The sequence below is a fragment of the Geoglobus acetivorans genome (genome assembly GCF_000789255.1).
GTDB classification, from domain to species: domain Archaea; phylum Halobacteriota; class Archaeoglobi; order Archaeoglobales; family Archaeoglobaceae; genus Geoglobus; species Geoglobus acetivorans_B.
Map to the genome: position 1 here is coordinate 54,143 of NZ_CP009552.1, position 109,621 is coordinate 163,763.

Genomic DNA, 109,621 nt, shown 5'->3' on the forward strand with positions numbered 1-109,621 from the left:
CAGCTAAAAGAACTTGGTGAGAAACACGGTGTGAAGGTAATATGGGAGGATGTGTGCTGCGCTACACCATTCATGGACGATGAGGGTATTGCAGAATTCTTTGCAGAGTTCGGCCTTCCTGAATTTGAAGTTGATGTCGAGGATGGAAAGATCAAAGACGTCAGGGTAAAGAGATCTGCAATCTGCGGTTCAAGCTATTTTGTTGCTGAGAAAATCAGAGGGCTGGACATTGATGAAGCCCCGGCAAAGGCAGGATATTTCACCCAGATCTATCCGTGCTTCGCTTCAAGGGGCATTGATGGAAAAATCCACCGCGCTGCACACATCCACAAGAGACAGGTGGAAAGGGCAATTGAAAGGGCTAAAGAAAAATATCAAGAATGATTGAAATCAGCAGGACTGAGCTTAAAACGGCGTTCAGATAGAAAAACGAAATCTGAATTGCTTTTTCATCCTTCCAGAGCCAGACTATGCTGTGTTCAATTAAGAGCAGGATTGCAATGGCGATCAAACCGGCTTTTGCAAAACTCCCGGGAGTGTAGATTTCGATGACTGCATAGCTTAAAAGTGTGAAAAATATTGCGTGGTTCATGGCGGAGACGATTTTGCCTGTCGTTATGCCAAACCTGGCCGGAATGCTGTGCAGACCATGCTTTATGTCAAATTCGTAATCCTGAAGAGCGTATATGATGTCAAAGCCTGCCACCCAGAAAATCACCGCCATACCGATTAAAAAGGGCAGGAAATCCTTTCCGAGAAAATCGAAGGAATTGGTTACGGCGATCCAGCCGCCCATGGGGGCGTAGGCAAGGTTCAGTCCCAGAATGTAGTGCGAGATGGCAGAGTATCTTTTTAGATACGGGTAAAGGTAGGCTGTGAGGACGGGAATGGGAGACAGGATGAATGTGAGCTCATTTATCAGATATGCTGAGAGAAAGTAAACGATCAGACTCATAAGGGTTATCGCATATGCCTCCCTCAAACTTATCAGACCTGCGGGCAAATGTCTCTTTGCTGTTCTCGGGTTCAGTGCATCAATCTCTCGATCTATTATCCTGTTCAGTGTCATGGCAGCAGTCCGCATGCTGGTGAAGGCCAGTGCTATCAACACGAAAGTTCTGATGTCAATCATTCCGCCTTCTGCCAGAAACGCTCCAAGGTATGCAAACGGTAAGGCAAATAGAGTGTGCTCTATTTTGATGAAATCCATGATGAGCCTAAGTTTTTTAACCATGCTTCCAAAACTGATTGACGATTTAAAAAGGTGATAGGATGGATGAGGAAAATATCTCATCAAAGGCAGTGCTTTCGATGCTCCTCGAGGTGTCTGCCAATCCCAAACCCGGGAATGTGGACAGGTTTCACAACTTCGATGATCTGAAATATGAACATTTCCTTGTTTCAGCATCATCAGCCTTTCCTGTCTTTCTCAGAATTGCTGAAAACAGAGTCTCCATTGGCAGAGGTGTTTACGATCTTGTTGCTACGACAAGAGAGTGGCATGAGGCTGGAAACGTTCATTTTGGAGCTTTCCTCCTTCTAACACCACTCGTCTATTCTGGGGGGGACGTTGACGAAGCCTTCAGGGCCGTCAGGGATTCCACATACGAGGATTCTCTCTGGGTGAAAAGGGCATTTGATATGTCTGAGGCAAGGGTTATGAAAGCGGAAAAACTCGACCTGGTGGATGACGTTGAGGAAGAAATTGTGCGGGAAAAGCTGAACCTTTACGACTGGATGAAGCTCGCTCCTGAGGAGAATTTCATTGCCAAGGAATACGTATCAGGGTTTGAGCTTTGCAACAGCGGAAAAGAAATGCTGCTCTCATACCATTCGGAAACAGGCGATGTGAATCAGGCGATAGTTCTGACCTACATGTCTTTTCTGGCAGAATTGCCCGATCCTCTGATTGTTGCCAAGAAGGGTATGGATGAGGCATGCAGGGTTAAAGCTCTTGCTGAGGAGGCAATGAATGTTTACAGAGAGACAGAAAACTTTGCTGTATTCGAGGAACTTGATGTGCTGCTCATCTCAGAAGGAATTAATCCGGGAAGTGTGGCTGATCTGACAATAGCGTCCATTTTTCTCGCTCTTGTGGAGGGGTGGAGATTTTGATCGAGAAATTTGGGCTGTATGAGGGGATAAACGAGGTCATAGGAATCACTTTTGGCGAATGGATAAATACGGCGCCTGTCGGACTAATCGTTGGTGATGATGTCCGGGTGAGGCTGTACAGCAACCATACGAGAGAGTTTGTGGATAAAAGTGGGACGCTCTATGTGAACGTCATTTATGACCCTCTCGTTTTTGTCATCTCTGCTTTTGAAGATCTTGGTAAGGAGTGGTTTGAGAGCCTTGATCCGCCAGTTATAAAGGGCAGTCTGAGCTGGGTGAAGTTTAGAGCAATGCTTGATGGAAATTTTGCCGTTCTCGAGTTTCTGGAAGGAGATGTCCTGAGAAAGGAGGTGAGGGCAGTTAACAGAGGATTCAACGCCCTCATTGAGGCAACGGTCCACGCAACGAGGTACGTTCTGACGGGAAGTAAAACTCTGGCGGATAAAATCCGGTATTACGGCAGGATAGTGGAAAGGTGTGGAGGCAGCAGGGAAAAGGAGGCTTATCGCCTGCTTGTAAAGTATGCCGGACTTGACTGATGTTATTTAAACAAAGTCCAGAAAAGAGAATGTAAAAAGTGAGAAAACAATATCAGACCTTCGGGTGTCCTGAAACGTCTTCGATGTTCTTCGCTCCGCTTTCGGTGTGGCAGCTCGAACAGTGCATTTTTCCTCTCGTGTTCTCAATCAGGCTGCCCTTGTTGGAGTGGCATGATCCGCACGTGTTCAGGTCATCATCCATTTCGTAGTACACATAGGCGAAGGTTCCGTCGTGCATGGCATTGATAAGCTCAACAGCCTTTCTTGCAACATCTGCCGTAAGTCTCGCGCACCTCTCGCTTCTTTCTGGTGAGAATGCTTTGTATCCAGAAACTTCGCACCAGTTTGTGACTGAAGCGTGGCACAGCGGTGAGTTTGCCACAGAACTGGGCATTGGGTCAAGCTCAGCCTTCATGGCCTTCGGTGGCTTGTATTTGGGCAGTTCCTCGACCTGATACCATGCATAAAGCTCGTTCACGACCTTGTCAGCCTCTTCTTCAGGCAGGCACAGATATGCGGCCCATGCGGCACCGTTTAGGGTTCCACAGAGTGTACCCCATCCCACAACTCCACCCTTTCCAACCGTTGCTATGCTTGCCACTGGCAGGAATTCTTTATATGGTGAACCGACCTCGTCTGCAAGAGCCTTTACTATTGCGTAGAATGAACCGAAACAGCAGTGCGCTCCGGGAAGCTCTTCCCCGTCGAAGGTCTTTCCGCAGTAACCCTGGTATCCGAGGTCTGCAACCTTGTCCAGGTCGAGTTTCTTGTATGTCCATGGTGGCTCTGGCAGTGACGGGGCTTCTTTCTCCACAACCTCCGGGGTTGGTGTGCCTGCTGGCTTTGGCGTTGTGGATAATCTTTCCTCCTCCTGCGCACACCCCATCAAAGCAGTCGCAAAAGCGGCCCCCATCATCCCGAGGAAACTTCGCCTGTACATATTATCACCATTATGATTGTGGACATCGATGCATATAAACATTTTGAATGTTCGATATGTAACATTTAACAATGAATAATAAAAACAGGTGGATTAATGTCGCAATTGCGCTCCGACTCGATTGTGCCAAAATTAATTCCAAAAAAGTGTGATTAAACTATGAATTCTCTCAGATCCCACAGAAGTCTTGGATGTTTTTTAAACAGCTCGAAAGCAAGTCTCCTAACACTCATCTCTTCGATTGGCATACCTTCAAGACTTTTTGCCAGCCTGTCCAGTGTTGGATCATCGAGTCTCATCATTTTTTCCTGAAGCTTTTTGTTTCTCACGAGACTCTCTCCGAAGTCCGACTTCCATTTTTCGTCGTACCTTTTCAGAGTCTCTTTGCTGTAGTCCTTTGCTTTGATAGCTTCATAAGCGGCTATGGCCGCGTGATGGCCAGCACTCATTGCATTGATTATTCCACCTCCTGTTATTGGGTCCGTGTGCCTGGCAGCATCACCTGCGAGCATGACGTTGTCTGCCACTGCAGTATCGATTGCCCCTTTAACCGGCACACCGCCAACAACAACTTCGACTATCTCCCCTTCAGGAAAATGTTCCTCGACAAACCTGTCAAGATACCATTTTGCACTTTTCTCTGCGAGACTTGGCATAACGCCAATACCAACATTCGCTGCATCTTTTCCCTTGGGGAACAGCCAGATATAGCCACCCGGAGCGTACTTTCTGCCAACCCAGAAGTAGGTCGTGTCATCATCGAACTCTATGTTGGTCATGAGATACTGCACGCAGCTTTCTATTTCATTCAGCTTCAGAGTGGTGTCTATCCCGGCCCACTTCGCAACCCTGCTCTCTACACCATCTGCACCTATAACAATCTTTGCGGTAATCTCGCTGAACTCGCCCATACTCCTTATCCCGAGCTTTACTGTACCGTTTTCTCTTTTGAACGATACTGCGGATGTCTTCGTCAAAACATCTGCACCGGCTTTGGAGGCGAGTCTTGCAAGATATCTGTCAAAAATCTTTCTTTCAAGGACGTATCCAACCTCATTTCCGGCATTTTCAGCGGAGAGAACAACTTTATGGTTTGAGGGAGAGATGATTTCTGCATTTTCTATCTCACTGGCAATCCACTTGCTGTCGGGATTTACAAACTTTTCAAGTCCTTCTCTGCTCACACCTTCAGCACATCTTACTGGAACGCCTATCTCCTGCCTTTTTTCAATCAGCAGGACGTCAAGCCCCTTCTCAGCGGCAGTTTTTGCAGCTATGCTTCCGGCAGGCCCTGCTCCAACGACAACAACATCGTAGTCAGTCATTCGACCACCTCTAAAGCGTTCATCGGACAGGTTCTGACACAAGCCTGACATAATGTGCATTTATCTTCATAAATTTCGAGATATGTTTCAACAAGCTCGTTGGCGTTGAATTTACAGACTGCAACACACGCTCCACAGTAGCCACACCTGTATCTGTTTACTATGAGCTTTTTCATGATTCGGAAATAGAACATTTATTAAATAATCTTTTCTGCTTTTGCGGTGGCATAAGCGAGCAGGAGAACTATCTGAACAAACTGATGAAACATGACATAAACTGCGTAGAGGGGTGAAAGTGCGAGTGTTAGAATTGCTATTACTGTGGAATTGTTTTTTCCAGTGCTGAGAAACACGTATGAGAGATGCTCTTCTCTTTTAATCCTGAACAGTTTTGATAGCATCTCTGAGAGGAATATTGACGAGAGTATGAATCCGGCTGAATACGGAAGCTGAAAAATAAAGCTGGTGGGGTGAATCAAACTGGCCTTCGACAGAAATATTGTGAACACGAGAGCACTCAGGCTGACTTCGGTGAACTTTGAAACCATCTCCCTTGAGGGCGTTACAAATTTTCTTAACACCTGTCCGAGAAGAAGGGGCAGAACAATCACAATCAGGAGGGTTTTTGAGATCTGAAATGGATCAATTCCGAGGTTGTGAATACCGGAGATTGTGGAGAGGAGAAGAGGATATAGCGCCACTCCGGCGAGAAAGTTTACTGCCATGAGTGATACGGTCAGTTCGAGATTTCCTCCTGAAATGATAACATATGCTGAATTCATGCTCGGAACGGGCATGAGCAATGATGCGGCGAGAGCTACCTTCATTATGTGGTTGCCTCCTGTTTTGAGGATCATCAGGGCAAATAGGGGAGAGTAGACGAAATTTACAAGCAGTGAAGCTAACATGGGTCTTTTCGATACTCCTGCAGATTCGAACCTGAATAGGATCATCGACGGAAATATTGTTGTGAATACAAGGGCTGTTATGAGTGTGGACAGCAGGCCCTGAACTCCGCCCGTATCCACAAGCCTCCCAAGGGTGTATCCCGTCAGGGCAGAAATGAATATGGGCAGCAGCTTAGCTATCAATTCTCAATTCCTCCAAGTACGCTCCCTCCCCCTCCTCAACATGACCAACAACGTCTCCTTCAAGCTCCTTCCTCAGCTCTTCAGCTGTGCTTTCACCGCATATCAGCATGAACCCCATTCCCATGTTGAACGTCCTGTACATCTCATCCGTCTCTATGTTTCCAAGCTCCTGCAGGAAGGTGAAGATTTTCTGGGGTTTGAGGGGGCTATCGATCACGAATTTTACCTTTTTCAGCCTTTTCAGGTTCAGCAATCCTCCGCCAGTGATGTGGGCCATTCCGTGGATGTCGTGTTCCCTTGCAACACCAAGCACCTCAGAGTAGATTCTCGTTGGAACCAGCAGCTCCTCGCCAATGGTGTGGTTCTCGAATTTGTCGAAGTAGCTGAGACCATTTTCCTCTACGAGCTTTCTTGCCAGAGTCAATCCGTTGCTGTGAATTCCGGAACTTGGGATTGCGAATATAACATCTCCCGGCTTGATTTTTTCACCGGTGATCATCCTTTTCTTGTCCACGAAGCCTATCACCGTGCCGGACAAATCCCAGCCGTTGACTATGTCGAGGGTCGCTGTCTCACCACCAACCAGCGTGATGTTTGCCATCTCACACCCCCTGTTCAGCCCTTCTCCGATTTCGCCCATTATTCTCTCGTCCGGTTTGTTTGTGGCTATGTAGTCCACCATCGCAACCGGCTCGGCGTTTATGGCGTAGAGGTCGTTGACGTTCATGGCGACGCAGTCAATGCCTATGGTCCTGAAGTTGTTCATGATCTCGGCGACCTTTATCTTCGTTCCAACTCCGTCCGTGGTTATTGCAATGCCCATACTGCCAGCGTCAATCACGCTTGCATAGTGGTTTGTGAGGATGGGCTGCCCCGGTCCCTTTCTGATGAATTTCAAACCAGAGATCAGGCTTTTTACGGCTTTTTCCTCCTTTCTTATGTCCACACCGGCATCAGCGTAAGATTTCATGCTGAGACATCTACCTAAACCTTAAAAAATCTATGCACAAGTAGTGGCGATGGAAAAGCTTGAAAGGCTGAAGTCGTTCATAGCAGAATTTGAAAGTGTTGCGGTTGCCTTCAGCGGTGGGGTTGACAGCGCAACACTCCTTGCGGTCTCGAGGGAGGTTCTCGGTGAGAGAGTTGTTGCTGTTACTGCCAGAAGCCCCACAGCACCCTCCAGGGATCTGAAGGATGCGAGGATGTTCGCGGAAGAAATCGGGGTGAGACATGTTTTCATCGAGCTGAACGAGCTTGAGGATGAGAACTTCAGGAAGAATCCTCCCAACAGGTGTTACTTCTGCAAGAGGATGCTCCTCTCGAGGATAACCGAGTTTGCAAGAAAGGAGGGGATACAGGCGGTCTTTGAGGGCACCAATGCTGATGAGCTCAGGGGGCACAGGCCGGGATATAAAGCAATAGCGGAGTTTGATAACGTCTATTCTCCCTGGGCGATGTTCGGCTTCACCAAAGACGAGATAAGAGAGATAGCAAGAAGCATGGGTTATGAGTTTGCGGACAAACCGTCAATGGCATGCCTCTCGTCAAGAATCCCGTTCGGAATGGAGATTGACGAGGAGAGGCTCAGAAGAATTGATGCAGCCGAGAATCTGGTCATCGCAATTGCCGGGGTTAAGCAGGTGAGGGTCAGGGATTTCGGCGAGAACGCGGTAATCGAGGTGGGCAGGGAGGAGAGAAACAGGATTTTCATTGAGGGGATTGCAGACAGGATTGTCGAGGAGCTGAGAAAGCTCGGCTACAGGAATGTGCTGATGGATCTGGAGGGGTACAGGACCGGGAAGCTTTCTGAGGGCTCTGCAAGACCGTAACCTGCAATTCTGCTGACCTGTGACAGGGTTGGGGGACAACAGCCTCAGAAAAGCTGATTTATATGCGTATTGCCTGATTGAAGGTTTGGTAAGGCCATAAACTGAATAAATGAGTTACAGCAGCTTTAAAATGTTCCACAACTGATACGCTCCGAACAGCGCAGTCGGAATTAAAGCACAGATGAAAGGTTTTTCCAAACCCGATCTACCTTGAGTGTTTAATTGCCAAAGTCCATATTACGAGATTTCAGTCCAAACAATTTAGACACATTCAATACTTTTGGAAGATTTCAAAATTTTTAGACAAGAAAAAACTTTTATATGAGAACAGTAAAGAATAAGTGGGACAAAAATTGAAGGGAATAATAAGATGTATGCTGTAAGGAGGTGGGATGAAGAAGTTGTGAAGTGGCTGGCTGTGGGAATGGTTTTAGGGATGGTTGGGTTGACGATAGTTGGAGGCACTTTCCTTGATTTGTACGGGCAGTATTTATTGGTAAGCAAGGATCCGGCATCAGCAGTGCCTACACTCGGCTTCATGATTTCAGATGCGGCTACTTTTGGGGTTCTCATTTACGCAGGTTTAGCAGCCGGACCTGCAGGATGGGCTGCAGCAGGGATAATTGCTGCAGGGGCAGCATTATGGTGACGCACGACGTTAAAATAGAGAAAATTAAGGAATGGAGAACGATTTCAGCGATAATGTTTCCGATCTCTTTTTTATTTGTTTTTTTAGCGTATTTCATAGCTTATATTTTTAAAGATAAGCTGCTTATTTTGTCACCATATTTAACGACTTACGTTATTGGTTTTGGTGTGGGATATTTCTTCACGGAGAAATTTTCGAAATTCAGTGAATGGCTGACTCATGCGGAAGGTCAGCCCAATATGCGATTTTGGTTTTTGTTTGGAGTAACCATCAGTTATTTCATTGCAGTATCTGTTTCGTTCATATATGCCACTTTGCTCAGAATAGAGTACACTCTTGACAAGTGGTTGATAGGTTGGGGACTGTTGTTTGGAGTTACAACATTCATGGGATATTATGGTGGTGCATCTCTCTACATATACAAGAAAACTGGAGAAGTGATTGATGTTGTATGAAATCATTGCTTTATTTTTTGCCAATAATCGTTTTTTTATGGGTTTTATCGTGGGATTAAAAAATTACAATACAGTTGATCTTCCAAAATCACGTATTATTATAATACCTGAATTTGACAATTTTACACATGAAAGTTTATCTTTTGGACTTATTCTTACCAACAACGTCAAAGTTGTGTTAGTCTGCATTTTTGGCTCCCTATTTTTGTCAGTTCCAACCTTATTAACGCTCTTTAGAAACGGATTTATTCTCGGCTATCAAACTGCCAGTTCCTTATCTACAATCGGTTTCCAAACGTTTGCTTATGTTTTTCCCCACGGCATCTTCGAAATCCCAGCAATAATCATAGCGGGAGCAGCGGGCTTCAAAATCCCCTATGAAATCATCAGATACTTAGCGGGAAAAAAGGAGCAAATACCTACAAGAGGGGAAATAAAAGAGTATCTAACGCTTGCATTAATCTCAATAATCCTAGTCGTAATAACAGCATGGATTGAGGCAAACATAACGCTGAAAATAGCCAGATCAATGCTCAATTCGACAAAAGGTATTTGAGACATAACGTTGTAAGCGAGTATTATGGAGAGGATAGAAGTTGATTTAGGAAAGCTTGGCGGTAAACCGGTAATAAAGGGAACGAGGATTCCCGTGCATCTTATTCTTGAAATGCTTGCCAGTGGTATGAGTATCGAAGATATTCCGAAGGAGTATCCGGAATTATCCGAGGAAGACGTAAGGGAAGCGATAAGGTACGCCTCAAAGATTCTGAGCAGAGAGGAATCATATGAAATTCCTGTTGGATGACAACATTCCGTTAAGCGTTAAGATTTGGTTTCAGAAAAGAGGAATTTATGCCATTAAGGCATTTGAAGTTGGATTGAAGGGGGCAGACGACGAAACTGTTTACAGATACGCTTTAGAGAACGGCTTTAAAGTTCTGACTTTAGATTTGGACTTCGGTCATCTCTTTCTAAAATTTGGTAAAGGAACGATAATCGTTTTAAGACCTCGTGTAGCTGTACCTAAGGAAATATTAAAACTTCTTGAAAGTTCTTTCGATGTTTTAAAGGATAAGGAAGGTCTGATAATCGTCAAACCCAACAAGATAAGAATTATCAAACCGCTGAGATAGCCCGGCTCAGGAGTTCTGTGTCTGTATGTTTTGTAACCTCCTGAAGTGTTTTTTTAATTTATATAGCTTTTTGATGAGAATCACGACATTTTTAGGATTGACCAGATCTGATAAGCTCCAAAAATCAGCGTTGGAATCAAAGCGCAGATGAAAGCTTTTCTCAATTCAATTTCTCTTGCGTGTTTAATTGCGAAGCTCCAAATCGTAAGACTCCAGATTGTTACCGCTATGTTGATTATCAGATTTGAGTGAACGAAATCCTTAGGGATGAGGGAAAGCATTACTTCTTTCATCACGTCGGGATTTTGTTGTAGTTGAGCAAAGCTTATTTTAGGGATTTCTGCCTGAGAGATGTAATGGAGAGACATAGGAACTGTTATGGCTGAACCGACTAAAGACGGAAGAAATCCGTAGCCGGCAAATTCGAAAGTTCTTCTAAAGCTTCCTTTTTCCACCGAAGAAAGCAGATAAGCCGTGCATTATCACAGCCAAGATTAACCAGACTGCAAACATCCCGATGAAAGAGCCCATTATTCCGATGTAAGCGCCAATGACGAAAAACCTTGCAAGCTCTTCGGGGAAAGCATGAGATATCTTCGTTACGAGCAGATACTGATACGATGAAATCAAAACTGCTAATGGAACGACTATCGTCAGCAACGGAATTCTTATTCTTGTATCTTTCTGCTTTAGATCTTCGAAAAATGCATTGGGGTTAGTTATCAGCTTCATGCCAGCAAGTTAAAATCACATCTAATAAATTTTACTTTTTTGTCGAGAAAAAAAACATGAATATAAAATATTATATAGGAGGAGAGTAAGGCATAAGTAGGATTGAGTTGAGGTGATATCAAATGGATGTGTATGTAAGGAGGTGGGATGAAGAAGTTGTGAAGTGGCTGGCTGTGGGGATGGTTCTGTCGTTGGCAATCGGGCTTTTTGTGTTGAACAGTGTTGAAATAAACCCTGTGGCGAAGCTGTATCTTGAGTATCAGCATGGAACTCTTGACTGGGGGACTCTGATCATGGCACTGCCCGAACTTATTGAATTTATAGCTATTGTCGGTGGAATGGCTGTCGCGGGAGCTCCAGCATTGGCAATATTAATTTGGGCTGCCATGCTTGGCTCGCCTTTAGCAATCGAGTAAAGGTTAGACGTATGAACTGGCGTAAGCACTTGACAATTTCGACAGGAATCGGTGTTGTTATTAGTTTTATTTACTCTATTTTTGTTCCGTATTTGATAGGAGTACCTGAGCAATTCTATCTGTCGTATCAAAGGTGGACATTCTTTATAGGATTCTCGACAGTGGCATATTTTTTCATCTTAAGCGTGTATTTCCTAAAAATCCAAGAAAGTGGTAGAGAGACAAAAAAACACAAATTCTTGGCAATAATTTTTGCTCTAATCGCTATATTTGGATTTCCAGCCTTAATCATCTTGTACGAGAATATTGAGAGTATTTCATTAAACGACTTACAGTTTATGGTGATGGGTGGAGTGATTTTGCTCTCACTCCTGCCAATAGCCGTAGTTTCAACCTACGCTAGCTTTGAACTGAAAAAGTGAATTTATGAAAACAAGAAATTTGGTTTATCTATCCTTAGTTTTTTATAGTATTAGTGCTCTCATCGGGTACTCTTTTTACTCGACCTCAATGGAAGCTCTAAAGAATAACAGAATTATCGATAACACTAAAGCAGGAAGCTTTATTTCCATTTTGAATAATAATTTGCCAATAATTCTGTTAATAGCATTAGGAAGCTTCATCTTTTCATTAACGACAGTAAAAATTTTGACTTTCAATGGAGTTATTTTGGGCAGCCTTTTAAAGCATGCGGTTGAAAATGATCGGATAACATATTTTATGTTTGCAGTCATACCCCACGCCATCTTCGAAATCCCCGCCATAATCATTGCCGGAGCAGCAGGCTTTAAAATACCCTACGAGATTATCCGTTATTTAGCAGGCAGAAAAGAACAAATCCTGACAAAAGAAGACATAAAAGAATATCTAACTCTCGCATTGATCTCGATAATCTTAATCGTAATAGCCGCATTTGTTGAAGCTTACGTAACACCAAGAATAGCGGAATACTTTTTAAGATGAAAACAAAATAATCAAAGCTGAAAGGGTGAGAGTATGGAACAGTTAGAAGTGAAGAAATTGAGGTTTCCCGTTATAGTAGAAGTCGACGAAGATGGCTATTACATTGTCAGCTGTCCACTGTTCAAGGGCTGTCACAGTTACGGTGAGACGATAGAGGAGGCTTTAGAAAACATAAAGGAAGTAATTGAGATGTGCTTGGAAGAAGAGGGATTGGATGAGGGTCTGAAATTCATAGGCTACAGAGAGGTGGAAATAGAATATGCAAAAGCTTAGGGTTCTCAGTGGTAGAGAAGTTATAAAGATTCTATCGAAGTTTGGTTTCGAAGTCGCAACGCAGAGGGTAGCCACGTAAAGCTGAGAAGAGTTTTACCAGACGGGACTAAACAGACTTTGACCGTTCCGCTGCACGAGGAACTCGACAGAGGAACTTTGAAAGCAATAATCAGACAAGTCTCGAGTTTCATCCCGGAAGAGGTGTTGAAACGATACTTTTACCGGTAATCTTTATTAAAAATGAAAATGAATGAGAAGAGAGATTGATAAGTGCGATTCCAAGGGACTTTTTGGGTATAATGTCATTGAGTGTATTGAAAGTTAACGTGGGGTTATAGCAAGTTTACAGAAGGGGTCTTGGTCACTAAGACTTGATTGGTGAGTTATTTCGATAGTGTCAGAATCATATCGCTATAATCTATGTCTATTTCAGACTCTTCTGATGTTTTTTTGAGGTAGCTTAGTGTAGATGCGATCAAGCTTACATATTTTCGGGGAAGGATTTTGCCGTTGAGCATGGGCTCAACAAGATACCTTGGGAAAGCTTTAGATCCGTGAATTGCGCCGATAAAATATCCAACGATGGCACCTATGGTATCGCTATCTTTGCTGTATGTAATTGCTTCAGTCAGTGCTGTGTAAGGCGTGTCAGCATGCATCATTAATGTGTAAAGAACAACTGGGATAGTTTCGAGCAAGTAAGCTCCCGATCCAATTCTGCTACTCAATTCTTTCAGGCTCCATTTTTCTTTAGAGGCATCTTCCAAGACTTTTTCGATAAAATACCATGCTGGGCCTTTGTACTTCAGTGTACCGTATCTGGTTGAATATGTGGTGTTGTCTCCCTCAAGCTCTCTTGCGACTGCCACATATTTTTCTATCCACCAATCCGCTTCGAGAGGCCTTTGAATTCTGAAACACTCCCACAATAGACTTACAAAAGCAACTGCAGATGCGATAGCAAGCCTGTCGTGATATATCAGATATGTCGTCACTATCGCATCACACCAGAGCTCTTTCGAGGGGTTCAGGAGGTGCGGAATAACAAGGGGGGATAACCTCATGAGAGCACCATTACCGGCGCTGTTCACCCCTGCTAAGTACCACGGAACTCTTAGATCCTTGTAGTTCTTTATAAATGCTTTCATCGTTTTTCCTATTCCGGTAATTCTTTCCTTTGTGTATCTGTCTGCCAACTTTTTTGGATCAAGCCATCCCTGATTCAAGAATACCTCTAAGGTCCAGAATGTTAACTGGGTATCGTCAGTAATGTGTGCTTTTTGATGAAAGCCCTTAATATGTCCGTATTTATTAAGAATGTATTCTGGTGGGCGTGATTCGAATTTTACACCGAGCGCATCACCTATTGCTGTTCCGAATAGTATTCCCTCTACTTTATTCAGGTACACCGTTTCAATTTTTGGCGGGGTAGTGTAGAGGAACTCTATGCGCTCCACATCCAACAATCCGCTTTCAAATAGGGCATCGACTATGCAAGAGTTTTTTCTGCATTTTCCCAAACGGGACTCTATGTCGAACAGGTTTCTTGCCATTTTTTAGACGTGACTTTAAAACGAAAGTTAAATTTTATCTTTACTTTAGGAAATCAGCTCCTCACCATCACCAGAAGTATCTTGAATTTTGTCACTGCTTTCAGGGCGTGCGGCTCGTTGGCCGGCATCACTATCATGTCTCCCTCCTTCAGGCGGTATGGCTTGCCCGAGATCTTTACCTCAACCTCGCCCTCAACCACGTAAACCATCGCGTCGAATGGGGCGGTGTGCTCGCTCAGCCCCTGCCCCTCATCGAAGGCGAACAGCGTTACGGTGCCGGTTTCCCTGTCTACTATGGTTCTGCTCACTATTGAGTTTTCCTGATAGCTAACAAGGTCTTTAAGCCTGTAAACTTCCAACTCCGACGGCATTCAGGTCACCGGTGTTTTTTGTTGTTGGAAGTTTATATATCTTTTTTACAGGCACTCAGAGGTATTTGTTTGTCTCAGCAATTGGGCAATCTGGTTTCAACTGGATGAAATGCGGGTTACTCACAGGGAGAAAAGACCTTTATATCTTACCCACAAATGGGTAATTATGTCCATAACCAGGATGGATCGAAGGGGCAGAATTACAATTCCCAAAGAAATCAGGGAAGAATTGAAGCTTAAAGAGGATGACGAACTCCTCATCTTCAAGCTTGCCAACAACATCCTGATTCTGAGAAAGGCTGACTTCAGCCATCTCATAGCTGAAGCGCTGAACGAGTTTAGAGAGCTGAGTGAAGAGGACATTGAAAGAATAAAGAAGGAAGTGAACAAACTTGCAGAAAAGAAAATTAAGGGTCTTTCCTGACACCAACCTTTTCATCTCCTCTGCAAAATCAGGAATTGCAAAATCCACAGCCTTAATGTTCAGGCTATGTTTTTCCGAAGAGATTGAGCTTATCGGAAATTCGATTTTGCTGGAGGAATTCAAAAAATACGAAAAACTTCTCGGAAAATCAGGAAGAATTCTGCTTGAGATTATCAGAGGCAGAATTTAACTCATCGAGCCAGATTATGGAAGCATAGAGGTCTGCAAAAAATTCATGCCAGAAAATGAGTTTGCGGATCTTTACCATGGCTTCGACCTGCCTTAAGGCTGAAGCGGTAATGATTACAAATGATAAGCATTTTGACAAAATAAAGGAGGCAGGATTAATCAGGGTTTGGAGCATCAGCGAGGCTATCAGGGAGCTTCTTTAGTGGGTCTTTTAGGAGTTTCCGATACCTTGCCGGTGGGTTAGGAGACCTGTATCTATTCTCCCAACAAATCTGTTTCGTCATGCTGGAGGTTATAAAGGCAGTTTATGGGGGTGGCGTGTTCAAATCTCTTGAAGAGGTAAATCTAAAGGAAGGAAACGGCGATGAGGGAGTATAAATGAGAGTGCGGTCGAAAAACAAGGGAAGTCTCCAAATAGAGGAGAGTGAAAGTGGAAGTTCTGCATAGTAATTGCTTTACCTCCCTACGAACTGAAAAGGAGAAACAACGAAAATTGAAATCGATTTCACTCCCGAATGATGCGCTTATTGCGGCAACAACGTTCGACAGAGGCTTTGAAAGAGTTGACTTTTGAAAGTCCTCACGCTGTGAGGGTAAAAAATGTGGGGTTTGAATTTTTCAGACCCTTTCAAACACAGCAGCAATCCCCATTCCGCCGCCTATGCAGAGCGACACTAATCCGTAATCTGCCTTTCTCCTCTCCATCTCGTGGATGAGAGTCACGGTAATCCTCGCTCCTGTTGCCCCAATCGGGTGTCCCAGGCTTATCCCGCTGCCGTGCACGTTTACTCTTTCGAGATCAAGGTTCAGCTCCTTCACCACAGCCAGAGCCTGGGCAGCGAAAGCTTCATTCAGCTCTATGAGGTCGATGTCGTCTAAGCTGATTCCGGCCCTCTTCACGGCCTTCTGTATCGCCGGTATTGGCCCGAGGCCCATGTATGCGGGATCAATGCCTGCCGAAGCGTAGCTCAGGATCCTGACCTTCGGCTCAAGGCCAAGCTCCTCCGCATACTTCTCATCCATCAGAAGCAGAGCAGCAGCACCATCGTTCACGCCACTTGCGTTTCCTGCCGTAACCGTTCCACCCTTCCTGAACACCGGCGGTAGCTTTGCGAGCTTTTCCAGACTCGTATCTCTTCTCGGATGCTCGTCCGTATCCACAACCACTTCACCCTTCCTGGTTTTGATGACAACGGGTTCGATTTCCTGAGCAAAAATGCCATCATCTATGGCCTTTACTGCTCTCATGTGGCTCTCGTAGGCCAGTTCGTCCTGCTCCTCCCTGCTTATGCCGTAAAGCTCGGCTATATTCTCGGCTGTGTTCCCCATGTGGTAGCCGTAGAACTTCTCCCACAGCCCGTCATATACCATCACGTCAACAACCTCATCTATCGCGTTTATGCTCATCCTGTATCCCCATCTCGCCTTCCTCATCGCATAGGGCGCGTTGCTCATGCTCTCCATACCGCCTGCGACCACCGCTCTTGCCCCATCGCTGATCGATTGTGCTGCGGCTATTATCGCCTTCAGTCCGCTACCGCAGACCTTGTTGAGGGTGTATGCGGGAATTTCCTTGGGAATCCCTGAGTAAATCCCGGCCTGTCTCGCGGGATTCTGGCCCTGTGCGGCCTGAAGAACGTTGCCCATTATGACCTCGTCTATTTCCACCTCAACGCCGTCGAACTCGTAATCGCCCTCAAGCTCTATCCTGCCCTTCGGCAGCTTTGACGGATAGAAGTCGTATGAATCTTTGGTTGCAGCTGGTCTAACTCCAGCCTTTTTCATCAGAGCTCTTATCGCAATTGCTCCAAGTTCATAAGCCTGCAGGTCCTTCAGCGAGCCTCCAAATTTTCCCACTGGGGTTCTCACACCATCGACAATGACTGCTGGCATAATGTCACAGTTGATGGTGACAATATAATCTTTCCGTTTTTGTCAACTTTTACGTTACTGTCCGTAGGTCTCTTCACTCCCCACCGTGACCGTTGGCTCCGGGTCAACGTACTTTCTTACGAGTATCCAGTCGTAGTGGGCGGGGGGATTATTTGCCTGTGTGCTCAACCCAGGAAACTCTGGAGCAATTATGCCCACATAGTATGATCCGGATTTCGCATGGTTGTACAGGGCGTGGATGTATCCGTTGTAATACGCTATGCCTGCGACCTGCCAGTTTGATGGATTCACAACATCGCCAATGGAAGATAATAGAGTTGCCTGCCGGTAATACGTAGGAGGTGCACTGTATTTAAGCAGGGTTTCCTCAGTACCGCTGATCCCCGTGCCATCGTAATGCGAGACCCTCATACTGGCGATATAGAACTCACCGCTGGCAGTTTTCATCAACGCACCGAGGGCATCGTCGTCTTCAGTGTATGCTCTGACCTCCACTGCGAAACTCTGTGGTAAATTCACATTGGCCGTCAGGAAGTAGTCAGCATTTGATGTGTCGGAGGTAACTTCACTGTTCGCTGGATTCCATATGAATGTTGGATTGATACGAGACCAGCTCTCCCATACAGTATACAGGGAGCTCGAATCCGAATCAAAGTGGTCGAAGAAGATGAACGTGGAACTTCCACTGCTTTCGGAATTTGTTGTGGGGTTTCCGTAGTACATGTAAATTGTAGTGGTGCTGCTCGCCGGAATGCTGGGCACCCTGACCCAGATCTTCGCACTACTGCCGTAATTCCACTCCTCTATCCAGTAACTCAGTGGATTGCCGAGATCGTCAGTGAACCTTATGTCCGATCCATCGCTGTTCACGTTACTCCAGTTGAATGAGGCGTTTAACGTGACGAGCACCTGGTAATCTGCCAGCGAATTGCCAGAATTCTCCCGGATTGTTATGGGGACGCGGTAACTCCATCCGGGGAGCCAGAATGCCGTTACGTTTATCACATCCAGGCTGAGCACGTCTCCCGCATCACCGGCGAAGGCGTATATCTTTACGCTACCGTTTGAAAGTGCTGTGGCCTGCACATTAACGACTCCGTTGGTGTCTGTGAGTGCGGAGGTGGTGTTCAGTACAATGACCGAGGAATTTGTGACGGAAAATCTAACCTCCACACCCGGAACTGGTGAGGACTGGGAATCGACAACTCTTACGGACAGAGTCTTTTTAAGACCGTCTTTCCCGGCATCCCACACTCCACCGCTGTCAAGCCAGTTTACCTGCAGCAGTGAACTTGCATTCGTTCCCTGAGGCTGAATTACGGTTATGCTGTATGATGTGCTCAGACTTCCTGCTGAAAATATAACGCTTCCACTTCCAGCATTCTGGGCTTTGAACGACGTTCTCGCAACACCTGAAATATCGGTCTCTATGTTTGAAGGAACTGCATTTCCTATACCCCCGGAAACGGTTACGTTAACTTTCAAACCTGTTATTGGGTTCAGATAGTCATCCAGAAGTGCAGCACCAAGCTCCTGGATGTCTCCTGCAGACAGTGTGTATGAATCGAATGGGTTGACTTTCAGCATGTACTTTGGACCTGGTTTGAACTCGTGGTCTGAGACAACGATAGTGGATAGAAATCCTGATGGAATGGTGGCCTTCACCTTGTTGCCCGAGACCGATAAACCCGCACTTGCCCAGTAGTCTGGATTTACGCTCTCAAATTCCACTGTGATGTTTTCTGCGTAGAATCTCCCACCCGAAGAGACCGCTCTGAATGAGAACTCGTGGGGAGAATTGTATGCCCTGTTGATGCTCGAATTTACTATAACAAGATTGACCCCTCCGCTGAGCATTTTCTGGTCTCCCGCAATCCCTAATCCTCCGTTGCTTTTCTGAAATACAGCCGTATTTTCAAAGATGAAGGTTGTATCGGGATAGAAGTAGTTATCAATTTTCACGTATATTCTGCTGGACTCATAGCTCTTTGAAAGTGTCAGTTTACTGCCATTTGGCAGCGTGATCTCGGCCGAGATGTTTACAGTAAATGGTTCCGTCCAGATTGAAAATCCTGCAGGTTCGGGTGTTAGCAGAAAGAGATAGTCGGGGTATTCCGGGGTTTTTACAAGCAGGAATGCATTATTTCCAGAGGATATGAGGGCTGAGAATTTTTCCATTTCAGCCTTAACAGATTTCACATTGTCATACTCTATCTTTTTCAGCTGATCGGGAATCAGAGTGGTCTGAACAAAGGCAAGGAATATTATCATTATCTGGAGCAGGAGTATGAATCCTATTATGGGTGAAACTCCACTGTTATCTCCAGACACGTTTTCAATTCTGTCACTTCAATAATATAAAGCCTTCTAAAAATCGAGGAAAGATTTATTATTTTCTTGGAATAATTCATCTCGATGCTCAACAATCCTTACTATCTCAGTATCAGAAACTTCATTGAGGATGCCGGAATGGAGCTTGTTGAGGGAGAAGATGTTCCCGAAGGTTATACTGTTGTTGATGAGTACTGGCTCATTGACAGGCTGGCTCTGGTCAGGATTCTTGAAAGTGTTGAGAGTTACAGAAAAAAATACTGGTTGATAGAACCCCAGATATCTGAAGATGAAGCAATGCTCCTTTATACCATCTATGAAGACGTGAGGCAGAGTTTCCTTTATCTTATGGGGGAAGATAACTTCGACAGACTTTTCAAAAGTTTGAAAAAGGTTCTTGGAGACTATGCGGTGAAAACGAAAGATGAGCTGTTTTACAAGCTCCTTTACTATTTCGTTAGGGACTTTCTCGGACTCGGGATCGTTGAACCAATCCTGTTCGATGAAAATGTCGAGGATGTGAGCTGTGATGGATATGGGGTTCCGATTTTCGTCTATCACCGAAAATACGGGAACATGTCTACCAACATAGTGCTTGAGAAGGATGTGCTCGACAACTACGTTCTTTTGCTCGCTCAGCGAGCCAACAAGCATCTCAGCTACTCCAGTCCAATCATTGATGCAACCCTCCCTGATGGGAGCAGGATCCAGATAACCTATGGCTCGGAAATCTCCACACGGGGAAGCACATTCACAATACGGAAGTTCAGAGAAGAACCCTTTACCCCAGTTGAGCTGATGGATTTTGGCACGATTTCTGCAAGAATGCTTGCATACTTCTGGATTTTAATTGAGAACAAGAAGAACGTCATGGTCATTGGTGAGACTGCAAGCGGTAAGACCACAACGCTCAATGCTCTCCTTATGTTCATACCCCCTGACAGCAAAATTGTCTCCATAGAGGACACGAGGGAGATCCAGCTCTATCACGAAAACTGGATACCCGAGGTCACACGGCTGAGCATAGAGGGACAGGAAATCGATATGTATGATCTGTTGAGAGCAGCCCTAAGGCAGAGGCCTGAATACATAATTGTTGGTGAGGTGAGGGGTAAGGAAGCACAGACACTGTTTCAGGCAATGGCCACAGGTCATGCGGCCTACGCAACATTCCATGCCGGCGATGTGAACCAGCTCATCCACAGGCTTGAAGAAGACCCTCTAAATGTGCCGAGAGTCCTCATCCAGTATCTCGATGCCGTTGCGATTCAGGGCAGATGGGTTACGAAAACCGAGAAAAAGAGGAGAATTAAATCCGTGTACGAGATTCTTGGAATTGAGCCAACAACAAAAGAACTTTTGCTGAATCCCGTTTACAGGTGGGAACCTCATGATGATCGGTTCATCGAGACATCTTCTTCCGCCAAACTTGAGTCGATTTCGAGTTCAACGGGGCTATCCGTGTCTGAATTGCTTGAGGAGCTTGATAGGCGGACAAAGTTTCTGGAAATGCTGAGAGAAAAGGGGGTCAAGAGGTTTGGGGAGTTTGTAAAGTATGTTTCACTGTATAACGCAAATTCAGAGATCGCATTCGAGAAGCTCCAGGAAACGGAGGTATCCTGATGCCCTATACTCCTGCGTTTTTGAGGAGAATGTATGCCAGGAAATGGCTGAAAAACAGAAAGAGATATGCTGATATAGATAGGGCCATCAAAGCTTCCAGGTTAAATTTCACCGTGTATGAGTTTCTTGCAGCTGCTGCTTTTTACTCATGTCTGGTATTTGTACTCTCGTTCGTCTTTCTCAGTCTTGCCGTAAAGGTGTTTTTTGACGATGTTGCAAGATATGCAGTAAGCATTACCATGAATGAGCTGGTCAGGTTCCTGATGCCCACTGTGAAAAATGTTCCCCATTTCGGGATTGGAGATACGGTTTCGGAATACTCGCCCATAGTGAGGTATTATGCTGAAAAGTATTATTACATCGCCATGCTCATCCCCTCTTACCTGTTTTACAGACTTGCCAGATACTCCATTCTGTCCTATCCTTTCTTTCTGGCCAAAAGGAGAAAGGGCGAGATAGACCTGTATCTCCCACATGCTGTAAATATGATGTATGGAATGGCTGTGGGTGGTTTGAGTCCTGTAGAGGTTTTGAAGGAAGTCTCAAAGCTTCACTATCTCTTTGGGGAGGTCAGTGTTGAGCTGAAAGAGGTTATCAAGCATTTTGAGGTGTTCAGGAAGGATATTTTTTCGAGCATGAGGTATGTCAGAGACACCACACCCAGCAAAAAGCTTTCAGCGTTTTTGGATAGCCTGATAGTGGTGTTGCAGGGAGGAGGGAGCCTGGTGGATTATCTCAAGTCCAAGTCTGAAGAATATGAGGAGGAAAAGGACATCGCCTTTGATGAGGTCACGAGCTTTATGGAAATCCTGTTTGAGATCTACATTTCCATATTCATGATGTTTCCGTTGCTGCTGCTAATCGTACTTGTCGTTTCAAAATTCATCTCTCAGGACATAATGGATGGGTATGTTTACATGATTTATTTCCTGCTACCGGTTTCGGCAGTGTTCATAATCTATCTGGCGAAGTCAACTCTCCCGTTTACGGGGTCTTCCATTGTGGCGGTTAAGGATGAGGGTCTGGCGGTGAATGTTTATGTTTATTCCAGGAAGGTGAGGAGGTTCAAAAGGAGCCTGGTGAAAAGGATTGTTAACAGAATTGTCAGATTTGCTCTGCACCCCTATACGACACCTATCGCATACATGGACTCAAAAATAGTGGCGGTGCATGTGCTCATTTATTCTGCTGCTGCATTCTACATTTTATGGAGCAGAAATTACATTGAACCTGAAAATTACGCAATACCCGCTTTTGCGCTTTTTTCCATACTTACTGTAATCTTTGAGATGAAGCACAGGGTGATTTCACGGGCTGAAGAAAGGCTGCCTGAATTCTTCAGCGAGATTGCGATGCTTAACGAGTCGGGTGTTTCGATTTTTGATGGGATAAGGCTGGTGTCCAGAGGAGGCACCGACATACTTTCAAGGGAATTTGCCGACATAGGCAGGTACGTCGAGATCGGCCTCCCCGTCACGAGATCTTTTTCGAGACTGGCATATCGAATAAAAAGCGATATTTTTGCAAAGGCGATCCCCATAGCGGTAAAGACTCTCGAAACAAACTCCACAGTAAAGGATGCGTTTACAACGGTTTCCCGGTTTATTGAGTCTGAGATTCTATTCAGAAAAAGGTTGAAGTCCAGTCTCATGCCCTACCTTGCCATAGTTTACCTTTCTGTTGGAGTTTTCATCTTTGTAACCTATCTGCTCATTTCCAAGTTTCTTGTCGTCTTCTCGGGAATGGACGTGGAGGTCATGGGTATGAAGGCGTCATTTGATGTTGAGATGATAAGACAGACTTTCATGAGGACTCTTTATCTCATTTCATTCCTTTCGGGGATCATTGCAGGGACGATATCTGAGATGAGGGTTACGGGAGGATTCAAACACGCCTTATTCCTGACCTTCATTACCTATGTATCTTTCACGTATTTTGTATGAGCCATAAAAAATATTGATGTGGTTTTTAACAAGTTATTTTTACATGGTACTGATTGAGCTTCTCGACGAAGCATTGAGTATGAGGTATTCCAGATTGCCTGAGATCGAGTCTGAAACATTTTCGGTAATAGGTGATATTCATGCCGACTCCAGAGCCCTGAAAATCCTGACAGAGGATGCGTTCAGGCCCGTAGTCTTCTTAGGAGATTATGCTGACAGGGGTGATGAGCCGGTTGAGGTTTACAGGGCAATTCTCGAGGGTTATATCAGCGGGGATTACATTCTCCTCAGGGGAAATCATGAGTCTGAGAATGTAATACCTCATGATTTGCCTTGCAGGCTGGGGGAAGAGGAATGGGGAGAAGAGTTTTACAGAAAACTTCTGAAATTCTGGAAAACGCTCCCCTGCTGCTGCATAATAAATGGTGAGATTTTTGCAGTGCATGGTGGAATCTACACAAAGGGCTGCAGGATTGTTGGTGAGGGTATAAAACGTTCGGAATTAATGCGGGATGATGCTGAGATTGAGCTGATGTGGAATGACCCCTGGGAAAACAATGAATGTGCGCGGAATTTTGAGAGGGGAATCGGTTACAGATTTGGGGCTAAAGCCACCGGCAGATTCCTCGAGGATCTCGGTCTGAAAGTTGTGGTGAGGAGTCATGAACCCTACAAGGTTCTGAAGGTTGAACATAATGGTATGGTTGTCACCATCGGGTCGACTGGGGTATATGGCACGAGAATAGCGAGACTTAATGTTTGTGGAAAATTCAGAGATGGATACGATTTATGTCAAAATTTTGGAGAAATTTTTTAGCTTTTTGTCCTGTAGCTGGTGTATACTCTCAGGAGGCCGTTTATTGCGAGGAGCGCAGCGACGAGTCCTGCAATTACGTGCACCCCACCTTCGTATGCCGGGATGGCACCTGAGCTGAGGACCCATAGCCACATGAATGCCAGCTGAAGACCTCCTACCACAAGTCCTGCAAATACCAGCATTATGAATATCGTTTTCAGGTCAAAGGTCTCAAAGAGCTTCATATGTCAAAAAAGTTGAAAAGAGTATTTAAAAATTTTTCCACTTTTATTTGTGACAGGTTGTGCATTTGAGTGTGGGGTAGTGGTCTTTCCTGTCTGTGTGGCATGTTTCGCAGACTGTCCTGACATCTATGTTCTTGTGGGGCACGTGGCAGGACTTGCAGTCCTTGTCTGCGTGGTACTTGTGGATTGGCTTGTTTGGCAGGCTGTGGCAGGTCTGGCATGAGAACGGCTCTGCAGTTATATGCGGCTGGTGGCAGTTGCTGCACTCGCTCTCTGAATGGGCACCTTCTGGCAGTGCGAGGATAATGTCTCTATCCTTGTGGCACTTCTTGCAGTCCTGAGACGTTGGAAGGATGTTCTCTCCGTTTGTCTTCACATCGGCTAAGAAGTTGTGGCAGTTGGTGCAGTGGAAGTCCATCTGCGGAACTTTCATGGATATGTCGCTGTGGCACTTCTTGCACTCCGAGTTATCCGGCACGAATTTGTGGACTCTTCCACCATGGCAGTCTATACAGTTGGCCTTGGCGTTTTCCAGATGATATTTGTGTCCTGCAGTATCTGCAACGTATGGCCATTTCTCTGATTTCTGGAAGTGGCAATTTTCGCATTTTTCATTGGGTATCACTACGTGGACATCGTCTGAAACCTCTTCTGGCTGGAGGGTGAAGTATGTTACGAGCAGTCTCATGTTGTCCTGTATGCTTGCCTCATGGCACTCGTGGCACGTTATTCCCTGGTGCGGGCTCTGGTTCCATTTGTTCCATGCCTCTTCCATCAGGTGGCAGGTTTTGCAGAATCTTGGATCCTTTTCGATGAACATGAACGTGTTGTAGCCTTCGGCAGCCACTATTATGCCCGCTACTATCAGGAAAAGGAGTAGCATTGCAGCCCTTCGTTCCATGGCTTTCCCACTTTCCCAGTTAATAAAAATTTTGCGTATTGTACCTCAAATGCAAAAGAAAATAAAGTTCATTAGTGGATTTTCTCAAAGTTTCAAAAACCGCAAATCTTAATGATTTAATGCTTTGAATTGCTGAAGCATTCCCAGAAAAATAAAAAGGTAATTACTCGGTTTCTGTTTTCTCCCACTCGTGCGGGTGTTCCCACGGGGGCAGCAGCTTGATCAGCACCGCCAGTATTATGAACGGCAGTATCCAGATGGCCAAGGCGAGTGAGAGGCTTTCTGGGCCGAACAGCGGCATTATGTATGTTGTGTATCCGAGGTACGTCTTTGATATCAGCTGACCGCCTATCACCACGTTCCATCTCATTGCGAAAACGCCGATGAGTGTCAGGGTGGTGACGAATATGTATATCCACTTTCTGACGTTGAACCTGAATATGCCTGTCCTGGCAAGAATCAGCAGGAATATCGGTACGAGGGTGCCAAGGAAGACCTGAATCACAATGAATGTCCAGAACAGTTTATCTGTTATCAGCACTCTTATTGCATCTATGCCCTCCTCCTGGGTGTAGAACAGGTGAGCAAGCTCCATGAACTCTAAGGAGAGGTCCAGCAGATATGCGTAGAGCAGATAATTGGCGAGCGTATCAGTACAGGCTCTGTCAAGCTCAACTCCTCTTATGTAGCTGCTGGCTATGTATATCAGCAGGACGAGTGCAATTCCGGAGACCATCGCTGAGAACAGGAAGATGATTGGCATCAGAGGTGAACTCCACCAGTGATTCGCCTTAACGCTTCCGAATATGAATCCAACGTAACCGTGCAGGAACGCAGCCGATGGGAGACCGATAACAGTAACGATGTTCACGATTTTGTTGTCTGCTTTGACGGCCTCATCGCTTATGTTGTAGTCTCCGAGGGTGAGTATCTTGTATATGAATCCCTTAATTCCGCCAACTTCCTGGGACCACATTACAATGTCCCTTCTGTAGTCGAAGTAAAGCTCTATCAGCAGCACAGCCATCAGGTACCAGGCATAGACGAAACCGAAACCTGCCATTGCTGACGATAGGTGCGGAGTCATCATTATCTCAAGAGCCCTTTCAGGATGTCCCAGATGCGCGACCAGCGGCAGTGGAGCGCATAGCAGGAAGGCGAGAGCCGTTAACAGTGCAAGCCTGTAGGTGGGCTTCACAGCCTCGACTTTGAATATTCTTTCAAGAGATGCGACAATAAAGGCTCCAGCCACGAGACCGGTTATGTAGGGATAGAGGGCAATGAGAACACTCCAGTTAACCTCGACTTCGTTGGGATAGATGTATCCCTGAACGTGCTGGAGAATCTGCCAGAGAATTTCGCTCACTTCATCTCACCTCCGAGTCAAGCTCAATATAGTAAACCTGGGGTAACGTTCCCATATCGGGCTTAAGCACCTGAACTCTCCTTTCTTCTATGATCTTTCTGACTTCGTCTTCCGGATCCATCAGGTCACCGAATTTTCGCGCTCCAACAGGGCACACTTCAACGCATGCGGGTTTGTAGCCCCTTGTAATTCTGTGGTAGCACCATGTGCATTTATCAGCGGTGTTTCTCCTGGTCTCTCTCGGACCATCGGCTGGATAGAGATATCTTGCTCCATACGGACATGCCTGGATGCAATACCTGCATCCAATGCAGTATTTCTCATCCACAAGAACGACACCGTCTTTCGTCTTGTATGTTGCACCAACTGGACAGACCTGAACGCATGGGGGTCTGTCACAGTGATTGCAGAGCTTTGGGACGTAGTAGGATTTCGATATCATTCTCTCGTCGTATGTGGGAGGGAATCCATCAAATCCACCGTTTGGAGAATCCACCTTGGGACCCTCTTCATCTTTAAGCCATACCCATCTTTCCACCCATGTCCTGAAGTAAAATGGCTTCATTGGAACTTCATTCTCAATCTTGCAGGCCCTCACGCACCTTCCGCACCCAATGCATCTCGTTGTATCGACGACAAATGCATACTTGTGCCTGTTCCAGTCATAGCCTTCAACCGGCTCCTGAGCTGCCACTCTTCTCTTAAAGCTGGCAAATCCAGCGACAGCAGCTATCACGGCCAGGAACTTTCTTCTACTGACCATTGTCAACACCTCTCTTGAACACCCACGGTGAGTGAGGGTTGTGGCACTCAACACAGGCAAACCCGTAACCGTGGTCGTCAGTGAACTTCTGAGGAAAGTCTTCAGGCCTTGTGGGGTTGAACTCATGGCAGAGCTTGCACAGCTCTCTTGTGGTATCTATCTCTGGGTGATATGTGGTGGGATTTTCTACGTGCTTCATGCTTGGTCCATGACATGTCTCACAGCTCAGGGTCGAATGTTTGCCCCGGTTCAGAAATTCAACCTTTTCTGGATGACACTGTTCGCACATTTCTTTCGTGGCGAATTTCATGTCATACTGCATAATTTCTCGGACTGAATCCCCTCTAAACCATCTGTAGGTGTAGTCGTCTGTAAATTCCCCGAATGTGGGGGGGACGATAACGGTTCTCAGCATTAAAAATACTAAGACGAATGTCAGGTATATCAGCAAAAATCTCCTCGTCGCTGCCCGCATCTTTTAACACCTCTTGTTTTTCACTATTAATCAAGTCTGAGCTTTCTTTAAAAATTTTACTGGTATTTTACAGTATTAATAATTAACTTTATCGTTATGTGCACTTTCATTTTACGATGTGTTAATATAAAAAATTACTTTTCTAAAAGAAAAAGTTTTTAAAGTCCAAGACCTCTTGCGATAGCCTGAAAAACGTCGTTTGTTATGTTGATTCCGTTCATCTCTAGAATTATGTTAAGCACGGCTCCGATTACCGCACCCACGATAAGGGAGGATATTATCCTGATTTTGATTATCAGAATTAGTGCTATCACCAGCAGAACGAGGGTGGAAACTGCACCAATCTGAGCCAGCTGCTGTGCGGTCTCTTCCATGGCCATGTTCATGAAATTGAAAAGGGTCGCTATTCCGGACATGCCGAAAAGAAGACCTATTATCAGCCCGATGGCAACAAACGTGTTATCCGCCATGATTTAAAGTGGGACAAACTACATATAATCTTAACGACATGTTTATTATTCCATGGCTCAGCCAGCCATTGATGGATGGGCTTAGAGACACAAATCCTGATTTTTTCAGGAAATATGAGGACATAGATGATACTGAGGAGTTCCTCCATTATATGATGCTGCCCTTAAGACAGAGCTTCAGGGTCAACACGCTTAAAGCCGGGATTGATGAAGTCGTTGAAAGACTTTCTGAGGAATTTGAGCTGGAGAGTGTTCCCTGGGTTAGGGAGGGTTTTTTTGTATATGGCGGGGAGATAACCAACACACCTGAATTCGCACTTGGGCTGATTTTCATGCAGGAAGCGAGCTCGATGATACCTGCTGCGGTTCTTGATGTCGAGCCGGGAATGCTCGTTCTTGACATGGCAGCATCACCGGGATCGAAAACTACCCAGATGTCGGCGTACATGGAGAACAGGGGCTGTATAATTGCAAATGATGTAAAATACCCGAGGATAAATATCCTGATATCCAACATCCAGAAATTCGGGTCTGTCAACGTAAGGGTTACGATGAAGGACGGCAGGTATTTTGGAAGGTTCAGAGATACGTTTGATCGTGTTCTGCTTGACGCTCCGTGCAGCAACGTGGGCATGATACGGAAGAATTACAAGTACCTGAGACTCTGGAGGCAGAGAGATGTCGAGGCACTGTCGAGACTTCAGAAGGAACTTATAATGGCTGCCTACAGGGCACTGAAACCGGGAGGAGTTCTTGTTTACTCGACATGTACACTCGACCCTGAAGAAAACGAGGAGGTTGTGGATTATCTTTTGAGCAATACTGATGCGAACCTCGAAAAAATTGACCTTCCCCTGAAGTCCCATGAGCCCGTAACCGAATTCAGAGGGAAAACATACACTGATGAGGTCAGGAAGTGCCTTAGAATCCACCCTCAGGACAATAACACAGAGGGATTTTTTGTTGCGAAGGTGGTAAAGGATGAATGAGCGAGAGATACTTGAAAAACTCAGGGAACAGTTTGGCGTTGAAAAGCTGGAGTTCAGGCTGAAACTGATGGGCAAGAACAGAATTTACGCTTACAGAGAATGCGGACCCGATGTTGATGAAAGGCATTCAGGGGTTTATTTTGGTAGAATAGAAAGGGATGGCATAAGACTATCGATTGAAGGGTGCTATCTGCTGAACGACGAAATCAGAAAGAACGTGGTTGAGTTCAGCAAGGAAGAGATGATAAGGTGGCTTAAGGGCGAAGACATTGAAAGTGAAGTGCATGGATACGTTGTTTTAAAATGGGGAAATTACTGGCTGGGATGTGGCAGGGGCAATGGAAAGGTCATACGAAATTTCGTTCCCAAAGACCGGAGATTGAGGGGTGATTAGAACAGGGAAATGTATTTACTTTATCGGCCATTAATTTTGATCAGGTGAATGGGATGAAACTCAGGGTTTCCGCCGTGCAGTGCCTTACTGGCAAAAAGGCATTTGAAAGTGCTGAAAAATTGATCTTCTCGTCAGACTCTGACCTTTATCTGCTTCCTGAATACTTTTCCTATTCGGATGATGTATTTAACGGCAGTATAGCGGAAACGACGATTGACTGGTTGAAAAGTATCAGTAAAGAGAAAGGGGCAATTGTGGCAGGAAATGCTGTGAGAAGAGATGGTGAGGGGTATTACAACACTCTGTATGTTTTTCACGATGGGGATCTGGTGGCAGTACAGGACAAGATTCACCCGACGGAAGGCGAAAGGAAAAGGGGAATACGCTGCGGAGAAAAGCTGAAGGTTTTTGAGGTGGCAGGAATCAGGTATTCGGCTTTAATCTGTGCTGATATTCTGTATCCGGAGCTGTGCAGGATTCCGGGGCTTAAGGGAGTGGACATTGTGCTTAACCCTGTCGTTTCGTTCAAGAAATCTCAGCTACCTGCGCAGGAGTTCAGACACTGTCTTTACTTTACGAGGTCATTTGACAATTCCTATGCGATAGTTAAGGCAGGGGGAGTGGGAACAACATTTACCGGTGAGATATGTGTCGGGAGGAGTCTTATCGCCACTCCTGAAGGAATTGTCGCCAGATATGATAACGAGGACTCAGAGGAGCTGATTGAGGCGGTGATAGATGTTGGCAGGATCAGAGAATACAGGAAGGTAAACTACTCTTTGAGGGATAGAAACATTCCGGCAATGAGAGAACTGCTGGATGGGGGTATTGAATGCTGAGGGTGGCTTTCAAGTATGCCTATTTTGGCTGGGATTATTATGGAAACCAGTTTCAGCCACACCTCAGAACAGTTGATGGTGAAATTTTCAGGGCATTTGAAAAGCTCGGCATCAATGCCAGGGAAAGGAGGTACAGGATTGCGGGAAGGACCGATGCGGGCGTCAGCGCGTTTGGCAACGTTTTTGCAGTCAATCTCGACTCTTTTGAGCCGTGGTTTTTGAGAGTCCTCAATTCGAATTTACCCGATGACATTTCGGTATGGGCATACTGCATTGTTGATGAGGATTTCAACCCGAGGAAAGCTCTTTCAAGGGTTTACAGGTATGTTCTGCCAGATGAGGGATTTGATGTTGGAGCGATGAAAAATGCGGCACAGATGCTGCTGGGAAAGCACGACTTTTCTGGCTTTGCAAAAGCCTGCAAGCCATGTGTCAGGGAGATCCTGCGTTCGGAAATTGAAAAGAGGGGAGATTTTATTATCTATACTGTTGAGGGCAACGCATTCGCCTGGAACATGGTGAGGAAGATCGTAACTGCCCTGAAAATTGCGGGAATGAGGAGTGATACGGAAATAGTTGAACTGGTTCTTTCAGGGGAAAACATACCTCTGACTCCCGCAAGCCCGTACGGGCTGATACTCCTTGATGTGAAGTACCCTTTCGAGTTTAAAAAGGATGAAAAAATTTACGGGCTGCTGCAGGAGAGAATTCAGGAAAGGATGAAAAAATTTGCACAGCTTTACGGTATTTTCAGGTTTTTGAGGTAATCCTTCACTTTTTCGGATACCTCTGTCACTCCCCCGATTACTATCACTGCCGGAGCCTTCACATTTTCTCTCTCTGCAATCTCTGCGATGCTGGATAGCCTGCCCCTCACAATTCTCTGTTTCTCTGTGGTTCCATTTTCGATTATTGCAACAAGAGTGTTCGGGTCTTTACCGTGGTTCAGAAGTTTTTCGACGTTTTCCCTGAGGTTGGATACTCCCATGAGTATCACGATAGTTGCGTTAAGCCTTGCAAGTGCCTCCCAGTCAAGCCTCTCTCTTTCCTGCTTACCCGTTATGAACACCAGTGCGGGGTCATATTTCCTGTGAGTTACAGGTATGCCTGCATAGGCCGGAACGGCTATTGCTGAAGTGATTCCTGGCACAACTTCAAACTCTATCCCGTGTTCTGCAAGAACCTCTATTTCTTCTCCACCTCTGCCAAAGACGAAGGGATCACCGCCCTTGAGCCTTACAACTCTGTCATATTCTTTTCCATACTTCACAAGCAGTTCGTTTATCTCGTCCTGCTTTTTCTTGTGTTTTCCGGCCCTTTTTCCCACATCAATCAGGATTGCTCTGCTCTCTCTTTTAATCAGCTCTTTTATGTCTTCGCCAATGAGTTCGTCGTAAAGAATGACATCAGCTTCTCTTATCAATCTCAAAGCTTTGAGGGTCAGCAGTTCAGGGTCTCCCGGACCTGAGCCAACGATATATACTGTCAAGGTATCACTTCCCTGAGAACTTCTCTAACATCGCTCTGCGAGTAATCTCTATCCAGTTTTTCGTCAATTCTGGCAACAACTTCTCCGTTTTCTTTGAGGATCTCGCACACGAGTCTTATTCTCCTGCCGTCACTTTCTGCATAGACTCCAGCCGGAATTGCACATCCTATCCCCAGTTCGCTGATCACAGCCCTCTCGAGCATAGCCTCTCTGTATGTTTTTTCGTGATTCATAAAGCTGACAATCTCTTTTTCATTCTCCCTCGTGGCTATGGCGATTATCCCCTGATTGGCTGATGGCACGAATATCTGGGGGTCGAGCCGCTGATAGTTCAGCTTTTTGTCCCACCCGAGCCTGATCAGTCCCGCTTCGGCAAGAAAAATTCCATCATACATTCCCTCAGTCAGTTTTCTCAACCTCGTGTCAACGTTTCCTCTGAGATTCTCTATCTTCAGGTCCCTCCTCAATTTCAGAACCATCGCCCTTCTTCTCAGCGATGATGTACCGATTATGGATCCGCTCTCAACTTCCTCGAATCTCTTTTCTTCCCTGGTTATGAAGGCATCGCATGGCGACTCTCTTTCAAGAACTGCGGCAATCACCGTCCCCTCTACCCTTTCAGTTGGAACGTCCTTGAGACTGTGGACGGCAATATCCACCTCGCCCCTTTTCAGTGCGAGATCAATCTCTCTTACAAATGCTCCGATTCCTTTGAATTCATGCAGGGGTCTGTCTTTCTTAATGTCTCCAGATGTCCTGATTATTTTAAGCTCTGTTTCGAATCCTTCCTCTTCCAGTATTTCCTTTACCTTTTCCGCCTGTGCCAGGGCAAGTTTGCTGCCTCTTGTGCCGATTACAATGCTCTCAGGCATTTCACAATCACTTCTGCCGTTTTTTCCACGTCTTCCGGTTCATGAGCCACGCTCATAAAGCACGTCTCGTACTGGGATGGAGGGAAGAACACTCCGTTTTCAAGCAGTTTCCAGTAGAACTCCATGAACTTTTCGTTGTCCAGTTTCAGAGCTGATGAATAGTCTCGGGGTTTTTCTCCGAAGTAAATGCAGAACATTGATTCAATTGAGCCAATGCTTACATTGAGTTTCGCATCATGAATCTCATCTTTCAGCGCTTTCACCAGATTTTCGGTCTTTTTCCTGAGCTCATCATACGGTTTTTCCTCCTCAAGGATTCTTGCTGTGGTGTATCCTGCCGTGAGGCTTATCGGATTTCCGCTGAATGTTCCAGCCTGGTAAACTGGCCCGGAAGGACTGAATTTCTCCAGTATCTCTTTTCTTCCTCCGACGATACCTATCGGGAACCCTCCACCGGCAATTTTTCCGAGAGTGGTTATGTCCGGCTCAACGCCAAAATACTCCTGGGCACCGCCGAGCGAAAGCCTGAATCCTGTTATGACCTCATCAAAGATGAGCAGAACGTCGTTCTCCATGGTGATTTTCCTGATTTCCCTCAGGTAACCGTCGTCTGGAATTATCAGTGAAGCGTTGCCCATCACCGGCTCGAGAATCAGGGCAGCGATATCTTCTCTGTTCTTCTCAATAACCTCCGAAAGAGCTTCAACATTATTGTAAGGGGCCTGAAGCGTATTTATCACAAACTCTTCAGGAACTCCCGCCGAGTTTGGTGTTCCGTGTGTTGTGGCTCCGCTGCCTGCCTTGACAAGCACGGAATCATGGGCACCATGGAAACTTCCTTCAATTTTTATGAACTTCTTTTTACCCGTGAACCCTTTGGCAAGCCTGAGTGCCGCCATAGTCGCCTCGCTGCCGGTGTTTGTGAACCTGACCATGTCTATTGATGGGTAGATGTCGGTTATGAGTTTTGCATATTCGATTTCCAGCTCTATGGGCGTCCCGTAAACCCAGCCATCTTCAAGCCTGTCTTTAACCGCGTTCTTAACTCTTTCATTTCCGTGGCCAAGAATTAATGGCCCATACGCCATGCAGTAGTCTATGTATTCGTTTCCATCGACATCGTATATCTTTGAACCCTTCGCCTTTTTCGTGTAAAACGGGAACGGCTTTACGGCTCTAACCGGACTTGAGACCCCTCCAGGCATCAGACTCCTGGCGGTTTCATAAAGCTCCTTTGATTTCCCCCACATTCACAAAACCTCCGCAATTTCCTTTGCATGATAGGTGATTATCAGATCAGCACCCGCCCTTTTTATTGAAGTGAGTATTTCATAGGCTATGCTCATCTCATCGAGCCATCCCATTCTGCCAGCAGCCTTGACCATGCTGTATTCCCCGCTAACATTATAGGCTGCAACGGGAACCTTGAACTCCTCTTTGACCCTCCGTATGATATCCAGGTAGCTGAGTGCGGGCTTGACCATGACTATGTCAGCCCCCTCTCTCAAATCGAGTTCGACCTCTCTCAACGCCTCATTGCTGTTGTGGAAGTCCATCTGGTAGCTTTTCCTGTCTCCAAAGGCATATCCGCTTTCAGCAGCCTCTCTAAATGGTCCGTAGAATGATGATGCATATTTGGCAGAGTAGCTCATTATTGCGGTATTTTCAAATCCGCTCTCGTCAAGAGCACTCCTTATGGCTTTTATCATTCCGTCCATCATTCCGGAGGGAGCAACGATGTCTGCCCCGGCTCTGGCATGGCTCACAGCAACTTTTCCAAGAACTGGCAGGGTTGGATCATTCAGAACTTCTTCATTCTGGACAATACCGCAATGCCCGTGAGTGGTGTACTCGCACAGGCAGACGTCTGTTATCAGCACCGCATCATCAAAGTCCTGCCTGGCGTTTCTCAAAGCCTTCTGTATCACACCATCATCGTCGTATGCGGAACTTCCAATTTCGTCCTTGCTGGCAGGTATGCCAAAGAAGATAAATGCTCTTACACCCAGCTCCATTGCCTTTCCAATCTCGTCAGATATGCTGTGAAGGGGGATCCTGAAGTATCCGGGCATTGAGGGAATTTCCTGCCTTGATGAAATGTTCTCATCAACAAAGATGGGCATTATCAGGTCTTCCTTAGACAGCTTCGTTTCCTGCATTAGGGGACGAATTCTGTTCTTTCTCAATCTTCTCATTCTTACCTTTGGAAATTCCATCCTTAACACCTCCGAATAAAAACTCCACAGCATCCACCACTTCCGGTTTTCCATTACGTGCGGCCTGTCTCAGTCTGACAGTTGGCTTCCTTAGGAATTTTTTAATGAGTGAGTTTGCAAAGCTTTCGAGCAGGGGCAGCACTTCTTCATCAACGCCATATTTTGCGTGAAGTTTGTTGTAAAGCTCTATAATCTCCTCGTTTTTTATGTAATCTGCGTGGGAATACATCATGCAGATGGCATTTCTTGCTTTTAACTCCTTCAACCTTTCGATGAGGTCTTCAAGCTCCTCTTTTATTATTTTTTCAGCTTTTTCTGCTTCTTTCAATCTTCTCCTCAGATTCTCTCTGCTGATCTCCCGGAGGTCATCTATCGTGTGGAGGAGGACGCCTTCAACCTCTGCCACTTCCGGTTCCACGTCTCTTGGCAGGGCTATATCGACAAGAAGAACTGCCTCTTTTCTGATCTCCATGATTTTTTCCATCATGCTTTTTGTTATGACGTAGTGGGGGGCGGAGGTGGCTGAGATCACAAAGTCACATTCAGTGATGTATTTCTCGACCTTGTCAAACGGTACAGCAATTGCCTTTTCGCCAACCTCCTGAGCGAGAGCTCTGCCTCTCTGGAGAGTTCTGTTTGCTATGTATATTTTATCGAGATTCTTGTGTGCTATTGCCTTTGCAACGAGCTTACCCATCTCTCCAGCCCCAATAATCAACGCCTTTTTTCCAGCGAGGGTCCCCAGCCTTCTTTCGGCAAGCTCAACAGCCGCACTCCCGATGCTTACAGCGCCTTTGTTTATCTTTGTCCGGTTCCTGACTTTTTTGCCCACCTGAATTGCCTTGGAGAAAACCAGGTCAAGGACTTCACCGATGCTTCCGTATTCCTTTCCCATGCTGTAGAAATCTTTAACCTGTCCGAGAATCTGATCCTCTCCAACCATCATCGACTCGAGACCCGACGCAACTCTCAGGATGTGTTCAAGGGTCTCTCCATTTTTGTGGATCTCGATGATCCTTTCAGGAACACCCATCGACCTGGCAAACTTTCTGAGGGTTTCTATGGTGCCGGACCCGTAAACGTAAACCTCGACTCTGTTGCAGGTGAGGAGGATGGCACATTCTCTTATGTTCGAGAAGGACATCACCCTGTCGAGTAGCGTTTTATAATCGCCATGCCAGGCTTTTTGAATCTGATCGATTGAAGCTTTTTTGTGAGATATCACAAGGTTGGCTATTTCCATTTCATCACCTTGTTTTAATCCTGAGATAGGGAGTAATTTAAACTTTAGGTTTGCTGTAAAAGAATTTCCGGCAAATCGGCCTGTTGGAATTAGGATTATTAGAAAAGATAATTATAAAATTCAGGTCTTTGCACCAGCTATGCTCTTGGGGCTTCTTTTTATCTTTCTTCTCTTTTTGCCATCCGATGTGTACTTCTGGTTTGGACCTGGCTTTTTGTGGAGCTGATACTTTGTTGGCACAAGCCTGGTACCGCCCTTTCTGTTCTTTATCTTGATCCATTGAGTCGTTCCAGTCTTACCCATGATTGTGCCTGAAACAAGCAGACTTAAAAAACTTTTCTCTCATAATATTGGTGATGCAAAATAATAAATACCGCAAGAGCAGATTATATCAGAGATGGTAAGAAGGGCAAAGCTTGTAAATGATGCGGTGGAGCTTGTTCCAGTTCTGCAGCTTTTCTCAACCGAGACCTACAGGAGAGTTTATGAAACTTTGCTGAGTGAGTGGAGGACTCTGGAAGAGCTGAAACAGCTTTACGGGGAAGGTGTGGAGGAGGCGCTGAGAATCCTTAAAAACGCGGGCATGCTCGAGATCAAGTGGAGAATGCCTTCTGACCCTGCAGGAAAGCCGGAAAAGGAGTACCATGTCAGTTACACGCATCTGAGCATAAACGTTTACATCTCCCTCAAAGAACTCAACACGATACTGAATGCGATTTTTATGGCTGAGGATGAGGAAAGCGAGATAGTTGACAGAATACTTGAGCAGATTGGCAGGGGGAGAATTTCCGTTCAGCATATAAGCAGGGAAACCGGACTTGATAACCTGTTTATCAGGGCACTGGCGAAGAAATCACTGAAGCTCAATTTGAAAGGTCAGCTTGTTGAGCCAGCAAAAAATGAAGAAGTCTGAGATCAAGGTAATTCTGGACAAATTCAGATGGCATCCTGAATATGATCTGAGGAACGTGCTTATCAAATATATAGACAGGCCGAAGGGCTACTCTGTGATTTCGGGTGAGCAGATACGTGAGATTGGACATGCCTTCATCTATACCGAAAGCTCGACAATTCCTCATCACAGGGTTATTGAGATTTCGTACTGTGGAAAGACGGTCTGGAAAAAGTTAATTAATTCCGGTGAATTAGCTGACAGAGATGACGGTGAGAAGCAGGCTTGATAAAAAAATGGATGAGTACGCTCTCAAGCTGACTACTTCTATGGATTTTGATGAAAACATCTTTTACTATGATATTCTCGTTGATTACGCCCATGTCATCATGCTTGAAAAAAGGGGTATAATCGACAGAGATTCTGCGAGAAAAATTATCCTGGCTTTGAAAAAAATCGAATCAGATGGCTTTTCTTCTCTGTCAAAAGAATATGAGGATGTGCATGAGGCCATTGAGGCAAAGGTAATTGAGCTTGCAGGTGAAAACGGAAAAAAGATGCATACTGCGAGAAGCAGAAATGATGAGGTGGCCACATGCCTGAGGCTGTTTGCAAGAGATAAGCTTACAGAAATAATGGCCGAAATCCTTGAAATTAAATCTGTACTGCTTAAAAAATCTAAAAAGCATTTGAATGACGTGATGCCGGGTTTCACTCACCTGCAATACGCCCAGCCAACCAAATTATCGCACCACCTTCTGGCATATCACGACATGATTTCAAGGGATTTCGAAAGGTTCCTTGAGGCTTTCCGGAGAACGAATCTCTCCCCACTTGGCTCTGCAGCCTTTTCAGGAACGAGTTTTCCCGTTGACCGGTCTCTGACTTCAAAGCTTCTTGGCTTCGATGGAATTGTTGAAAACTCAATGGATGCGGTAGCAACAAGGGACTTTCTTGTAGAGTGCATTTTTGCCTGCACGTCTTTGATGATCTCTTTCAGCAGGATCTGCGAGGAAATAATCCTGTGGTCTTCTGAGTTCGGGTTTGTGAATCTTCCCGATGAATTTGCTTCATCATCAAGCATAATGCCCCAGAAAAAGAATCCGGATACTGCCGAAATAATAAGGGCGAAGGCTGGAAAGATGATTGGCAACCTTACTGCTGCAATGACGATCTACAAGGCATTGCCCTTTGCATACAACAGAGATTTTCAGGAAATGAATCGTCTGCTGTTTGAAGTGCTGGATGAAACCCTAATCTCTGCCAGAGTCATGGCTGGACTGCTGGAGAAAATTGAATTCAGGACAGATGTCTTGAGAGCAAAGTCGTCCAAAGGCTTCTCTCTGGCAACTGATATAGCGAATCTACTCGTTATGAAGGGCATACCTTTCAGAGATGCTCACAGGATTGTCGGGGAGCTTGCAAAGCTTGAGAAAGATGAGATTGGCGCTGAAGAGCTTGCAGATGTTTTTGAGAAATTCGGATTGAGCTTGGAAATCGCGCCAGAAGAGCTTGATATGTTCGGAAGGCCAGAAAATGCTGTCGAGATGAAGAGAAGTGAAGGTGGCACGAGTGAGGACAACATAACGGGCATGATTGCTAAAAGACTCGAAAAGCTGAAGAAAGACGAAACAGTACTGATGCAGATTAAATCCAGGATTGAAAATTCTCTGAATGGTCTGATGGAGGAGGTGGAAAGCTTTGAAAATGAAGAGAGTTAAAATAAAGGCGAAAGGCAGGATATTTGAAGGAGTGGCGCTCCCATCGGATGACAACAAACTCGTGTTAAAGCTTGATAGCGGTTATAATGCTGGATTTTACGATTACGAAATCCTTGAAGAGAAGGAAGTGGAAATGCATGAATTTGTGCCTGAAAGGTTTGAAAGCAGAGAAAATCTGGGTACGATAAAGGTAATCTCGACAGGAGGCACGATTGCGAGCAAGGTGGATTACAAAACTGGCGCCGTTACAAGCCAGTTCTCTGCAGAGGAGATCGTTGCGGACATTCCAGAGCTACTCGAGATTGCAAATATCGATGCGGAACTGCTCTACAACATCCTGAGTGAAAACATGAAACCTGATTACTGGGTGAAGCTTGCAAGGCGTGTGCACGAGGCCGTGAGGGACGGATATGATGGTGTTGTTGTAACCCACGGGACTGATACGATGCACTATTCCGCATCAGCACTGGCGTTCATGCTAAGGACTCCTGTACCAGTGGTTTTCGTTGGTGCTCAGAGAAGCTCTGACAGACCGAGCAGTGATGCTGCGATGAACATGATTTGTTCTGCCCATGCTGCACTCAGTGATCTGGGTGAAGTCACCATCGTCATGCACGGGACAACTGCAGACGAGTTCTGCTACATTCACAGGGGTGTCAAGGCGAGAAAGAATCACACTTCAAGAAGAGATGCCTTCGAGAGCGTGAATTACTCCCCACTCGGAAAAGTGTTTCCTGATGGTAGGATCGACTGGATTGCAGAAAGATTCAGACGGAACGAGAGGGAGCTTGAGCTTTATGATAAGTTCGAAGAAAAAGTCGCCCTGATAAAATACTATCCTGGACTTGGACCTGAGATACTGGAATTCTTCCACGACAGGGGTTACAGGGGTTTCGTAATTGAGGGCACTGGATTGGGACATGTATCCACGGACTGGGTGGAGACGGTGAAAAGGGTTGCGGAGGACAGCGTGATTGTCATGACCTCTCAGTGTTTATGGGGCAGAGTGTGTGACCGGGTTTACGATACTGGCAGGTATCTGCTGAAGGCCGGAGTCATAGAGGGAGAGGACATGCTGCCCGAGACAGCCCTGATAAAGCTCATGTGGCTTCTCGGCAACTTTGACGTCGAGGATGCAAGAATGCTGGTAAGGGAAAACATCGTGGGGGAGATAAATCCGATGCTCGGATATGAAGACCTGACAATTTAACTTTGTGAGTGGGATAAAGAATTTATATATCCATCCCTGCAATATTTAGCCATGGACAGGTTGACAGTGGCAGTAGGAACGTTCATCGTCATCTTGCTTGCGGCAGCCGCTTCAATTGTGCACTTCTTCGGGATTAAGTTGCTGATTCAGATAGTTTTTGGGCTGGGCTATCTCGGACTTCTGGCAGTTTTTGGATTGATGACTGCGCTAACGTTTTATGCAAGGTCTTTTAAATACGGTCTCGTAACGCTTTTGGGGACGCTTCTTTCTGCTTATGGACTTTATTCCGTGTATTTGTGGCACGTGAATGAATTCCTCACTGTTCTTGCGGTTTTTGTAATTGCCTTTGCTGTGTTTGTCTGGTACATTTCTGAGCCTGACCTGAGTCTGGCAGAGAGGTTCTCAAGTCCAGAGTCCCTGATGAAAAAGGGCAGATACAGGGCAGCTGGCCGAAAATTCGAAAAGAAAGGAGATTATGTCAGGGCGGCAGAGGCATATATCAAGGCAGAGATGCTCGAAAGTGCGGCCTGGGCATACGAGAAGGCTGAAAAATATACTGAGGCGGCAGATGTTTATGCAATGCTTGCGGAGAGAGAGAAGGATGTGTATTACTGGAAAGAGGCTCATGAACTCTACAAAAAAGCAGGCGATCTGACAAAAGCGGCTGAATGCCTTGAGAGGTATGCGGAAGATGAACCATGGTTCTGGGAGGATGTCGCTGAACTGTACCGCAATACTGGTAATGAGGAAAAATACTTGGAAGCTCTGAAAAAGGCTCTCGAATATTACAAGAAGGAAGCTGAGGAAGAAGGAGTTTTCTGGGAGGATGTTGCCAAGCTTTATGAGGCTCTCGGAGAGGAAGAACTTGCTAAGGGAGCATGGACGAAGTTTGCTAAATACTGCGAACAGGAGGCTGAAAATGACCCGATGTGGTTCAAACACGTGGCTGAAGCATATGAGAAACTCGGGTTGATTGATAAAGCAGAAGAAGCCAGGAAAAAGTACGAGGAATACAGAAAGAGCATCTCAAAAACTGCTGGAGATTGATAAGCCACTATTATTTTTCATTCAGGAATTAATTATAGAAAACTTTATATACTTTTCTACAGAGCGTTATGAAATTGGAAGGTAGGTGTTTGAAATGGAATTTGAAAGGAAGCCACCTGTAAAGGTGGGAGATGTAAGGAAAGTTAGGATTGAGAACATTGGAAGCGGTGGAGATGGAATTGCGAGAATCGAGGGCTATGTCGTGTTTGTGCCCGGTGTGGATGTGGACGAAGAAGTTACAGTCAGAATAACGAAGGTTTTGAGAAAATATGGATTTGCAGAAGTAGTTTAAATAATCTTGGACAGTTCTTCAATTTCATCAATGCATTTTCTAATTTCTTGAATGTCTTTTTTTCATTTTTTCGATCTTTTCGTAAGCGTCGTCCGGAATTACGGCACCGTGCTGGGACGGCTCGATAACTCCGGCCTGCTCAAGTACTCTCAGCGAATACCTGACCTTGTGTTTTGGCATGTTGAGGATTTCGGATAGTTTGAATATCCCTATTGGCTGATTTTCCTTTACTGCCTTGAGGACCAGGAAATGCCTCAGTGCTATTTCGGCCTCATACTTAAGCTTCCTCAAACTCATTTTTATCCCCAGTTTAAAAATCTATATAATAGTATATTAATCTTCCTCCATGGGGAAATAGACTGTCTCTATGCCTGCCTCCTTCAGGAACTCCAGACCCCTGTTGTCTGCATAGTCCTTCCCGTACACGACCTTCTTTATCCCGGCATTAATTATCATCTTGGCACACATTATGCATGGCTGGTGGGTTGTGTACAGCGTGGCATCCTTTATGCTCACACCATGGTATGCTGCCTGGATTATGGCATTCTGCTCGGCATGCACTGCTCTGCAAAGCTCATGTCTCTCGCCAGAGGGTATGTTGAGCTCTTTTCTCAGACATCCTATGTCAAAACAGTGGGGCAGGCCCATTGGAGCCCCGTTATATCCTGTGGAGAGGATTCGTTTGTCTCTCACAATAACTGCTCCAACGTTCTGTCTCAGACAGGTGGATCTGCTGGCCACAAATCTTGCAATGCCCATAAAGTATTCATCAAGTGATGGTCTTCTGTGCATGCGAAAGCATATCCTTCTGAAAAATAAGTGTTTCTCCGATTATTTTTTGTGTCCCGACATGAACCTGAGATCATGAAACTGATAGTCTGCAGTAAAGAAGACCTGGCCGGTCAGAACATCAAAAATGTCTTACTCTCAACTGGCGATTTTGACAGTAAGGTTGTCGGAGACTATGTGTTTCACACTTCGGAAAAATTCGCCATTGTCGAGGTTAAGGAACGGCTTATATACTGTGATAATCTTGATGAGCGTCTTTCAAAGCTTGTTGAGTTTGATGAAATTGTATTTGCTTCAAGACATTCAAGCAAGGATGGGAGGAAGATCGTAACTGCTCACGTTTCCGGTAATGTCGGGAGGGCAGATTACGGCGGTCTGCCATACAGACTCGCAAAACCTGCGCCAGTTACGATGAAAAACTTTTCAATTGCCGTAAGCAAGAAAATACCCGATACTGAGTACGAATTCACACTTGAAGCGACACATCATGGCCCGTCCGAGATAAAAAAGCCGTGTGCATTTTATGAGATCGGTTCAACCGAAGAGGAGTGGAAGGATGAGGACATCGCACATATTGTTGCTGATGCGATACTTGAGGCTTTGGACGGGGAGAATAACTGGAAGGTTGCTGTTGGTGTTGGAGGGACGCATTACGTTCCCAGACAGACTGAAATAGAGCTGAACACTGTTTTTGCCTTTGCACACAACTTCCCAAAGTACACGTTTCAGGACCTCACACCGGAATTTCTGAAATATGCGATTGATCTCAGCAATGCCGAGATAATAATTTTTGACGAGAAGTCTGCAAACTCTAAAGTGAAGCAGCTGATAAAAGAGGTGGCAGAAATGGTTGGAATTGAGGCAATCAGGTCCAAGGAGGCCAAGAAATTTATCTGGGATACATAAGCATACAAAGATATTTATACCCTGTGGGCCATTTATCCACAATGAAGGTGAGGGCGGCTGTTCTTCCAATTAATGCAGGTAAATTTGCGGTTGCCTTAAATCAGGATGATGCTGCAGAGATTGGTGTTTCTGAAGGAGACAGGATCAGAGTCATAAAATCCGGGAAGAGTGTAAGTGCGATAGTTCAAATAGCTTTTGGCCTGATTTCCCGGGGGAAAATTGGCGTTTATGAGGAAATTGCAGCAGAGCTGAATCTTAAAGATGGGGACGAGGTTGACATATATCCAGTTTCAAGACCGTCCAGTGTTGAATTCATAAGAAAAAAGCTCAGCGGGAAGAAATATTCGAGAGAAGAACTTTACAGCATAATTTCTGATGTCGTTGATGGCAATCTTGCAGAAGTCGAACTCACGGCATTTGTTCTTGGCAGCTATCTTGTGGGGATGGATTTTGATGAAATTGAATGGATGACAAGGGCGATGATTGATACTGGGGAAGCCATAGAGTTCGAGAAAGGTGTTGTGGTTGACAAGCACAGCATAGGTGGAGTTCCCGGAAACAAGGTGAGTCTGCTCATCGTACCCATAATTGCGGCATCCGGGTTGCTGATTCCCAAAACAGCAAGCAGGGCAATAACCTCTGCAAGCGGTACTGCGGACACAATGGAAGTGCTTGCAGATGTCAGCATGTCTGTTGAAGAGATTAAGGAAATAACCCTGAAAACAGGAGGCGTAATTGCATGGGGTGGTGCAACCAACATAGCTCCTGCTGATGACAAGATAATCAGGGTGGAGTATCCTTTATCCATAGACCCAAGGCCTCAGCTTCTGGCAAGTGTAATGGCGAAAAAAGGGGCAGTCGGTGCGAGGCACGTTGCGATAGACATCCCGGCAGGAAACGGGACGAAGATATCCACTGTCGAAGAGGGCAGGAAGCTTGCCGGAGAGTTTGTGGAGCTTGGGAGGAGACTCGGCCTGAATGTTTCATGTGCCATCACCAATGGTTCACAGCCTGTTGGGAGGACCGTCGGACCTGCTCTGGAGGCCTGGGAAGCACTGAAAACGCTTGAAGAAAGAAAAGGTTCGTCAAGCCTGATAGAAAAATCCCTTGGAATTGCAGGTTTGCTTTTTGAGATATCCGGGTTTGCACAGGACGGATATGATCGTGCAAAAATGATTTTCGAGAGTGGAAAGGCTCATCAAAAGCTCCTGGAGATAATTCAGGCTCAGGGCAGTAAGGGAATACTCAAGTCTGACGACGTTCCAATAGGCGAGGAAAAATATGTGATTGAGAGCAAATTTGAGGGTGCGGTTGTCGACATTCTGAATCAGAGGGTTGTCCGGTTGGCAAGACTGGCTGGGGCTCCGAAGGACAAGGGGGCAGGTGTTTACATTCACAGGAAGAGAGGAGAGGTTGTGAAAAGGGGCGATCCTCTGATTACGATTTATGCTGAAACGGCCTGGAAGCTGGAAAAGGCTATTGAATATGCGATGGAAAATCCTCCGATAGTCGTTTCAGGGATGATACTGGAGAAGTACCCCTCTTTCAAGGTTGTTTGAGGTGATTATTATGGGTGCAGTTAATGGCCTTAAGGATGTTGTTGCTGCTGAGTCGAGCATATCGCGGATTGCCATCGAGGACGGGAAGGCGATACTGGAATACAGGGGATACAATATTCATGATCTCGCAAGACATTCGACCTACGAAGAGGTGGCATACCTGCTGCTTTTCGGCGAGCTTCCATCAAAGAGTGATCTGGAATACTTCAGTGAGGATCTGAAAGAGAGGAGGGAACTACCACCTCAGATAGTAGGCCTGCTCACAAACCTCTCACCTTTCTGTCATCCCATGGTTGCTCTGAGAACTGCGGTGAGTTTTCTGGGAACGATGGACAAGCACATCTCATTTACAGGCCACGAAAAGAGTATTGAAAAGGCAAAAAACCTCATTGCCAAGTTTCCGACCATTGTCGCTTACTTCCACAGAATCAGGATGGGTGAAAAGCTGGTTCATCCCAGCGAGGATCTCGGACATGCAGCCAACTTTCTGTACATGCTCCATGGCGAAGAGCCTACAAAGACCATGGAAAAAGCCCTTGACCTGGATTTCATCCTTCATGCTGATCATGAACTCAACGCCTCCACTTTTGCGGCAAGAGTGGCAGCATCGACGCTTGCTGACATGTATGCCTGCGTTGTTGCCGCAACAGGAACCCTCATTGGGCCTCTGCATGGGGGTGCGGCTCAGAGGGTAATGGAAATGCTCAGGGAGGTGGCATTGCCAAAGAGAGCGGAAAGGTATGTGCTTGAGAAACTGTCAAAGGGAGAGAGAATCATGGGTTTTGGGCACAGAGTGTACAGAAACGTCATAGATCCGAGGACTGTTGAGCTGAAGAGGCTTGCAAGAATGCTTTCGAAAGAGAAGGGAACAAGATGGTTTGAGATCAGCGAGGCAATAGAGGAGGCAGTTCACAGGCACAAAGGACTTTTGCCAAACGTTGATTTTTATTCTGCCAGCGTTTATGCGAATCTGGGTATCCCGGATGACCTCTTCATAAACATTTTTGCCATCGGAAGGGTTTCTGGCTGGACTGCACACATCATTGAGCAGTATGAGAACAATGTTCTGATAAGGCCGAGAGCGGAATATGTTGGGCCAGCAGGGAAAAAATTCCTGCCCCTGAGTGAGAGAGAATAAGTTTTTTATAATCTTTTTTCACCTCAGTTTCAGGAGGTGTTACTTTGTTTGAGTTAGCTGAGAGGCTGAGAAAATTACCGCCATATCTTTTCGCAGAGCTTGACGAAATGAAGGCGAAGAAGGAAAGCGAGGGAGTGAGTGTCATAGACTTCGGAGTGGGCGACCCTGATCTGCCGACTCCAGAGCATGTTGTTGAGGCAATGAAAAAGGCTGTGGAAAAAGTTGAGAATCAGAAATATCCAAGCTATGCCGGGAAGTATGAGTTTAGAGAAGCGGTCTCAAACTTTTACAGGCGGAGAAAGGGCGTTGAGGTTGAACCTGACAGCGTCATCGCTCTGATTGGGTCAAAAGAGGGTATTGCTCACCTCCCTCTTGCGTTCGTGGAAAGTGGAGACTATGTCATCTATACCGAGCCAGGATATCCTGTTTATCACTCATCGGCCATCATGGCCGGAGGAATACCGTACGAACTGTCCCTGAAGGAAGAAAATGGGTTTTTGCCCGATCTGGATAGCATTCCTGACGAGGTCGCAAGAAAAGCAAAAATCATGTTTCTGAACTATCCGAACAACCCCACAACAGCTGTTGCCGAAATGGATTTCATTAAGGAGGTAGTGGATTTCTGCAATGACAATGGAATCATTCTTGCCCACGATGCTGCATACAGTGAAATTGGTTTTGATTACCGGCCCAGGAGTTTTCTTGAATACGAAAATGCCTTTGAATGTGTGATCGAGTTCGGATCTCTTAGCAAAACCTACAATATGACTGGCTGGAGGATAGCCTATGCTCTCGGAAATGAGGAGGCTGTGAAAGGCTTGCTGAAGGTGAAGACCAACGTAGATAGCGGTGTTTTCAATGCAGTTCAGGATGCTGGTGTGGCAGCGCTGAACGGGGATGACCGCATCATTGAGGAGAATAACCGGATTTACCGGGAAAGGAGAGACAGACTTGTTGATGGGCTCAAGGAGCTCGGTTTCGAGGTTGAAAAACCAAAGGCAACGTTCTACGTCTGGCTCAGGGTGGGCATGCCCAGCATGGAGTTTGCCAAGCAGCTTCTCGACAGGGCAGGTGTCCTTGTAACTCCCGGCGTTGGATTCGGAAAGAGCGGAGAGGGGTACGTCAGATTTGCCCTTACAAGGGATGTTGCCGTGATTGAGGAAGCTCTGAGGAGAATGGAGGGAGTCGATATTGTTTAGCTCCAGAGATGGGATACTTCTCATAGAAGAGGTTGGTTTTGAAGAAATAGTGGAGAAAACCGGCACCCCTGTTTACATCACCTCAAGGAAAAAGCTCGAAGAAAACATCAGAGTATTCCGGGAGAACTTTGGATTTGCCAGAATGCTCTATGCAGTCAAGGCCAACAACAACCTTACCATCATGAGAATTTTTGCAAAATATGGCTTTGGTGCCGATGTTTTCAGCCTGGGGGAGCTTTATCTTGCTCTGCTTGCCGGTTTTGATCGAAATTTCATCCTGTTCAACGGAAACTCCAAAAGTGATGAGGAAATCGAGGCTGGAATTAGGGCTGGGGTGAAGTTCAGCGTTGACAGCCTTGACGAGCTTTACACGATTTCAGAGATTGCTCAAAATTGCGGAAGGGAGGTAAAGATTGCCTTCAGGGTGAATCCCGATATAGGTGCGGAGACTCACCCCAAGATCGCAACGGGCCTGAAAACATCAAAATTCGGAATTCCGGCTGAGCAGATTCTTGAAGCCTATGAAGTCGCAGTTCAGGCTGATGGTGTGGTTCCGGCTGGAATTCACTGCCACATAGGAAGTCAGATCAGGGATGTGGAACCTTTCGTGGACGAGCTTGAAAAGATGTTTGAAATTGCATCAGAACTTGAAAAACTTGGTGTGAGGCTCGAGTTTCTGGACATGGGCGGTGGATTTGGCATAGATTACGAGGAGGATGGAGAATGCAGGGTGGAAAAATTCGCTCAGCCACTAAGGAAAACGTTTGAGAGGGGGCTCCAGATGTTAAAATCTGAGCCGGAACTCTGGATTGAGCCTGGGAGGAGTCTTGTTGCCAACACGACAATTCTGCTGACCAGAGTAAATGCGGTGAAAAAAGCCCACAGGAACTTTGTTGCTGTTGATGCAGGCTTCAATCTGCTCATAAGGCCGGCCATGTACGACTCATATCACAGGGTGGCGGTTGCGAACAAAATGGGGATGCCGGCAGAAGAGCTGTACACAATTGCCGGTCCGATATGTGAATCTGGAGATATTCTTGCAAAAGACAGAAAGCTTCCGAAAGTTGAGAAGGGAGATTACATCGCAGTTTTCGATGCGGGAGCCTACGGCTTTGCGATGAGCAGCCAGTACAATGGACGTCCAAGGTGTGCCGAGGTTCTTGTTGATGGTGGCTCTTTCCATATCACCCGGGAAAAGGAAACCGTTGGAGATCTCATCGCAAAACAGAGAATCCCGGAAGAACTTTTTTAATCTTTTAAAACAATATAAAAAATTTGGAAATCAGATCCCGAGGGACCTTCTCTTGTCAAGTATGACCTGCTCTATCTTTTCAGCGGCCTTGACCGGGTCCTCCTCAACAAGTACTCTTCCTCCGGTCAGCTTCTGAACATCTTCTGTAAACAGTCTAACTGCCTTGTCGCTGCCCGTTATTGGTGGTACCGGTGATACATGTGTCACAACACCGTACGCCACGGCGAAAACTGCATCTATCGTGGCTTTCTGTTCCATGTACTCTGGAGCGGTTGCTGCTATGGGCAGATCAGGTATGTCCACTCCAAGTTTTTCAGCAAGAATTCTGAGCAGGTATGCGAGCCTGCCAGTATCTGTACAGGTTCCGAAGCTCAGCACAGGCGGGATGTTGAGAGCCTCACAGACCTTCTTCAGGTTATCTCCTGCAAGGTCCTTCGCATCCACTGAAGTCAGACCAGCCACCTGAAGTGCTGCATTTCCACAGCCGAGCGAAAGAACAAGGATGTCTCTCTTGATCAGTTCCTTTGCTATGGTTACCGTGCTGTTGTCGTGTGGTCCGTTCTTTAGCGTGGTGCAGCTCACCAGGCCGACCACTCCCTTTATGGATCCACTTTTGATAGCTTCAAGCAGATTGTCCACACCGACGAGCTTGTCTATTGCTTCGGGCGAGAATCCGACGACAATTTTTTGCTTTTTACCAACTCTTACTGCTTTTGTCTTGTCTCTCTTTTTGAAGTTCTCTATTGCGATTTCAATAAGCTCTCTTGCTATCTCCTCAACCTTTTCAGGCTCGTAGTCCAGACCCTCGTCTATTCCCTTAAATCTCACCAGTTTGCTGACGGGAACTATCTTTACACCGTACTTTTCATATTCTGGCAGTGATGGAAGGGAGCAGTTCATGTCTGCCGCAAAAACGTCAACAGCTCCAGTGGCGAGAGCATATTCCTGCACGATCCAGTTTCCTACAATTCCTGCAAAGACAGGGCTGTCAACTCTTTGAAGTATCTCCTGTCCCGTTTCGATGAATCCCACTATTCTCAGTCCTTTTGCTCCGGCTTTCCTTGCCATTTCCTGCACTTCTTCTTTTTCCGCCAGCTTTATCAGTGCCATGCCTACAAAAGGCTCATGTCCGTTGACCGCTATGTTAACGTACTCCGGGTCGAGAATTCCGAGGTCGGCATAGGTTTCGTGAGGCATTGGAGTCCCGAACAGAATGTCCTGTATGGTTTCGAGAGCGATCTGGGCTGCAAGGCACGTGGATATGCCCAAGGACATGGATTTTTTGGCAAGCGAGACATAGTTGCTGTCAACATTGGTCATGGAGGATGATCCAACCGTTAAAAGCTCCAGAAAAACTCCGCTGGGCATCAATCCGAGCTCCTTCCACAGCTCCTTCCTTTTTTCAGGAGCAAGTATCTCGACGAGTTTGCTTTTTTCTGTGGAACTCAGGTCGGATATCACAAAATCTGCAACCCTGATTGCGAGCTCTTTTATGTTTTCTCCCTCAATTCCGAGCAGTCCGGCAAACCATTTGAGTTTTTCAGGTTCCTTTATCTCAAATGGTGTTTTCCCCTCAGCAGTGGCCCTCAATGTTTTTGCGGCCTCAATTGCATGATATGTGTACGCCTCCGTCCCAAGCATGTTCTTGTGAACAAAATTCCTTACAACCATTCCTGCTGCATCTATACCGCAGGCACCGTAGGGATTGGTCTGGGTTATTCTGCAGGGACCCATGCTGCACAGCTGGCAGCTCAAACCCTTTTCGCAGAATGGACATCTTGTTTTTTCCTGTGCGTTAAATCTGTCCACGATGTTTGTTGTCTCGTTTTTCACTTTCTTGTACATTTCATTTACTGTCTCGTGGTAGCTAACAGTTTCTTCCAGTTTCATGATCAATTTCACAAGAATACTTCATATATTTTTTGACCCTAAGATTTTTGTGTCTTTTCCCGAAATTATTTCCCACTTCAACAAACCCCCATGTGAAACTTGACGAGAAAGCGATAAAATGGATTATCAGAGAGAAAGGGAAGGGTACACCGACAAAGGAGATAGCAGAGATCGAAAACATAACACCAAGAAGAGTAAATCAGATCTACAAGCAATACAAAGATACTGGAGAAATACCAAAGCCAAAGAAACCAGGTAGACCTAAAAAAGAACTATCAGAAGAAGAAATAGAAGCCATAAAAGAAGCCTATGAAGAGTACAGGTGTAATGCAGTAGTTCTCCAAACAATCTTAAAGGAAAGAGGTTACAGAATAAGCAAGAACAAAATACACGAAGTGTTGAGAATGAACGGCTATGCTAAGGAGGAGAAGAACAAGAAAAAGCGTAAAAAGTGGATAAGGTATGAGAGAAAGCACTCTATGGAATTATGGCATGCAGACTGGTTTTTCTATAACGGGAAGTGGATAATTGCTTATCTGGACGATGCTTCCCGTCTGATTACTGGTTACGGAGTATTTGATAAAGCAACATCTGAGAATGCCATAAAAGTGCTAAAAGAAGCCATGGATGATTATGGCAGGCCGGAATCAATCCTGACGGATAGAGGTACTCAGTTCTACGCATCTGCAGGGGAGAAGAAGGCTAAAGGAGTATCTAAATTTGAGAAATTCCTTGCAGAGAATGAAATTAAGCATATTGTGGGTAGGGTGAATCACCCACAAACGAATGGAAAGATAGAGAGGTTCTATGGAACGCTGGAAGCTAAAATCAAGTATTTCGATACAGTAGATGAATTCATGGAGTGGTACAATCACAAAAGACCCCACATGAGTCTCAACTTAGATGAACTGGAGACTCCCTATAAAGCATTTTTGAGAAAGTTGACTCCTGAGAGAATATTGAGTTATTCGTGGAGGTGGTTTGATGGTGGGAAATGATTTTAGGAAACTACACATCACCGCTGAGAACCGAGCCAGTAAACCGAACAGAAAATGCCCGAAGCCCATGTCTGATGTCCAGAATCCATGGGAGAATTTTTAAGCCATACAAACAAACCCCTCGCATGGTCGAACTGCGCAGAACATATCTGTTGGGAGTGCTGCTCATAATACTCGGCATTGTTATAGCAGCCAGTGGGTACCTGGGGCTTCAAAGCCAGGATGATTTCAGGGTTATCAATATTGTAAAGGGCGATGACGCAATCAGAATGACAAAATCAATCCATCTCGGCAATTTCAGCATTGCAAACGCCGCAATTCTTGATCTCGAAGGTAAGGGGCAGATAAGGGTCTGGGTGGCATGGACTGGCAGCAAGGAAGAGGCCAGAAATCTGACAGAAAAAATGGCCGAAAAGGTACATCTGTACTTTTCGGAGCCAGAAATAGTTAAAATCGGAGATTTGAAGGCATACAGGACGTACAAGGGTGGTGAAACCCACTACTTCTTCAGCTACAGGGACATGGTGATATGGATTCAGTTCGAAAACCCCGACCAGAACTACCACATGCAGGTAATCGAGTCCCTGATCCTGAAAAATGGCCTGGAAAGATATTTAAATTAAACTCCGTTAAAAGATCAATCATGCCAATGGAAATTGAAAGCTCAAAGGCATTGCGGTGCGATAACTGCGGGAAACTGATAACAGGAAAACCGCTGTCGTTCAAAACCTGCTGTGTGAACAAGCCCAAAAATTTCTGCAGCAAACAGTGTTTCATGAAGTGGAGAAGTGAATGGCTCAGAAACCAGGAGCAGATAAAGAGGACCGGAAATATAATTTTTTAGCTTTTACTCGTTGTGAGGTAAATCCCTACCAGTATTACCAGCAGATACAGATAGGCCAGAGGTGTCAGCACCTGGCCAAGGAAGATGGCCGCCAGCAGTGCTGATCCCGCCACTTCTCCCAGCACGCTCCCCGTCACGACAACAACCTTCATCCGTCTAATGAGGTAGTTCAGAACCGTGTGCCCGAAACTCATGGGGATTATCGCCAGGAGAACAAAGTAGAAGAACGTTTCTGCCGAATAACCTGTTAGGCTCACCCCCAGAACAAAGGCTCCCAGGCCTGAAAAGACGGCCGCCATTAGGTACGTGGAGACAACATAATCACGGAAATCAACGGACTGAGAGAATCGTGCAAGAGAAAAATACAGCCCGCCGGATACTGCTCCGATAAAGGCAAGAACTATACCAGCAGGCTCTGCATACGTGTCTGCTCCGCTGAGAAGGAAGATTCCCGCAAGTGCAACAAAAATGCCGGCAACTTCACGCAGTCTGAACCTCTCCCCCGCAAACGATGCAAAAATTCCTGAAAATATCGAGTGTGTGCACACAATGGCTGTGCTGAGAGCAACAGATGCGCGAAAAAGCGATTCTATCCATGAGGCCATGTGAAGCGCAAGAGCAAGCCCGGCAATGGCGGAATACCTGAGCACATCCTTTCTGAAGCCAAACGTTCTGTAATATGCACCCATCACAATTCCCGAGATCAGAAACCTCCAGAAACTCGCGGCTATTCCGGGAGCATTTGCCAGGACTGCAAATATGGAGGCTGTTGAGACCGCAAGGACACCCGCAAAAAGCAGGACATAGTGCAGCATCTGGAAGACCTGGGTTATCCAGAATAAAAGTTTTCTCACCCCCGGAATGAAAACAATCACAAAACCCAGTAACCCTTTTTTAAAACCCATACTGAGAAAATCTGTGAAATGTCTGATAGTCAGGGAGAGGCTGCACAGCTACGCAAAAGAGCTTGAAAAGGGAGATGACTGGAACATACCATTCATATCCATAGAACTGAAATCCAGCAGCCCTGAGACATACTTTACGTGGTGCAATGAAATGGACAGACTTGAGATCATCTCGGTGAGGGGAGAAGCGGGCGACGAGCTTGTTGAGTTTGAGATAACAAGTAAAGAAAGCTCAGTCAGGATTCTGTTTAACGGAGACCTGGCAAAAGCCATCTCCGGATTAATAAAAAATGCCAAAGAAATAAAGAAATCAATGGAGAGATGATCTCCTAAGAGCATACCGTGTAACCTTACCGAGAACCTCTACAGCGGTGATGGCGTTTGGATATACAGGAATTCCGTTGATCTCGTATTCGTTTTTCAGCTCAAACACCATGTCTCTCCTGCCCTCAATAACAAAGTAAACCGGCTTCCCGTAGGATTTTACCCACTTGAAGTCGGGCCGATAGTTCTCTCCAAGACTTCCAAAACCGCTGGCAAATATTGCAACGATCAGCGAATCAACGTTTTGATCAGTCATCAGAGCCTCGATCACAGCATTGTACGCGTTGTGCGAGCCATGATACTCGACCATGGGCCAGATGTCGACAGGGTTGTTCACCTGATGCCACTCAGGGGTTACCCGCCTTATCTTTCTGACAGTCTTCTCTCCAAGCTTTGCGAGGTTCAGGTTGTTCAGATACACGGTATCAGCAGCCTGGACGCATCCAGAGCCGGTGTAATGTACGACAGCCACGTTTTTACCCTTTGGTAGAGGTTGCAGGGACAGGGCCTTAGAAACGTTGAATAGTTCGTCGAAGCTGTATACTCTAACCATATTTGCCTGCTTTACAGCGGCATTGAAGATATCATCATCTCCTGTCATGGATGCTGTATGGCTGAGAGCGGCTTTTTTCCCGTACTCAGTCCTTCCACTCTTGAAAACCACCACCGGCTTGTCTGCATTCCTTGCAACATCAAAAAAAGCCCTTCCGTTCCTCAAACCCTCTATGTACATCCCGACAACGTCCGTTTTCTCATCGGAGAGAAGGTAATTCAGAACCTCGTAGTCCTCAACATCTGCCTTGTTCCCCATGCCGATGACCTTGCTGAAGCCTATGCTGGGATGGTTGGAGACGACCATTTCCATCATTACCCCGAGGAAGAGTCCTGTCTGGGCAATAACTCCAATCCTCCCTGCCCTGACCACGGGAAGAAGAGCAAACGTCGTTATGAACCCGTTGTCCGTGTTGAGGACTCCAGTGGTGTTTGGACCGAAGATCCTTATTCCGGCACTTCTTGCAATCTCGAGGACCTCTCTTTCAAGCTCCTTCCCCTCTTCACTCTCCTCGCTGAATCCAGAACTTACGATTACCACGCCCTTGATACCCTTTTCAGCACATTCCCGCATTACCTTGGGAACCATCCTTGCAGGAACGCCAATTATGGCAACATCCACGTTATCGGGGATGTCGAGCACAGAAGGATAGCATTTATAGCCCAGAATCTCCTTTGCATTGGGGTTAACGGGGTATATCTTTCCAGTGAATTCGTGCTGCTTCATGTTCCACACAATGTTGTATCCGGGCTTTCCAACGTGCCTCGATGCACCGATTACCGCAACGCTTCTCGGGTTGAAAAGAAATCCTATTTCCTCCAGAGAGTAGGAAAAGTCCCTTCCCTCACCAACGACCATCCTCGCATCTGCCACGTAGCAACCGCTTTCGCTGGCAAAAACTGGGTTCAGGTCAAGCTCAAGTATGTTCTCATCCTCCACGAGCCGGCTTACGTTCACAAGAAGCTCGACAATTGAGTCCACGTCTGCTCTGAAGCCCCTGTAACCCTCAAGCAGCCTGTATCCTCTTATCTCCCGGATCATCTCCTCCGCATCTTTTCTGCTCAGCGGTGCAAGCCGGTAGGAGACGTCTCTCAAAACCTCCGCAAAAACTCCTCCAAGTCCGAACATCACGTAACTTCCAAAATGCTCGTTCTCCCCGCCACCAACAATAAGCTCAATCCCGGCCAGAGTCTCCTGAACCGTCACCCCTTCTGCATCCTCAATGGCAATCAGCTTTCTGAAGGCCCTTCTCACCTCATCCTCGCTTTCAATTCCGAGAATAACACCTCCAGCATCGCTTTTGTGAACGATTTTTCTGGAGGCGACCTTCATCACGACAGGAAAGCCTATCTGCTTTGCTGCCCTGACCGCCTCATCTTCACTCTCGCAGAAGATCGTTTTCGAGCTTTTAATACCGCAATTCTCCAGAATTTCCTTTGCTTCATGCTCAGGAATGTATTTCACACAACCACCTCCTCAGATAATGCTTCTCCTGTGATCTTTGTGAGTCTTACCGCTGATGTACGCTTTAAAGTCGTCAACGAGAATTCCATTTCTGTTCATCCACCTTATAAACAGATCGTTTTCTTTCATCGCTTCCTCAAGCCCCCTGAATCTTACAATCACACACAGATCGAACTCGCCGCCAATGATTTCAAACACATTCTCCACGTAATCCAGACGCTTCAAATGCTCAATCAGCTTAACCAGGTCATCTCTCGAATTTTTAACAGAGAGAAGAACCACCGCAATCGTGTCAAGCCCTATCCTTCTGTAATTCACTTCCCACACGCCCTTTTTCTTCTCCACTATGCAGCCCCTCTTTTCAAGCTGTTTGATCCTGTTCTGGACTGTTCTCACAGCCACGTTCAGCTCTTCAGCGATTTCATCCAGCGTCTGATTCCTCAGCAGACCTTCAAGAATTCTTTTATTAACTGGATCCTCAATTTCCGATTTACAGATTTCATTTTCCATTGTAATTCAGTTTATCAGAACTAATATTTTATATTTTTGCATGATACCCGAAACGATTAAATAGTTCTGCAGGCAAACATTACATCATGATAGATGGTGTTAAAACGGTTCTTGTTGTTGGAGCAGGGACCATGGGCCACGGAATAGCAGAGGTGTGTGCAATCTCAGGCTACAGGGTCATTCTTGTGGATGTGAGCGAGCAGGCACTTCAGAAGGCGACTGAAAAAATAGAATGGAGCCTGAAAAAACTGGAAAAGAAGGCAAAAATCAATGAAAACGAAGTTATGGGCAGAATACAGACATCCACAGACCTTGCGGAATCTGCAAAAGGTGCAGACCTGGCCATAGAGGCGGTTGTTGAGAGAACGGACATAAAGAAAGAGATATTCAGCACCCTCGATGAAAACTGCAGGGATGATGTTATTCTCGCAACAAACACATCCACAATTCCGATCGGAGAGATAGCCTCAGCAACGAAAAGACCAGATAAGGTTATTGGACTGCATTTCTTCAATCCTCCAACGCTCATAAGGTTGATTGAAATAGTCAGGGGTGATGAAAGCTCCGCTGAAACCGTTGAATTTGCCAGAGAGTTTTCAAAATCAATTGGGATGGATTATGTGGTTGTAAAAGATGTACCAGGATTCCTGGTTAACAGAATAAACGCGAGGGTGTTCACACAGGCCGTAAGGCTCCTCGAATCAGGGTTCACCGCCGAACAGATTGATGCGTGTGTCAAATACAGGCTGGGCATGCCGATGGGTGTATTTGAGGTGATTGATTTCAGCGGTGTGGATGTGCTTTACAACGTTCTGAGAGAGCTTTCAAACAGAGGATTCGACATCACAATTCCTGCTATTCTCGAAAAAATGGTCTCGGAAAACAGGCTCGGAATGAAAACCGGAGAGGGATTCTACAAATATTCGGGATTCTACGGAAGGGCTGAAATACCAAAGAGCAGGGCATACGACGTCAATCCCCTCATGATTATTGCTCCCGCAGTAAACGAGGCCTGCTGGATTATAAGAAACAGGGTTGCAAGTAAAGAAGATGTCGAAAAGGCCATGAAACTCGGAATGGGATACAGAAAGGGGATACTCGAAATAGCAGACATCTACGGAATAGATAAAGTTGCTGAGGTTCTGAAAGGGATTTCAATTACTCCAGACCCGCTGCTCGAGAAGATGGTTGCGGATAATAAAACCGGGAAGAAATCAGGAGAGGGATTCTTCAGGTGGAGCCATGAAAGAAGGGCCTTTGGCCCTGTTGAATACGAGAAGAGAGACTCCTATGCAGTCATCAGAATGAAGAGAATTGACAAGCTCAATGCCCTGAATGAAGAAATGTGGACCGGAATCAGAGACGCCCTGATTTACGCTGAGAGAGACAGAGAGGTTAAAGCCGTCATTATCACCGGAGAGGGAAGAGCTTTCTCGGCCGGAGATGATATTGCAGTGATGAAATCATGGAAGGGTATCGTTGATGGCCAGAAGTTCTTTGAAAAAGTTGCTGGACCGCTCATTTATACCCTCGTGGAATACGAAAAGCCGGTGATATCTCTCGTCAACGGTCTCGCCTTTGGAGGGGGGATGGAGCTGAACCTCCTCATGGATGTTGTGATCTCTGGCAGAAAAGCAAGGTTTGCCCTTCCCGAAGGACTCATAGGTGCTTTCCCCCCAATAGCTTCTTCCGTAGGATTCTTCATGAACAGAGGGATTACCAGGTACTGCATCACGGGTGAAGAATTCGATGCTGAAGAGGCTTTCAGACTTGGTCTTGTGGATATCGTTGTTGATGACGCCCAGCTTGAGCTTGCGGGAATTGAGCTGGCAGAGAGCATCTCCGAGGTTGCACCACTGTCGCTCAAGGCTGTAAAGAAAATAAAGAACACTGTTTTCCAGATCTGCAGAAATTCACTCGAAAGCGCTGTCAGAGAGCTGATAATACTCTCAGCAACTGAGGACTTCAAGGAGGGTATGAAATCCTTTGCAGAGAAGAGGAAGCCAGTGTGGAGGGGGAAGTGATGAACTTTGAGTTAAGTGAAGACCACAGAATGATTCAGCAGGCGGTGAGAGAGTTCGCCGAAAAGGAGATAATGCCCTACGGAAGAGAACTGGACGAGAAGGGTGAATATCCATTCCATCTTTTCAGAAAGGCTGCAAAACTCGGGTTCATCGGCATTGACCTGCCAGAGGAGTACGGCGGACAGGGGCTCGACTACACATCAAACGTGGTTATCTGCATAGAGCTTGCAAGAGCTGACAGCAATGCGGGCAGTGCCATAGCATCATCGACTCTCGGATGTCCAATGCTGAAGTATTTTGGAAGCGAGGAGCAGAGGGAGAAATACCTCTCAAGGGTTCCAAAAGGGGAGACCACGTCAGGAATTGCAATAACAGAACCCGATGCGGGGAGTGATGCGGCCAAAATAAAAACAAGGGCCGAAAAAACCGAAAACGGCTGGAAGATAAACGGTAACAAGGTGTTTATAACAAACGGAAGCATTTCAGACTGGATAATTCTGCTCGCAAGGACTGCTGGAGAGGGTTACAGAGGGATATCAGCATTCGTCGTCGAAACGTCAGCAGAGGGATATGAAGCAAAGCCTATAAAGAAGATGGGGCTCAGCTGCCATGATACTGCCGAAATAAGCCTGAAAAATGTTGTTGTGCCTGAAGAAAATCTCGTAGGCAGGGAAAACAATGGTTTTTACCAGCTGATGAGGTTCTTCAACGAGAGCAGAATTATGATAGGGGCAATTCAGCTCGGCATGGCCATCGGGGCATACGAAAGAGCACTTGAGTATGCGAAGGAAAGGAAGAGCTTTGGAAAACCCCTGATAGAGCATCAGGCCATAGCCTTCAAGCTTGCCGACATGTATAAAGACATAGAGGCGGCGAAGCTTCTTGTCTTCAAGGCGGCATGGCTTGTCGATAACGGTAAGGCTGATCCGGCCTTAAGCTCTGCAGCAAAGCTGTTTGCGAGTGAGGTTGCAGTAAAGGTTACCTACGAGGCCGTGCAGATCTTTGGAGGATACGGGTTCAGCAAGGAGTATGATGTTGAGAGATATTACAGGGATGCGAGGGTTGGAACGATTTATGAGGGGACGAGCGAAATTCAGAGGCTGATAATATCGAGATCTCTGGCAGGAAAGCTGTGATGAAATTGGCGAGCCAGAATGGTAACATATTTATCCCACCTATTTTTCAAGATTAATTGTTAAAAATGGAGGTGCGCAGATGAGATTCGTTAAGGGATTTCCCGCAACAACAATGGAGGAATACCAGCTGAACGTAATAAACGTGCTGAAGTATGCGGCAAAGTATTTTGAAGATAGAGAGATAGCATCGAGGCTCCACAACGGAGAAGTGTTCAGATACAGCTACGGTGAAGCTTACAGAAGAGTCAGAAAGCTTGCAGATTCTCTCGAAAAGCTCGGAATAAATCCGGGAGATAGGGTGGGTGTGCTGAGCTGGAACACCCACAGATTCTACGAGCTGTTCTTTGCAATTCCCGGAATGGGGGCGGTTTTGCTGGAGATGAACCTCAGGCTCCATCCAAAAGAGATAGTTTATGTTGCAAACCACAGTGGAGCAAAGGTAATTTTCGTGGATGAAACCCTGATCAAGCTTGCCGAGGGTATAGCTCCGCACATCAAAGCCGAGAAGTACATCATAATGGCCGACGGGGATCTTCCCGAGACCAGTCTCGAGAATGTTTACAGCTATGAAGAGCTCGTAAGGAATGGAGACGAAAATTACGAGTTTCCGGTTGTCGATGAGCATTCCGCAGCAACTGCCTGCTACACATCCGGAACGACTGGAAATCCGAAGGGGGTTTACTATTCAAATCGAGCAATGGTTCTGCACTCCCTCGCAGAAATACACGCTCTCGGTCTGAGGCCGGATGACGTTTACATGCAGCTCGTGCCCATGTTCCATGCAAACGGATGGGGGCTGTTCTATCCTGCCACGATAGCGGGAGCGAAGCTCGTTTTCCCGGGAAGGTATGCTGTGGATAATCTCGGGCCAGTTCTGGAGCTCATGCAGAGTGAGAGAGTAACGGTAACGGCCGGAGCGCCCGCCATCTTTCTGCCAATGCTGAAATACCTGGACAGTCTCGAAGATCCTCCCAGGTTCAACCTGAGAGCCTGGAGCGGCGCAACAGAACCGCCACTGGCCATGATGAAGGGGCTGCTCAAATACGGAATAGAGGTAATTCATGCATACGGTGCAACAGAAACATCTCCTCTCGTATGCTACAATTTCATAAAACCCGGGCTGGAGGATATGAGCGAGGACGAGCTCTGGGACATGAAAAGGAAACAGGGCATCCCTGTTTTCGGTGTCGAGGTCGCCATAGCAGACGAAAACGGAAACTTCCTCCCGTGGGATGGAAAAAGCATAGGGGAGCTGTACATCAGGGGGCACTGGATAACGGGCGAGTACTACAAAGACCCGAGAACATTCGACTCATTCGCAGAGGATGGCTTCCTGAAGTGGTGGAAGAGCGGGGATGCTGCCACGATAGACGAACACGGATACATAAAGATAGTGGACAGGTTTAAAGACCTTATCAAAAGCGGAGGAGAGTGGATAAGCAGTGTGGACCTCGAAAACTTCCTTGTTGCCCATCCCGCCGTTTTTGAAGCGTGTGTTGTGGGCATACCGCATCCAAGGTGGGAGGAAAGACCGCTGGCATTTGTCGTCCTGAAAGAGGAGTACAGGGGAAAGGTCAGCAGGGAAGAGCTGTTTGAACATTTAAGCCAGAGGTTTGCAAAATGGCAGCTGCCAGACGAGATACTGTTTGTGGATGAAATACCGAAAACCAGCGTGGGTAAAGCGAGTAAAAGGACTCTCAGAGAAAAATACAGGGAGTTTTACACAAAATAAGGTAAGAAACAACTCAATTTTTTATTTTACCACAGGGTATCCCTTTGCCATCCACTGCATAATCCCCCCTTCCATTTCGTAAACTTTCTCAAAGCCCAGCTCGTCCATTATATTCATAGCCTCACCAGACCGGTGTCCCGTTCTGCAGTAAATAAGATACGTCTTGGACCTGTCAAGTCCGCTGAGTTCGTCCCTGAACTTGGGAGAGTAAAAATCGATGTTGATCGCCCCCTCAATGTGCATCTGAGCATATTCCTGTGGAGTCCGAACATCAATAATTATGAAATCCGGATTACCTCTGTTCTCCTGAATCAGTTTGTAAGCCTCATCCACAGAGACTCTTTTAAGAACCCTGTCATCCTTCTGCACGCATCCGGGGATAACTGATACTGCAAGAGCAAAGAGAACAAGGGTTGCTGCCAGAATATACTTTGTTTTTCTCATGAACTGAGGGAGGTTTTACAAACTTAATTAACCTTTCTTGCTTCTGAAGGCCGCTGCAAATTCGAGCGTTCACTGCACATCACCATTCCAAAAATTAATGTATCCCCGGATGCCAGAAATGTGCATGTACTCAATCGCGATAAACAACGGACTCTGCTTCATCAATGGAAAATTCATCAGAGCTTCTATAGGGATAGAGGGGAATAAAATAGCAAGAGTATCCAAGGAAGAGCTGAAAGGAGAAATCGAATTTGATGCATGCAGGAACATAATCATTCCTGCATTCTTCAACGCCCACACCCACGCTGCAATGACTCTGCTGAGGGGAATAGCAGAGGACATGGAACTGAACACCTGGCTTAAAAACGTCTGGAGGCTTGAGCGGCTTCTCACTCCAGAGGACATCTACTGGGGCACGATGCTTGCGATTGTTGAGATGATGAAAAGCGGGATCGCTGGCTTCAGCGACCTTTACATCCACATGGACGAGGTTGCAAAAGCGGCTGGAGAAGCAGGCCTCAGAGCTGTGCTCTGTTACGGAATGGCGGACAGGGGGGATGAAGAGAAAGCGAGAAGAGAACTCGATATCGGTGAGAAGTTCATATCGGACTGGGACGGAGCGTTCGATGGCAGGATAAAAGCAATTTACGGCCCCCATGCACCCTATACATGCACGCCTGAATTTCTGAGAACGGTGAAGGAAAGGGCAGACAGGCTGGAAACCACGATTCACATCCACGTTTCAGAGACACAGTGGGAAATTGAAGAGATAAAGAAGCGGTACGGGACCACACCGGTCAGATTGCTCGAAAAGATTGGTTTTCTCGATGATAACGTCATCATAGCCCATGGTGTGTGGCTCGACGATGAGGAGCTTGAAATTCTCAAAAAGAGGGGCGTGAGTGTGGTTTACAACCCGGTGAGCAACATGAAGCTATCATCGGGAATCGCGAGGGTCAGAGACATGCTCGACACCGGCATCACCGTTGCCCTCGGCACAGATGGGGCGGCGAGCAACAACTCCTACAACTTTTTCCAGGAGATGAAGTTCGCATCACTCCTCCAGAAAATAAAGTACATGAGGGCTGATGCGGTTAAGGCAGAGGATGTCCTCAGAATGGCCACTGAAAACGGATATGCTGCATACGGAATCAGGGGAGGAAGAATCGAGGAGGGTTATCTCGCAGACATCGCAGTTTTATCAAAATCCCAGCACCTGTATCCGCTCTACAACCCTACATACGGCCTCGTGTACTCTGCAAGCGGCGAGGAGGTGCAGCATCTAATCGTCAGCGGCGAGATCATCATGGAGGACAGGGTGATTCTGACCGTGGATGAGGAAAAAATTTTTGATAAGGTGGAAGGGCTGAAGGAAAAATTCACTTCCTGAGTTTTTCACCGAGCTGAAAACCTTCCCTCAAAGCTTTGATATTTGCCTCAACCATTTTTTCTGGCAGCACCTCTCCCAGTGCTTTTTCAACCGAATTTAGTTTCAGAGGTATACCCAGTCCAATGAGAATTCCGGCCATAACAACGTTCGTTGCCTGAATGGTTCCTGCAAGCCTTTCGGCAATTTCAGATGCGTTTACTGTGTACAGCTCGCCAAGATGGGGTCTTATCCTGTCAGCTATCTCTTCAAGCTCCGGATACTTCGCAACTCCGGTGGAGACGCTCGGTGGAGATATTGGCCGGGTATTGACAACAGCAACAGTATTATCGCCCATGTAATGGCCGTACCTCAGTATTTCAACCGGCTCAAGAGATGCTATGAAGTCCGCATGCCCGTATGGAATGAGAGGAGATCTCACATCTCCTATCCTGAGATGTACCTCCACACTCCCTCCTCTCTGAGCCATTCCATGCGTCTCTGCAGAAACTACATTCAACCCTTCTTCCATCGCAGCTCTTGCCAGAATGCCAGATGTTGTCAGAACGCCCTGACCGCCAACCCCGACTATGAGAATGTTTACCTTCATCATCTCACCTCGCTGCCCTTATCGCCCTGTGCGGACAGACCGACGCACAGACTCCACAACCCACACACAGTGCTGGATCGATTTCCGGCTTTCCTTCCTGGATGTATATTGCCGGGCAGGTGAATTCATTAACGCATTTCATGCATTCCCTGCAATCATCAGTTATCTCAAGCGATCTTATTTTGATCCCCTTTCTTCTCCTCTCTCTCGTCCAGAGAATTGCGCATGGCTGTTTTGCAATTATAACTGCAACACCGTCATGACTCAGCGCCCGTTTCAGGGAATCTTCAACCGCCCTCAGGTTATACGAGTGCACCACCTCAACAAACTTAACTCCCAGAGCTCTGCAAACATCCTCAATCCTGATGGAATCTGCCTTCTCACCACAACCCCTAACATCAACCCCAGGGTGAGGCTGATGTCCGGTCATGCCGGTCGTCGAGTTGTCGAGAACAACAAGCACGAATTTGTTTCCGTTGTACACGGCATTTATCAGGGGCGGAATGCCAGTATGGAAAAAGGTGGAATCACCTATGGTTGCGATTACCGGGTTAGAAAGCACGTAGCTCAATCCGTTGGATGATCCGGCACTCGCCCCCATGCAGATTGTGATGTCTACACCCTCAAGAGGTTTGTTTATACCGAGAGTATAACAGCCAATATCGCTCGGAAGAGCTGTCCTGCCAATTTCGTTCACAACATTTCGTATTGCGTAGAAGACTGCAGTGTGGGGGCAGCCCGGACATAAAACCGGAGGTCTCGGCGGTGCAATCTTCACAAGCTCGGCTGCAGTGGTCAGATAACTGGAATAATCAAAATCCTTTCCTGCAAGTCTCGCAATCCCCTTCTGAACGATTGAGACGTTGTATTCATAGTTCTCAGGCAGGTAGCCATCCATCTTCCCGTGAACCCTGACACCAAACTCTGCAGCCATCACCCTTACCTGCATCTCAACAACAGGATCAACCTCCTCGACCACCAGCACCTCGTCGAGGTTCGAGAGGAAGTCAGTGATGAGCTTTCCGGGCAGAGGATTCATCGAGGAGAGCTTGAGAACGGGCATCTCAACCCCAAGGTTCTCCATCGCCTCTACGGCGTAGTTGTAGCTCATTCCACAGGCAATCAGACCCTTTCTGCCATCGCCCTCATCAACCCAGTTATAGTCCCAGCCATTAAAGTAATCCTCAAGCTTTTTCAGTTTTTCCTGAAGTCTGGGCTTGAGCCTTCTCGCGTGAGCCGGCAAAACAACATCAGTTTCTGGATGCCTCTCCCATTCAACCTTCTCGATTTTCTTGTATGGAATTTCACCAAGCTCGACGACACCACTTGAATGGCTAAGTCTCGTGTAGCTCCTCAAAATGAACGGCAATGAGAAGTTCTCAGAAAGCTCAAACGCATTCTTTGTGATCTCTTTTGCCTCGTTCACGCTGGAAGGCTCAACCACCGGCACCTTTGCAGCTATCCCATACCACCGGTTATCCTGCTCATTCTGACTTGAGTGCATTGATGGATCATCTGCAGAAACGCAGACAAAAGCGCCCCTCGCTCCAACATAAGCGAAGCTGAAAAGTGGATCGGCAGCAACATTCAATCCGACATGCTTCATCGCAGTCATACCTCTTTTACCAGCAAGCGACACCCCTATCGCAACCTCAAAAGCCACCTTTTCATTTACCGCATATTCCATCCGGTATTCCATCCTGTCCTTAAGATGACTGCAGGCAGCGTTCAGGGTGTCAGTTATCTCAGAAGAGGGAGTGCCAGGATAGGCAGAAAAAACGTCAATCCCGGCCTCAATCGCTCCTCTCGCAATTGCTTCATTCCCCAGAAGGAACACTTTTTTCCCTGGTGCATCCAGTATGACATCCTTTAACATACCCTTAAGCCAAAAAATTTGCTTTAAAAAATTAGCGTTTTAAAAGAGATTCGAGAACATCTCCGACGAAAGTGCCAATGATGAACACCACCCCAAAATAAAGCGCAATAAAAACCCCCGCCACGACGCCCGCCAGTCCTCCGAGAAGAGGAATGAACGGCACAAACAGTCCAACGGGAAGCGTAAATACAAAAAACAGCAGAGCGATCAACACTCCGAAAACAAACCCAACAGCAAGCGAATTTCTCAGGAGTCTGAGCTTGTTTTCTCTGCCGGGGTTTACAAACCCATAGACAAGGCCTATCAGAAACACAAGAAACGTTAGATTCATGAAATAAATTTGGAAAGCAGGTTTAAAAAACTAATCCTCTTCCGGCTTTATCCTCGTCGCCAGATAGATGAACGGCGTGTCCATCAGCGCAACAACGAACTTCATGATGTACGAGGTTATGAAAATCTCCCAGATTCCCTGCCAGCCAAGCTCCGCAAACAGTTCAGGATTGAACACCACGAAGAAGAGCAGAGTGAACGTAGCATTATCTATCAGCTGTGAGACAAGCGTTGATGCGTTGTTTCTCAGCCAGAGGAACCGGCCCTTGGTCTTTTCCTTCCAGAAGTGGAAAGCCCAGACATCGTGAAGCTGGGAAATCAGGTATGCTGTAAGACTTGCAATGGTAACGTCAGGCATGAAACCAAAAATCTGCTGCAATGCTGGATCTAAAGCGTCTTCAGGTGCAGGAGTGAATGCGAGTGTGATCTGCATTATGATCGTCGTCGCGATCAGCACGAAAAAGCCTATGAACACTCCTTTCCTTGCGTATTTCTTGCCGTACTTCTCAGCAAGGATATCGGTGGCAAGGAAGGTGGAGCCGTAGATGATGTTGCCCATTGCGGTCATCAGTCCGAAGAACTCTATCAGCTTCGCTACCTGAATGTTCGCCAGAATTATTGCCATACCTATCCATACATAAAGCCCTACCCTGCCAAATAGCCTGTAAGCCAGAGTTATCAGAGCAAAGCTGACCATCAGCAGAATGAACCACAGAACTTCGTTGGACAGCATGGGGTAACCCAAATACTTATTTAATTTAAAAGTTTTCCCGGATTCATGGACTTCATCACATTCATCCTCACAGCTGTCTTCATATCCCTGAGCGGCGTTCTCGCCCCAGGACCGATGCTTGCATTAACACTCACAGAAGGAAGAATGAACAGGCTGGCCGGAATTGAAATCTCCGCAGGTCATGCAATTGTCGAACTCCCCATTATTGCAGGGCTTTTCATGGCAGGGAAATCCTTCGAGATGGGAATATTCAGGGAAATCCTCGCTTTATCGGGGGGAATTTTAATGCTCTACCTCGCATTCAGAGAGCTGAAAGATAAAAACTCAGAAATCAGAATAAAGGGGATTCTCTCAGGGATTGCCGTCAGCGCACTGAATCCGTACTTCATAATCTGGTGGCTCACCATCGGCTTCACCCTCATTCTTATCTCCATGAATTTCGGTCCCGCAGGAATTGTCGCATTTGCGATTGCACACGTAGCATGCGATTTTGGATGGTACGGTGGGGTCGCTCTATTTGCAAACAGAATTTCCGGAATGAAAAACATTAACAGGATTCTGAGCATTATCTCGGCATCAATCCTTGCTGTCTTCGGACTGTATTTCATTGTGTCCTCAATAAGGGCATTACATTTATATTTCAGATGAAAAAACCCTGAATTATGTCATACAGTGAAAGGAACATAACCAGAATAATCGTAAGGGAGGCTGCAAAGGACTGGGAAGATATTAGCGATACTGATGTTGTTATTGTCGGAGCAGGTCCGGCCGGGCTGACTGCTGCCTATTACCTCAGAGAATTCGGATTTGATGTGGTTGTTTTCGAAAGAAGGCTCAGCTTTGGTGGAGGCATAGGCGGAGGAGGAATGCTCTTCCACAAAATAGTTATCGAGGAAGAAGCGAAAGAAATTGCAGAAGGATTCGGAATGAAGCTGAAAGAAGTCGAAAGCGGACTTTATTCCGTAGATTCATCAGATTTTCTGGCAAAACTGTCATATTCCGCTGTTGAGAGCGGAGCCAAGGTCCTCCTGGGAGTCACTGTTGATGACGTGGTGTTCAGACCAGACCCTCTGAGGATTTCGGGTGTCCTCGTCCAGTGGAGTGCAGTCCAGATTTCCGGACTTCATGTTGATCCGCTGATGATAGAGAGCAGGGCCGTTGTCGATGCGACGGGCCATGATGCCGAAGTTATAAGCATCGCTGCAAGAAAAATACCCGAACTCGAGATATTCATCCACGGCGAGAAATCAGCCTACAGTGAAATGAGTGAGAAGCTGGTTGTAGAGAAAACAGGAAAGGTTGCTGATGGTCTTTACGCTGCGGGAATGGCAGTCGCTGCAGTACACGGTCTTCCAAGAATGGGTCCGATATTTGGTGGAATGCTGATGAGTGGAAAAAAGGTTGCGGAACAGATTATGTTTGATCTCAAAAAATGAAGTGCGAGATCTGCAAAACGAGAATGGCTCATCAGAGATGCAGGAGGTGTGGAAGGGCAATTTGCACGAAATGCCACTTTCACCATGGACTTTGCACGGAATGCAGGGGCAGGCTGAGAGGTCAGTAGTACAATTTCCCCAGCTTTTCGGGATTTGAAGAAAATTTATTAATTCATCCCTTTTAGGACTGAAGGATGATTGACGAAGAAACCGTGAGGTATGTTTCCAATCTTGCAAAAATAGAACTGAAAGATGATGAAGTGGAAAACTACAAAAACGAGTTCGGGAAGATTCTCGAGTTTTTCGATCAGCTTGATGAAATTGATCCCGACGTCGAGCCCACATATCACGTTATCCCCCTCAAAAACGTTTTCAGAAAGGATGTGCCGGGAAAGAGCCTTGACAGGGATGAAGCACTCAAGAATGCAAGGCATAGGGAAGAAGGATACTTCAAAGGTCCGAGGGTTGTGGAATGATAACGGTTGGAGAGTGGAAGGAAAGGCTTGAAAACGAAAAAGCATACGACCTCGTTTCCGAACTGATTGACAGAATAAGGAAAAGCAAGCTGAATGCATACATCACGGTGACAGAAGACCAGGCCCTTAAACTTGCTGAAGACTTCGATAACGGAAAAAAAGAAGGGAAGCTCGCCGGAATCCCGATTGCAGTTAAGGACAACATATCCACGGAAGGGGTAAGGACGACATGCGCATCAAAAATGCTTGAAAACTACATCCCTCCCTTCGATGCACATGTTGTGGAGAAGCTGAAAAAAGAGGGTGCCATAATAATCGGCAAGACGAACATGGACGAATTTGGAATGGGAACGACAACAGAAAACTCCCATTTTGGAGTTGTCAGAAATCCGCACGATACCGGGAGGGTCGCCGGAGGTAGCAGCGGGGGAAGTGCCGCAGCAATCGCCGGAAAAGAGACGGTTCTGGCGCTTGGCACCGACACGGGAGGGAGCATAAGGTGTCCTGCAAGCTTTACAGGCGTTTACGGATTAAAACCAACCTACGGACTCGTTTCAAGATACGGGCTGGTTGCCTACGCCAACAGCCTCGAACAGATAGGCCCAATGGCTGGCAGCATAGACGATCTCGGACTTCTCCTCGAGGTTATAGCAGGTAGAGACGACAGGGATTCTACCAACGCTGGAAGAGGGTTTACATACTCTCCTGTCAGCAAAAAATTCAGAGTTGGCATAATAGAAGAAATGCAGGCAAATGCTGAGGTTAAGGAGCATTTTAATTCGTTTGTCGAAACTCTGAGAAAATTTGCTGATGTTGAGACAGTCAGTCTCCCATCGCTGAAGTATGCATTGCCTGCATATTACATAATTGCGATGAGCGAGGCTTCATCCAACCTCGCAAGGTATGATGGCGTGAGATATGGATTTTCCCTCGAGAATCTGGACAGCTGGAGCAGATACTTCTCTAAAGTCAGAGCAGAGGGCTTCGGAACAGAGGTGAAGAGAAGAATAATGATGGGGAGCTACGCACTCTCGGCAGGATACTACGGAAAATACTATCTCAAGGCTCTGAAGGTCAGGACTCTCGTCATCGAAGATTTCAGGAGAGCCTTTGAAAAATTCGATGTTCTAATTTCGCCAACAATGCCATCCACAGCATTCAGAATTGGCGAGATCGCCGATCCTGTAACAATGTACATGGCGGACGTGAACACAACACCGATAAACCTCGCAGGGTTGCCTGCATTGTCAATGCCAATAGGCGAGAGCAATGGACTTCCCGTGGGATTGCAGGTCATAGGTAATTACTTTGAAGAGAATACTGTTCTCGGTTTTGCCAAGGCGGTTGAGAGAAATGAAGTTTAATGCTGAAGAATGGCTGGAAAAGGCAAGAAAGGATTTTGAGAGTGCATGGCTGAACAGTGAGGTAGTCCTCAGTGAGCGCCCGCTCGGTGAAAGATATCCGCTCAGGGGCTACGAGGAGGGGAGGGCTCACCCTGTATTCGACACGATACAGAAACTGAGGGAGGCGTACCTGAGGATCGGATTCAGTGAGGTCATCAATCCGCTCATTGTCGAGGAGGTTCACGTGAGGAAGCAGTTTTCCAAGGAAGCACTTGCAGTTCTGGACAGATGCTATTACCTCGCAGGCCTTCCAAGACCTAACGTCGGAATTTCTGAGGAGAGAATCAGGAAAATTGAGGAAATAATTGAAAAGAACTTCGATCCGGACGAGCTCAGAAAGATTCTCCACATCTACAAGAAGGGAAAAATCGATGGAGATGACCTCTCCGCAGAAATTGCCCGTGTTCTCGGAGTAGAGGACCAGATTGCCCTCAAGGTCATAGATGAGGTGTTTCCGGAATTCAAAACCCTCATGCCCGAGCCAACCACACTCACGCTGAGGAGCCACATGACCACGGGCTGGTTCATCACCCTCTCGAAGCTTTCCGGAAAATATCCTCTCCCTGTGAAGCTATTCTCAATCGACAGATGTTTCAGAAGGGAGCAGAGTGAGGATCCCACACGTCTGTACACTTACTTCTCGGCAAGCTGTGTTATAATGGCCGAGGACGTGAGTGTTGATGACGGAAAGGCTGTAGCCGAGGCTCTTCTGAGACACTTCGGCTTTGAAAAATTCAGATTCAGGAAAGATGACAAGAGGAGCAAATATTACATACCCGGAACTCAAACGGAGGTGTTCGCCTACCATCCACATCTCGAAAACAACAGGAAATACGCTGATGGCTGGATAGAGATTGCCACATTCGGAATATATTCTCCAACAGCCCTTGCAGAATACGGCATAGAGTATCCGGTGATGAACCTCGGACTCGGAGTTGAGAGGCTTGCAATGGTTCTGCACGACTATTCGGACGTCAGAGAAATGGTCTACGGGTTCAGACACATTGAACTCAGCGATCTGGATATAGCGAGGAAAATAAAGCTGAAAGATGTGCCACTGACACCCAAGGGAATTGAAATCGCAGGCAGAGTTATCCAGGCCTTCGAGGAGAACGCAGCCGCCCAGGGACCCTGTGAGTTCACGGCTTACAGGGGAAGATTGTTTGAAAAGGACGTTGAAATCTTCGTTTTCGAGAGAGAAAATGCAAAGCTCTGCGGACCTGCATACGCAAATGAAATAGTCGTGCATGATGGAAACATATATGGCGTCCCAAAGAACGAGAAGTTCAGAGAGCTGTTTGATGAGGGAGTCAGCACGGGGATAAGATATCTCGACTCGTTCGCTTACTGCGCTGTAAGAAGGATAGAGGAAATGATAGCAGAGGGCAGAGAAGATGGAGAGGTCAGATCAAGAGTCGTTGAGAACCTGTCAGACATCAATCTGAAGCTCGAAGAGGGTCTGATGAATTACCTGATATCAAGAGGGAAGAGCGTGGACGTGAGAGGACCCCTTTTCCTCAGCGTTGGGTTCAGATTGCTATGAACCTCAAAAGGCTCAGAGAAATACAGAACGAGATATCGAACAGAGTAACAATTTCCGAAGTGGAGGAAATAGAATATGTTGCAGGAGTTGATACCGCATTTTTCAGACACTCAGGGACAGAATACGCAGTATCTTCAGCTGTACTCATGAGCTATCCTGAGCTTGAACTGATGATAGCTGAAAGCGTGGTCGATACCGTCGACTTCCCGTACATTCCCACGTACCTCATGTTCCGGGAGAGCAGAACCGCAATAAAAGCTCTGAAAAAGGTTTTGAGAGAGAAAACAGTGGTAATGGTGGACGGAAGCGGTCTTGCCCATCCCAGAAGGTGTGGAATAGCCACATACATTGGAGTTGAACTTTCCCTGCCTGCAATAGGCATTACGAAAAAGAGGCTCTGCGGGGAAATTGCCGGGGAGGGTGACGTGAAAAAACTCATTGTGGACGGGGAACATGTTGGATATGAAATTCTCACCTGCAGGAGATGCAAACCGATTTACGTTTCAGTTGGGAACCGGATTACACCTGAAAAAGCTCTGGAAGTAGTGATGAACTGCCTGCGAGGCTACAAACTTCCGGAACCGGTAAGAATTGCGGACAAGTACTCGAAAAAAGTCAAATCACAGTATCTCTCCGATCTCGACTCCACCTTCTAAGGGAATCTGTTTTGCCGTGACGATGACGGCCGTTGCCGGACATCCTCTGTCCTCGGTGTCAGCGATATTCAGCTTTCCCCCTGCAACCGATGCGGCATACAGACATGCCTCCCTCACGCCGTCTCCCTTAACAGGGAAAATTGAGTTTGCCCTGCCCTCTGAAACCAGTTCTGCGAGCTTTCTGAACAGAGCAGTGTCGGGCAGCTCCCCACCGACCAGTTCACCACCACTCAGGATTTTTCCGTAGAGGAATATTTTGTCACCCCTTTCAGGAACGTTCTTAACGCTCATGTCTCTGAGGCCGATTACTGCAGCGCCAAAGAAACTCTGGACAGTCTCTGCAAAATCCTCCGAATCGGTAAGAACAACCCTCTCCCTGACCTTTTTCCTGAAGCTTCTGTAAAACTCAAGAGCATATTCCAGCTCATTTCCGGAGAAAAGAAGAATGGCGAGGGGTTTGCTGAACCTGCACAGACTTTCCACCTCAATCTGGTAGGCCATAATCTCCGCTACCCTCTCAACATCCACCCTCAACCAGTCCCCTTCCTTCCTGCCTATACCGCCATAAGCAACGCTGAAAACAGCCAGAGAGACATTGTTACCGAGATCGACAGATATGGCGTTTCTCTCGGCATACACATCCAGCTTTGGAGCCAGTAGTGAAGGCTTGAAGTAGAAGCCAATGTTTTCTATCAGAGAAAGATAAATCGTTATTGCCTGTCTTATAAGCTCACTTCTCGAAATCAGCAGTTTTGAGGAGATTTCGTCAAGCCTGTCAACGATGCTCTCATCGAGTCTCAGATTAACAACCTTCATCGCAACTCTTTAATTCACCGGTAAATAAAAAGTTCTGGATGGAAATTTTCGAGGTGGGGAAGAGACTCGAAATCGGAAAAGAATTCGAATTCAAGATAATTGCTGGAAACAGAGTCATCAGACTATTCTGCACCCCCGTAAATCTGGAAGAACTCGTTATGGGTTTTCTGATCACTGAAGGGCTATCCTCCAGTCCGGAGGTTATTGTCGAGGGAGATGTTGCGGTTGCGAAGGTTGACAGGAACTTCGACACGGCAATAAACTCCTCCGGATGTGCGGGAGTCTACGTTGATGAAAAACTGAACCCCGTAAAACCCGGTTTCAGGTTCAGCATGAACTTTATAGAGAATTTTGTTGAAAAGCTTGAGGGAGACTATTACAGGAGAACGCGTGCATACCACACCGCCCTCGTCATCAGCAAAAATGGTGACTTTGTCAGAGCGTTTGATGTTGGACGGCACAATGCGGTGGACAAGGCAATAGGGCTGGCCTACAGGAACAGGTTCGATTTTTCAAGTTCCTTCCTTCTGCTTTCGGGAAGGATAACTGCGGGAATAGTGAAGAAGTGCATTCGTGCGGGAATTCCACTCGTTGTTTCAAAAGCTGCAATACTCGATCTTGCGGTGGATTACTGCAAAAAATATGGCCTGTCAGCAGTTTCATTTGCCACGGGACTTGCATTAAACAGCGGAGCTATTGAGGCCTGAGGAGGATCAGCCTTTTCACCCCATCGTCGACCATCAGTTCCCCGGCATCCGTCACAAGCATGCCATTTTTCACCTCCACTTCTTTCCCCGGATGAATCCCCGCTTTTTCCATGAAGAGGGGGGCAACGATAACAACATATCTGCCATCCTCAGCCTCCTCAAGCGTGCATGTGCTTTCAATGCAGATGTCACAAACGTCGCAGTAGCCAGATATGACCCTGCATATCCTGTCGATTACGTCCTCATTCGCAATATGCTCAAGCGTGCAGCTCAGACCGTGAGCAGTTTCGTCATCCAGGCCAAAAAAGTCCGTGAAGAATTTTTTAAACACAATGTAGTTTTTCTTGATTCGCTCTGCCACATCCAGACCCTTCCTGGTGAGCGTTGCGCCCTTATACGGCTGGTAATCCACATAACCCATCTCACTCAGCTTGTTGAGCATCTCCGTAACACTCGAAGGCTTTATGTTGAGTCGCTCCGCAATTTCCTTTGTCTTTGCCACCCTGCCTGATTTCTGAATGTCGTAAATGGTCTCGAGATATTCCTCAATCCTTTCCATTACAGTTCACCGAAAAATATTCCTCTTCTTTTCACCACTCTCCGGCTGCCGCAAAAGGGACAGAACAGGTTGGGGATGTGTAGTGGACCACTGTAGCCTGTTGTCTTTCTTATCCTAATATCAAACTCACTACCGCACCTCGAACAGTAAAGCTCGTTGAGTTCCCTCATTATCCAGAATTCTCCATCAGTCCATAATACTTTTTCCATCTGTAAGTGTGAAGTATATCTCCTCCAGCCTCGGAACCCTTGTTTCAATGGATATTATTTCACCACCGTTTTCAGTAATCTCCGCAAGAAGCCTGTTAACATCCCTGACATCTTCAAAGACGTCTTCAAATTCCCTTTCCCCTATTCTGTAGCTCACCATGTACTTTTTCATTCTATCCCTGAGAGCGTCAAGCTCCCCGAAATACAGAACCCTCCCTTTCTTTATTATGAGAAGCAGGTCGCAGGCGGATTCGACGTAGAACATGTTGTGGGCAGAAAAAACCACCGTCTTTCCCTGTTTGCCCAAATCTCTCACATACTCCGTAACAAACAGAGATGTAGATGGGTCGAGACCGCTTGTTGGCTCATCATATATCAGATACTCGGGATCGTGCACCAAGGTTCTGGCTATTGAGAGCTTCCGTTTCATACCCTTCGAAAACTCGCCCACAGGTTTATCATCAGGAAGGTTGAGGGTTTCCAGAAGTTCGTAAATCCTCTTTTCGGCCATATCCGCATCCACACCGTAAATCTCTGCAAAAACCCTGAGATACTCCTTAGCGTTGAGATTGTCGTAGAGCGCGTCAAATTCCGGAAGATATCCAATTTTCCTTTTGATGGCATTCAGATTTTCGAACAGATTTCTGCCATCGTAATGTATTTCGCCAGAAGTTGGTGTGAGAAGCCCGACAAGCATTTTGAGCGTTGTGGATTTTCCGGCACCATTTTCCCCAATAACTCCAAGAACTTCCCCTTTTCCAACCTCAAAGCTTATTCCATTCACGGCCAGAAATTCGCCATATTTCTTCGTGAGATTGATCGCTCTGAGCATCAGACAGATACTGGGAAAAGAATTTATTAAACTTTGTTTGAGTTCTCCTGTGCTGCCACTCATAAAAGCTGAGTTCAGGAAAGGCAGGAAGAAGTTCACAAATAAATTCAGGCTCCTCATTGCAGTAACTGCACTATTATCACTGGTGGCATCCATTGTATCGTATAACTACGGATTCCTCTCAGATTCCTGGATATACACATCCGCAAGCGACGTTTACGAAATTGAAAACAGACTGTTCACCCATATTCTTGTCGATGGTCAGCAGGAAGGTATGGATTTGCTGAAAAACGGTGAATCGGACGTTTTTATAACAGGGAACAGGATATTCATCACAGATTCGTTCAAATCCCAGTCTGCGGGAGAGGAAATGAAAAACTACATCAAAAACGAGTTCACAAAATGGCTGTACGAGAACTACGGTACCGGAGCATTTCCAGTATTCGTAAGGGCAGAATACCTTGAAAGAAAGCAACCTCAAGCTCTTTCACCCAAACCAATCTCCCAAGAAACGATCAAACAGCTGGAGAAACGTTCCAAACAGAAAAATCAGGTAACCGAAGATGAGCAGAAAGCCCAGATAGAGAAAAAAATCCAGCAGAGCTTAACTGAAAATGGCAGAAAATCAGCCATACTGCCCGAAAAGCAGGAAACAGGATACGATACTCCGGACACGTTCAGTCCACCATCCCTGATTTCGAAGATGGTCATCGCTTTCATCTTCATCATTCCGTCTCTCTTCTCGATGCAGCTGTACACCTCATCCCTTGCCGAAGACGTTAGGATGCGGAGAATGGAAGTCCTGCTATCCGCTCCATTTTCGCCATACTCACTGATATTCCAGAAACTGCTCCCATATTTCATCATCTCAGTAGCAATGATAGCGACGACATCGATCGTTTTCAGGGTGAACGGACTGCTCTTCATGCTGTTCCCCCTTCTTGCATTTCTATCATTTCAAACGTTCATAGCACTCAATTCGAGATCATACCGAGAACTCACATTTCTGATCCTTGTCTTCAACCTGTTCCTCATCATCTACCTCATACTTCCGTCAGTTTTTTCGGGAATTGCGTTATCAGACCTTTCTCCAGTAACATTCCTCCTCAGGGACCTTTCCGGGGAGAAAATCAGTTTTCAGGATTTCATTTTCTCGAACTTGATCCTTGCCGGCTTTACAATCATGGGATTCGTTCTGTCGGCCAGCTCCCTGAATATCGAAACCCTTTACAGTCCCAGGTCACCCTTTGGCAGACTTGCAGATGTACTTGGGAATTCCGCAGAGAAAGACCTGAACGCATTTTTCCTTGCGTTCCTGTCAGTATTTCTCGCCCTTTTTCTTGAATTCTTTTTACTGTTTTTTGGCCTGTCAGTCCCCATAATAACCTCATTCGCCCTGATAATGCTCGGCGTGGCGGTTATCGAGGAGGCATTAAAATCGATACTGATATTTCCGTCGCTGAGTCTGAAAAGGGCTGTGATTGTGGCTTCAGGATTCTTCATCGCCGAAAAGGGCATTCTGTTCCTCGAGGCGTTCAAGGACTACAGCATGGTGTTGCCCGGTGAACTGCTCATCTTCCCGCTGCTTTTACACATAACCGCATCCTCATCCTTTGCTGTCGTTTCTAAGAGAAGCTGGAAAGCGGGATACGTTCTGGCGGTGGCGATCCACTTCGCATACAATTACTACATGGTGATGGGCACATGAAAGCGATGATCAGGAAGGATCTCAGGCTCATAGTAAGGGAAAGAACCATCATGTCTGCCATAGCCATACTGATTTTCATCGCCTCATTCACGTCTGTAATAACGTTCGGGCTTCTTGTCCTTTACAAACCGGATTCGGTTGCCACAGGCAGCGTCAGAATTGGGGTTGCGGGAAACTGTCCGGTCCTGAAATCGTTTGCTGACGAAAGGTACCCAGAACTTGAAGATGCGTTAAACGATTTCTATGCCGGAAAGATAGATGCCGTGCTTTATTTGCCGGAAGAGAATTACACCTCTGCCAATTTCGTCACAGTATTTCTCCCGAAAAACGAGATCACCGGAATACTGGCAGGCACGCAGGTCAAGGAGATTCTGCAGAAATACCAGAAGGCAATGAGGGAAAGACGGGGAATTCCTGGAGATGACGGGTTCAGAGTTTACAGTCTCGATGGCGGAAAAGCCGAACTCCGTGAAGGCTCTTCCATGACATTCCGGTTCATTTATGCCATACTCATCCCGCTGCTTTTAATCACAACAGCAATAATTGCAGGAGGACTTGTGATAGACCTGATAAGTGAAGAGTACGAGACCAGGACTCTTGATGTCATCCTGTCAACACCCATGTCGATAACGGATTTCATATCTGCCAAGGTTTTTTCGGCTCTTATTGTGTCGGCTGTCCTGTCTGCTGTATGGGTGTTTCTGCTCCACGTAAACACGGGCATTTTCCGCCCAGTACTTCTTCTCATCCTGTCAGTATCATTTTCGATGATTTTCGCATCCATAGGAGCCATCATATCCTCAGGACTGAAGGACAGAGAGAGAAGTCAGCTCGTATTCTCCATACTTTCTGTTTCAATCGTTACTGTGTCATTCACACACCCATCAATGATTTCAGGAGTTTCAGCCAGAATCTCCGCTGGAAGTTACCTGCAGCCATGGGAATTTCTGATCTATCCTGTTCTCGGATCGGTTCTGATGCTCTTATCGATTAAGTTCTCTGAAAAACTGATAAAAGGTTAAATTGGGGTTTCTGTTCCCCACTTTTCAAGCGCCCTTGCTAGCTCACTATGCGACTTTGCATATTCTTCAAGAGGGATGTTCTGAACAATCGCCTCCAGAGCCTGTCTCACCGCCCTTGCTCCAGAACCCGGTCCGTCTGGATGTCCTATGGTTCCACCGCCAAGCTGAAGAACTATGTCGGTGCCAAGCGCCTCAATAACCTTCGGCAGTATGCCGGGATGGAGCCCTCCAGAGCTCGTGGGGAAAGCCGGTTTTATGCCGTAAAACTTTTGCTCCAAGTGGAAAACATCACCGTCTTCAGGAACATAGCGATTTTCCCTCAGAACCTTTGTGTTCTGCAGCACATCCCATTTCTTTCCTTCAAGCTTTCCTGCTCCCGCAGTTCCAACATGAAGCTGGTCAATCCCTACAAGCCGGTACAGTTTTGCAAGAACGAACATGGAAATCCCGTGCCGGGGATTTCTTGTCATCGCCGCATGCATCGCCCTGTGCCCGTGTATCGCAATGTCGTAATCCTCTGCAAGGTCCCTTATGTACTCAAGCACAGCCCATCCGCTTATGACAACATCAACCATTGCATGTTTCAGTGAAAGCTCCGACAGAAGTTCAAGTCGGTACTCCATATCCCTTACATCACCTGTTATGTTTGCAAACCAGGTCTTTTTCTCCCCGGTCTCGTTCTCAACTTTCTCGATGATATTCGCCATCACTTCTGCCCTTTCCTCAAACCTGTTGTACCAGGGCGATGCCAGATTTTCGTCGTCTTTCACAAAATCTGCCCCTGACAAAAGAAGCTCCTCAGCGAGAGAGTACAGCTCCTCTGGAGAGTAGCCAACCTTCGGTTTGGGCACAACACCGTAGATTGGCCTTTCCTTTATGTCAAGCATTTTTCTAACTCCTTCAATACCAAATGCTGGCCCATTAAATTCCCGTATGATTTTTTCAGGAAAGTACAGATCCTCAAGCCTGAGTCCATTTACCCTCCTCATTCCAAACACATTTCCCGCTATTGATGCAAGGAGGGCTGGCAGGTTGTTTTCCTCAAAAGCATGAGACGGATAGGCTATTTTCACCATCCAGCTTCCATCGCCCATGTCGTGGAAATCGTATGCCTTTGCAGACAGGTCCTCCCATCTCTCCATCTCATACCACGGGTAAAGGGTCGTCCAGGTACCCGTCGAGCTTTCTGCAGCCACACCGCCGGCAGCCTGCTCGATTGTATAGCCTTCAGCAGGCGTAATCCTGAAAACTGCGACCACATCCCTCTTGTAATTCGGTTCGTAATCCTTATCCACGTAGTAATCATATATCTTGTCAAACCTCTCTGTCATTGTTCCACCCCTTCCAGAGTTTATCAAACCCAAATATTAATTTATTCGTCCAGAGTGGCGGCGAAAAAAATTTTGTATTGAAACGCAAAGTTCGGTTTATGGAAGAATACATTTCTCTCATTCTCGCATCGGTTTTCGGAGCGGTTGTGGGACTCGAGCGATCAAAAGTCCACAAACCCGCTGGACTGAGAACTCACATGCTCGTATCTGCAGGCTCGTGTCTGTTCATGATAGTCTCAGCCAGATTCTTCAACGATCCTGCCAGGATAGCTGCAGGAGTTGTTTCAGGAATAGGTTTCATCGGCGCCGGTACAATACTTGCCGAGCAGAGGAAGGAAAGAACAAAAGTTGTCGGAATCACCACGGCAGCGAGTCTCTGGATGACCGCAGCAATAGGAATGATTACGGGTTTTGGAGATTACAGACTCGCAACATTCTCAACAGCATTAACATACATCATACTCAAGCTAAAGAGGGTTGAGGAGATGCTCGAGAAAAGGGATAAAAATTAAATCCTGTGTTAAATAAACTCACTTTCCCTGCCAAGCTTCCTTATGAGCTCCATCTGCCTGAGAGCGAGTTTTCTCGCCTCACCCATGTCGCTCTCTGTCAATACCTCTCCGCCTTCCATAACCTTCTCAAGCAGCGGCTCCATGCCCCCAGGCTTATCCTCGCTGAACAGCCTGATTTCATCCCTCAGACTTTCCCAGTCCCTGTAAACCTGCTTCATTCCACCTCTCTTCCCTCTTTTGGCACAGAACTCACCATTTCTTTCCACTATGTCCATGGAGAAGTCAACAGGGTTTGCCCCGGCAATGCTTGTTCCCACTCCAAAAATGTCAACGATGTCCCTCAGGGCCACAATGTCCTCAATGTCAAGTCCTCCACTTACAACAATCTTCACATCGCCCCTGCCCCTTATTCTGAGTTCCCATTTAATTTCCTCGATTATCTTCCGCATGTTGCCTCTTCTCGTGCCAGGGGTGTCAAATCTGAGGCCATCAACCCTCTCCACGTTTTCGATCGCCAGTATCGCTTCGGTTTTCTCATCAAAATATGTGTCTGCAAGAAGCGTCCGGGGAATATTTTCATCAACAACCTCGTCAAACGCCCTCCACGCCGAGATCTGGTCGCCAAACGAAATTATCAGGGCGTGGGGCATCGTTCCGACACTCTCAATGCCGAGATACTTCTCTGCTGAAACGTTGCTCACACCATCCACTCCACCAATCCACGCTGCCCGTTCAATAACTGGAGCTATAGCAGGATGCTGTCTTCTCGTCCCGAATGACAGAACCTTTCTGTCACCTGCGGCGAGCTTTGTTCTGAACGCCTTGGTGGAAACTCCGGAAGAGTGGCAGATAAAACCCAGTATCGCAGTCTCAAACCTGGCGAAATCCAGATAATGGCCGGCGATAACCATTACAGGCTCATGAGGAAAGAAGAGCGTTCCTTCCTTCATCGCATAAACGTCAACATCTATGCCCTCCATCAGCTCAAGCACATCACGCAGTCCCGAAAAAATACCCCAGCTGGATGCCGTGAATTCTGCCACAACGTACGGATTGACCTTCTTCTCTCTCAAAACCTTTTCAGTCCATACAAAGTATTTGTCTGTCACAATTCCGTTCTTGATATCCTCATCTCTTGCAATCAGAAACATCACAATCCCTCCTTACACTTACAAGGCCGGGAACCGCATTTTATGCAGTAATCCGGATATTTCTTCCTCACCTCTTCCTCAAGTTCAATCCCGCAAAGATTTGCCAGGCTCACAAGCCAGGCGAAAACATCTGCAAATTCCTCACCGAGATTTTTGTTTTTTCTCAGCGCCTCTGAAAGTTCCCCAACTTCCTCGATAAACCAGAAAAAGGTCTTTCCCACACCCCTTTCAATGTCCTTCTCGTAGTAAAGGTCCTTTATCAGTCTCTGAAACTCGGATATCTTCACGTGGTAAAGGTGAGAGTCTGATAATTTAAATCATTCTGATAAATCGTTGAGAGCATGGCGGGAAAAAGCTCACCACAGTTCAAGCACATCAAAATTAGTGGATGAACTTCTTTTTCAGCGAATAACCTATCTGTCTCGAAAGCGGCATTTTGCGTCCATTATATTCCGTTTTTCTCTCCGCAATAGCTTCTTTCAGAGTTCCCGTATAGAGCGTCAACCCGTATCCCACCTCGTCTGCCGTATGAGCATCGCTGCCTGCTATTTTAGCCATCCCATACCTGTCCGCAATTCTTTCTGAAATTCTGTTGAAAATGCCAATGACATACTTTGCATTGAAAACCTCCAAAGCATCTGCGTGCTTTATAAGCTCGATCCTGAAAGCACCACTCCTCTCTATCTGAAAGGGATGCGACACAGCACAAATTCCGTTCCGCTTTCTCACCTCCTCAATTGTTTCCATCAGAGACATGCCCTTGTCAATATCTCTCTCAATATAATAAACAAGGAGGTGTCCATCAGAAGTTGAAATTTCAGCACCCGGTATTACCTCAATGTCCAGATGCTCATCCCTGACGTAGTCGAGTGCCGCCATGCTCCCCTGAACAGTGTCATGATCCGTTATCGAGATGGCATCGATTCCGAGCCTCACAGCCACATCAACAATTCTCTCAGCCCTGTCGAGGCCGTCACTGTATGTGGAGTGGACATGCAGTTCAGCCCTTTTCATCGAAGGCTTTTTGACTTTAAGGTAAAATAAGATTTGTGAAGGTCCTTCTTGTTACAGGAAGACTGGCTGAAAAAATGGTAAGGGAAAACGCCATGGGAAATGACGTTCATGTGGCAGATGTTGACGTCGCTGCTTTTGTATCGGAAAAAGACCTCGAAAATCTTGATCTTTCCGATTACGATCTCGTACTTGTCCCGGGGCTTTCCAAGGGTAAGTGGGAAAAGCTGGAAAAAGAGAGTGGCGTTAAAATTCGCCTTGGACCAATTCACGCATACGACATTCCCCCAATACTTAAAAGACTTGACGAAATTGAACTTTCCCATGAGATCCCTGCGGACAGGCTTGTTGACATCGATAGACGAAATGAAATCCTGAAAGAGATCGAGACACACGAAAAGGGCGTATTTGACATAAACGGCATCGTTATCGGAGGGGAGAGCAGATTAAAGGTTGTTGCCGAGATCGTTGATGCCACCGAACTTGAAAAAGACGAGCTTGTGGAGAGAATAGAATACTATCTTGAAAGTGGTGCTGACATAATAGACCTCGGCATACCAATAAGCTTTTCCACGGAAGATGTAAAAAAAGCGGTTAGGATAGCAAAGGATTGCTGCAATGCAGTCAGCATAGATACATTCTCTCCAAGAGCAATAAGGGCAGGAATTGAGAGCGGTGCTGACATGGTCATGAGCATCTCACTCTCAAATCTTAAAGCGCTGAATTACGTTAGAGATCAGGCAGTTGTTGCCGTCGAAAGAAATCCAGAAAGACTGAAGTGGCTGATCAGCTTTATAAAAACAAAAACAGACAGGGTTATTGCAGATCCGGTGCTGGACATAAACGGATTTTTTGATTCCCTGACAAGATACAGGAAATACCGGGAAATCGATTCTGCAACTCCCATGCTTTTCGGTTCGGGAAACATAACCGAACTTTTCGATGCGGACAGCGTGGGCATGAACGGGATTCTCGCATACATTGCTGAAGAGCTTGAAGCTGACCTGCTCTTCACAACCGAAGCGAGCGTTAAAACGAGGGGATGCATTAAGGAGCTTAAAACCGCAAGCATTATGGTCAGAGGAGCCAGGATAAAGGAGACTCCACCAAAAGATCTGGGGATTTCTCTGCTTGTACTGAAAGAGAAAAGAAGGATTGCGGAGGCGCAGGAGCCTGAAGGGTGCATTGAAGCCGAAAAAAGCGAAAGATTCGTGAGAGATCCTGCTGGCGATTTCAGAATATGGGTTTCAGGAAACAGGATAGTCTGCAGCCATGAAAAGGCGGTTGTGACAGGAAAGGACGCAAAAAGCATAATTGACACGATCCTGAGACTCAACCTGGTAACCAGACTGGATCACGCAGCGTACCTCGGAAGAGAGCTGAAAAAAGCAGAAATGGCATTAAAACTCGGCAAGAACTACGTGCAGGATATGCCCCTGGATTTTGGAATATACGGAAAAGTTGATTAGAAAACAAAAACCGCAGCAGCGACAACCGTCGTATAGTCCTTTACCTCTGCCACCTTTGTTACATTGAATGTCTTTGCGGGCTTTATGCCGAAGGCCGTTTCGAGCATGAATGCCGCACTCTCCTCTGCCTTCCTCCCAACATCCTCTCCGGTATACTCTCCGTGATATTCCGTGAGATACCCGTGAAGAGATGAATCTTCAGGAATTGCTGCTCCAACACTCGCATAAATTTTCTTACCCTCTTCGCTGCTCGTCTCCCTCGACATCACACAGAAAACGACCTGACCGGGGTAAAGCTCCCTCAGACCGTCGTCAATGCCGATTATTTCACACTGAGGGGGAAATATGCTGCTCACAGGAACGAGGTTGAACCTTTCTATGCCAGCATCTCTCAATGCGAGCTCAAAGCTAACCAGCTCATCCTCATGACTGCCCGCTCCCGCTGTGAAGAACACCTTTTTCGGGACGAGCATTCTGTTCACATCCACAGTTACGCTTTCAGCTCCTGAAAACCCATCTGCCCTGCTTTCAAATCTCACGTGTCAGAGTAGAGAGGAGAGTATTTAAAACTTACCTCTATGGAAAAAGAGGCTTTTCTATCAGGTCTTCAGCCTCAAGGGCGAGTTTCCACCTCTCCTTACACTCGCAATCGGTCTCGAAAACCCCTTTATCCCCTGTCAGAGAAAACTGTCTTATCTCATCAATAACAGAACCGTCACATTTGAAGCAGTTGTGGGGTCCTCTCCTCTTACCTCCCGCAACGGGATCGCACAGTATGTCCAAATCAGCCCATTTCAGGATTTCCACGGCACTCCACAGCCAGGGAGGCCTGTAAACGCCCTCTCTCCACAGCCTCTCAACATACGTTCCTGAATGGATCGTCATGAGGTTGAGCGAGACCACATCCGTGTAAGGCTTTACGTCCTCAATGGACTTTTTTATGTCATCCATCGCCTCTTTCTCCATGAGCAGAGGAGGTTTGAGTAGCAGATAGGTCTTTATCCTCGCCACACTACCCACACGTTTAACTGCGCTTCTGTAATCCTCGAAGCTGAAGCCTTTATTTATCAGATGTTCCCTGTAGAAATCGTTTGAAGTTTCAAGACCTATGCCAATTTCAATCTCAATGCCAGCCTGAGAGATTTCCTCAGCCACCGCTTCGGTCAGAAACTCAGGCCTGCTTTCGACAATGAGCTTTCTGAATCCAAGCTCCACTGCCCTGCGGTAGATCTTCTCTCTTGTTTCTCTTTCAACCTCCCTGGCATCGAAAAAACTGCCTGAGGTGAATATTTTCAGAACTTCCGCCTGTTTTTTGACTGCAGCCTTTTCAAACGCCCTGTAAACTTTCTCCTGAGTTGCGTTTCTGTCCGAGTCGAGGGTGTAGCCACACATGTAGCATTTATCCCACCCGCACCCCCTCGTGGGGAGTATCACCGTGAGGCAGTCCACCACCTCTCCGTCAAGCCTTTCTCTCTCAATCCAGGCCTTCAAAGACGCAGCCTCCTTCTCATTCTCAGTCTATCACCGTAGTAAAGTCCCACCACAAGCCCTCCGAGGTGTGCTATGTAAGCCACACCGGTGAAAAGCGGAGACGGAGTCAGCAGATTGTAGAGATTGTAGAGCGCAAACAGGAGTACTGCCATTCGGATATTCATCGGGATAAAGAAGAACAGCAGCACTCTGATCTCCGGAGCCATGATGGCGAGAGCCCCCATTACACCGTAAATCGCCCCTGAAGCTCCTACAGCCGGCGTAAATGTCCCACTTGCGTATGAAAAAAGGACGTACATCACGTTCCCAAAAATACCTGAAAGCAGAAATATTTCGAGATACTTCTTCCCGCCCACTCTTCTTTCAAGCTCTGTCCCAAAGAAGAAAAGCACGAGAGCATTTACAAAATAATGCTCAAACGAACCATGAAGGAAGATGCTGGTAATAAGCTGCCAGGGTCGCAGATAGACGTCGTAAGGATAAAGAGCAAGCATATTGAAGAGAGGTCTGAATATGAGCGTCAGAGCAAACAGGACAGTGATTATTGCAAGAATCATGTTGTTGTAGCCGTAAATCTCAAACGGATTTTTTCTGACCTTCAATTCGGGATCATACTTCTGCAATTCAGCAATTCTGCTCCTTTGTCTCCGCCCTATATCTCTGTCCCGCTTAACCTTAACAGGAATATCATACAGCCCCTCGCAGCTGTGCTTTTCGGGCAACCTGTGATCAGAGCAGAACGTACCTCCACAATAACTGCATTTGTACGGAAGAAGCTCATCCTTTCCGCATATATCACATTTCACCGCTTTAATACTGGTCCGCCAATATTTAAATTTTGGCCAGAATTCGGGAATACTTTCTTATTTTTTCATCATCGTAGCTGGAAAGCCAGGAAAGCCAGCATATTTCAGTACTTCCAAATCCCACATATCCGGACAAAGATTCCACAAATTCAACGAACTCAACAAGTTTATTCGGGGGATCCACAAATCGCCCAACAAATCTCCTCACAATCCGGTCAGGCATAACTGTATCAATCCCACCCATCATCCTAAGGTACTGGAAGGTGTTTATCCCTGCACCTTTCACATCAAGCCACTCCCTCCAGCTTTCAACCTCCGCCTCTTTAGCCCACCTCCTAAGGGCTGTGGCACCCTCACCGTACTCTGAAATTATGCTGCACACTCCTTTTGCAACCTGCCAGCTCCTTTTATTTCTCCACAGTGAGTAAAGTTCAGCATCATTACATGAAATCAGATCGTCAAAGCCTGCAATTCTCCCGGAGTCGATAAACCTCCTTTTAAATTCAAGGACTCTCGGAACTACCACAGAAAAATAATTGACCCCAACGGATGTTATGGCTGCATCCACCACCATCAGTATAACGTTACCCCCGTACCTCTCCGAATCAAGGACCTTCCTGCAGAACTTCAGCGTTTCCGGAGACTTTTCCGCCAGCCTTTGCAGCTCTCTTCTCATCATCCCAAGACTCGACAAGCTCCATCACCTTATCCGGATCTACCTGATAGGTCTGAATTATTCTGGCGACTTCCTTAAAGTCTCTTATGTTTTTGTCGAGCATGTATTTGAGGACTGCTTCCCTTCTCTTCAGCTCCTGTTCCAGTTCCTTTCTCGACCAGTTCCTCATGATTCTGAGTTCTTCAAGGGCCTTTGAGCTGCCGACCATCACGTGTTCGTCCTTGCTTGAGTCCCAGGTGAAGACTGTTGTGGTTCTCATGATCTTGGTGTGGGGGTCAACGCCTATGATTTCAGCTATCTCCAGGTTTCTTCTCACCCTCTTCTTGCCCATGAAGACCTGGGCCTGTATGCTGACTATGTCCAAAGCTTCGATCATTGCTCTGGGGACGTTTATGGGCGGGTTTTCAAGCCTGTGGATGACGCCGTTGACAGAGTCGGCATGCAGGGTTGAGTAGGTGGTGTGGCCGGTGGACATTGCCTGGAAGAGGGTCAGTGCCTCCTTTCCCCTGACCTCTCCAACTATTATGTATTCGGGTCTCTGTCTCAAGGCTGCTCTCAGCAAATCGTACATGTCCACTACCTTTCCTGTTTCCCTTGTGACTGCGGGAATCCAGTTCTCGTGGGGGAGCATTATCTCTCTCGTGTCCTCAATGGTCACTATCTTCGAGCTTCTCGGGATGAAGATTGAGACGGCGTTCATGGACGTGGTTTTTCCGCTTGCAGTTCCTCCTGCGAAGATGAGGGACCTCTTGTTCTCTATGCAGAGCCAGAGGTAGGCCATCTGCTCTATGCTGAAGGTTCCCCAGGCGATGAGATCCACTGGAGTTACGGGTTCCTCTCTGAACTTTCTTATGGTGAATGTGGAGCCGTGGTCCGTGACTTCCCTGGCCAAGGTCATCTGGATTCTTGATCCGTCTGGAAGGGATGCATCCAGGAGAGGTTCGGCTATGCTTATGTGCTTGCCCGACATCTGGGCAAGCTTTATGACGAACATGTCAAGCTCGTCCTCTCTGAAGGTGAGGTTTGTTCTGATGTTCTGGTAGTTGCGGTGGTAGATGTATACGGGCTTGTTGTAGCCGTTGCAGGAGATGTCTTCTATCAGGCGGTCCTTCATGAGGGGGGTTATGGGGCCGTAGAGAAGTGTCTCTCTCAGCACATAATAAAGAAGAGCATGATAATAATATTCATCGTCAAATTTAAGCTTCAGAGATTCCACAATCCTGTCAAACGTCTCAATTATCGCCTTTTCCTTATCTCGTTTCTCATGGATTGAGGGCAGAACAAACTCAAGTCTTCTCAGGATGTCATTCTTAACTCCCTCATATTCATTAAGGGGCGGCTCAATAACATAATACAGAGCATCGAGACCTTCCTGCAGAATTTTGATGGCAGAAAAAACCCTTCCCCCGTAAATCGGATAAGATTCAATTTCTTCATATCCCTCAGGAGGGGGCAATTCTGTCAGAAGTTTAGCATAATCTTTCAGATTGCTCATCAAGATAATTCGAAAACCGGATTATATAATCCTTTTCATGATTGTGATAAGCCCTCTCGACCCCTAATTCTTCCACCGTATAGTATTTGTCAGGCACCAATTCAGCCTTTTTAATTAGATTGTTACAGTGTTTAACTATTCACCGCGACTTTGACAAATAACAACATGGCGTCACCTATAGAAAAATTTATTAAGTTTTCCACAAAATGGAACGCATGGCAAAAGCAGTCCATGTTATTGCGGTTGGAAGGAACAAAGAGAGAATCATGGAAAGCCTGAAGTTGAGCGGGTACCCCATACAGAAAGCCTACCTGATAATTCCGGACGGCGAGGGTTACATGGAAGTCGCTGAAGACCTTGAAAAAATGCTGAGCGTTCTCGTAGAGATCGAAAAAATCAGGGTGAGTGAAACGGACGTATACGATTCTGCCATAAAAATACTGGACCAGATAAAACCAGAAATAGCTGAAGGCAATAACCTCTTAATAAACGCCACAGATTCTCCAAGAACGCTGATGATCTCACTCTACCTGGTTGCCCAGCTGACGGGTGGAAAGCTTTACGTGGGAATGCCAAAGTACGAAAAGGATAAGGAAGCTGGGATTGAAAAAATTGTGGAAATACCTGTTCCTCCGCTCAAGAGGATCGGGCAAGACAAGATAACAATTCTGAAAGCAATATACGAAAATGGAAAAGAAGTTGACTCAATAAACACGCTGATAAAACTCGTAGATGGAAAGCTCGAAAAGGATAAAGCGTATATGGCTCAGAGAGCAAAAATGAGCTACCATCTGAAAGGACTTGAAAAGGACGGATATATAGAAACAAAAAGAGAGGGTAAAAACGTAAAAATACTGCTGACACCTCTCGGTGAAGCAATCTGCACGATATTCTAATCGGATATGAAATCTGAAAGAGTCAAATTTTTTCTTTTTATCAGTCCTCTTATCTTCTCAAAATCACTCTCAATAATTTCCCTGTAAGCTGGCCTGTAAAGTGCCGCTGCTGGATGATATGTGGCCACAAAGCTGATTTTTCCAAAATCTGTATTCTTAATGTGAACCTTCCCCCTGTCTCTGGAAATGTTCCTGAAAGGTATTTCAAAATGTTCGAAAATTGTTTTTGCAGAGTGTCTGCCGAGACAGACTATGACATCGGGCTTAATTATTTCAATCTGCCTCAGGAGATACGGAAAACACGCATCCACCTCATGCTCCATGGGGTCCCTGTTGTTGGGTGGTCTGCATTTCAGAATGTTAGCAATGTAAACATCCTTCCTGGCGAGACCCAGCTTTCGTTCTATTAGAGCAGTGAGAAGTTTGCCAGCATTTCCCACAAAAGGTCTGCCCTGCTCGTCCTCTTCCCTGCCGGGAGCCTCGCCGATGAATATTATCTGTGCATTCTCATTTCCCTCTCCGGGGACGTAATTTTTCTTTGTCAGATGGAGAGTGCACTTTCTGCAGGATTTGATTTCATCTATGAGACTTTCAAGCTCAGGTTTCATTGGAAGAAATAAAAAAGAGCAATAAAAAATGTTTTGCTAAAACTTCAGCACCCTTGCAGCCACAATCACGGGGTCCCAGATAGGCGTAAAGGGCGGGGCGTAAGCCAGATCTGAGAAGAATACATCCTTCGTCGTGAATCCTGCCTGAATTGCAACAGCAAAAACATTGACCCTCATTGCGACCATCTCATACCCCGCAATCTGTGCACCGAGAATTCTATTGGTCTCTGCATCCTTAACAACCTTGAGATACGTCTTCTTCGCCCCGGGGTAGTAATGAACCTTGGTATTGGCAGTTATGAAAGCACTCTTAACCTCAAAGCCTTCATTTATTGCCTCCTTCTCGCTCAATCCTGTCTTTGCAATCTGCAGGTCATAAAACTTTGTGATCTGGGTGCCGACAACGCCAGGGAATTCGATGTCCCCACCGGACATGTTGACTCCTGCAACATATCCCATCTTGTTTCCTGCTGGTGCCAGAGGAATCCATGCTGGTTTGCCTGTGATGAGGTGCCTTGTCTCGGCAACATCTCCTGCAGCGTAAACGTTCTCAACACTCGTCTCCATTTTCTGATTGACCCTGATTGCTCCAGTTTCTCCAAGCTCGACCCCTATCTGCGTCGCAAGCTCAACATTGGGCTTTACACCAAGAGCAAGGATGACAAGGTCTGCTCTGTACTCCCCCCTATCAGTAATGACTCTCTCAACACTGTCCCTGCCTTCGAAGGCCTCTATTTTCTCATTAAGCCTCAGGTCAACCTTCCGTTCCATATCTTTTTTCAGAATTTCTCCAATCTCACTGTCAAAATTCGGTAAGGGATGTTCCGCCATTTCCACAACAGTAACCTTTTTTCCAAGGGAGGATACCGCTTCAGCCATCTCGAGGCCCACATATCCTGCACCTGCTATGACAACGTTCTCAGCCTCTGCCAGAGCGCTCTTCAGAATTTCTGCATCTGGGGGAAGATCGACGGTGTAGATGTTTTCGAGATTCACTCCCTCAATCGGTGGAACTTTTGGCGATGCGCCCGTGGCTATTAGCAGTTTATCCCACTCATACTCGTTCTGCTCTCCATCCTCGTCAACAACAATGCTGCCATTCTTTACCTCTGTAACCCTTGCATGGAGGCGCAGGTCTATTCCCCTTTCCTTTATGAACACCTCTGGCCTGTAGTACATCAGCTCGTCGCCCGGAAAGCCAAACTCAATGGAATACGGTATCCCGCAGGGAGCGTGACTCGCAAAACCCGTCGCCTCAAAAACCTTCACATCCCATTCAGGTTTTAGCGCACGTATTCTTGAGGCCGCAGTCATCCCGCCAGCTCCTGCACCCACTATAACGACCTTCATGTCATCACCCGGACCTTTTTTAATTTTAAAATAAAATAGATTTTCCCGGTTTTGCCTGCAGAAATCACCCGTGATGATGTGGATTGCAATCTCCCTGTTATCCCAAATGGACCAATAGAGAAATTACCCCGGAAAACGCAGGTAACAAAAACAGGAATTTTACCATTTCTGTGCTTGCCTGTCAGAACCCAAGGATAGGATAAGTGAGTCCCGTTTATCGAAAGTATTTTTTAGAAGATAAAATTATAACGGCTAATCCGATTTAAATTATTATTTAATTAAATTCGAAAAGCTTAAGTATCATCAAAAAACATTGCGATTAAAATTTACGGAAGGTGGAACTTATGGCAATGGAAGAGGTTTACAGGAAGTTTATTGAACTTGTGCAGTTGCCTGACGACGAGAACAAGGCAAAGGCGATGGAAGAATTCTTCAAAAACCTCAACACGATGCAGCTGCCCGAGTACTTCAACTGGGCAGAAGAAATCTTCGAGGGAATACACGTAAAGGAAAACGGGGACAATACTGCGCTTCTCTGGACAGACATTGAGACAGGAGAGAAAAAGAAATTCAGCTACAAGGAACTTGCAGAAGAGGGTAACAGGATAGTCAATTTCCTGAGAGGTCACGGAATCGACAAGGGAGATAATTTCTACATGATGATTCCGCTTGTGCCAGAGATCTGGTTCAGCACCCTTGCAACAGTCAAGGGAGGATTTGTTGGCGTCCCAACAGCAACTACAATGACAGCGAGGGAGCTCGAATACAGATTCAAAACCTATCCGCCAGATTCAGTTATAGCAGATGAGGCCTCAGCGAAAGTCATTGACGAGGCTCTTGAACTGGCCGGCGTAGAACCAAAGGTGAAGATCGTCTTGGGACAGAAGGATGGATGGACAAGCTATGACGAGGTGAAAAAAGAGAGTGGAAGCGCTGAAAGTGCAAAAACAAGATATGACGACGTCATATTCTGTTTCTTCACATCAGGAACCACAGGATTGCCGAAGAGGGTCGTGCATACGGCAACATCATATCCACTTGGACACCTGAGCACAGCATGCTTCATCAACATTCAGCCCGGAGACGTTCACAACAACCTCAGCCAGCCAGGATGGGCCAAATATGCATGGAGCTCATTCTTCGCTCCTCTGATCGTCGGTGCCACTGCAACAGGATTCCACTATTCCGGAAGGCTGAGCGGAGACCTGTATCTGCAGGCACTTGATGAGAACGGTGTTACAACATTCTGTGCCCCACCGACAGCCTGGAGACTGTTCCTGCTCTCAGACATTGGAAAGTATGACTACAAGCTGAGGGACGTGGTAAGTGCCGGAGAACCGCTCAACCCTGAAATATACGAACAGTGGCTGAAGTACACCAACACGGAAATCAGAGATTTCTACGGTCAGACGGAAAGCACGGCCATGATCGGCAACCCGCCATGGTTCAAGGGCAAGATAAAACCGGGCTCATTCGGAAGACCCTCTTTCATGCACGATGTAACCCTTGTGGATGATGAAGGCAATGAGATAACAAAGCCAGGAGAGGTCGGACACATTGTCGTGAGAGTCGACAGATGGAGACCAATTGGCCTGTTCAAGGAGTACATGGGAGATCCGGAGAAGACCGCCAAGGTGTTTGTCGGCAAATACTACTACACAGGAGACAAGGCATACTTCGACGAGGATGGATACTGGTGGTTCGTAGGCAGAGCAGATGACGTCATAAAGACGTCAGACTACAGGGTTGGTCCATTCGAAGTTGAGAGTGCACTGATTGAGCATCCCGCTGTGGCCGAAGCTGCAGTTGTCGGCAGCCCCGATCCTGTCAGATATCAGCTTGTGAAGGCATTCGTCATCCTCAAGCCGGGACACGAGCCATCCAGAGAGCTTGCACTTGAGCTGTTCCAGCACTGCAGAAGCATCCTCGCAAGGTTCAAGATCCCGAGAATAATCGAATTTGTGCCAGAACTTCCAAAGACAATCAGCGGTAAGATAAGAAGGGTTGAACTTAGAAAACTTGAAGAGGAGAAAAAGAAGAAAGGAGAGAGAGGAGAACACGAATACTTCTATGAGGACTTCCCGGAGCTTAAAAGCAAAAAATCCTAAATTTTTATAGCCCTCCATATTTTTCTTTTCTGCCAAAAATCTGAACAGTGTAGTTTCCTAAAATCATTTCCCACCATCAAACCACCTCCACGAATAACTCAATATTCTCTCAGGAGTCAACTTTCTCAAAAATGCTTTATAGGGAGTCTCCAGTTCATCTAAGTTGAGACTCATGTGGGGTCTTTTGTGATTGTACCACTCCATGAATTCATCTACTGTATCGAAATACTTGATTTTAGCTTCCAGCGTTCCATAGAACCTCTCTATCTTTCCATTCGTTTGTGGGTGATTCACCCTACCCACAATATGCTTAATTTCATTCTCTGCAAGGAATTTCTCAAATTTAGATACTCCTTTAGCCTTCTTCTCCCCTGCAGATGCGTAGAACTGAGTACCTCTATCCGTCAGGATTGATTCCGGCCTGCCATAATCATCCATGGCTTCTTTTAGCACTTTTATGGCATTCTCAGATGTTGCTTTATCAAATACTCCGTAACCAGTAATCAGACGGGAAGCATCGTCCAGATAAGCAATTATCCACTTCCCGTTATAGAAAAACCAGTCTGCATGCCATAATTCCATAGAGTGCTTTCTCTCATACCTTATCCACTTTTTACGCTTTTTCTTGTTCTTCTCCTCCTTAGCATAGCCGTTCATTCTCAACACTTCGTGTATTTTGTTCTTGCTTATTCTGTAACCTCTTTCCTTTAAGATTGTTTGGAGAACTACTGCATTACACCTGTACTCTTCATAGGCTTCTTTTATGGCTTCTATTTCTTCTTCTGATAGTTCTTTTTTAGGTCTACCTGGTTTCTTTGGCTTTGGTATTTCTCCAGTATCTTTGTATTGCTTGTAGATCTGATTTACTCTTCTTGGTGTTATGTTTTCGATCTCTGCTATCTCCTTTGTCGGTGTACCCTTCTCTTTCTCTCTGATAATCCATTTTATCGCTTTCTCGTCAAGTTTCACATGGGGGTTTGTTGAAGTGGGAAATAATTTCGGGAAAAGACAGTTCTCAGCGGTGATGCGAAAGATTTACAAGGTGCGGTGCATAGTATCGGTATGGTTAGCTGGGTGATCGAGGCCGTTGCTCTGGCCGTAACGTTCACGGTCAATCTTCCGTTCGGATACTGGAGAAAGGTTACGAGAAAGCTCTCTAAGGAGTGGTTTCTGGCTGTTCACTCTCCCGTGCCACTGGTTTTCCTGACGAGACTCTTTGCAGGCGTATCACTCACCCACATACCGCTTTTTGTTGCGTCCTTTTTCCTCGGGCAGTTTACTGGAGGAAGGCTGAGGGGAGTGCTTGAGCAGAAGTATGAAAGGCTGAGCAGATGTATGTTTGTGGACCTGAGCCGGATAATGCGGGGCGCATTTTAACAACGCGTTCAGAAAAATTCCGGCCAAAACTTAATATATTATAAAAAATAATGGACAACTGAATGTATGTCCTGACAATAGACATGCTCCAGTATGACTGTCCATTCGTAAACACGTCGGATGACCTGGATGTTTTTTACTTCGGGACCTACTGGGATTTTTCGCCCTCATCCTTCATCATTCGAGGATACATAATTTCAAAAGATTCGGATGAGCTACAGAATGCCATTCAGGCACTTCAGACTCAGCCAAAGTTTCACAGACTCGATTTTCTCTCTAAGGAAAGAAACAAAGCCTCTGTGAGAGTTGAGATAGATTACACCGATGCGATGAAGGCCATAAGAAAAAACCGGGGGTACATAGTTGGACCGTTTCATGTCAAAAATGGAAGCGAGCTCTGGCAGGTTGGCTTTGACACAAAGGCTGATGTTGAAAACGCTTTGAGAGATCTTGAGGAGAACAATCAATTTGTTATCAAGAATCAGAACCGGATAACTGTTGAGGATTTCTCGAGGATCATAAGCTATTCGTCGGTTCTGGCGGACCTCATGAGGGCAATCGATGAACTCACCCTGACCGAGAAGTCAATCCTCAAAGCTGCAATCCGCCACGGATTTTACGAAGACCCCCGAAAAATCAACATAACGAAACTTGCAAGAAAATTCGGGATATCCAAGGCGGGAATCTCCAAGAACATAAGACGGGCCGAGAAAAAGGTTCTATCACACATAGAAAGGATTATCTCAATCAGGCATGAGTGAAGCAGTTTAGCCGGTTTTGTGAACCGTCTGGCCAGTTTGCCGGGATTTTGATGCTATGCATTCCGTGAACATGTTAACTCCACATTTTAAATCATGTCAATTTTAACTGAACTCTGGAGGTGGTAGAAATCGCTCTGAGGGATAGGCTTATGGTTTTTAATGGGGCAGTGATGTTGCTGATTCTGGTAGCTGCGTTTGCAAATTCATGGCAGCTCCTCGGATATCTCGTTGGATTTAGTCTGTCGCTGTGGCTTGTAATAGGTGCGATGAGGGAGAATGAATTCGGACCGGCATTACCGCTCGGAATTACGCTGTTCGTTTTCTGGACAGTTTGCATTACCCTGATCTTCAAATACTGGGCCGAATTCAGAGGTAAGTTTCCGGATTTTACCATTGCAGGGATGCATCCCGGGTTCTTCGTGCTGTTCCCGCTGATGTGGTTGCTGCTGTTCATTCCGGGAACGCTAAGCTATGCTCTGCTGTTTGACAGGTGGATTCTCAGTGAGGAAACCTGGAACGAGTTCAAGATGAAGGTTAAGGGTTCAGGAGGAGAGGGAAATGAGTGATCCGGTTACTGTTGCCGTCGTTATCGGTTACTTTGTGCTGACATTCGCTATAGGTGTTTACGCTGTTAAGCGGGTGAAGACAGCAGAACACTATTTCGGTGCGAGCAAACTGTTCGGAGCTTTTGTAACGTCTATTGCCGCCTTTGCGTCAATAATGAGCGGTTTTGGATTCGTTGGTGGGCCGGGACTTGTCTATGCCCTTGGAGCCACATCTCTCTGGATAACTCTTGCCGCTCCGGTGGGCTTTGGACTCGGATGGTTCATTATCGGTAAGAGGGTTAGGCTGATAGCCGAGACTCGAACGATTGCGACACTGCCTGACCTCGCAGCTGCAAGGTTCAAGAGCGATGCGGTCAGAGGTTTGCTGGCGGTCGGGCTGGTTCTCGGAGTTATAGCGTATCTCGGGACGCAGGTCATGGCTGGAGGGTATGTTGTTTCCGGCCTTCTTGGTGTTAACCTCGAAACGGCCATCATAATCATTTTCGGAATAACCATGGTCTACACGGCAGTGGCGGGGATGGCAGCCAGCATTCTCACGGACTTCTTCCAGGGATTGATAATGGTCGTTGCGGCCATCGGTGTGCTGATATTTGCCCTGACGATGACCGGCGGGACTGAAGGTCTTTTCATGACAATCGGTCAGAAGGACCCCACCCTGATCGACCCTCTCGGGAGGGGAACCTGGGTTCTCGTTTTGATGTGGTTCTTTGTCTTTGCACTCGGTGGGCTTGGTCAGCCACACCTCGCGACCAAGTTCTATGCCCTGAAAAGCCACAGGGATTTGAAGTGGGGGGCGTTGATCAGCGGAGGTAGCTACATGCTTTCCAGCCTTCTCTGGATATTTGTCGGCTATGCTGCTCTCTGGCTTGTGATTGGTGGGCAGATTCCGGCTCTTCAGAGACCGGATCAGGCTGCCATAGCTTTTCTCGGGCAGCTACCTACGTGGATGAGTGCGCTGGTTTATGCCGGGCTTCTCGCAGCCATTATGTCCACGGCGAGTGGTTTTATCGCAATCGGCACGGCAGCAATCGTCCGCGACCTTCCCATGGCTTTTGGAAAGGAACTCGATATCTCAAAGCAGATGTGGTGGGGGAGGGTTGTAACCGTGCTTCTCTCGGTATTCGCAGTTGTCCTGGGGTATTATGGAAAGTACTTGGTGGCCATACTCGGAGCCTTAGGCTGGGGATACTTTGCCTCTGCAACACTGCCACTTCTGGCAGTTGGCCTGAACTGGAAGAGGGCAACGAGGGAAGGGGCTATAGCAAGTCTTTCGGTGGCTCTTCTGCTGAACATAGGTTTCCTGTTCTACGAGAAGATCCTCGGAATGAAGCTTCCGTATGCCATGCCAAGCTATGGTGTCAGCATAATTGTGGCACTGCTGGTCATGATCGTTGTGTCACTCTTCACGAAGGGTGCTGCTGAAGAGGACCTCGATCCGGATATAAGGGCCGCAATTGAGGCCTGATTTTTATTTTTCATTTTTCAGCATGGCCTGAGGGATCATGCACTCCGGCGAATCTGTCTGAGGTGTTTACCAGCAGGAACGGAATCGTGACGCCGAGAAGGACACCCATCAAATGACCCAGAATGTTCACGGCCTTTCCATTTGATGCCAAATTTTCGGGAAACATGGCGCTGAGGGAGAAGAGATACAGCATTGCCAGTCCGAATCCTGCTACCATTCTCTTTTTCTCTTCCCTGTTTCCGGCATGCCTGATCGCAATCATGTAAAATGGCAGTATGGCGATGAACAGCAATCCCATGGAGAAAACGCTCAGCAGCCCCAGGTATGTTGAGACGAAGTAGTACAGTGTGATCAGCATGAGGAACAGGTAGGAACAGGGAGCATCCTTCTTATCGAGGGAGATCAACAGAGCGCCACCATATCCGAACATGCCAATCACAGCCCCGGTAACATCAGAAAATCCGTAAATTCTGCCACTGCCACCGCAGTTCTTTACGGCCCACAGCGAATAGGCTGAAGAGAGGACGGGGACCAGCACAAGAATCAGGGGCAACGAGTATCTGTAAACCCTTCTGTAACCGAGGCGGCTGTAGAGCAGCAGTGAGGCAAACCCGAATGCCAGATAGTAAGCAAGGTTCCCCGCCAGATGCCCCCATTCGTAGTGAATGAAATTCGTGGTGTAAAGCAACATAATGGAGTAATTCTCCGTGTTCAGTGTCAGCATGTTTCTGACCTCTGTGGGCAGATAAAATAAAGCCAGACACGCAAGAGCCGGAAGCAGAAGTATAAGAGCGTCGGGAAGAAATTTCCGAAATCTCATATTGTCATTCTCTCATGTCTATTCATCATCTCAATCGGTAGCATCACTGAATCATCTTATCCACAGAATGTCCGGATAAACCCCTTCAAACTCTCTGTCTCCGGTTACTATTATCCCATTTCTGCCGATTGCGGTGGCGACAACAAAAGCATCAGCATAGGACAGGCTGTGCATGGCCTTTATCCTCGCAGCGGTTAAAGAGAGACTTTCATCAACTCCAGCGAACTCCATACCCCACCTTTTTATTACTGCCATTGCCTCGTTTGCCTTACTCACTCCGAATTCTCTTGCGATTATATAGTAAACCTCTCCGAGATTAACATAGTTCATGATGAGCTTTATTTCTCCATTTTCAGCCTTATGGAGGAGTTCTTCGACCTTATCCGCTCCTTCTTCATCACCAATGTATGTCAGAACTGCAAATGCATCGAGAACGTAATTCATCGTTTCATCTCTCTTCTCTTTTCTTCTTCCCTGTATTCGGCAAGTATCTCGTCAAGCATTCTCCTGAACTTCACGAAACCTCTTCCTCTTGTTTCTGGAATGGGCACGATAACTATTTCACCTCCAAAGTCCAGTATCTCGATCTCTTTTCCAGCCTCAATATTGTACTTTTTTCTGATTTCAGCTGGAAGCACCACTTGCCCTTTTGTGGATATTTTTACGGGCATACTATCACCACATTATGTTTAACCTGATAGGTTATATGTTTTACCTTTTCGGGGTTTTGGTATACCATTTTTTACAGCTTCCTGAAAACAACGTTAAAATTTCAGGGGATTTTCAGAGTCATCTGATGGTCAACCAGTCCCGTGAGTTCCTATCGTATTTCAGATTCAATTGCTTCATGCACATTTTCCATGTATTTTTCATGTTCTGCCATAGGCAACAACACCCTCTTTCAGAACATTCCTCACAAACATTTTTGCGAAATCTCCTTATCCTTCAGAGTGAGGTAAAATTTCGATTCCTCTGTATACCTACTTGCCCGGAATTATTGTTCAGCCTGGCAAATTATATAACCTTCGAATCACAAAATAAATGCTGGTGGAAATTATGAACGAGGCGCTCCTGAAAGAAATTTACTTTGAAATCAAAAAAAATAAGGGAAAAACTTGAGCTGCTCGAGGAGCTGATAATACCAACGGAAGAAATCTCTGAAGAAGAGTTGCGGGAGATAAGAAAGCTGAAGGAAGAGTCGTTGAAGGGGGCATATGTTGACTGGGAAGAGCTGAAGAGGGAGTTGGGTGTTTAGAGTTGTTCTGCATAAAAAGGTAAGGAAGGTGCTAACAAATCTTCAAAAAGCTCACTTAAAGAAATTCGCTGAAGCTTTAGATGTCCTCAAAATGAGCCCCGCTCCTTGGAAAGAATTCGATATTAAGAAAAATCGAGGGTGAAGAAAACACGTATCGAATCCGAATTGGTGGTTTCAGGGTTGTTTATTTCATTGATAAAGAAAATAGAACAATCCATATTCTATGGCTTGAGAGGAGAGGAAGAATTTATTGAGAGTTACCAGAGCCGGATGTGCGCTTTTACAAGCAAATCATCACCATCTTGGGTTATGTCAACTTTAGTAATCCTATTCACGCTACTGCACAGTTCATTTTCTAGTTTAAGCTTGATTGCTCTTGCCATTGAATAAATGACAATTTCATCGTCTTCATAGCACTTTATCAGTTTGGGGGAAAGAGGTATCCCAACGATGGTGCAATCTTGCTTGGTCATCTGATCCGTTTCCATTGAGCCAGCCAACCTCTTCAAGCTTCCGCATTACTTCCCGATGAACCTGATCCTCAGACTGAAGAGGCATCCAGATCCCTCTTTATCTCTTTAATCTTCATTTCAAGTTCTGGGAGTTTGTTTCTCACAATATCCCACACAAGTTCCAGATCTACTCCAAAATACTGGTGGATCAGAATGTTCCTGAGTCCCACAATTTTACGCCACTCGATGTCTGGGTATTTCTCCCTGATCTCTCGTGGCAATGCTCTGCATGACTCGCCTATTATTTCGAGATTTCTGACTACAGCATCAACCACAAGCCTGTTTTCTGCAAAATCTTCGAAATCCATGCCGGCAGTGTATTCTTCTGTTCTCTGTATTGCTTCAAGTATGTCGTCGATATACAGTCTATAATCCCTCAATCGGGACAGCCTCCTTCCAGACTGCGTCTTTAATTCCCGGCTTCAGAGCTTCAACTGTGATGAGATCAACTTCTGCCCCAAGCAGATCTTCAAGGAAGAATTTGAGGTCCATGTAATTGTCGAAAGTTTTCTTTCCCTTCTCGAATTCCACGAGAATGTCGATGTCGCTCTTCTCGCTCTGCTCTCCTTTTGCATAGGAGCCAAAAAGCCAGAGTCTTTTAACTCCAAATCTCTTGATTTCGTTCCAGTGTTTGATTATCATTTCCATGATTTCAGTCTTGGAGACCATGGCTCTATCCTCAATTTTATTTTTTATGAAACTTTAAAAAGTTATTTGACTCTGACCTTCCCTGTAAGCAGCAGTTCCATGGCCTTTTTCTTCATCCTTTCAAGCCTTTCTTTTTTGGCTCTTTTTACCTCTATGACCTCATCCCACGTTGACAGAATTTCGGCGATTTTCTGCTGTTCGTGGGTGGGGGTAATCGGTGGAGGATTGAACTAAATTCTCCACATAGAAACACAACCGTTATAGCGTTTAAAATCAACATCAGACAATGATGAACGAACTGATCAGAATCAACAGAGAAACTTGCAACATTCTCTGGAATCTACCAGATATAGATTCTGAACCGACGCTGAATTATCCAAGGCTGATAATTCCGAGCAGAAGGGATAAACACAGGAGAATAAGCGAGCAGGAGGCAAGATTCGTATTCTGCAGCATTCTGAATAACTCTAATTTCTTTTATTCGATCGAAACACCAACCGAAAATGAATATCAGTTCACCGGAACAGGGATGAGGAGCGCCTCAACTGACCTCACAATCTATGAATACAGAGATGGCTTCAGAAAGCTCGTGAACGTTGAATTCAAGGCACACAATCCGAAATTCGGTGAGGTAGAAAAGGACATTAAAAAGCTGGTGGGTGAAGAAATTACGGGCAACTGGTTTCATCTCCTGAAGAACGTCAACAGCATGACTCTCAAAGCCCTCTTCGGCAAAATTAAAAAGGCCCTTGTAAGGAATTACAGCGATAGCATTTCCATACTGTTCTGCTTCTGCGTTCTCGATAAAAAATGGGCCTGTATGAAGCACTTTAACTGGAATGGGTCTGAATTACCACATAAAGAAAAACAGGAAAAATACAGGGCTTTTGTTGAAGAGTTTTTCAGGCTGGATTATTTTGTGAGAAGGGAGATAGTCGTAGTGGATGATAATGGCTGGGAGATCTGCAGTAACTGATGGAAAAGCATCGCAACTGCAAAGCCTGAGAATCGGGAAAAACAGAATGAACAAAATGTCAAAGACTATTTTAATTCACATTCCGGTTTCTTCAACCAGTCTGCAACCTTCTTTTCAGCTATTCTTCTCCTGCGGTATCTGTTTACCATAATAGTTGATAGTTTAATTAATACTTAAATTTTTTATTCAATTATATACCTTCAGTAACCCAACATTTTTAGATATACTGCAAACCTAATTAATGGGTGTCCGGCATGGGATTAACGGTATCGAGCGACGAAATTAAAGAATACGAGAGGCTGAAGATCATATCTCCGCTCACACCTATTAAAGAGAAAATAAAGTTCTTTGAGAAAAAATACGGCTGTACCTTTGAAGAGTTTGAGAGAAAACTGAGGGAAAAAGAGGAAAATTTCGAGGAGTGGGATGACTATATCGAGTGGAAGGCATATACTGAGACTTTGAATGCCCCCGAAAAGAAGTTGAGAGATTTTTCAGAGTAATAGCTTGAAGCTAAAGGGACAGCGAGACTAAGGAGTTATGGAGGCAAGGTTGACAGTTTTCTCCGGATGGCAATAAGAATTTATACTACTTTGACCATATTTACTACCATGTCTACAAAATCCATAAAGTTGAGCGAGGAGACATACAGAGAACTTGTGGAACTTGCAGGGAAACTTCAGGCAGAGTTCAAAAAGCCTGTTTCAATTGAAGAAGCCATAAAATATCTGCTGAAAAGAAAGATAAGCGATCTGGCAGGTTCATGGGATGTAAGTGATGAAGAGGTTAGGGAGATTAAGGAATCTCTCAGCAAGGGGTGGAAGACTTGGAAATCTGCTTAGATACGGATGTCCTCATTGACTTTCTGAGAGGGAAAGGAAAGATTGTGGAAGTGATTAAGAAGCTGGAGGAGGAGCATGAACTTCTGACCACTTCTATAAACATATTCGAACTTTACTACGGTGCTTACAGGACGGGAAGGGAAAGAAATGTAAATGCTGTGGATGAGTTGGCTGATAGACTCGAAATCCTGAAACTTACAGAGAGATCTGCAAAAATCTCAGGAAGGATACTGGCAGAGCTTGAGTCTGATGGAAGAGCTATAGACTTCAGGGACATTCTTATTGCAGGTATAGTTATTGAGAATGAAGCTGCACTTTTTACAGGAAACAAAAAGCACTTTCAGAGGGTGAAGGGGCTGAAACTGTTTGAGATTGAGGAATAGGCAAAAACATATTTTGGAAAAAGCTTTGAAGCAAATACGGGTGTTATTAAGAGGATAGCAATTGGCCCAAAACCAGAGAGCCACGAAGAAAGGAAATGTTGAGAAACATGGTTATCGATTGCTGATTTTAGTTTTGGGTACAAAACTATCCAGCAATCCAATCAATTCTCCGATGTCCTCAATAACGAAGTCAGCCCCACCACTTCTCTCCTCAAAGAAATTCCTGTCCCCGTAGCTTGCATACACCGTCATCATCCCCAGCCTCTTTCCCGGTTCAATGTCCCTTCTCAGACTGTCTCCGACAATGATTGCTTCCTCTGCCCCAACCCCAAGCTTATTCAGAGCAAGAATAATCGAGTCAGGCTCTGGCTTCCTCTTCCCTGTCATGTCTGAGGATATAACAGCATCAAAATAGTGCAGAATCCCTGCCTTCTTAAGTCTGCCAATCGCATGGCCGTTCACTGCATCCGTAACAACGGCCAGCTTGAGCCCCAGTTTCCTCAACCTTTCGAGAGTCTCTCTGACACCCGGGTATGGTTCAACATTTTCCAGCTTAACCCTCTCGTATATCTCGCAGCATTCTCTGAACTTCTCCTCGCAGTAAACTCCCCTGTCCCTCATGTAGTCGGCTATGTTCCTCACGTCCTCAAAACCGTGAACTCCCCTGAGGAAGTAGCCCAGCAGCTCATGCTCATCCTCATTCAGACCGAGGTGCCTTATCACCGCTTTACATGCCTTCAGCTTCGCCTCAACAAAGTCCAGCAGCGTGTTGTCCAGATCGAAAATCACGGCCCTAATTCTCGATGCCAAGCCCCATCAACCTCCTGCAGATGCGGAAATGCCTGCTGAAGTCCTGGTAAAGCTGGTCGTCGAGGAACCTCAGCTTAAGCTCGTCATGGCTCTTCTTCCCCCTGAACTCCCCGAAAATGACGACGCTGTTCAGCCTTATAACCCCGAACACGCTTGCAAGGCTGTAGATCAGGTCTACTAAGGATCTGCCGCTGCAGAAGTTAGCATCGACCGCATGGGGTATTGTGAAGTGGAAGTATTCTATGCTCTCTGCCTCGCAAATATCCGCCATCTGTCTGTCTGCTGTCAGCAAAACAGGCATCGCAGCCCTTTCCTTCTCAAATCTCCTGAGGGTCCTGACTATTGTGAAGTCGTTCGCCTCTCTGTCGTCTGTGGACTGCTCCACACCTTCTATCTCGATCGCATGTTTTCTCAGCTCCCTGTACTCTTTCATGGCTATGTACGCTGCCAGTCTGGACTTCTTCATCCTTCTGTTGATGAACTCGTCCAGCAGGAAGGGCTGGTATTTTGCGAGTCTCTTCAGCTCCGAGATGGTCGGCTGGGTGTACTTGAAGTTGAGGGAAGACTCGATTTCCTCCCTCGTTGTTTCAACGAGCATGACCTCTCCATGCTTTACAAGCGATGAGGCTGTAAGGAAACGGTGATAGATGACGTTTGTGTCCGGGCAGAAATACACTCTCTTTCTCAGGCTGCGGTAGGAACTGAGCATATCCCTGAACCTTTCCATGTTTTCGTAGGTTATAACGCCACTTGCGAGCAGGCACTCCACAAAATCGCTGTAGGAAGGCACCTCCTCTGCAAGGTGGTCGAAATGGCTCCGCTGCCTTTCGAAATCAACCTCACCCTGCTTGATGCTCAGCCTGTATCCTTCGCCTTCAGGCCTCGCTTCGAAGAGCTGGAAGCGGGAGTAGAGAGGATACATGACGCTGACGTCATCTACAAGGTTCAGGAGGATCTGGAGTTCATCCACGCTCGCTATTTCCTCCTTCAAACTACCACCACGTCGAGCTTTCTGAAGTGCCTGTCGAAGGTGTATATTTCCTCTATTCCCTTCTCCGCCATCTTGAGACAGGCCAGAGCGTCATTGACATCAACTTCCCTCTCTGATGCAACCAGAGATGCTTTCAGGTAATCATCCGGGCTGACCTCAAAAACTTCAACGTTTTTAAGGCTCATAAACTCCCTCACGAACTCAGCAGACATTTTCAGGCTGCTTCTGCTGGCTATCATGTTTGCAACCTCGCTGAGGTGCACCACAGTTGTCGCAACCTCTTCGCCTTCCTGTATCCTCTTCAGTATCTGCAGGGACTTCTTCTTCATCTCTGCTATTTTTCCATCAGGCTCCTTCCTCGGCTTCAGCATCGCGTAAATGAGAACGTTGGAATCAACGAACCTCATACAGATCCTCCCGCATTTCCTCCCACTCCTTGAGCTCCTCCACCTCAATGCTGTCCGCAAACTTCATTATATTCCCCTTCCTCGGCAGAATTTCAACCCTGTCGTCGAAAACCAGAACTATGACCTCATCCCCGTGCCTCTCCCTCCACTCCTTTGGGATGACAATTCTTCCGTGCCTGTCCAGTTTTTTCACGTCAATGCCCATATTCTCTCTTTGATGGCATTCTAAATAAATTTTGCCACAACATCCTCATTTGCTTTGAGCTTCCCCTACAAAGTCCCTCAGGCTCTGATTTGCCATCGGGATCATCATGTATGGCCTGCTTTCGAGCCTCTTAACTGCAAGATAGAAGACGTGATCCATTTTGTGCTTGACAGCGGGGATTAATGCAGCGGCAACCAGAGCCTTCCTTCCCGCCGTAATGTCTATGGCTATGTTGCAACCCTCCTCCTTCAGCCTGCGTATAAGTTCGCTAATCATTCTGCCAGCACTAACAAAATCCGCTTCGGGAACAAGATGAGTCTGAATCTCTGGAGAGATGCCAAACTCCTCGCTCAGGACTCTCATTCCTTCAGCGGCTTTTCCAAGCTCGTCTGCAAAAATGTCCTCGGCAAAAATGTGGACGATGTCGGGGAAGTATCTGCCCTCCATGAGCACCGCGTAGTATGTGTTCACCAGAGCCCATGTGGAGCGGCCGAGCATTGTGATGTAGGCCTTCATTCATTTCACCTCGAACCATTCATAATTGGTTCTCCACTTTGAATAATTAAAGTCCAGTTTATGGATTACATAGCTTAGGATGGCTGAAATAGCTGCAAAATTGATATTAAATGTGGCAAGTATCCATGGAAGAATCACAGCAACGAGATGTATCAACAAAGCTTGATTGTATTTTTCCTTCAGATTTTCTGGCTTATTGGGGTTTAAAACAAGCTTTATCGCAAGAGACGTAAGAAATGAACAGGCCCTCATTATTTCATCTGGAGTTCTACCCCTTTTTGTGTTGTAAACTATACTCTTAAACTCGTGGGGGTAGCAGATTATGTTTTTAGCCTCCTCAACGGCTCTGAAATCAATTGGTATGCTTTTGAGAACTTCCTCTCTTTCTTCATGAGCTTTGTCAGAACGGTATTTGAATATCCATATGCTCTCGGTTGGATCAACAGAATAGTCCTGTAAATAGTGTAAAGCTCTCCCCAAAGGTTCAGCAATTGACATTCCTGAAATAAGATTCTTTCTTGCCTGCTTGAGATAATTAAAAGCGGTTTCAATAGCCATAGCCTCATGGTGTGGTACTCTTCGCCTATAAATTCTCTTTCTTCCGTAATATAAGTAATAATCAGGCTCTCTGTCTGGAAGAACGCTCATTTCAGCTATTTCCATTGGTTCAGGAAGCTCATAAAACCTGCAAATCTCCAAAGTGATTCTTCTGTGGTCAGCCCACTTCATTTCAGAGCCTCTTTACTCTAACTCCGTGCTTTTTGGCAGCTTTCTTTGCATTAGAACTAAGCTTCGTCTTTCCAGTTAGGATTAGTGTTGGTTTTGCCTTAATTCTTCTGGCCTTTCTCGCAATTTTCGCGACTTCAGAGCTGGAGACAGTCCTCCCTTTTGCACTGTGCTTGACCTCACCAGCAATCTTTTCTCTTTTTCTTTTTGCTATCAAGTCTATCTCTCCTTCTGGGGTTCTCTTTCTGTACTGCACTTTGTAACCTGCCTTCTCGTACCTTTTCCCAATTCTGTTCTCAACAACTTTCCCTTTTCTGCATTTTGGCATCAATAATTAATAGTAATGCTAATACTTAAACTTTTTGTTCAACTTTTATCACTTCTACTCCCAGACTTTCAGCATCTTTCTTCAGCTTTTTATCGTAAGTGGCGAGCTTTCCGTATTTCTCTGCCACAGGGAGAATCACCATGTCGTTGAACCTTGCTGGGCTCTTCGTCAGCTCAAGGGCCCTCTTTGTAAAGCTGCCATTATCTCCAACAATTCTGCTCCTCTGGCTGTCGATAATGCTCTTCACAACCTTCTCAATTTCTTCTCCGCTATACTCTTCTTCCCTGAAAAACCAGTACAGCTCATAGATAACGATACTGGGAATGATCTACCTATCCAGCGAAGCAAGGAAGTCCCTTGCCTGCCGGTGAAATTCTGAATCCTGCAGAATAGCGTAGATGAACACGTTTGTGTCTATCACCATACTGTCACCTTAATGTAACTCCTCATTCCACTCTCATACCCTTCCTGATGCTCTCCTCAATTTTCTCCACTGTAAGATCTTTTCCACCCTTTAGAACCGGAAGCTCAAGCTTCTCCTTCCTTAATACGATTTTGCTGCCCTCAATGTTGAAGACGAGGATATCCCCGACATTTATACCAAGTTGTTCTCTAATTTCCTTAGGGATAGTAATCTGATAATTCCTAGTAACCTTTGTTGCAGGCATAGTAGAATGTTTATGATTACTATGCTTAAGCTTTACGCATTAGTTGGTTGTTCGATCTTTTTATCTTTTTACAAGTACTTTTAAGTGGAACAGTGCAAAAATTAAAATGGTGTCTCAAATGCCGGAAATAGATGCGGACCTCGTTAGCAGGAGACTCGCGGAGATAAAATTGCTTGCTGAGGAGCTGAAGGAAATACTTGACATGGGATTGGAAAAGTTTCTCTCTGATTCATATGTAAGAGATGCAGCAAAATACAGGCTCCTTGTGGCAATCGAAGCTGCGATAGCCATCTGCAATCACATTGCTGTAAGGGCTGCTAAAGAAGTTCCGGGAAGTTACTCTGACTGCTTTATTATTCTCGGAAAAAGTGGAGTGATATCCGAAGAGCTGGCGAAAAAGCTGGCAGAGATGGCAAAGTTCAGGAACATGCTTGTCCATGTTTACTGGAAGATTGACGACCGAAAGGTCTACGATATAATCGGAAAGGATTTATCTGATCTGGACAGATTCATTGATGAGGTGAGGGCGTATCTTGGACATGGATGATGTGAAAAACAGAATCAGAAATATCCTGAAAGACAGAGAGGAAGTTGTATTTGCATATCTGCATGGAAGTTTTGGCAAAGATCACTTCAGAGACATTGACGTCGCGGTCTTCGTGGATGAGGGTAGGGTGAAGGATTTTCTCGAGTATGAGATTGGGCTCTCACTCGAAATTGAGGAATCAATAAAGTATCCTGTGGATGTCAGAGTTCTGAACTCTGCCCCTCTCAGCTTCAAGTACCGGGCGATCAAGGGGGAGCTTCTGCTCAGCAGAGATGATGAGCTGAGATTCAGGTTTATGGAGGAAGTAATACGAGAATATCTGGACTTCAAGCCGGTCGAAGAGAGGATGATCAGAGAGATACTGAGTATGTGACTCAACTCAAACCAATTGCCTCTTTCAGCCTCTCTTTGAAGTTCGTGCTCAGCTCTCCGTTTTCGAATGGGTTTTCAAGCGATATAGTTCGGACACGCAAATCAATCTCCTCCCGCTAAATTCAAACACCCTTTCATGGGTAAACTCCCTAAGAGAAATTCTGATAGTGGGTTTCAAATCCATATTTATACCTCCACATTATCTTCGTTCTTAAACACTTTAACATTATAAAAATTCTCCACAAACCACTCAGGGTTCGTAGTATGCACCGGAATGATCACATCCGGATCAACCTGCTCGATGATCCACCTCAAGTCGTCCTTCGACGCATGCCCTGAGGCATGGTAGCCCCTGACGAACTCAGGGGCAAGTTTCCCGTCTTTCAGCACCATCTTGAAGCCGTAAACCCGCAGATTGAACTCTCTCAGCCAGTTGTACAGCCTGAGAAAGTCAAACTCCTGCTCCTCGCTGAATGCCTCACTTGAAGAATATATGTACGTCCCGCCATCCGGCTTTATGTCGAGCAGGTGCTTCATGTCGTAGAATGAAAAGCAGAGTATGTAGTTCTCAGGATTTCTTGAAATATCCGCGGGATCAACGTACTTATCTCCCCACCTTTCCCTGACAACAAGCTCCTCCCACTTGTCCTTCTTCTGCTTCAGCTCATGGTAAATTCTTACATCCTCCATCCTGCAGATCCCATCAGCGCATTCCATCGCATGGAGCATGTAGGCGTCCTTGGCTGTTACAACAAGCTCCCTCGAGGTTCTCCTCGCAATCTCCATGAAGGTCTCAAGCCTCTCAAAATTTCTTGGTGAGAAGTCTGCAATGACAACTCCCTTCGACTCTTCAACAGCCTTCAGGCAGTTCTCAAAGACGATCTCTTCAGACTCATTAACATCCTCATCCCTGCCTGTCCTCGTTCCTTCAATGATCAGAACTGATGCATCCTTCGCCCCTCTAACAAACTCCCTCGATTTATCCGCATATTTGCCATGCATTCTGATGTCGCCGGTGTAAGCTATGGCTGAATCGCCCCACAGTATGTATGCCGTAGCCCCGTAAATTGAGTGGTCTACTTCGTAAGCATCAATGTCAAAGGAAAGGCCGTGATCATGTACATGGCAGAGGTTTCCTGGATTGAGCTTCTTTGCATTCCTGCCTTCCTGCCCGGGTCTGTAGCACATAAACTCAGCAAGCTCGTCAGGTATTCTGTCAGTGCATATGAGGTCCCTGCCCTTATAGGGCTTTGACCTGTCTGTAATGAGTATTCTTCTATCATCTTCCATGTGTTCTCTGACATTGAAATACGCAACCTCAGAGCCTATCCCGGAAGACGAAACATCTCTCATGGCCTTCAGCATTGCCATGCTCATTGGGGAAGCCATGATTGGAATGCTTTCATCGAGCAGAGCTATGTTACCGCAGTGATCAACATGGGCGTGGCTCAAAAGAACCGCCTCGACACTGAGCTTGGGATAATCCGACATATTGACATCTGAAGGTATCAAATCTGAACGGTAGATGTTAAGCCTGGGTATCAGATTGAGGTAAAGGAGATCGTGAATGCCTCTCACACTTCTCTCGTTCAGAAATTCAGCAAAGTATTTCCCGTATTTCGCAAAGTTCATGCCGAAGTCCAGGAAAACTCCCTTGCCGTTTTCTTCAACGTAGATCTTGTTTCCGCCGATTGTTTCAGCACCATCGTAAACAGTTATTCTCATTCTTCTACCTCCTCGAACGTGCAGACCGAGGAGTAAAAGCTCTTGAGGTTGCTGAAGGATGTTCTCACGTCTGATGCTTTCTTGGATGCGTTGCCAACGTGTCTGAAAAGGATTTCCAGGTTTTCCTCAAGATTTTCGATGTAGTGCCCCATCTCGCTCAGCTTCCTCTGTATCTCCTCAGTCCTCTTTGAAATCTCCTGAGCCTGAATCCTTGCAGAGACCAGGCTGAGGTACGCGGGGAGCGTGGATGGAGAGGTCAGAATTACTCCCGATTTTGCAGCCTCCACCGCAACATCCGGCTCTTCAGAAACTAAGTGATAGAAAATCGTGTCTGAAGGAACAAACATGAGCGCAAAGTCCAGGGTGTTTCCCTTTCCAACGTACTTGCTCCGTATGCTGTCAACATGCCTTTTCACGTCTTTTACGAATTCCTTCCAGTACTTCTCCTTCTCAGCCTCACTCTCCGCCTCGCTGTACTTCCTGAAGTTCTCAAGGGGAAATTTTGAATCTATGCAGAGATATCTGCCGTCCTCGACTGCAATACACGCATCAGGTATTCCATGACCTATATTCTTCTGAAAATTCAGTCTGTTCTGGGGGAAGATGTCCTTCAGCAGGCTTTCAAGCTGAAGCTCGCCGAATTTTGCCCTCGAATGCTTTACCTGAAACATTGTTTTCAGGTCAGAGGTTATTGCCTTGAGATCCGCAGAAGCTTCACTCAGCTTTCCGAGATCCTCTTGGATTCCCAGCTCTTTGAGCGAGGTGGCGAAGGCACCCTTTATCACCTCGGAATTCTTTGTTATGGCCGATGCGAAGAGACTTTCGAGGACTCCTGCCGAGCTCTGAAATGTTTTTGCAACA

Annotated in this window: 136 protein-coding genes (2 of these 136 cut by a window edge); 68 read left to right on the forward strand and 68 right to left on the reverse strand. The window is 46.2% G+C overall.

Annotated features, from left to right (window positions below; all coding sequences use genetic code 11):
• Nucleotides 1–384 carry the 3' portion of a DUF166 domain-containing protein gene (locus GACE_RS00315; RefSeq protein WP_048090221.1) on the forward strand. 279 nt of this gene lie to the left of the window's left edge, so 384 of the gene's 663 nt are visible here — the last part of the coding sequence; the start codon falls outside the window, past its left edge; its stop codon occupies nt 382–384.
• On the opposite strand, the gene GACE_RS00320 is transcribed toward GACE_RS00315, so the two are convergent.
• On the reverse strand, nt 362–1,234 hold the full coding sequence (locus GACE_RS00320) for a UbiA-like polyprenyltransferase (protein WP_048090223.1): 873 nt from the start codon (nt 1,232–1,234) through the stop codon (nt 362–364). The genes GACE_RS00315 and GACE_RS00320 overlap by 23 nt on opposite strands.
• A gap of 38 nt (nt 1,235–1,272) precedes the next feature.
• Between GACE_RS00320 and GACE_RS00325 the strand changes: the two genes are divergently transcribed.
• Together GACE_RS00325 and GACE_RS00330 are read left to right on the forward strand one after the other, a co-directional pair.
• Nucleotides 1,273–2,115 carry a triphosphoribosyl-dephospho-CoA synthase gene (locus tag GACE_RS00325; RefSeq protein WP_048090225.1) on the forward strand — a complete coding sequence of 281 codons (843 nt, stop codon included), beginning with the start codon at nt 1,273–1,275 and terminating at the stop codon, nt 2,113–2,115.
• Nucleotides 2,103–2,654: a DUF447 domain-containing protein gene (locus GACE_RS00330; protein ID WP_318249232.1), complete on the forward strand. Its 552-nt coding sequence runs from the start codon at nt 2,103–2,105 to the stop codon at nt 2,652–2,654. The genes GACE_RS00325 and GACE_RS00330 overlap by 13 nt, the downstream gene beginning before the upstream one ends.
• 52 nt (nt 2,655–2,706) lie before the next feature.
• Here GACE_RS00330 and GACE_RS00335 read toward each other — a convergent pair whose 3' ends face one another.
• The 5 genes from GACE_RS00335 to purM form a co-directional block, all read right to left on the reverse strand.
• The gene (locus GACE_RS00335; RefSeq protein WP_052400155.1) at nt 2,707–3,594 is read right to left on the reverse strand and encodes a C-GCAxxG-C-C family protein; all 888 of its coding nucleotides are present in this window, start codon (nt 3,592–3,594) and stop codon (nt 2,707–2,709) included.
• A gap of 152 nt (nt 3,595–3,746) precedes the next feature.
• Nucleotides 3,747–4,919 (reverse strand): NAD(P)/FAD-dependent oxidoreductase, encoded by a 1,173-nt coding sequence (locus GACE_RS00340; protein WP_048090229.1) that lies wholly within the window; start codon nt 4,917–4,919, stop codon nt 3,747–3,749.
• Complete coding sequence (locus tag GACE_RS00345; RefSeq protein WP_048090230.1) at nt 4,916–5,095, reverse strand: 4Fe-4S binding protein; 180 nt, start codon at nt 5,093–5,095, stop codon at nt 4,916–4,918. Before GACE_RS00345 ends, GACE_RS00340 begins: the two co-directional genes overlap by 4 nt.
• A 21-nt stretch (nt 5,096–5,116) precedes the next feature.
• Nucleotides 5,117–6,010, reverse strand: a complete 894-nt coding sequence (locus tag GACE_RS00350) for a bile acid:sodium symporter (protein WP_048090231.1) — start codon at nt 6,008–6,010, stop codon at nt 5,117–5,119.
• Nucleotides 6,000–6,980, reverse strand: coding sequence for a phosphoribosylformylglycinamidine cyclo-ligase (gene purM / locus GACE_RS00355; protein ID WP_048090234.1), 981 nt, complete (start codon nt 6,978–6,980; stop codon nt 6,000–6,002). Before purM ends, GACE_RS00350 begins: the two co-directional genes overlap by 11 nt.
• Before the next feature lie 49 nt (nt 6,981–7,029).
• On the opposite strand from purM, the gene larE reads away from it, so the two are divergent.
• The 6 genes from larE to GACE_RS00385 all read left to right on the forward strand — a co-directional run bounded on the left by larE (nt 7,030) and on the right by GACE_RS00385 (nt 10,076).
• On the forward strand, nt 7,030–7,839 hold the full coding sequence (larE, locus tag GACE_RS00360; protein WP_048090236.1) for an ATP-dependent sacrificial sulfur transferase LarE: 810 nt from the start codon (nt 7,030–7,032) through the stop codon (nt 7,837–7,839).
• Between the two features lie 370 nt (nt 7,840–8,209).
• Nucleotides 8,210–8,488 (forward strand): hypothetical protein, encoded by a 279-nt coding sequence (locus GACE_RS00365; RefSeq protein ID WP_048090239.1) that lies wholly within the window; start codon nt 8,210–8,212, stop codon nt 8,486–8,488.
• A complete protein-coding gene (locus tag GACE_RS00370; protein WP_048090241.1) occupies nt 8,482–8,943 on the forward strand; it encodes a hypothetical protein in 462 nt (153 codons plus the stop codon). Before GACE_RS00365 ends, GACE_RS00370 begins: the two co-directional genes overlap by 7 nt.
• Complete coding sequence (locus GACE_RS00375) at nt 8,933–9,499, forward strand: stage II sporulation protein M (RefSeq protein ID WP_048090243.1); 567 nt, start codon at nt 8,933–8,935, stop codon at nt 9,497–9,499. Before GACE_RS00370 ends, GACE_RS00375 begins: the two co-directional genes overlap by 11 nt.
• A gap of 24 nt (nt 9,500–9,523) precedes the next feature.
• Nucleotides 9,524–9,748, forward strand: a complete 225-nt coding sequence (locus tag GACE_RS00380; protein WP_048090245.1) for a DUF433 domain-containing protein — start codon at nt 9,524–9,526, stop codon at nt 9,746–9,748.
• Entirely contained in the window at nt 9,729–10,076 is a 348-nt protein-coding gene (locus tag GACE_RS00385; protein WP_052400156.1) for a DUF5615 family PIN-like protein, read from the forward strand. Before GACE_RS00380 ends, GACE_RS00385 begins: the two co-directional genes overlap by 20 nt.
• A gap of 80 nt (nt 10,077–10,156) precedes the next feature.
• Here the strand turns inward: GACE_RS00385 and GACE_RS11835 are convergent, their stop codons facing one another.
• Both GACE_RS11835 and GACE_RS11840 read right to left on the reverse strand, forming a co-directional pair.
• Nucleotides 10,157–10,531 carry a YIP1 family protein gene (locus GACE_RS11835; RefSeq protein WP_318249234.1) on the reverse strand — a complete coding sequence of 125 codons (375 nt, stop codon included), beginning with the start codon at nt 10,529–10,531 and terminating at the stop codon, nt 10,157–10,159.
• On the reverse strand, nt 10,512–10,808 hold the full coding sequence (locus GACE_RS11840) for a Yip1 family protein (RefSeq protein WP_318249235.1): 297 nt from the start codon (nt 10,806–10,808) through the stop codon (nt 10,512–10,514). Before GACE_RS11840 ends, GACE_RS11835 begins: the two co-directional genes overlap by 20 nt.
• 122 nt (nt 10,809–10,930) lie before the next feature.
• Here GACE_RS11840 and GACE_RS00395 point away from each other — a divergent pair, with 122 nt between their 5' ends.
• From GACE_RS00395 to GACE_RS11985, 4 genes are all read left to right on the forward strand, one after another.
• Entirely contained in the window at nt 10,931–11,224 is a 294-nt protein-coding gene (locus GACE_RS00395) for a hypothetical protein (RefSeq protein WP_048090247.1), read from the forward strand.
• A gap of 426 nt (nt 11,225–11,650) precedes the next feature.
• Nucleotides 11,651–12,187, forward strand: a complete 537-nt coding sequence (locus GACE_RS00405; RefSeq protein WP_048090252.1) for a stage II sporulation protein M — start codon at nt 11,651–11,653, stop codon at nt 12,185–12,187.
• Nucleotides 12,188–12,220: 33 nt separating this feature from the next.
• Entirely contained in the window at nt 12,221–12,460 is a 240-nt protein-coding gene (locus tag GACE_RS00410; protein ID WP_048090255.1) for a type II toxin-antitoxin system HicB family antitoxin, read from the forward strand.
• Nucleotides 12,461–12,541: 81 nt separating this feature from the next.
• A complete protein-coding gene (locus GACE_RS11985; protein WP_394324667.1) occupies nt 12,542–12,688 on the forward strand; it encodes a type II toxin-antitoxin system HicA family toxin in 147 nt (48 codons plus the stop codon).
• Between the two features lie 155 nt (nt 12,689–12,843).
• On the opposite strand, the gene GACE_RS00415 is transcribed toward GACE_RS11985, so the two are convergent.
• A complete protein-coding gene (locus GACE_RS00415; RefSeq protein ID WP_052400158.1) occupies nt 12,844–14,013 on the reverse strand; it encodes an ADP-ribosylglycohydrolase family protein in 1,170 nt (389 codons plus the stop codon).
• Nucleotides 14,014–14,066: 53 nt separating this feature from the next.
• Nucleotides 14,067–14,384: a cupin domain-containing protein gene (locus tag GACE_RS00420; protein ID WP_048090259.1), complete on the reverse strand. Its 318-nt coding sequence runs from the start codon at nt 14,382–14,384 to the stop codon at nt 14,067–14,069.
• Between the two features lie 166 nt (nt 14,385–14,550).
• On the opposite strand from GACE_RS00420, the gene GACE_RS00425 reads away from it, so the two are divergent.
• The 4 genes from GACE_RS00425 (at nt 14,551) to GACE_RS11340 (ending at nt 15,375) form a co-directional block, all read left to right on the forward strand.
• Nucleotides 14,551–14,808: an AbrB/MazE/SpoVT family DNA-binding domain-containing protein gene (locus GACE_RS00425; protein ID WP_048090261.1), complete on the forward strand. Its 258-nt coding sequence runs from the start codon at nt 14,551–14,553 to the stop codon at nt 14,806–14,808.
• Nucleotides 14,777–14,998, forward strand: coding sequence for a hypothetical protein (locus tag GACE_RS11095; RefSeq protein WP_052400159.1), 222 nt, complete (start codon nt 14,777–14,779; stop codon nt 14,996–14,998). Before GACE_RS00425 ends, GACE_RS11095 begins: the two co-directional genes overlap by 32 nt.
• 76 nt (nt 14,999–15,074) lie before the next feature.
• Nucleotides 15,075–15,200 carry a hypothetical protein gene (locus tag GACE_RS11845; protein ID WP_318249236.1) on the forward strand — a complete coding sequence of 42 codons (126 nt, stop codon included), beginning with the start codon at nt 15,075–15,077 and terminating at the stop codon, nt 15,198–15,200.
• Between the two features lie 79 nt (nt 15,201–15,279).
• A complete protein-coding gene (locus GACE_RS11340; protein WP_084063626.1) occupies nt 15,280–15,375 on the forward strand; it encodes an antitoxin AF2212-like protein in 96 nt (31 codons plus the stop codon).
• 240 nt (nt 15,376–15,615) lie between these two features.
• Here GACE_RS11340 and GACE_RS00435 read toward each other — a convergent pair whose 3' ends face one another.
• Together GACE_RS00435 and GACE_RS00440 are read right to left on the reverse strand one after the other, a co-directional pair.
• Entirely contained in the window at nt 15,616–16,890 is a 1,275-nt protein-coding gene (locus tag GACE_RS00435) for a thiolase family protein (protein ID WP_048090263.1), read from the reverse strand.
• 54 nt (nt 16,891–16,944) lie between these two features.
• Nucleotides 16,945–19,221: a DUF2341 domain-containing protein gene (locus GACE_RS00440; protein WP_048090265.1), complete on the reverse strand. Its 2,277-nt coding sequence runs from the start codon at nt 19,219–19,221 to the stop codon at nt 16,945–16,947.
• Between the two features lie 84 nt (nt 19,222–19,305).
• Here GACE_RS00440 and GACE_RS00445 point away from each other — a divergent pair, with 84 nt between their 5' ends.
• The 3 genes from GACE_RS00445 to GACE_RS00455 are packed head-to-tail and all read left to right on the forward strand — an operon-like array spanning nt 19,306 to nt 23,604.
• On the forward strand, nt 19,306–20,844 hold the full coding sequence (locus GACE_RS00445; protein WP_048090267.1) for a type II/IV secretion system ATPase subunit: 1,539 nt from the start codon (nt 19,306–19,308) through the stop codon (nt 20,842–20,844).
• Complete coding sequence (locus tag GACE_RS00450) at nt 20,844–22,787, forward strand: type II secretion system F family protein (RefSeq protein ID WP_048090270.1); 1,944 nt, start codon at nt 20,844–20,846, stop codon at nt 22,785–22,787. The genes GACE_RS00445 and GACE_RS00450 overlap by 1 nt, the downstream gene beginning before the upstream one ends.
• Before the next feature lie 43 nt (nt 22,788–22,830).
• On the forward strand, nt 22,831–23,604 hold the full coding sequence (locus GACE_RS00455; protein WP_048090272.1) for a metallophosphoesterase family protein: 774 nt from the start codon (nt 22,831–22,833) through the stop codon (nt 23,602–23,604).
• Here GACE_RS00455 and GACE_RS00460 read toward each other — a convergent pair.
• The 6 genes from GACE_RS00460 to GACE_RS00485 all read right to left on the reverse strand — a co-directional run bounded on the left by GACE_RS00460 (nt 23,601) and on the right by GACE_RS00485 (nt 27,803).
• Entirely contained in the window at nt 23,601–23,828 is a 228-nt protein-coding gene (locus GACE_RS00460) for a hypothetical protein (RefSeq protein ID WP_048090273.1), read from the reverse strand. The genes GACE_RS00455 and GACE_RS00460 overlap by 4 nt on opposite strands.
• A gap of 43 nt (nt 23,829–23,871) precedes the next feature.
• Entirely contained in the window at nt 23,872–24,729 is an 858-nt protein-coding gene (locus tag GACE_RS00465; RefSeq protein ID WP_048090274.1) for a cytochrome c3 family protein, read from the reverse strand.
• A gap of 163 nt (nt 24,730–24,892) precedes the next feature.
• Nucleotides 24,893–26,095 carry an NrfD/PsrC family molybdoenzyme membrane anchor subunit gene (gene nrfD / locus GACE_RS00470; RefSeq protein WP_048090277.1) on the reverse strand — a complete coding sequence of 401 codons (1,203 nt, stop codon included), beginning with the start codon at nt 26,093–26,095 and terminating at the stop codon, nt 24,893–24,895.
• Nucleotide 26,096: 1 nt separating this feature from the next.
• A complete protein-coding gene (locus GACE_RS00475) occupies nt 26,097–26,858 on the reverse strand; it encodes a 4Fe-4S dicluster domain-containing protein (protein ID WP_052400160.1) in 762 nt (253 codons plus the stop codon).
• Nucleotides 26,848–27,333 (reverse strand): hypothetical protein, encoded by a 486-nt coding sequence (locus tag GACE_RS11100; RefSeq protein WP_148305884.1) that lies wholly within the window; start codon nt 27,331–27,333, stop codon nt 26,848–26,850. The genes GACE_RS00475 and GACE_RS11100 overlap by 11 nt, the downstream gene beginning before the upstream one ends.
• Nucleotides 27,334–27,491: 158 nt before the next feature.
• On the reverse strand, nt 27,492–27,803 hold the full coding sequence (locus GACE_RS00485) for a hypothetical protein (protein ID WP_048090278.1): 312 nt from the start codon (nt 27,801–27,803) through the stop codon (nt 27,492–27,494).
• 71 nt (nt 27,804–27,874) lie between these two features.
• Here GACE_RS00485 and GACE_RS00490 point away from each other — a divergent pair, with 71 nt between their 5' ends.
• Genes GACE_RS00490 through truA form a run of 4 tightly spaced genes read left to right on the forward strand, consistent with a single transcriptional unit; the run spans nt 27,875 to nt 30,792 of the window.
• Nucleotides 27,875–28,792 (forward strand): NOL1/NOP2/sun family putative RNA methylase, encoded by a 918-nt coding sequence (locus tag GACE_RS00490; RefSeq protein ID WP_048090280.1) that lies wholly within the window; start codon nt 27,875–27,877, stop codon nt 28,790–28,792.
• Entirely contained in the window at nt 28,785–29,186 is a 402-nt protein-coding gene (locus GACE_RS00495; RefSeq protein ID WP_048090282.1) for a methyltransferase RsmF C-terminal domain-like protein, read from the forward strand. Before GACE_RS00490 ends, GACE_RS00495 begins: the two co-directional genes overlap by 8 nt.
• A gap of 53 nt (nt 29,187–29,239) precedes the next feature.
• Nucleotides 29,240–30,025, forward strand: coding sequence for a carbon-nitrogen hydrolase family protein (locus GACE_RS00500; protein ID WP_048090284.1), 786 nt, complete (start codon nt 29,240–29,242; stop codon nt 30,023–30,025).
• Entirely contained in the window at nt 30,019–30,792 is a 774-nt protein-coding gene (gene truA, locus GACE_RS00505) for a tRNA pseudouridine(38-40) synthase TruA (RefSeq protein ID WP_084063628.1), read from the forward strand. Before GACE_RS00500 ends, truA begins: the two co-directional genes overlap by 7 nt.
• Here truA and cobA read toward each other — a convergent pair.
• The 6 genes from cobA to GACE_RS00535 form a co-directional block, all read right to left on the reverse strand.
• A complete protein-coding gene (gene cobA, locus GACE_RS00510) occupies nt 30,765–31,514 on the reverse strand; it encodes a uroporphyrinogen-III C-methyltransferase (protein ID WP_048090286.1) in 750 nt (249 codons plus the stop codon). The two genes, truA and cobA, sit on opposite strands and share 28 nt — an antisense overlap.
• Nucleotides 31,511–32,386 (reverse strand): hydroxymethylbilane synthase, encoded by an 876-nt coding sequence (gene hemC, locus GACE_RS00515; RefSeq protein ID WP_048090288.1) that lies wholly within the window; start codon nt 32,384–32,386, stop codon nt 31,511–31,513. Before hemC ends, cobA begins: the two co-directional genes overlap by 4 nt.
• The gene (hemL, locus tag GACE_RS00520; protein ID WP_048090290.1) at nt 32,368–33,636 is read right to left on the reverse strand and encodes a glutamate-1-semialdehyde 2,1-aminomutase; all 1,269 of its coding nucleotides are present in this window, start codon (nt 33,634–33,636) and stop codon (nt 32,368–32,370) included. The genes hemC and hemL overlap by 19 nt, the downstream gene beginning before the upstream one ends.
• Nucleotides 33,637–34,602, reverse strand: coding sequence for a porphobilinogen synthase (gene hemB, locus GACE_RS00525; protein ID WP_048090292.1), 966 nt, complete (start codon nt 34,600–34,602; stop codon nt 33,637–33,639). It abuts the gene before it with no gap.
• Nucleotides 34,523–35,845 (reverse strand): glutamyl-tRNA reductase, encoded by a 1,323-nt coding sequence (gene hemA / locus GACE_RS00530; RefSeq protein WP_048090293.1) that lies wholly within the window; start codon nt 35,843–35,845, stop codon nt 34,523–34,525. Before hemA ends, hemB begins: the two co-directional genes overlap by 80 nt.
• A 120-nt stretch (nt 35,846–35,965) precedes the next feature.
• The gene (locus GACE_RS00535; RefSeq protein WP_048090295.1) at nt 35,966–36,148 is read right to left on the reverse strand and encodes a DUF5350 domain-containing protein; all 183 of its coding nucleotides are present in this window, start codon (nt 36,146–36,148) and stop codon (nt 35,966–35,968) included.
• 94 nt (nt 36,149–36,242) lie between these two features.
• On the opposite strand from GACE_RS00535, the gene GACE_RS00540 reads away from it, so the two are divergent.
• From GACE_RS00540 to GACE_RS00565, 6 genes are all read left to right on the forward strand, one after another.
• The gene (locus tag GACE_RS00540; RefSeq protein WP_048090298.1) at nt 36,243–36,758 is read left to right on the forward strand and encodes an ArsR family transcriptional regulator; all 516 of its coding nucleotides are present in this window, start codon (nt 36,243–36,245) and stop codon (nt 36,756–36,758) included.
• On the forward strand, nt 36,745–37,026 hold the full coding sequence (locus GACE_RS00545) for a DUF504 domain-containing protein (protein WP_048090300.1): 282 nt from the start codon (nt 36,745–36,747) through the stop codon (nt 37,024–37,026). The genes GACE_RS00540 and GACE_RS00545 overlap by 14 nt, the downstream gene beginning before the upstream one ends.
• On the forward strand, nt 37,004–38,458 hold the full coding sequence (argH, locus tag GACE_RS00550; protein ID WP_048090302.1) for an argininosuccinate lyase: 1,455 nt from the start codon (nt 37,004–37,006) through the stop codon (nt 38,456–38,458). Before GACE_RS00545 ends, argH begins: the two co-directional genes overlap by 23 nt.
• Nucleotides 38,445–39,668, forward strand: coding sequence for a Glu-tRNA(Gln) amidotransferase subunit GatD (gene gatD / locus GACE_RS00555; protein ID WP_048090303.1), 1,224 nt, complete (start codon nt 38,445–38,447; stop codon nt 39,666–39,668). Before argH ends, gatD begins: the two co-directional genes overlap by 14 nt.
• A gap of 51 nt (nt 39,669–39,719) precedes the next feature.
• Nucleotides 39,720–40,715 carry a tetratricopeptide repeat protein gene (locus GACE_RS00560; RefSeq protein WP_048090305.1) on the forward strand — a complete coding sequence of 332 codons (996 nt, stop codon included), beginning with the start codon at nt 39,720–39,722 and terminating at the stop codon, nt 40,713–40,715.
• Between the two features lie 94 nt (nt 40,716–40,809).
• Nucleotides 40,810–41,007 carry a TRAM domain-containing protein gene (locus GACE_RS00565; protein WP_048093451.1) on the forward strand — a complete coding sequence of 66 codons (198 nt, stop codon included), beginning with the start codon at nt 40,810–40,812 and terminating at the stop codon, nt 41,005–41,007.
• A 39-nt stretch (nt 41,008–41,046) separates the two neighbouring features.
• On the opposite strand, the gene GACE_RS00570 is transcribed toward GACE_RS00565, so the two are convergent.
• Nucleotides 41,047–41,304: a winged helix-turn-helix transcriptional regulator gene (locus GACE_RS00570; RefSeq protein WP_048090307.1), complete on the reverse strand. Its 258-nt coding sequence runs from the start codon at nt 41,302–41,304 to the stop codon at nt 41,047–41,049.
• Nucleotides 41,305–41,340: 36 nt separating this feature from the next.
• Nucleotides 41,341–41,799, reverse strand: a complete 459-nt coding sequence (locus GACE_RS00575; RefSeq protein ID WP_048090309.1) for a deoxycytidylate deaminase — start codon at nt 41,797–41,799, stop codon at nt 41,341–41,343.
• Nucleotides 41,800–41,871: 72 nt separating this feature from the next.
• On the opposite strand from GACE_RS00575, the gene GACE_RS00580 reads away from it, so the two are divergent.
• The 5 genes from GACE_RS00580 to lysA are packed head-to-tail and all read left to right on the forward strand — an operon-like array spanning nt 41,872 to nt 47,850.
• A complete protein-coding gene (locus tag GACE_RS00580; protein ID WP_048090312.1) occupies nt 41,872–42,702 on the forward strand; it encodes a D-aminoacyl-tRNA deacylase in 831 nt (276 codons plus the stop codon).
• A 41-nt stretch (nt 42,703–42,743) separates the two neighbouring features.
• The gene (locus GACE_RS00585) at nt 42,744–44,261 is read left to right on the forward strand and encodes an AMP phosphorylase (protein ID WP_048090314.1); all 1,518 of its coding nucleotides are present in this window, start codon (nt 42,744–42,746) and stop codon (nt 44,259–44,261) included.
• Between the two features lie 10 nt (nt 44,262–44,271).
• Complete coding sequence (locus GACE_RS00590) at nt 44,272–45,399, forward strand: citrate/2-methylcitrate synthase (protein WP_048090316.1); 1,128 nt, start codon at nt 44,272–44,274, stop codon at nt 45,397–45,399.
• 44 nt (nt 45,400–45,443) lie between these two features.
• A complete protein-coding gene (locus GACE_RS00595; RefSeq protein WP_048090318.1) occupies nt 45,444–46,598 on the forward strand; it encodes an LL-diaminopimelate aminotransferase in 1,155 nt (384 codons plus the stop codon).
• Nucleotides 46,591–47,850, forward strand: a complete 1,260-nt coding sequence (lysA, locus tag GACE_RS00600) for a diaminopimelate decarboxylase (protein WP_048090320.1) — start codon at nt 46,591–46,593, stop codon at nt 47,848–47,850. The genes GACE_RS00595 and lysA overlap by 8 nt, the downstream gene beginning before the upstream one ends.
• A gap of 30 nt (nt 47,851–47,880) precedes the next feature.
• Here lysA and cooS read toward each other — a convergent pair whose 3' ends face one another.
• Nucleotides 47,881–49,740, reverse strand: coding sequence for an anaerobic carbon-monoxide dehydrogenase catalytic subunit (gene cooS / locus GACE_RS00605; protein ID WP_048090322.1), 1,860 nt, complete (start codon nt 49,738–49,740; stop codon nt 47,881–47,883).
• A gap of 92 nt (nt 49,741–49,832) precedes the next feature.
• On the opposite strand from cooS, the gene GACE_RS00610 reads away from it, so the two are divergent.
• The 3 genes from GACE_RS00610 to GACE_RS00620 all read left to right on the forward strand — a co-directional run bounded on the left by GACE_RS00610 (nt 49,833) and on the right by GACE_RS00620 (nt 51,582).
• On the forward strand, nt 49,833–50,738 hold the full coding sequence (locus GACE_RS00610) for an IS481 family transposase (RefSeq protein ID WP_048090325.1): 906 nt from the start codon (nt 49,833–49,835) through the stop codon (nt 50,736–50,738).
• 125 nt (nt 50,739–50,863) lie between these two features.
• A complete protein-coding gene (locus tag GACE_RS00615) occupies nt 50,864–51,361 on the forward strand; it encodes a hypothetical protein (protein ID WP_048090327.1) in 498 nt (165 codons plus the stop codon).
• Nucleotides 51,362–51,381: 20 nt separating this feature from the next.
• A complete protein-coding gene (locus tag GACE_RS00620) occupies nt 51,382–51,582 on the forward strand; it encodes a 50S ribosomal protein L24 (RefSeq protein ID WP_048090330.1) in 201 nt (66 codons plus the stop codon).
• Here the strand turns inward: GACE_RS00620 and GACE_RS00625 are convergent.
• Nucleotides 51,579–52,397: an EamA family transporter gene (locus tag GACE_RS00625; protein ID WP_048093452.1), complete on the reverse strand. Its 819-nt coding sequence runs from the start codon at nt 52,395–52,397 to the stop codon at nt 51,579–51,581. The genes GACE_RS00620 and GACE_RS00625 overlap by 4 nt on opposite strands.
• Nucleotides 52,398–52,500: 103 nt before the next feature.
• On the opposite strand from GACE_RS00625, the gene GACE_RS00630 reads away from it, so the two are divergent.
• Nucleotides 52,501–52,812: a hypothetical protein gene (locus GACE_RS00630; protein WP_148305885.1), complete on the forward strand. Its 312-nt coding sequence runs from the start codon at nt 52,501–52,503 to the stop codon at nt 52,810–52,812.
• Here GACE_RS00630 and GACE_RS00635 read toward each other — a convergent pair.
• Both GACE_RS00635 and GACE_RS00640 read right to left on the reverse strand, forming a co-directional pair.
• Nucleotides 52,798–54,828: an acetate--CoA ligase family protein gene (locus GACE_RS00635; protein WP_048090334.1), complete on the reverse strand. Its 2,031-nt coding sequence runs from the start codon at nt 54,826–54,828 to the stop codon at nt 52,798–52,800. The genes GACE_RS00630 and GACE_RS00635 overlap by 15 nt on opposite strands.
• 12 nt (nt 54,829–54,840) lie before the next feature.
• Complete coding sequence (locus GACE_RS00640; protein ID WP_052400162.1) at nt 54,841–55,338, reverse strand: HTH domain-containing protein; 498 nt, start codon at nt 55,336–55,338, stop codon at nt 54,841–54,843.
• Between the two features lie 86 nt (nt 55,339–55,424).
• Between GACE_RS00640 and GACE_RS00645 the strand changes: the two genes are divergently transcribed.
• The 3 genes from GACE_RS00645 (at nt 55,425) to GACE_RS00655 (ending at nt 60,230) form a co-directional block, all read left to right on the forward strand.
• A complete protein-coding gene (locus tag GACE_RS00645; RefSeq protein ID WP_048090336.1) occupies nt 55,425–57,362 on the forward strand; it encodes a 3-hydroxyacyl-CoA dehydrogenase/enoyl-CoA hydratase family protein in 1,938 nt (645 codons plus the stop codon).
• Nucleotides 57,362–58,498 carry an acyl-CoA dehydrogenase family protein gene (locus GACE_RS00650; protein ID WP_048093455.1) on the forward strand — a complete coding sequence of 379 codons (1,137 nt, stop codon included), beginning with the start codon at nt 57,362–57,364 and terminating at the stop codon, nt 58,496–58,498. The genes GACE_RS00645 and GACE_RS00650 overlap by 1 nt, the downstream gene beginning before the upstream one ends.
• A 79-nt stretch (nt 58,499–58,577) precedes the next feature.
• Complete coding sequence (locus GACE_RS00655; RefSeq protein WP_048090338.1) at nt 58,578–60,230, forward strand: long-chain fatty acid--CoA ligase; 1,653 nt, start codon at nt 58,578–58,580, stop codon at nt 60,228–60,230.
• Between the two features lie 21 nt (nt 60,231–60,251).
• Here GACE_RS00655 and GACE_RS00660 read toward each other — a convergent pair whose 3' ends face one another.
• A complete protein-coding gene (locus GACE_RS00660) occupies nt 60,252–60,674 on the reverse strand; it encodes a rhodanese-like domain-containing protein (protein WP_052400163.1) in 423 nt (140 codons plus the stop codon).
• A 124-nt stretch (nt 60,675–60,798) separates the two neighbouring features.
• On the opposite strand from GACE_RS00660, the gene GACE_RS00665 reads away from it, so the two are divergent.
• On the forward strand, nt 60,799–62,064 hold the full coding sequence (locus GACE_RS00665) for an amidohydrolase (RefSeq protein ID WP_048090341.1): 1,266 nt from the start codon (nt 60,799–60,801) through the stop codon (nt 62,062–62,064).
• Here GACE_RS00665 and GACE_RS00670 read toward each other — a convergent pair.
• From GACE_RS00670 to GACE_RS00685, 4 genes are read right to left on the reverse strand one after another with little or no spacing between them, the layout of a single operon-like run.
• On the reverse strand, nt 62,054–62,653 hold the full coding sequence (locus tag GACE_RS00670) for an indolepyruvate oxidoreductase subunit beta (protein WP_318249239.1): 600 nt from the start codon (nt 62,651–62,653) through the stop codon (nt 62,054–62,056). The two genes, GACE_RS00665 and GACE_RS00670, sit on opposite strands and share 11 nt — an antisense overlap.
• Before the next feature lies 1 nt (nt 62,654).
• Entirely contained in the window at nt 62,655–64,526 is a 1,872-nt protein-coding gene (gene iorA / locus GACE_RS00675) for an indolepyruvate ferredoxin oxidoreductase subunit alpha (RefSeq protein WP_048090343.1), read from the reverse strand.
• A 31-nt stretch (nt 64,527–64,557) separates the two neighbouring features.
• Nucleotides 64,558–64,857: a hypothetical protein gene (locus GACE_RS00680; protein ID WP_048090345.1), complete on the reverse strand. Its 300-nt coding sequence runs from the start codon at nt 64,855–64,857 to the stop codon at nt 64,558–64,560.
• 30 nt (nt 64,858–64,887) lie between these two features.
• The gene (locus GACE_RS00685) at nt 64,888–65,589 is read right to left on the reverse strand and encodes a queuosine precursor transporter (protein WP_048090347.1); all 702 of its coding nucleotides are present in this window, start codon (nt 65,587–65,589) and stop codon (nt 64,888–64,890) included.
• A 45-nt stretch (nt 65,590–65,634) separates the two neighbouring features.
• On the opposite strand from GACE_RS00685, the gene GACE_RS00690 reads away from it, so the two are divergent.
• The 6 genes from GACE_RS00690 to GACE_RS00715 all read left to right on the forward strand — a co-directional run bounded on the left by GACE_RS00690 (nt 65,635) and on the right by GACE_RS00715 (nt 71,103).
• Nucleotides 65,635–66,237, forward strand: coding sequence for a LysE family transporter (locus GACE_RS00690; protein ID WP_048090349.1), 603 nt, complete (start codon nt 65,635–65,637; stop codon nt 66,235–66,237).
• A gap of 14 nt (nt 66,238–66,251) precedes the next feature.
• Nucleotides 66,252–67,025: a sulfide-dependent adenosine diphosphate thiazole synthase gene (locus GACE_RS00695; RefSeq protein WP_048090351.1), complete on the forward strand. Its 774-nt coding sequence runs from the start codon at nt 66,252–66,254 to the stop codon at nt 67,023–67,025.
• A gap of 194 nt (nt 67,026–67,219) precedes the next feature.
• A complete protein-coding gene (gene gatC / locus GACE_RS00700) occupies nt 67,220–67,501 on the forward strand; it encodes an Asp-tRNA(Asn)/Glu-tRNA(Gln) amidotransferase subunit GatC (RefSeq protein WP_048090353.1) in 282 nt (93 codons plus the stop codon).
• Nucleotides 67,498–68,865 (forward strand): Asp-tRNA(Asn)/Glu-tRNA(Gln) amidotransferase subunit GatA, encoded by a 1,368-nt coding sequence (gatA, locus tag GACE_RS00705; RefSeq protein ID WP_048090355.1) that lies wholly within the window; start codon nt 67,498–67,500, stop codon nt 68,863–68,865. Before gatC ends, gatA begins: the two co-directional genes overlap by 4 nt.
• Nucleotides 68,855–70,447: an O-phosphoserine--tRNA ligase gene (gene sepS, locus GACE_RS00710; protein ID WP_048090357.1), complete on the forward strand. Its 1,593-nt coding sequence runs from the start codon at nt 68,855–68,857 to the stop codon at nt 70,445–70,447. The genes gatA and sepS overlap by 11 nt, the downstream gene beginning before the upstream one ends.
• On the forward strand, nt 70,444–71,103 hold the full coding sequence (locus tag GACE_RS00715; RefSeq protein WP_048090359.1) for an endonuclease V: 660 nt from the start codon (nt 70,444–70,446) through the stop codon (nt 71,101–71,103). Before sepS ends, GACE_RS00715 begins: the two co-directional genes overlap by 4 nt.
• Here GACE_RS00715 and GACE_RS00720 read toward each other — a convergent pair.
• Nucleotides 71,068–71,919: a ribbon-helix-helix domain-containing protein gene (locus GACE_RS00720; RefSeq protein WP_048090361.1), complete on the reverse strand. Its 852-nt coding sequence runs from the start codon at nt 71,917–71,919 to the stop codon at nt 71,068–71,070. The genes GACE_RS00715 and GACE_RS00720 overlap by 36 nt on opposite strands.
• A 38-nt stretch (nt 71,920–71,957) precedes the next feature.
• Here GACE_RS00720 and fdhD point away from each other — a divergent pair, with 38 nt between their 5' ends.
• Nucleotides 71,958–72,626 carry a formate dehydrogenase accessory sulfurtransferase FdhD gene (fdhD, locus tag GACE_RS00725; RefSeq protein ID WP_048090363.1) on the forward strand — a complete coding sequence of 223 codons (669 nt, stop codon included), beginning with the start codon at nt 71,958–71,960 and terminating at the stop codon, nt 72,624–72,626.
• On the opposite strand, the gene GACE_RS00730 is transcribed toward fdhD, so the two are convergent.
• From GACE_RS00730 to GACE_RS00735, 3 genes are read right to left on the reverse strand one after another with little or no spacing between them, the layout of a single operon-like run.
• Nucleotides 72,613–73,185, reverse strand: a complete 573-nt coding sequence (locus tag GACE_RS00730) for a metal-dependent transcriptional regulator (RefSeq protein ID WP_048090365.1) — start codon at nt 73,183–73,185, stop codon at nt 72,613–72,615. The two genes, fdhD and GACE_RS00730, sit on opposite strands and share 14 nt — an antisense overlap.
• Nucleotides 73,185–73,355, reverse strand: a complete 171-nt coding sequence (locus GACE_RS11760) for a hypothetical protein (protein ID WP_193363920.1) — start codon at nt 73,353–73,355, stop codon at nt 73,185–73,187. Before GACE_RS11760 ends, GACE_RS00730 begins: the two co-directional genes overlap by 1 nt.
• 16 nt (nt 73,356–73,371) lie before the next feature.
• Entirely contained in the window at nt 73,372–74,226 is an 855-nt protein-coding gene (locus tag GACE_RS00735; protein WP_048090367.1) for an ABC transporter ATP-binding protein, read from the reverse strand.
• A gap of 49 nt (nt 74,227–74,275) precedes the next feature.
• Between GACE_RS00735 and GACE_RS00740 the strand changes: the two genes are divergently transcribed.
• Together GACE_RS00740 and GACE_RS00745 are read left to right on the forward strand one after the other, a co-directional pair.
• Complete coding sequence (locus tag GACE_RS00740; protein WP_048090368.1) at nt 74,276–75,934, forward strand: ABC transporter permease family protein; 1,659 nt, start codon at nt 74,276–74,278, stop codon at nt 75,932–75,934.
• Nucleotides 75,931–76,956, forward strand: coding sequence for an ABC transporter permease (locus tag GACE_RS00745; protein ID WP_048090371.1), 1,026 nt, complete (start codon nt 75,931–75,933; stop codon nt 76,954–76,956). Before GACE_RS00740 ends, GACE_RS00745 begins: the two co-directional genes overlap by 4 nt.
• Here GACE_RS00745 and rbcL read toward each other — a convergent pair.
• Complete coding sequence (gene rbcL / locus GACE_RS00750; RefSeq protein ID WP_048093460.1) at nt 76,953–78,287, reverse strand: type III ribulose-bisphosphate carboxylase; 1,335 nt, start codon at nt 78,285–78,287, stop codon at nt 76,953–76,955. The two genes, GACE_RS00745 and rbcL, sit on opposite strands and share 4 nt — an antisense overlap.
• A 98-nt stretch (nt 78,288–78,385) precedes the next feature.
• On the opposite strand from rbcL, the gene GACE_RS00755 reads away from it, so the two are divergent.
• Entirely contained in the window at nt 78,386–78,799 is a 414-nt protein-coding gene (locus GACE_RS00755; protein ID WP_048090373.1) for an MgtC/SapB family protein, read from the forward strand.
• 8 nt (nt 78,800–78,807) lie between these two features.
• On the opposite strand, the gene GACE_RS00760 is transcribed toward GACE_RS00755, so the two are convergent.
• From GACE_RS00760 to GACE_RS00770, 3 genes are all read right to left on the reverse strand, one after another.
• The gene (locus GACE_RS00760; RefSeq protein WP_048090375.1) at nt 78,808–79,950 is read right to left on the reverse strand and encodes a nicotinate phosphoribosyltransferase; all 1,143 of its coding nucleotides are present in this window, start codon (nt 79,948–79,950) and stop codon (nt 78,808–78,810) included.
• On the reverse strand, nt 79,950–80,237 hold the full coding sequence (locus GACE_RS00765; RefSeq protein WP_048090377.1) for a MazG nucleotide pyrophosphohydrolase domain-containing protein: 288 nt from the start codon (nt 80,235–80,237) through the stop codon (nt 79,950–79,952). The genes GACE_RS00760 and GACE_RS00765 overlap by 1 nt, the downstream gene beginning before the upstream one ends.
• A gap of 94 nt (nt 80,238–80,331) precedes the next feature.
• The gene (locus tag GACE_RS00770) at nt 80,332–80,964 is read right to left on the reverse strand and encodes a PHP domain-containing protein (protein ID WP_048090380.1); all 633 of its coding nucleotides are present in this window, start codon (nt 80,962–80,964) and stop codon (nt 80,332–80,334) included.
• Nucleotides 80,965–80,999: 35 nt separating this feature from the next.
• On the opposite strand from GACE_RS00770, the gene GACE_RS00775 reads away from it, so the two are divergent.
• Entirely contained in the window at nt 81,000–82,430 is a 1,431-nt protein-coding gene (locus GACE_RS00775; protein ID WP_048090382.1) for a dihydropteroate synthase-like protein, read from the forward strand.
• On the opposite strand, the gene GACE_RS00780 is transcribed toward GACE_RS00775, so the two are convergent.
• The 5 genes from GACE_RS00780 to GACE_RS00800 form a co-directional block, all read right to left on the reverse strand.
• The gene (locus tag GACE_RS00780) at nt 82,427–82,903 is read right to left on the reverse strand and encodes a pyruvoyl-dependent arginine decarboxylase (RefSeq protein ID WP_048093462.1); all 477 of its coding nucleotides are present in this window, start codon (nt 82,901–82,903) and stop codon (nt 82,427–82,429) included. The two genes, GACE_RS00775 and GACE_RS00780, sit on opposite strands and share 4 nt — an antisense overlap.
• Nucleotides 82,904–83,006: 103 nt before the next feature.
• The gene (locus GACE_RS00785) at nt 83,007–83,921 is read right to left on the reverse strand and encodes an archaeosine biosynthesis radical SAM protein RaSEA (RefSeq protein ID WP_048090383.1); all 915 of its coding nucleotides are present in this window, start codon (nt 83,919–83,921) and stop codon (nt 83,007–83,009) included.
• A complete protein-coding gene (locus GACE_RS00790; protein WP_048090385.1) occupies nt 83,918–84,727 on the reverse strand; it encodes a rhomboid family intramembrane serine protease in 810 nt (269 codons plus the stop codon). The genes GACE_RS00785 and GACE_RS00790 overlap by 4 nt, the downstream gene beginning before the upstream one ends.
• A 25-nt stretch (nt 84,728–84,752) precedes the next feature.
• Nucleotides 84,753–85,406 (reverse strand): hypothetical protein, encoded by a 654-nt coding sequence (locus GACE_RS00795; protein WP_052400165.1) that lies wholly within the window; start codon nt 85,404–85,406, stop codon nt 84,753–84,755.
• On the reverse strand, nt 85,333–86,898 hold the full coding sequence (locus tag GACE_RS00800; RefSeq protein ID WP_084063629.1) for an ATPase, T2SS/T4P/T4SS family: 1,566 nt from the start codon (nt 86,896–86,898) through the stop codon (nt 85,333–85,335). Before GACE_RS00800 ends, GACE_RS00795 begins: the two co-directional genes overlap by 74 nt.
• A 215-nt stretch (nt 86,899–87,113) precedes the next feature.
• Here GACE_RS00800 and GACE_RS00805 point away from each other — a divergent pair, with 215 nt between their 5' ends.
• Nucleotides 87,114–87,794, forward strand: coding sequence for an HFX_2341 family transcriptional regulator domain-containing protein (locus GACE_RS00805; protein ID WP_048090387.1), 681 nt, complete (start codon nt 87,114–87,116; stop codon nt 87,792–87,794).
• On the opposite strand, the gene udg is transcribed toward GACE_RS00805, so the two are convergent.
• Together udg and GACE_RS00815 are read right to left on the reverse strand one after the other, a co-directional pair.
• Nucleotides 87,791–88,402, reverse strand: coding sequence for a type-4 uracil-DNA glycosylase (gene udg, locus GACE_RS00810; protein ID WP_048090389.1), 612 nt, complete (start codon nt 88,400–88,402; stop codon nt 87,791–87,793). The two genes, GACE_RS00805 and udg, sit on opposite strands and share 4 nt — an antisense overlap.
• A gap of 36 nt (nt 88,403–88,438) precedes the next feature.
• Entirely contained in the window at nt 88,439–89,752 is a 1,314-nt protein-coding gene (locus GACE_RS00815; RefSeq protein WP_048090391.1) for an FAD-dependent oxidoreductase, read from the reverse strand.
• Nucleotides 89,753–90,096: 344 nt separating this feature from the next.
• Between GACE_RS00815 and GACE_RS00820 the strand changes: the two genes are divergently transcribed.
• On the forward strand, nt 90,097–91,860 hold the full coding sequence (locus GACE_RS00820) for an acyl-CoA synthetase (protein WP_048090392.1): 1,764 nt from the start codon (nt 90,097–90,099) through the stop codon (nt 91,858–91,860).
• Nucleotides 91,861–91,923: 63 nt separating this feature from the next.
• Here GACE_RS00820 and GACE_RS00825 read toward each other — a convergent pair whose 3' ends face one another.
• On the reverse strand, nt 91,924–92,829 hold the full coding sequence (locus GACE_RS00825) for an IS481 family transposase (RefSeq protein ID WP_048090395.1): 906 nt from the start codon (nt 92,827–92,829) through the stop codon (nt 91,924–91,926).
• 93 nt (nt 92,830–92,922) lie between these two features.
• Here GACE_RS00825 and GACE_RS00830 point away from each other — a divergent pair, with 93 nt between their 5' ends.
• The 4 genes from GACE_RS00830 to GACE_RS00845 all read left to right on the forward strand — a co-directional run bounded on the left by GACE_RS00830 (nt 92,923) and on the right by GACE_RS00845 (nt 96,029).
• Nucleotides 92,923–93,237, forward strand: a complete 315-nt coding sequence (locus GACE_RS00830) for a hypothetical protein (RefSeq protein WP_048090397.1) — start codon at nt 92,923–92,925, stop codon at nt 93,235–93,237.
• 62 nt (nt 93,238–93,299) lie between these two features.
• On the forward strand, nt 93,300–93,998 hold the full coding sequence (locus GACE_RS00835; protein WP_048090400.1) for a helix-turn-helix domain-containing protein: 699 nt from the start codon (nt 93,300–93,302) through the stop codon (nt 93,996–93,998).
• A 119-nt stretch (nt 93,999–94,117) separates the two neighbouring features.
• Nucleotides 94,118–94,564, forward strand: coding sequence for a hypothetical protein (locus GACE_RS00840; protein ID WP_048090402.1), 447 nt, complete (start codon nt 94,118–94,120; stop codon nt 94,562–94,564).
• Nucleotides 94,557–96,029, forward strand: a complete 1,473-nt coding sequence (locus tag GACE_RS00845; protein ID WP_048090404.1) for a sodium/proline symporter — start codon at nt 94,557–94,559, stop codon at nt 96,027–96,029. The genes GACE_RS00840 and GACE_RS00845 overlap by 8 nt, the downstream gene beginning before the upstream one ends.
• Nucleotides 96,030–96,039: 10 nt before the next feature.
• Here GACE_RS00845 and GACE_RS00850 read toward each other — a convergent pair whose 3' ends face one another.
• Genes GACE_RS00850 through GACE_RS00860 form a run of 3 tightly spaced genes read right to left on the reverse strand, consistent with a single transcriptional unit; the run spans nt 96,040 to nt 97,520 of the window.
• Nucleotides 96,040–96,849, reverse strand: a complete 810-nt coding sequence (locus GACE_RS00850; protein ID WP_048090406.1) for a hypothetical protein — start codon at nt 96,847–96,849, stop codon at nt 96,040–96,042.
• A 51-nt stretch (nt 96,850–96,900) separates the two neighbouring features.
• A complete protein-coding gene (locus GACE_RS00855; protein WP_048090408.1) occupies nt 96,901–97,293 on the reverse strand; it encodes a type II toxin-antitoxin system VapC family toxin in 393 nt (130 codons plus the stop codon).
• A complete protein-coding gene (locus tag GACE_RS00860) occupies nt 97,290–97,520 on the reverse strand; it encodes an AbrB/MazE/SpoVT family DNA-binding domain-containing protein (protein WP_048090410.1) in 231 nt (76 codons plus the stop codon). The genes GACE_RS00855 and GACE_RS00860 overlap by 4 nt, the downstream gene beginning before the upstream one ends.
• A gap of 416 nt (nt 97,521–97,936) precedes the next feature.
• Here GACE_RS00860 and GACE_RS00865 point away from each other — a divergent pair, with 416 nt between their 5' ends.
• Together GACE_RS00865 and GACE_RS11990 are read left to right on the forward strand one after the other, a co-directional pair.
• Complete coding sequence (locus GACE_RS00865) at nt 97,937–98,104, forward strand: hypothetical protein (RefSeq protein ID WP_318249241.1); 168 nt, start codon at nt 97,937–97,939, stop codon at nt 98,102–98,104.
• A gap of 158 nt (nt 98,105–98,262) precedes the next feature.
• Nucleotides 98,263–98,358 (forward strand): type II toxin-antitoxin system RelE family toxin, encoded by a 96-nt coding sequence (locus GACE_RS11990; RefSeq protein ID WP_394324668.1) that lies wholly within the window; start codon nt 98,263–98,265, stop codon nt 98,356–98,358.
• A 287-nt stretch (nt 98,359–98,645) separates the two neighbouring features.
• Here GACE_RS11990 and GACE_RS00880 read toward each other — a convergent pair whose 3' ends face one another.
• Together GACE_RS00880 and GACE_RS00885 are read right to left on the reverse strand one after the other, a co-directional pair.
• Nucleotides 98,646–98,996: a HepT-like ribonuclease domain-containing protein gene (locus GACE_RS00880; protein ID WP_048090414.1), complete on the reverse strand. Its 351-nt coding sequence runs from the start codon at nt 98,994–98,996 to the stop codon at nt 98,646–98,648.
• Nucleotides 98,983–99,285 carry a nucleotidyltransferase family protein gene (locus GACE_RS00885; RefSeq protein ID WP_048090416.1) on the reverse strand — a complete coding sequence of 101 codons (303 nt, stop codon included), beginning with the start codon at nt 99,283–99,285 and terminating at the stop codon, nt 98,983–98,985. The genes GACE_RS00880 and GACE_RS00885 overlap by 14 nt, the downstream gene beginning before the upstream one ends.
• A gap of 265 nt (nt 99,286–99,550) precedes the next feature.
• Between GACE_RS00885 and GACE_RS00890 the strand changes: the two genes are divergently transcribed.
• The 4 genes from GACE_RS00890 (at nt 99,551) to GACE_RS00905 (ending at nt 101,465) form a co-directional block, all read left to right on the forward strand.
• Nucleotides 99,551–100,240 carry a hypothetical protein gene (locus tag GACE_RS00890; RefSeq protein WP_048090418.1) on the forward strand — a complete coding sequence of 230 codons (690 nt, stop codon included), beginning with the start codon at nt 99,551–99,553 and terminating at the stop codon, nt 100,238–100,240.
• A gap of 254 nt (nt 100,241–100,494) precedes the next feature.
• Complete coding sequence (locus tag GACE_RS00895) at nt 100,495–100,743, forward strand: hypothetical protein (RefSeq protein ID WP_048093468.1); 249 nt, start codon at nt 100,495–100,497, stop codon at nt 100,741–100,743.
• A gap of 108 nt (nt 100,744–100,851) precedes the next feature.
• Nucleotides 100,852–101,082 carry a hypothetical protein gene (locus GACE_RS00900; protein ID WP_048090419.1) on the forward strand — a complete coding sequence of 77 codons (231 nt, stop codon included), beginning with the start codon at nt 100,852–100,854 and terminating at the stop codon, nt 101,080–101,082.
• Nucleotides 101,067–101,465 carry a type II toxin-antitoxin system VapC family toxin gene (locus GACE_RS00905; RefSeq protein WP_048090421.1) on the forward strand — a complete coding sequence of 133 codons (399 nt, stop codon included), beginning with the start codon at nt 101,067–101,069 and terminating at the stop codon, nt 101,463–101,465. Before GACE_RS00900 ends, GACE_RS00905 begins: the two co-directional genes overlap by 16 nt.
• Nucleotides 101,466–101,576: 111 nt before the next feature.
• Here the strand turns inward: GACE_RS00905 and GACE_RS00910 are convergent, their stop codons facing one another.
• The 10 genes from GACE_RS00910 to GACE_RS00950 are packed head-to-tail and all read right to left on the reverse strand — an operon-like array spanning nt 101,577 to nt 106,116.
• Nucleotides 101,577–102,275 carry an HAD family hydrolase gene (locus GACE_RS00910; RefSeq protein WP_048090423.1) on the reverse strand — a complete coding sequence of 233 codons (699 nt, stop codon included), beginning with the start codon at nt 102,273–102,275 and terminating at the stop codon, nt 101,577–101,579.
• Nucleotides 102,259–103,266 (reverse strand): PIN domain-containing protein, encoded by a 1,008-nt coding sequence (locus GACE_RS00915; RefSeq protein ID WP_048090425.1) that lies wholly within the window; start codon nt 103,264–103,266, stop codon nt 102,259–102,261. The genes GACE_RS00910 and GACE_RS00915 overlap by 17 nt, the downstream gene beginning before the upstream one ends.
• The gene (locus tag GACE_RS00920; protein WP_048090427.1) at nt 103,263–103,673 is read right to left on the reverse strand and encodes a type II toxin-antitoxin system VapC family toxin; all 411 of its coding nucleotides are present in this window, start codon (nt 103,671–103,673) and stop codon (nt 103,263–103,265) included. The genes GACE_RS00915 and GACE_RS00920 overlap by 4 nt, the downstream gene beginning before the upstream one ends.
• On the reverse strand, nt 103,660–103,878 hold the full coding sequence (locus GACE_RS00925; protein WP_048090429.1) for an AbrB/MazE/SpoVT family DNA-binding domain-containing protein: 219 nt from the start codon (nt 103,876–103,878) through the stop codon (nt 103,660–103,662). The genes GACE_RS00920 and GACE_RS00925 overlap by 14 nt, the downstream gene beginning before the upstream one ends.
• 45 nt (nt 103,879–103,923) lie before the next feature.
• Nucleotides 103,924–104,394, reverse strand: coding sequence for a hypothetical protein (locus GACE_RS00930; RefSeq protein WP_048090431.1), 471 nt, complete (start codon nt 104,392–104,394; stop codon nt 103,924–103,926).
• On the reverse strand, nt 104,395–105,123 hold the full coding sequence (locus GACE_RS00935) for a hypothetical protein (RefSeq protein ID WP_048090433.1): 729 nt from the start codon (nt 105,121–105,123) through the stop codon (nt 104,395–104,397).
• A gap of 1 nt (nt 105,124) precedes the next feature.
• Complete coding sequence (locus GACE_RS00940; RefSeq protein WP_048090434.1) at nt 105,125–105,448, reverse strand: restriction endonuclease; 324 nt, start codon at nt 105,446–105,448, stop codon at nt 105,125–105,127.
• A 25-nt stretch (nt 105,449–105,473) separates the two neighbouring features.
• Complete coding sequence (locus GACE_RS11800; RefSeq protein ID WP_394324669.1) at nt 105,474–105,776, reverse strand: PIN domain-containing protein; 303 nt, start codon at nt 105,774–105,776, stop codon at nt 105,474–105,476.
• A complete protein-coding gene (locus GACE_RS11995; RefSeq protein WP_394324664.1) occupies nt 105,777–105,872 on the reverse strand; it encodes a PIN domain-containing protein in 96 nt (31 codons plus the stop codon). It lies immediately after the preceding gene.
• Between the two features lie 22 nt (nt 105,873–105,894).
• On the reverse strand, nt 105,895–106,116 hold the full coding sequence (locus GACE_RS00950; protein ID WP_048090436.1) for an AbrB/MazE/SpoVT family DNA-binding domain-containing protein: 222 nt from the start codon (nt 106,114–106,116) through the stop codon (nt 105,895–105,897).
• 118 nt (nt 106,117–106,234) lie between these two features.
• On the opposite strand from GACE_RS00950, the gene hepT reads away from it, so the two are divergent.
• Together hepT and mntA are read left to right on the forward strand one after the other, a co-directional pair.
• Nucleotides 106,235–106,663 carry a type VII toxin-antitoxin system HepT family RNase toxin gene (gene hepT / locus GACE_RS00955; protein ID WP_048090437.1) on the forward strand — a complete coding sequence of 143 codons (429 nt, stop codon included), beginning with the start codon at nt 106,235–106,237 and terminating at the stop codon, nt 106,661–106,663.
• Nucleotides 106,656–107,036 (forward strand): type VII toxin-antitoxin system MntA family adenylyltransferase antitoxin, encoded by a 381-nt coding sequence (gene mntA / locus GACE_RS00960; RefSeq protein WP_048090439.1) that lies wholly within the window; start codon nt 106,656–106,658, stop codon nt 107,034–107,036. The genes hepT and mntA overlap by 8 nt, the downstream gene beginning before the upstream one ends.
• A 185-nt stretch (nt 107,037–107,221) precedes the next feature.
• Here mntA and GACE_RS00965 read toward each other — a convergent pair whose 3' ends face one another.
• Nucleotides 107,222–108,760 (reverse strand): MBL fold metallo-hydrolase RNA specificity domain-containing protein, encoded by a 1,539-nt coding sequence (locus GACE_RS00965; protein ID WP_048090441.1) that lies wholly within the window; start codon nt 108,758–108,760, stop codon nt 107,222–107,224.
• Nucleotides 108,757–109,621, reverse strand: partial view of a DNA recombination protein RmuC gene (locus tag GACE_RS00970; RefSeq protein ID WP_048090443.1) — the 3' portion only. It continues 161 nt past the right edge of the window; 865 of the gene's 1,026 nt are visible here — the last part of the coding sequence; the start codon falls outside the window, past its right edge — the gene reads right to left on this strand; its stop codon occupies nt 108,757–108,759. Before GACE_RS00970 ends, GACE_RS00965 begins: the two co-directional genes overlap by 4 nt.

Coding starts and splice junctions, on each gene's coding strand:
- GACE_RS00435 (WP_048090263.1), bottom strand. CDS start 16,890: ATGCCAGCAGTCATTGTCGATGGTGTGAGAACCCCAGTGGGAAAATTT.
- GACE_RS00795 (WP_052400165.1), bottom strand. CDS start 85,406: ATGATGAGAAGAGAGCTGCAAAGGCTGGCGGAAAAGTCTCCGGAAACG.
- GACE_RS00640 (WP_052400162.1), bottom strand. CDS start 55,338: ATGGAAAATGAAATCTGTAAATCGGAAATTGAGGATCCAGTTAATAAA.
- GACE_RS00845 (WP_048090404.1), top strand. CDS start 94,557: ATGAGTGATCCGGTTACTGTTGCCGTCGTTATCGGTTACTTTGTGCTG.
- GACE_RS00445 (WP_048090267.1), top strand. CDS start 19,306: ATGCTCAACAATCCTTACTATCTCAGTATCAGAAACTTCATTGAGGAT.
- GACE_RS00385 (WP_052400156.1), top strand. CDS start 9,729: ATGAAATTCCTGTTGGATGACAACATTCCGTTAAGCGTTAAGATTTGG.
- GACE_RS00410 (WP_048090255.1), top strand. CDS start 12,221: ATGGAACAGTTAGAAGTGAAGAAATTGAGGTTTCCCGTTATAGTAGAA.
- GACE_RS00890 (WP_048090418.1), top strand. CDS start 99,551: ATGATGAACGAACTGATCAGAATCAACAGAGAAACTTGCAACATTCTC.
- GACE_RS00735 (WP_048090367.1), bottom strand. CDS start 74,226: ATGCTCAGAGCGATCAATCTCACGAAGAAATATGGCGAATTTCTGGCC.
- GACE_RS00805 (WP_048090387.1), top strand. CDS start 87,114: ATGGCAAAAGCAGTCCATGTTATTGCGGTTGGAAGGAACAAAGAGAGA.
- GACE_RS00695 (WP_048090351.1), top strand. CDS start 66,252: ATGTCATACAGTGAAAGGAACATAACCAGAATAATCGTAAGGGAGGCT.
- GACE_RS00900 (WP_048090419.1), top strand. CDS start 100,852: ATGTCTACAAAATCCATAAAGTTGAGCGAGGAGACATACAGAGAACTT.
- GACE_RS11840 (WP_318249235.1), bottom strand. CDS start 10,808: ATGAAGCTGATAACTAACCCCAATGCATTTTTCGAAGATCTAAAGCAG.
- larE (WP_048090236.1), top strand. CDS start 7,030: ATGGAAAAGCTTGAAAGGCTGAAGTCGTTCATAGCAGAATTTGAAAGT.
- GACE_RS00830 (WP_048090397.1), top strand. CDS start 92,923: ATGGTTAGCTGGGTGATCGAGGCCGTTGCTCTGGCCGTAACGTTCACG.
- GACE_RS00325 (WP_048090225.1), top strand. CDS start 1,273: ATGGATGAGGAAAATATCTCATCAAAGGCAGTGCTTTCGATGCTCCTC.
- GACE_RS00395 (WP_048090247.1), top strand. CDS start 10,931: ATGGATGTGTATGTAAGGAGGTGGGATGAAGAAGTTGTGAAGTGGCTG.
- GACE_RS00495 (WP_048090282.1), top strand. CDS start 28,785: ATGAATGAGCGAGAGATACTTGAAAAACTCAGGGAACAGTTTGGCGTT.
- GACE_RS00340 (WP_048090229.1), bottom strand. CDS start 4,919: ATGACTGACTACGATGTTGTTGTCGTTGGAGCAGGGCCTGCCGGAAGC.
- GACE_RS00885 (WP_048090416.1), bottom strand. CDS start 99,285: ATGGTCTCCAAGACTGAAATCATGGAAATGATAATCAAACACTGGAAC.
- gatC (WP_048090353.1), top strand. CDS start 67,220: ATGATTGACGAAGAAACCGTGAGGTATGTTTCCAATCTTGCAAAAATA.
- GACE_RS11340 (WP_084063626.1), top strand. CDS start 15,280: ATGCTGGAGGTTATAAAGGCAGTTTATGGGGGTGGCGTGTTCAAATCT.
- sepS (WP_048090357.1), top strand. CDS start 68,855: ATGAAGTTTAATGCTGAAGAATGGCTGGAAAAGGCAAGAAAGGATTTT.
- GACE_RS00665 (WP_048090341.1), top strand. CDS start 60,799: ATGTACTCAATCGCGATAAACAACGGACTCTGCTTCATCAATGGAAAA.
- GACE_RS00685 (WP_048090347.1), bottom strand. CDS start 65,589: ATGCTGTCCAACGAAGTTCTGTGGTTCATTCTGCTGATGGTCAGCTTT.
- GACE_RS00370 (WP_048090241.1), top strand. CDS start 8,482: ATGGTGACGCACGACGTTAAAATAGAGAAAATTAAGGAATGGAGAACG.
- GACE_RS00490 (WP_048090280.1), top strand. CDS start 27,875: ATGGATGGGCTTAGAGACACAAATCCTGATTTTTTCAGGAAATATGAG.
- udg (WP_048090389.1), bottom strand. CDS start 88,402: ATGAAACCTGAGCTTGAAAGTCTCATAGATGAAATCAAATCCTGCAGA.
- GACE_RS00560 (WP_048090305.1), top strand. CDS start 39,720: ATGGACAGGTTGACAGTGGCAGTAGGAACGTTCATCGTCATCTTGCTT.
- GACE_RS00850 (WP_048090406.1), bottom strand. CDS start 96,849: ATGAGATTTCGGAAATTTCTTCCCGACGCTCTTATACTTCTGCTTCCG.
- GACE_RS00680 (WP_048090345.1), bottom strand. CDS start 64,857: ATGAATCTAACGTTTCTTGTGTTTCTGATAGGCCTTGTCTATGGGTTT.
- GACE_RS00450 (WP_048090270.1), top strand. CDS start 20,844: ATGCCCTATACTCCTGCGTTTTTGAGGAGAATGTATGCCAGGAAATGG.
- GACE_RS00820 (WP_048090392.1), top strand. CDS start 90,097: ATGGCAATGGAAGAGGTTTACAGGAAGTTTATTGAACTTGTGCAGTTG.
- fdhD (WP_048090363.1), top strand. CDS start 71,958: ATGGAAATTTTCGAGGTGGGGAAGAGACTCGAAATCGGAAAAGAATTC.
- GACE_RS00720 (WP_048090361.1), bottom strand. CDS start 71,919: ATGAAGGTTGTTAATCTGAGACTCGATGAGAGCATCGTTGACAGGCTT.
- GACE_RS00465 (WP_048090274.1), bottom strand. CDS start 24,729: ATGGAACGAAGGGCTGCAATGCTACTCCTTTTCCTGATAGTAGCGGGC.
- hemA (WP_048090293.1), bottom strand. CDS start 35,845: ATGGAAATAGCCAACCTTGTGATATCTCACAAAAAAGCTTCAATCGAT.
- GACE_RS00930 (WP_048090431.1), bottom strand. CDS start 104,394: ATGAAGGCCTACATCACAATGCTCGGCCGCTCCACATGGGCTCTGGTG.
- GACE_RS00565 (WP_048093451.1), top strand. CDS start 40,810: ATGGAATTTGAAAGGAAGCCACCTGTAAAGGTGGGAGATGTAAGGAAA.
- GACE_RS00715 (WP_048090359.1), top strand. CDS start 70,444: ATGAACCTCAAAAGGCTCAGAGAAATACAGAACGAGATATCGAACAGA.
- GACE_RS00615 (WP_048090327.1), top strand. CDS start 50,864: ATGGTCGAACTGCGCAGAACATATCTGTTGGGAGTGCTGCTCATAATA.
- GACE_RS00690 (WP_048090349.1), top strand. CDS start 65,635: ATGGACTTCATCACATTCATCCTCACAGCTGTCTTCATATCCCTGAGC.
- rbcL (WP_048093460.1), bottom strand. CDS start 78,287: ATGACAGAGAGGTTTGACAAGATATATGATTACTACGTGGATAAGGAT.
- GACE_RS00580 (WP_048090312.1), top strand. CDS start 41,872: ATGAAACTGATAGTCTGCAGTAAAGAAGACCTGGCCGGTCAGAACATC.
- GACE_RS00405 (WP_048090252.1), top strand. CDS start 11,651: ATGAAAACAAGAAATTTGGTTTATCTATCCTTAGTTTTTTATAGTATT.
- GACE_RS00380 (WP_048090245.1), top strand. CDS start 9,524: ATGGAGAGGATAGAAGTTGATTTAGGAAAGCTTGGCGGTAAACCGGTA.
- GACE_RS00895 (WP_048093468.1), top strand. CDS start 100,495: ATGGGATTAACGGTATCGAGCGACGAAATTAAAGAATACGAGAGGCTG.
- GACE_RS00575 (WP_048090309.1), bottom strand. CDS start 41,799: ATGCACAGAAGACCATCACTTGATGAATACTTTATGGGCATTGCAAGA.
- GACE_RS00745 (WP_048090371.1), top strand. CDS start 75,931: ATGAAAGCGATGATCAGGAAGGATCTCAGGCTCATAGTAAGGGAAAGA.
- GACE_RS00545 (WP_048090300.1), top strand. CDS start 36,745: ATGAAGAAGTCTGAGATCAAGGTAATTCTGGACAAATTCAGATGGCAT.
- GACE_RS00950 (WP_048090436.1), bottom strand. CDS start 106,116: ATGCCTGCAACAAAGGTTACTAGGAATTATCAGATTACTATCCCTAAG.
- GACE_RS00365 (WP_048090239.1), top strand. CDS start 8,210: ATGTATGCTGTAAGGAGGTGGGATGAAGAAGTTGTGAAGTGGCTGGCT.
- GACE_RS00335 (WP_052400155.1), bottom strand. CDS start 3,594: ATGTACAGGCGAAGTTTCCTCGGGATGATGGGGGCCGCTTTTGCGACT.
- GACE_RS00585 (WP_048090314.1), top strand. CDS start 42,744: ATGAAGGTGAGGGCGGCTGTTCTTCCAATTAATGCAGGTAAATTTGCG.
- GACE_RS11100 (WP_148305884.1), bottom strand. CDS start 27,333: ATGCGGGCAGCGACGAGGAGATTTTTGCTGATATACCTGACATTCGTC.
- GACE_RS00670 (WP_318249239.1), bottom strand. CDS start 62,653: ATGATGAAGGTAAACATTCTCATAGTCGGGGTTGGCGGTCAGGGCGTT.
- GACE_RS00925 (WP_048090429.1), bottom strand. CDS start 103,878: ATGGGCATTGACGTGAAAAAACTGGACAGGCACGGAAGAATTGTCATC.
- GACE_RS00965 (WP_048090441.1), bottom strand. CDS start 108,760: ATGAGAATAACTGTTTACGATGGTGCTGAAACAATCGGCGGAAACAAG.
- GACE_RS00860 (WP_048090410.1), bottom strand. CDS start 97,520: ATGCCCGTAAAAATATCCACAAAAGGGCAAGTGGTGCTTCCAGCTGAA.
- GACE_RS00500 (WP_048090284.1), top strand. CDS start 29,240: ATGAAACTCAGGGTTTCCGCCGTGCAGTGCCTTACTGGCAAAAAGGCA.
- GACE_RS11845 (WP_318249236.1), top strand. CDS start 15,075: ATGGCTTCGACCTGCCTTAAGGCTGAAGCGGTAATGATTACAAATGAT.
- GACE_RS00415 (WP_052400158.1), bottom strand. CDS start 14,013: ATGGCAAGAAACCTGTTCGACATAGAGTCCCGTTTGGGAAAATGCAGA.
- GACE_RS00320 (WP_048090223.1), bottom strand. CDS start 1,234: ATGGTTAAAAAACTTAGGCTCATCATGGATTTCATCAAAATAGAGCAC.
- GACE_RS00625 (WP_048093452.1), bottom strand. CDS start 52,397: ATGCTGCACTATGTCCTGCTTTTTGCGGGTGTCCTTGCGGTCTCAACA.
- GACE_RS00460 (WP_048090273.1), bottom strand. CDS start 23,828: ATGAAGCTCTTTGAGACCTTTGACCTGAAAACGATATTCATAATGCTG.
- GACE_RS11760 (WP_193363920.1), bottom strand. CDS start 73,355: ATGAGGGAACTCAACGAGCTTTACTGTTCGAGGTGCGGTAGTGAGTTT.
- GACE_RS00655 (WP_048090338.1), top strand. CDS start 58,578: ATGAGATTCGTTAAGGGATTTCCCGCAACAACAATGGAGGAATACCAG.
- hemL (WP_048090290.1), bottom strand. CDS start 33,636: ATGTGGGGGAAATCAAAGGAGCTTTATGAAACCGCCAGGAGTCTGATG.
- GACE_RS00835 (WP_048090400.1), top strand. CDS start 93,300: ATGTATGTCCTGACAATAGACATGCTCCAGTATGACTGTCCATTCGTA.
- argH (WP_048090302.1), top strand. CDS start 37,004: ATGACGGTGAGAAGCAGGCTTGATAAAAAAATGGATGAGTACGCTCTC.
- hepT (WP_048090437.1), top strand. CDS start 106,235: ATGCCGGAAATAGATGCGGACCTCGTTAGCAGGAGACTCGCGGAGATA.
- GACE_RS00770 (WP_048090380.1), bottom strand. CDS start 80,964: ATGAAAAGGGCTGAACTGCATGTCCACTCCACATACAGTGACGGCCTC.
- gatD (WP_048090303.1), top strand. CDS start 38,445: ATGAAGAGAGTTAAAATAAAGGCGAAAGGCAGGATATTTGAAGGAGTG.
- GACE_RS00375 (WP_048090243.1), top strand. CDS start 8,933: ATGTTGTATGAAATCATTGCTTTATTTTTTGCCAATAATCGTTTTTTT.
- GACE_RS11995 (WP_394324664.1), bottom strand. CDS start 105,872: ATGGTGATAGACACAAACGTGTTCATCTACGCTATTCTGCAGGATTCA.
- gatA (WP_048090355.1), top strand. CDS start 67,498: ATGATAACGGTTGGAGAGTGGAAGGAAAGGCTTGAAAACGAAAAAGCA.
- GACE_RS00815 (WP_048090391.1), bottom strand. CDS start 89,752: ATGAAGGTCGTTATAGTGGGTGCAGGAGCTGGCGGGATGACTGCGGCC.
- GACE_RS00425 (WP_048090261.1), top strand. CDS start 14,551: ATGTCCATAACCAGGATGGATCGAAGGGGCAGAATTACAATTCCCAAA.
- GACE_RS00755 (WP_048090373.1), top strand. CDS start 78,386: ATGGAAGAATACATTTCTCTCATTCTCGCATCGGTTTTCGGAGCGGTT.
- GACE_RS00855 (WP_048090408.1), bottom strand. CDS start 97,293: ATGAATTACGTTCTCGATGCATTTGCAGTTCTGACATACATTGGTGAT.
- GACE_RS00590 (WP_048090316.1), top strand. CDS start 44,272: ATGGGTGCAGTTAATGGCCTTAAGGATGTTGTTGCTGCTGAGTCGAGC.
- GACE_RS00535 (WP_048090295.1), bottom strand. CDS start 36,148: ATGGGTAAGACTGGAACGACTCAATGGATCAAGATAAAGAACAGAAAG.
- GACE_RS00730 (WP_048090365.1), bottom strand. CDS start 73,185: ATGGAAAGGATTGAGGAATATCTCGAGACCATTTACGACATTCAGAAA.
- GACE_RS00420 (WP_048090259.1), bottom strand. CDS start 14,384: ATGCCGTCGGAGTTGGAAGTTTACAGGCTTAAAGACCTTGTTAGCTAT.
- cooS (WP_048090322.1), bottom strand. CDS start 49,740: ATGAAACTGGAAGAAACTGTTAGCTACCACGAGACAGTAAATGAAATG.
- hemB (WP_048090292.1), bottom strand. CDS start 34,602: ATGGAATTTCCAAAGGTAAGAATGAGAAGATTGAGAAAGAACAGAATT.
- GACE_RS00620 (WP_048090330.1), top strand. CDS start 51,382: ATGCCAATGGAAATTGAAAGCTCAAAGGCATTGCGGTGCGATAACTGC.
- hemC (WP_048090288.1), bottom strand. CDS start 32,386: ATGCCTGAGAGCATTGTAATCGGCACAAGAGGCAGCAAACTTGCCCTG.
- iorA (WP_048090343.1), bottom strand. CDS start 64,526: ATGTTAAAGGATGTCATACTGGATGCACCAGGGAAAAAAGTGTTCCTT.
- GACE_RS00475 (WP_052400160.1), bottom strand. CDS start 26,858: ATGGTCAGTAGAAGAAAGTTCCTGGCCGTGATAGCTGCTGTCGCTGGA.
- GACE_RS00935 (WP_048090433.1), bottom strand. CDS start 105,123: ATGAAGTGGGCTGACCACAGAAGAATCACTTTGGAGATTTGCAGGTTT.
- GACE_RS00345 (WP_048090230.1), bottom strand. CDS start 5,095: ATGAAAAAGCTCATAGTAAACAGATACAGGTGTGGCTACTGTGGAGCG.
- GACE_RS00780 (WP_048093462.1), bottom strand. CDS start 82,903: ATGCTCGTCCCGAAAAAGGTGTTCTTCACAGCGGGAGCGGGCAGTCAT.
- GACE_RS00540 (WP_048090298.1), top strand. CDS start 36,243: ATGGTAAGAAGGGCAAAGCTTGTAAATGATGCGGTGGAGCTTGTTCCA.
- GACE_RS00650 (WP_048093455.1), top strand. CDS start 57,362: ATGAACTTTGAGTTAAGTGAAGACCACAGAATGATTCAGCAGGCGGTG.
- GACE_RS00940 (WP_048090434.1), bottom strand. CDS start 105,448: ATGCCAAAATGCAGAAAAGGGAAAGTTGTTGAGAACAGAATTGGGAAA.
- GACE_RS00660 (WP_052400163.1), bottom strand. CDS start 60,674: ATGAGAAAAACAAAGTATATTCTGGCAGCAACCCTTGTTCTCTTTGCT.
- GACE_RS00800 (WP_084063629.1), bottom strand. CDS start 86,898: ATGAGCAATCTGAAAGATTATGCTAAACTTCTGACAGAATTGCCCCCT.
- GACE_RS00485 (WP_048090278.1), bottom strand. CDS start 27,803: ATGGCGGATAACACGTTTGTTGCCATCGGGCTGATAATAGGTCTTCTT.
- GACE_RS00570 (WP_048090307.1), bottom strand. CDS start 41,304: ATGAGTTTGAGGAAGCTTAAGTATGAGGCCGAAATAGCACTGAGGCAT.
- mntA (WP_048090439.1), top strand. CDS start 106,656: ATGGATGATGTGAAAAACAGAATCAGAAATATCCTGAAAGACAGAGAG.
- purM (WP_048090234.1), bottom strand. CDS start 6,980: ATGAAATCTTACGCTGATGCCGGTGTGGACATAAGAAAGGAGGAAAAA.
- GACE_RS00920 (WP_048090427.1), bottom strand. CDS start 103,673: ATGAGGTTCGTTGATTCCAACGTTCTCATTTACGCGATGCTGAAGCCG.
- truA (WP_084063628.1), top strand. CDS start 30,019: ATGCTGAGGGTGGCTTTCAAGTATGCCTATTTTGGCTGGGATTATTAT.
- GACE_RS00760 (WP_048090375.1), bottom strand. CDS start 79,950: ATGTTTCTGATTGCAAGAGATGAGGATATCAAGAACGGAATTGTGACA.
- GACE_RS00455 (WP_048090272.1), top strand. CDS start 22,831: ATGGTACTGATTGAGCTTCTCGACGAAGCATTGAGTATGAGGTATTCC.
- GACE_RS00645 (WP_048090336.1), top strand. CDS start 55,425: ATGATAGATGGTGTTAAAACGGTTCTTGTTGTTGGAGCAGGGACCATG.